The organism is Paracoccus saliphilus (assembly GCF_028553805.1).
Classification (GTDB): Bacteria; Pseudomonadota; Alphaproteobacteria; order Rhodobacterales; family Rhodobacteraceae; genus Paracoccus; species Paracoccus saliphilus.
This window is the reverse complement of the sequence record NZ_CP067140.1, coordinates 3,063,739-3,179,081: the sequence shown is the minus strand read 5'-3', so window position 1 is coordinate 3,179,081 and position 115,343 is coordinate 3,063,739. Positions and strand designations below refer to the sequence as shown.

The 115,343-nt window shown below is 60.2% G+C and carries 100 protein-coding genes, 1 tRNA gene and 3 pseudogenes (1 of these 104 running past the window's edge); 56 read left to right on the top strand and 48 right to left on the bottom strand.

What is annotated here, in order from left to right; all coding sequences use genetic code 11:
• Positions 1–184, bottom strand: partial view of a phospholipase D-like domain-containing protein gene (locus tag JHX88_RS15285; protein WP_272848293.1) — the 5' portion only. It extends 98 nt beyond the left edge of the window; only the first 184 of its 282 coding nucleotides appear in the window; it begins with the start codon at positions 182–184; its stop codon lies off the left edge, out of view.
• Positions 185–187: 3 nt separating this feature from the next.
• Positions 188–373, bottom strand: a pseudogene (locus tag JHX88_RS15280) (phospholipase D-like domain-containing protein); the annotation flags it as partial.
• Between the two features lie 928 nt (positions 374–1,301).
• Between JHX88_RS15280 and JHX88_RS15275 the strand changes: the two are divergent.
• Together JHX88_RS15275 and JHX88_RS15270 are read left to right on the top strand one after the other, a co-directional pair.
• Positions 1,302–3,746 (top strand): calcium-binding protein, encoded by a 2,445-nt coding sequence (locus JHX88_RS15275; protein ID WP_141225839.1) that lies wholly within the window; start codon positions 1,302–1,304, stop codon positions 3,744–3,746.
• 404 nt (positions 3,747–4,150) lie between these two features.
• Positions 4,151–6,307 carry an esterase-like activity of phytase family protein gene (locus JHX88_RS15270; protein ID WP_141225838.1) on the top strand — a complete coding sequence of 719 codons (2,157 nt, stop codon included), beginning with the start codon at positions 4,151–4,153 and terminating at the stop codon, positions 6,305–6,307.
• Between the two features lie 76 nt (positions 6,308–6,383).
• Here the strand turns inward: JHX88_RS15270 and JHX88_RS15265 are convergent, their stop codons facing one another.
• Both JHX88_RS15265 and JHX88_RS15260 read right to left on the bottom strand, forming a co-directional pair.
• On the bottom strand, positions 6,384–8,678 hold the full coding sequence (locus tag JHX88_RS15265) for a glycosyl hydrolase family 28-related protein (RefSeq protein ID WP_076526605.1): 2,295 nt from the start codon (positions 8,676–8,678) through the stop codon (positions 6,384–6,386).
• Between the two features lie 188 nt (positions 8,679–8,866).
• Positions 8,867–10,462, bottom strand: a complete 1,596-nt coding sequence (locus tag JHX88_RS15260) for a lysine--tRNA ligase (RefSeq protein ID WP_076526603.1) — start codon at positions 10,460–10,462, stop codon at positions 8,867–8,869.
• A 92-nt stretch (positions 10,463–10,554) separates the two neighbouring features.
• Between JHX88_RS15260 and JHX88_RS15255 the strand changes: the two genes are divergently transcribed.
• From JHX88_RS15255 to JHX88_RS15230, 6 genes are all read left to right on the top strand, one after another.
• On the top strand, positions 10,555–10,977 hold the full coding sequence (locus tag JHX88_RS15255; protein WP_076526601.1) for a tellurite resistance TerB family protein: 423 nt from the start codon (positions 10,555–10,557) through the stop codon (positions 10,975–10,977).
• A 340-nt stretch (positions 10,978–11,317) separates the two neighbouring features.
• Positions 11,318–12,823: an arabinosylfuranosidase ArfA gene (gene arfA, locus JHX88_RS15250; RefSeq protein ID WP_076526599.1), complete on the top strand. Its 1,506-nt coding sequence runs from the start codon at positions 11,318–11,320 to the stop codon at positions 12,821–12,823.
• A gap of 3 nt (positions 12,824–12,826) precedes the next feature.
• On the top strand, positions 12,827–13,900 hold the full coding sequence (locus JHX88_RS15245) for an ABC transporter ATP-binding protein (protein ID WP_076526597.1): 1,074 nt from the start codon (positions 12,827–12,829) through the stop codon (positions 13,898–13,900).
• A gap of 70 nt (positions 13,901–13,970) precedes the next feature.
• Positions 13,971–15,257, top strand: a complete 1,287-nt coding sequence (locus JHX88_RS15240) for an extracellular solute-binding protein (protein WP_076526595.1) — start codon at positions 13,971–13,973, stop codon at positions 15,255–15,257.
• Between the two features lie 61 nt (positions 15,258–15,318).
• Positions 15,319–16,206, top strand: a complete 888-nt coding sequence (locus JHX88_RS15235; RefSeq protein WP_076526593.1) for a carbohydrate ABC transporter permease — start codon at positions 15,319–15,321, stop codon at positions 16,204–16,206.
• Positions 16,203–17,033, top strand: coding sequence for a carbohydrate ABC transporter permease (locus JHX88_RS15230; RefSeq protein WP_076526591.1), 831 nt, complete (start codon positions 16,203–16,205; stop codon positions 17,031–17,033). Before JHX88_RS15235 ends, JHX88_RS15230 begins: the two co-directional genes overlap by 4 nt.
• A gap of 15 nt (positions 17,034–17,048) precedes the next feature.
• Here JHX88_RS15230 and JHX88_RS15225 read toward each other — a convergent pair whose 3' ends face one another.
• Positions 17,049–17,828, bottom strand: coding sequence for a FadR/GntR family transcriptional regulator (locus JHX88_RS15225; RefSeq protein ID WP_076526589.1), 780 nt, complete (start codon positions 17,826–17,828; stop codon positions 17,049–17,051).
• Between JHX88_RS15225 and JHX88_RS15220 the strand changes: the two genes are divergently transcribed.
• Positions 17,752–18,114 (top strand): hypothetical protein, encoded by a 363-nt coding sequence (locus tag JHX88_RS15220; protein WP_176011444.1) that lies wholly within the window; start codon positions 17,752–17,754, stop codon positions 18,112–18,114. The two genes, JHX88_RS15225 and JHX88_RS15220, sit on opposite strands and share 77 nt — an antisense overlap.
• Before the next feature lie 207 nt (positions 18,115–18,321).
• Here the strand turns inward: JHX88_RS15220 and JHX88_RS15215 are convergent, their stop codons facing one another.
• From JHX88_RS15215 to JHX88_RS15190, 6 genes are all read right to left on the bottom strand, one after another.
• Positions 18,322–19,332, bottom strand: a complete 1,011-nt coding sequence (locus JHX88_RS15215; protein WP_076526585.1) for a fatty acid desaturase — start codon at positions 19,330–19,332, stop codon at positions 18,322–18,324.
• A gap of 25 nt (positions 19,333–19,357) precedes the next feature.
• Positions 19,358–19,615, bottom strand: coding sequence for a DUF982 domain-containing protein (locus JHX88_RS15210; protein WP_176011451.1), 258 nt, complete (start codon positions 19,613–19,615; stop codon positions 19,358–19,360).
• 148 nt (positions 19,616–19,763) lie between these two features.
• Positions 19,764–19,970 carry a cold-shock protein gene (locus tag JHX88_RS15205; RefSeq protein ID WP_076526583.1) on the bottom strand — a complete coding sequence of 69 codons (207 nt, stop codon included), beginning with the start codon at positions 19,968–19,970 and terminating at the stop codon, positions 19,764–19,766.
• Between the two features lie 252 nt (positions 19,971–20,222).
• Positions 20,223–21,029: a transglutaminase-like domain-containing protein gene (locus tag JHX88_RS15200; protein ID WP_076526581.1), complete on the bottom strand. Its 807-nt coding sequence runs from the start codon at positions 21,027–21,029 to the stop codon at positions 20,223–20,225.
• A gap of 134 nt (positions 21,030–21,163) precedes the next feature.
• The gene (locus JHX88_RS15195) at positions 21,164–21,517 is read right to left on the bottom strand and encodes a hypothetical protein (RefSeq protein ID WP_076526579.1); all 354 of its coding nucleotides are present in this window, start codon (positions 21,515–21,517) and stop codon (positions 21,164–21,166) included.
• Positions 21,514–21,828, bottom strand: a complete 315-nt coding sequence (locus JHX88_RS15190) for a hypothetical protein (RefSeq protein WP_076526577.1) — start codon at positions 21,826–21,828, stop codon at positions 21,514–21,516. Before JHX88_RS15190 ends, JHX88_RS15195 begins: the two co-directional genes overlap by 4 nt.
• 343 nt (positions 21,829–22,171) lie before the next feature.
• Here JHX88_RS15190 and JHX88_RS15185 point away from each other — a divergent pair, with 343 nt between their 5' ends.
• Complete coding sequence (locus JHX88_RS15185; RefSeq protein ID WP_076526575.1) at positions 22,172–22,597, top strand: hypothetical protein; 426 nt, start codon at positions 22,172–22,174, stop codon at positions 22,595–22,597.
• 22 nt (positions 22,598–22,619) lie between these two features.
• Here the strand turns inward: JHX88_RS15185 and JHX88_RS15180 are convergent, their stop codons facing one another.
• The gene (locus JHX88_RS15180; protein ID WP_076526573.1) at positions 22,620–23,354 is read right to left on the bottom strand and encodes a Crp/Fnr family transcriptional regulator; all 735 of its coding nucleotides are present in this window, start codon (positions 23,352–23,354) and stop codon (positions 22,620–22,622) included.
• 152 nt (positions 23,355–23,506) lie between these two features.
• Here JHX88_RS15180 and JHX88_RS15175 point away from each other — a divergent pair, with 152 nt between their 5' ends.
• Positions 23,507–23,743: a hypothetical protein gene (locus JHX88_RS15175; RefSeq protein ID WP_076526626.1), complete on the top strand. Its 237-nt coding sequence runs from the start codon at positions 23,507–23,509 to the stop codon at positions 23,741–23,743.
• Between the two features lie 198 nt (positions 23,744–23,941).
• Here JHX88_RS15175 and putA read toward each other — a convergent pair whose 3' ends face one another.
• Entirely contained in the window at positions 23,942–27,349 is a 3,408-nt protein-coding gene (gene putA, locus JHX88_RS15170; RefSeq protein WP_076526571.1) for a bifunctional proline dehydrogenase/L-glutamate gamma-semialdehyde dehydrogenase PutA, read from the bottom strand.
• Positions 27,350–27,459: 110 nt separating this feature from the next.
• Between putA and JHX88_RS15165 the strand changes: the two genes are divergently transcribed.
• A complete protein-coding gene (locus tag JHX88_RS15165) occupies positions 27,460–27,930 on the top strand; it encodes an Lrp/AsnC family transcriptional regulator (protein ID WP_076526625.1) in 471 nt (156 codons plus the stop codon).
• 47 nt (positions 27,931–27,977) lie between these two features.
• Here the strand turns inward: JHX88_RS15165 and JHX88_RS15160 are convergent, their stop codons facing one another.
• The 5 genes from JHX88_RS15160 to JHX88_RS15140 all read right to left on the bottom strand — a co-directional run bounded on the left by JHX88_RS15160 (position 27,978) and on the right by JHX88_RS15140 (position 33,400).
• Complete coding sequence (locus JHX88_RS15160; RefSeq protein WP_076526570.1) at positions 27,978–30,014, bottom strand: NADH:flavin oxidoreductase; 2,037 nt, start codon at positions 30,012–30,014, stop codon at positions 27,978–27,980.
• A 213-nt stretch (positions 30,015–30,227) separates the two neighbouring features.
• Positions 30,228–30,902: a TetR/AcrR family transcriptional regulator gene (locus JHX88_RS15155; protein WP_272848050.1), complete on the bottom strand. Its 675-nt coding sequence runs from the start codon at positions 30,900–30,902 to the stop codon at positions 30,228–30,230.
• A gap of 134 nt (positions 30,903–31,036) precedes the next feature.
• Positions 31,037–31,810, bottom strand: coding sequence for an amino acid ABC transporter ATP-binding protein (locus JHX88_RS15150; protein ID WP_076526568.1), 774 nt, complete (start codon positions 31,808–31,810; stop codon positions 31,037–31,039).
• A gap of 29 nt (positions 31,811–31,839) precedes the next feature.
• Positions 31,840–32,511, bottom strand: coding sequence for an amino acid ABC transporter permease (locus JHX88_RS15145; protein ID WP_076526566.1), 672 nt, complete (start codon positions 32,509–32,511; stop codon positions 31,840–31,842).
• 121 nt (positions 32,512–32,632) lie between these two features.
• On the bottom strand, positions 32,633–33,400 hold the full coding sequence (locus tag JHX88_RS15140; protein ID WP_076526564.1) for a transporter substrate-binding domain-containing protein: 768 nt from the start codon (positions 33,398–33,400) through the stop codon (positions 32,633–32,635).
• Positions 33,401–33,688: 288 nt separating this feature from the next.
• Between JHX88_RS15140 and JHX88_RS15135 the strand changes: the two genes are divergently transcribed.
• The 7 genes from JHX88_RS15135 to JHX88_RS15105 all read left to right on the top strand — a co-directional run bounded on the left by JHX88_RS15135 (position 33,689) and on the right by JHX88_RS15105 (position 40,826).
• Positions 33,689–34,720, top strand: a complete 1,032-nt coding sequence (locus tag JHX88_RS15135) for a substrate-binding domain-containing protein (protein ID WP_076526562.1) — start codon at positions 33,689–33,691, stop codon at positions 34,718–34,720.
• Positions 34,721–34,796: 76 nt separating this feature from the next.
• Complete coding sequence (pstC, locus tag JHX88_RS15130; protein ID WP_076526560.1) at positions 34,797–36,002, top strand: phosphate ABC transporter permease subunit PstC; 1,206 nt, start codon at positions 34,797–34,799, stop codon at positions 36,000–36,002.
• On the top strand, positions 35,999–37,354 hold the full coding sequence (gene pstA / locus JHX88_RS15125; RefSeq protein WP_076526558.1) for a phosphate ABC transporter permease PstA: 1,356 nt from the start codon (positions 35,999–36,001) through the stop codon (positions 37,352–37,354). Before pstC ends, pstA begins: the two co-directional genes overlap by 4 nt.
• 24 nt (positions 37,355–37,378) lie before the next feature.
• A complete protein-coding gene (pstB, locus tag JHX88_RS15120; RefSeq protein WP_076526556.1) occupies positions 37,379–38,176 on the top strand; it encodes a phosphate ABC transporter ATP-binding protein PstB in 798 nt (265 codons plus the stop codon).
• Positions 38,177–38,194: 18 nt separating this feature from the next.
• The gene (phoU, locus tag JHX88_RS15115; protein ID WP_076526554.1) at positions 38,195–38,923 is read left to right on the top strand and encodes a phosphate signaling complex protein PhoU; all 729 of its coding nucleotides are present in this window, start codon (positions 38,195–38,197) and stop codon (positions 38,921–38,923) included.
• A 3-nt stretch (positions 38,924–38,926) separates the two neighbouring features.
• Complete coding sequence (gene phoB / locus JHX88_RS15110; protein WP_076526552.1) at positions 38,927–39,616, top strand: phosphate regulon transcriptional regulator PhoB; 690 nt, start codon at positions 38,927–38,929, stop codon at positions 39,614–39,616.
• Positions 39,617–39,833: 217 nt separating this feature from the next.
• On the top strand, positions 39,834–40,826 hold the full coding sequence (locus JHX88_RS15105) for a GSCFA domain-containing protein (RefSeq protein ID WP_076526550.1): 993 nt from the start codon (positions 39,834–39,836) through the stop codon (positions 40,824–40,826).
• A gap of 101 nt (positions 40,827–40,927) precedes the next feature.
• Here JHX88_RS15105 and JHX88_RS15100 read toward each other — a convergent pair whose 3' ends face one another.
• Positions 40,928–41,941, bottom strand: coding sequence for a purine-nucleoside phosphorylase (locus JHX88_RS15100; RefSeq protein WP_076526548.1), 1,014 nt, complete (start codon positions 41,939–41,941; stop codon positions 40,928–40,930).
• A 121-nt stretch (positions 41,942–42,062) separates the two neighbouring features.
• Positions 42,063–43,145, bottom strand: coding sequence for a phosphotransferase family protein (locus JHX88_RS15095; protein ID WP_076526546.1), 1,083 nt, complete (start codon positions 43,143–43,145; stop codon positions 42,063–42,065).
• 225 nt (positions 43,146–43,370) lie between these two features.
• Here JHX88_RS15095 and JHX88_RS15090 point away from each other — a divergent pair, with 225 nt between their 5' ends.
• The 5 genes from JHX88_RS15090 to JHX88_RS15070 all read left to right on the top strand — a co-directional run bounded on the left by JHX88_RS15090 (position 43,371) and on the right by JHX88_RS15070 (position 48,056).
• On the top strand, positions 43,371–43,529 hold the full coding sequence (locus JHX88_RS15090) for a hypothetical protein (protein WP_176011450.1): 159 nt from the start codon (positions 43,371–43,373) through the stop codon (positions 43,527–43,529).
• Positions 43,530–43,548: 19 nt separating this feature from the next.
• Positions 43,549–44,844 carry an acyl-CoA dehydrogenase family protein gene (locus JHX88_RS15085; RefSeq protein WP_076526544.1) on the top strand — a complete coding sequence of 432 codons (1,296 nt, stop codon included), beginning with the start codon at positions 43,549–43,551 and terminating at the stop codon, positions 44,842–44,844.
• A gap of 2 nt (positions 44,845–44,846) precedes the next feature.
• Positions 44,847–45,626 (top strand): SDR family oxidoreductase, encoded by a 780-nt coding sequence (locus tag JHX88_RS15080; RefSeq protein ID WP_076526543.1) that lies wholly within the window; start codon positions 44,847–44,849, stop codon positions 45,624–45,626.
• Positions 45,627–45,694: 68 nt separating this feature from the next.
• Complete coding sequence (locus JHX88_RS15075; RefSeq protein ID WP_076526541.1) at positions 45,695–47,110, top strand: MATE family efflux transporter; 1,416 nt, start codon at positions 45,695–45,697, stop codon at positions 47,108–47,110.
• Positions 47,111–47,186: 76 nt separating this feature from the next.
• The gene (locus tag JHX88_RS15070) at positions 47,187–48,056 is read left to right on the top strand and encodes an acyl-CoA thioesterase (protein WP_076526539.1); all 870 of its coding nucleotides are present in this window, start codon (positions 47,187–47,189) and stop codon (positions 48,054–48,056) included.
• Between the two features lie 24 nt (positions 48,057–48,080).
• Here JHX88_RS15070 and JHX88_RS15065 read toward each other — a convergent pair whose 3' ends face one another.
• The 4 genes from JHX88_RS15065 to JHX88_RS15050 are packed head-to-tail and all read right to left on the bottom strand — an operon-like array spanning position 48,081 to position 52,739.
• A complete protein-coding gene (locus JHX88_RS15065; protein ID WP_076526538.1) occupies positions 48,081–48,845 on the bottom strand; it encodes an SDR family NAD(P)-dependent oxidoreductase in 765 nt (254 codons plus the stop codon).
• 39 nt (positions 48,846–48,884) lie between these two features.
• Positions 48,885–49,664: an enoyl-CoA hydratase-related protein gene (locus JHX88_RS15060; RefSeq protein ID WP_076526536.1), complete on the bottom strand. Its 780-nt coding sequence runs from the start codon at positions 49,662–49,664 to the stop codon at positions 48,885–48,887.
• Positions 49,661–50,971: a 3-hydroxyacyl-CoA dehydrogenase gene (locus JHX88_RS15055; protein ID WP_272848049.1), complete on the bottom strand. Its 1,311-nt coding sequence runs from the start codon at positions 50,969–50,971 to the stop codon at positions 49,661–49,663. Before JHX88_RS15055 ends, JHX88_RS15060 begins: the two co-directional genes overlap by 4 nt.
• Positions 50,972–50,999: 28 nt before the next feature.
• Positions 51,000–52,739 (bottom strand): class I adenylate-forming enzyme family protein, encoded by a 1,740-nt coding sequence (locus JHX88_RS15050; protein WP_272848048.1) that lies wholly within the window; start codon positions 52,737–52,739, stop codon positions 51,000–51,002.
• Between the two features lie 395 nt (positions 52,740–53,134).
• Here JHX88_RS15050 and JHX88_RS15045 point away from each other — a divergent pair, with 395 nt between their 5' ends.
• Positions 53,135–53,929, top strand: a complete 795-nt coding sequence (locus JHX88_RS15045) for an enoyl-CoA hydratase (RefSeq protein ID WP_076526532.1) — start codon at positions 53,135–53,137, stop codon at positions 53,927–53,929.
• 26 nt (positions 53,930–53,955) lie between these two features.
• Here the strand turns inward: JHX88_RS15045 and JHX88_RS15040 are convergent, their stop codons facing one another.
• Positions 53,956–54,426 (bottom strand): MaoC family dehydratase, encoded by a 471-nt coding sequence (locus JHX88_RS15040; protein ID WP_076526530.1) that lies wholly within the window; start codon positions 54,424–54,426, stop codon positions 53,956–53,958.
• Positions 54,427–54,440: 14 nt separating this feature from the next.
• Entirely contained in the window at positions 54,441–55,445 is a 1,005-nt protein-coding gene (locus JHX88_RS15035) for an NADP-dependent oxidoreductase (RefSeq protein WP_076526528.1), read from the bottom strand.
• A 47-nt stretch (positions 55,446–55,492) separates the two neighbouring features.
• On the opposite strand from JHX88_RS15035, the gene JHX88_RS15030 reads away from it, so the two are divergent.
• Positions 55,493–56,149, top strand: a complete 657-nt coding sequence (locus JHX88_RS15030; protein ID WP_076526526.1) for a histidine phosphatase family protein — start codon at positions 55,493–55,495, stop codon at positions 56,147–56,149.
• Here the strand turns inward: JHX88_RS15030 and JHX88_RS15025 are convergent, their stop codons facing one another.
• Positions 56,150–57,145, bottom strand: coding sequence for an NADPH:quinone oxidoreductase family protein (locus tag JHX88_RS15025; protein ID WP_076526524.1), 996 nt, complete (start codon positions 57,143–57,145; stop codon positions 56,150–56,152).
• Between the two features lie 119 nt (positions 57,146–57,264).
• Here JHX88_RS15025 and JHX88_RS15020 point away from each other — a divergent pair, with 119 nt between their 5' ends.
• The 13 genes from JHX88_RS15020 (at position 57,265) to JHX88_RS14960 (ending at position 73,106) form a co-directional block, all read left to right on the top strand.
• Complete coding sequence (locus JHX88_RS15020) at positions 57,265–58,443, top strand: acyl-CoA dehydrogenase family protein (RefSeq protein ID WP_076526522.1); 1,179 nt, start codon at positions 57,265–57,267, stop codon at positions 58,441–58,443.
• A gap of 1 nt (position 58,444) precedes the next feature.
• Complete coding sequence (locus JHX88_RS15015) at positions 58,445–59,560, top strand: acyl-CoA dehydrogenase family protein (RefSeq protein ID WP_176011449.1); 1,116 nt, start codon at positions 58,445–58,447, stop codon at positions 59,558–59,560.
• A 121-nt stretch (positions 59,561–59,681) separates the two neighbouring features.
• Positions 59,682–60,884, top strand: a complete 1,203-nt coding sequence (locus tag JHX88_RS15010) for an acetyl-CoA C-acyltransferase (protein WP_076526520.1) — start codon at positions 59,682–59,684, stop codon at positions 60,882–60,884.
• Positions 60,885–60,906: 22 nt separating this feature from the next.
• Positions 60,907–61,557, top strand: coding sequence for a histidine phosphatase family protein (locus JHX88_RS15005; RefSeq protein WP_076526518.1), 651 nt, complete (start codon positions 60,907–60,909; stop codon positions 61,555–61,557).
• A gap of 223 nt (positions 61,558–61,780) precedes the next feature.
• Positions 61,781–62,974, top strand: coding sequence for a TAXI family TRAP transporter solute-binding subunit (locus JHX88_RS15000; RefSeq protein WP_076526516.1), 1,194 nt, complete (start codon positions 61,781–61,783; stop codon positions 62,972–62,974).
• Between the two features lie 66 nt (positions 62,975–63,040).
• Positions 63,041–65,044, top strand: a complete 2,004-nt coding sequence (locus tag JHX88_RS14995; protein WP_076526621.1) for a TRAP transporter permease — start codon at positions 63,041–63,043, stop codon at positions 65,042–65,044.
• Between the two features lie 117 nt (positions 65,045–65,161).
• The gene (gene dctP, locus JHX88_RS14990) at positions 65,162–66,223 is read left to right on the top strand and encodes a TRAP transporter substrate-binding protein DctP (RefSeq protein WP_272848047.1); all 1,062 of its coding nucleotides are present in this window, start codon (positions 65,162–65,164) and stop codon (positions 66,221–66,223) included.
• 136 nt (positions 66,224–66,359) lie between these two features.
• Positions 66,360–66,923 carry a TRAP transporter small permease subunit gene (locus tag JHX88_RS14985; RefSeq protein ID WP_076526514.1) on the top strand — a complete coding sequence of 188 codons (564 nt, stop codon included), beginning with the start codon at positions 66,360–66,362 and terminating at the stop codon, positions 66,921–66,923.
• Positions 66,920–68,233: a TRAP transporter large permease gene (locus JHX88_RS14980; protein WP_076526512.1), complete on the top strand. Its 1,314-nt coding sequence runs from the start codon at positions 66,920–66,922 to the stop codon at positions 68,231–68,233. The genes JHX88_RS14985 and JHX88_RS14980 overlap by 4 nt, the downstream gene beginning before the upstream one ends.
• Before the next feature lie 193 nt (positions 68,234–68,426).
• Complete coding sequence (locus JHX88_RS14975; protein WP_076526510.1) at positions 68,427–69,224, top strand: IclR family transcriptional regulator; 798 nt, start codon at positions 68,427–68,429, stop codon at positions 69,222–69,224.
• A 12-nt stretch (positions 69,225–69,236) separates the two neighbouring features.
• Positions 69,237–69,647 (top strand): PaaI family thioesterase, encoded by a 411-nt coding sequence (locus tag JHX88_RS14970; RefSeq protein ID WP_076526619.1) that lies wholly within the window; start codon positions 69,237–69,239, stop codon positions 69,645–69,647.
• A 125-nt stretch (positions 69,648–69,772) separates the two neighbouring features.
• Positions 69,773–70,411, top strand: coding sequence for a TetR/AcrR family transcriptional regulator (locus tag JHX88_RS14965; protein WP_272848277.1), 639 nt, complete (start codon positions 69,773–69,775; stop codon positions 70,409–70,411).
• A gap of 274 nt (positions 70,412–70,685) precedes the next feature.
• Complete coding sequence (locus tag JHX88_RS14960; RefSeq protein ID WP_076526506.1) at positions 70,686–73,106, top strand: GcvT family protein; 2,421 nt, start codon at positions 70,686–70,688, stop codon at positions 73,104–73,106.
• Positions 73,107–73,293: 187 nt separating this feature from the next.
• On the opposite strand, the gene JHX88_RS14955 is transcribed toward JHX88_RS14960, so the two are convergent.
• The 5 genes from JHX88_RS14955 to thrS form a co-directional block, all read right to left on the bottom strand.
• Positions 73,294–73,869, bottom strand: coding sequence for a DUF2585 family protein (locus JHX88_RS14955; protein ID WP_076526504.1), 576 nt, complete (start codon positions 73,867–73,869; stop codon positions 73,294–73,296).
• 79 nt (positions 73,870–73,948) lie between these two features.
• Positions 73,949–74,581 (bottom strand): DsbA family oxidoreductase, encoded by a 633-nt coding sequence (locus JHX88_RS14950; protein WP_076526502.1) that lies wholly within the window; start codon positions 74,579–74,581, stop codon positions 73,949–73,951.
• Positions 74,578–76,044 carry a class I adenylate-forming enzyme family protein gene (locus JHX88_RS14945; protein WP_076526500.1) on the bottom strand — a complete coding sequence of 489 codons (1,467 nt, stop codon included), beginning with the start codon at positions 76,042–76,044 and terminating at the stop codon, positions 74,578–74,580. The genes JHX88_RS14950 and JHX88_RS14945 overlap by 4 nt, the downstream gene beginning before the upstream one ends.
• Before the next feature lie 159 nt (positions 76,045–76,203).
• Entirely contained in the window at positions 76,204–76,410 is a 207-nt protein-coding gene (locus tag JHX88_RS14940) for a cold-shock protein (protein WP_076526498.1), read from the bottom strand.
• A gap of 251 nt (positions 76,411–76,661) precedes the next feature.
• On the bottom strand, positions 76,662–78,608 hold the full coding sequence (gene thrS / locus JHX88_RS14935; RefSeq protein ID WP_076526496.1) for a threonine--tRNA ligase: 1,947 nt from the start codon (positions 78,606–78,608) through the stop codon (positions 76,662–76,664).
• A gap of 118 nt (positions 78,609–78,726) precedes the next feature.
• Here thrS and JHX88_RS14930 point away from each other — a divergent pair, with 118 nt between their 5' ends.
• A complete protein-coding gene (locus tag JHX88_RS14930) occupies positions 78,727–79,467 on the top strand; it encodes an alpha/beta hydrolase (protein WP_076526494.1) in 741 nt (246 codons plus the stop codon).
• Between the two features lie 384 nt (positions 79,468–79,851).
• On the opposite strand, the gene phaZ is transcribed toward JHX88_RS14930, so the two are convergent.
• Positions 79,852–81,195 (bottom strand): polyhydroxyalkanoate depolymerase, encoded by a 1,344-nt coding sequence (gene phaZ / locus JHX88_RS14925; RefSeq protein ID WP_419182345.1) that lies wholly within the window; start codon positions 81,193–81,195, stop codon positions 79,852–79,854.
• Positions 81,196–81,309: 114 nt separating this feature from the next.
• Positions 81,310–81,843, bottom strand: coding sequence for a hypothetical protein (locus JHX88_RS14920; RefSeq protein ID WP_272848046.1), 534 nt, complete (start codon positions 81,841–81,843; stop codon positions 81,310–81,312).
• Between JHX88_RS14920 and phaC the strand changes: the two genes are divergently transcribed.
• The 4 genes from phaC (at position 81,842) to JHX88_RS14900 (ending at position 85,066) form a co-directional block, all read left to right on the top strand.
• Positions 81,842–83,536 (top strand): class I poly(R)-hydroxyalkanoic acid synthase, encoded by a 1,695-nt coding sequence (gene phaC / locus JHX88_RS14915; RefSeq protein WP_336389869.1) that lies wholly within the window; start codon positions 81,842–81,844, stop codon positions 83,534–83,536. The genes JHX88_RS14920 and phaC overlap by 2 nt on opposite strands.
• Before the next feature lie 200 nt (positions 83,537–83,736).
• Positions 83,737–84,180: a phasin family protein gene (locus tag JHX88_RS14910; protein WP_076526488.1), complete on the top strand. Its 444-nt coding sequence runs from the start codon at positions 83,737–83,739 to the stop codon at positions 84,178–84,180.
• Positions 84,181–84,334: 154 nt separating this feature from the next.
• Positions 84,335–84,937, top strand: a complete 603-nt coding sequence (gene phaR / locus JHX88_RS14905; protein ID WP_076526487.1) for a polyhydroxyalkanoate synthesis repressor PhaR — start codon at positions 84,335–84,337, stop codon at positions 84,935–84,937.
• A gap of 39 nt (positions 84,938–84,976) precedes the next feature.
• Positions 84,977–85,066 (top strand) — tRNA-Ser (locus JHX88_RS14900).
• 564 nt (positions 85,067–85,630) lie between these two features.
• Here JHX88_RS14900 and JHX88_RS14895 read toward each other — a convergent pair.
• Positions 85,631–86,464 (bottom strand): annotated as a pseudogene (locus JHX88_RS14895) (recombinase family protein); the annotation flags it as partial.
• A 1,674-nt stretch (positions 86,465–88,138) separates the two neighbouring features.
• Here JHX88_RS14895 and JHX88_RS14890 point away from each other — a divergent pair.
• Complete coding sequence (locus JHX88_RS14890; protein ID WP_141225837.1) at positions 88,139–88,372, top strand: hypothetical protein; 234 nt, start codon at positions 88,139–88,141, stop codon at positions 88,370–88,372.
• 359 nt (positions 88,373–88,731) lie between these two features.
• On the opposite strand, the gene JHX88_RS14885 is transcribed toward JHX88_RS14890, so the two are convergent.
• Positions 88,732–88,989 (bottom strand): hypothetical protein, encoded by a 258-nt coding sequence (locus tag JHX88_RS14885; RefSeq protein ID WP_076526485.1) that lies wholly within the window; start codon positions 88,987–88,989, stop codon positions 88,732–88,734.
• A 95-nt stretch (positions 88,990–89,084) separates the two neighbouring features.
• Between JHX88_RS14885 and JHX88_RS14880 the strand changes: the two genes are divergently transcribed.
• Both JHX88_RS14880 and JHX88_RS14875 read left to right on the top strand, forming a co-directional pair.
• The gene (locus JHX88_RS14880) at positions 89,085–89,621 is read left to right on the top strand and encodes a lysozyme (RefSeq protein ID WP_076526482.1); all 537 of its coding nucleotides are present in this window, start codon (positions 89,085–89,087) and stop codon (positions 89,619–89,621) included.
• 3 nt (positions 89,622–89,624) lie between these two features.
• The gene (locus JHX88_RS14875) at positions 89,625–89,981 is read left to right on the top strand and encodes a hypothetical protein (protein ID WP_076526481.1); all 357 of its coding nucleotides are present in this window, start codon (positions 89,625–89,627) and stop codon (positions 89,979–89,981) included.
• A 257-nt stretch (positions 89,982–90,238) separates the two neighbouring features.
• Here JHX88_RS14875 and rfbA read toward each other — a convergent pair whose 3' ends face one another.
• From rfbA to JHX88_RS14860, 3 genes are all read right to left on the bottom strand, one after another.
• Positions 90,239–91,186, bottom strand: a complete 948-nt coding sequence (gene rfbA, locus JHX88_RS14870; RefSeq protein WP_084203162.1) for a glucose-1-phosphate thymidylyltransferase RfbA — start codon at positions 91,184–91,186, stop codon at positions 90,239–90,241.
• 83 nt (positions 91,187–91,269) lie between these two features.
• The gene (locus JHX88_RS14865; RefSeq protein ID WP_076526478.1) at positions 91,270–92,223 is read right to left on the bottom strand and encodes a hypothetical protein; all 954 of its coding nucleotides are present in this window, start codon (positions 92,221–92,223) and stop codon (positions 91,270–91,272) included.
• Positions 92,224–92,351: 128 nt separating this feature from the next.
• Complete coding sequence (locus JHX88_RS14860) at positions 92,352–92,636, bottom strand: calcium-binding protein (protein WP_076526476.1); 285 nt, start codon at positions 92,634–92,636, stop codon at positions 92,352–92,354.
• 259 nt (positions 92,637–92,895) lie between these two features.
• Between JHX88_RS14860 and JHX88_RS14855 the strand changes: the two genes are divergently transcribed.
• The 4 genes from JHX88_RS14855 to JHX88_RS14840 are packed head-to-tail and all read left to right on the top strand — an operon-like array spanning position 92,896 to position 96,353.
• Complete coding sequence (locus JHX88_RS14855) at positions 92,896–93,648, top strand: hypothetical protein (RefSeq protein ID WP_076526474.1); 753 nt, start codon at positions 92,896–92,898, stop codon at positions 93,646–93,648.
• A gap of 8 nt (positions 93,649–93,656) precedes the next feature.
• A complete protein-coding gene (locus JHX88_RS14850) occupies positions 93,657–95,162 on the top strand; it encodes a sulfotransferase family 2 domain-containing protein (protein ID WP_076526471.1) in 1,506 nt (501 codons plus the stop codon).
• Positions 95,159–95,992, top strand: a complete 834-nt coding sequence (locus tag JHX88_RS14845; RefSeq protein WP_076526469.1) for a sulfotransferase domain-containing protein — start codon at positions 95,159–95,161, stop codon at positions 95,990–95,992. Before JHX88_RS14850 ends, JHX88_RS14845 begins: the two co-directional genes overlap by 4 nt.
• Before the next feature lie 19 nt (positions 95,993–96,011).
• Complete coding sequence (locus JHX88_RS14840; protein ID WP_076526466.1) at positions 96,012–96,353, top strand: hypothetical protein; 342 nt, start codon at positions 96,012–96,014, stop codon at positions 96,351–96,353.
• Positions 96,354–96,387: 34 nt separating this feature from the next.
• Here the strand turns inward: JHX88_RS14840 and JHX88_RS14835 are convergent, their stop codons facing one another.
• The 6 genes from JHX88_RS14835 to JHX88_RS14810 form a co-directional block, all read right to left on the bottom strand.
• Positions 96,388–97,191 (bottom strand): calcium-binding protein, encoded by an 804-nt coding sequence (locus JHX88_RS14835; protein WP_084203161.1) that lies wholly within the window; start codon positions 97,189–97,191, stop codon positions 96,388–96,390.
• A 430-nt stretch (positions 97,192–97,621) separates the two neighbouring features.
• Entirely contained in the window at positions 97,622–97,927 is a 306-nt protein-coding gene (locus JHX88_RS14830) for a PAAR domain-containing protein (protein ID WP_076526462.1), read from the bottom strand.
• A gap of 72 nt (positions 97,928–97,999) precedes the next feature.
• Entirely contained in the window at positions 98,000–98,647 is a 648-nt protein-coding gene (locus JHX88_RS14825) for a hypothetical protein (RefSeq protein ID WP_076526460.1), read from the bottom strand.
• A 5-nt stretch (positions 98,648–98,652) separates the two neighbouring features.
• On the bottom strand, positions 98,653–100,314 hold the full coding sequence (locus JHX88_RS14820; RefSeq protein WP_076526457.1) for a hypothetical protein: 1,662 nt from the start codon (positions 100,312–100,314) through the stop codon (positions 98,653–98,655).
• Positions 100,307–100,669 (bottom strand): hypothetical protein, encoded by a 363-nt coding sequence (locus JHX88_RS14815; protein WP_076526455.1) that lies wholly within the window; start codon positions 100,667–100,669, stop codon positions 100,307–100,309. Before JHX88_RS14815 ends, JHX88_RS14820 begins: the two co-directional genes overlap by 8 nt.
• A gap of 9 nt (positions 100,670–100,678) precedes the next feature.
• Positions 100,679–102,754 carry a type VI secretion system Vgr family protein gene (locus tag JHX88_RS14810; protein ID WP_076526452.1) on the bottom strand — a complete coding sequence of 692 codons (2,076 nt, stop codon included), beginning with the start codon at positions 102,752–102,754 and terminating at the stop codon, positions 100,679–100,681.
• A gap of 592 nt (positions 102,755–103,346) precedes the next feature.
• Between JHX88_RS14810 and JHX88_RS22350 the strand changes: the two genes are divergently transcribed.
• A complete protein-coding gene (locus tag JHX88_RS22350) occupies positions 103,347–103,898 on the top strand; it encodes a phage integrase central domain-containing protein (protein ID WP_419182344.1) in 552 nt (183 codons plus the stop codon).
• Between the two features lie 616 nt (positions 103,899–104,514).
• Here JHX88_RS22350 and JHX88_RS14805 read toward each other — a convergent pair.
• The 3 genes and pseudogenes from JHX88_RS14805 to JHX88_RS14795 form a co-directional block, all read right to left on the bottom strand.
• Entirely contained in the window at positions 104,515–109,512 is a 4,998-nt protein-coding gene (locus tag JHX88_RS14805; RefSeq protein ID WP_272848276.1) for a putative Ig domain-containing protein, read from the bottom strand.
• Positions 109,513–110,133: 621 nt separating this feature from the next.
• Positions 110,134–110,746, bottom strand: a pseudogene (locus tag JHX88_RS14800) (autotransporter domain-containing protein).
• 416 nt (positions 110,747–111,162) lie between these two features.
• On the bottom strand, positions 111,163–111,681 hold the full coding sequence (locus tag JHX88_RS14795; protein WP_076526443.1) for a hypothetical protein: 519 nt from the start codon (positions 111,679–111,681) through the stop codon (positions 111,163–111,165).
• Positions 111,682–112,006: 325 nt separating this feature from the next.
• Between JHX88_RS14795 and JHX88_RS14790 the strand changes: the two genes are divergently transcribed.
• From JHX88_RS14790 to JHX88_RS14775, 4 genes are all read left to right on the top strand, one after another.
• Positions 112,007–113,584, top strand: coding sequence for a winged helix-turn-helix domain-containing protein (locus JHX88_RS14790; RefSeq protein WP_272848045.1), 1,578 nt, complete (start codon positions 112,007–112,009; stop codon positions 113,582–113,584).
• A gap of 466 nt (positions 113,585–114,050) precedes the next feature.
• On the top strand, positions 114,051–114,278 hold the full coding sequence (locus JHX88_RS14785; protein ID WP_076526440.1) for a hypothetical protein: 228 nt from the start codon (positions 114,051–114,053) through the stop codon (positions 114,276–114,278).
• Positions 114,279–114,415: 137 nt separating this feature from the next.
• On the top strand, positions 114,416–114,649 hold the full coding sequence (locus JHX88_RS14780) for a putative quinol monooxygenase (RefSeq protein ID WP_076526438.1): 234 nt from the start codon (positions 114,416–114,418) through the stop codon (positions 114,647–114,649).
• Between the two features lie 346 nt (positions 114,650–114,995).
• Positions 114,996–115,127: a hypothetical protein gene (locus JHX88_RS14775; protein ID WP_272848044.1), complete on the top strand. Its 132-nt coding sequence runs from the start codon at positions 114,996–114,998 to the stop codon at positions 115,125–115,127.
• Positions 115,128–115,343 lie beyond the last annotated feature (216 nt).

The window sequence follows — 115,343 nt, the reverse complement described above, 5'->3', positions numbered from 1 at the left end:
GTTGTGTCCATGTCGAGCCGGGCTCTTCCTGATAAACACGGGATTGGTTAGGGCCGATATCCTCGTGCCATATCATTTTGCCTTCCGGCGTCAGTGCGGGGCGGTAGCTGACCTGCGCAAGCCCATCGTCGAATGCATCGCTGATCCTTTGGGCCATCGACGGGCTGCGGATCAGGAAACCCATTTCGCAATTCAACAGGGCCGAACGCGGGTCGAAGTTGCAGGAACCGATAAAAACCCGTTCGCGATCGACCGAGAAGGTTTTGGCATGCAGGCTCGCGCCCGACAGACCGAGCGGCTTGATCTGAAACTCTTCCTCTTTCGGCTGCCCGCCCCGAAGTTTGAGTTCGAACAGTTCGACACCCGCCTGCAAAAGCTCGCGACGGTATTTCGTATAGCTTCCAGAACCATAAGCACATCCGTCGTGTTCAGCGCATTGGTCAGGATGTTGACCTGCTTGCCCGATTGCACAGGCCCTTCGAAATAGGCCGATCCCGCCTGACCCGGAACGAAATAGGCAAAAACCAAGTCCAATCGCTGCTGTACATCGCCGAGAATCTGCCCAAGCCGGACGATCATCAATTGGTCGCGACGTGCCTGTCCCTGCCCTTTGACTGGATCATCGACCACTAGATCAACATCCGTCGAATGCGTCTATGTGTCAGGACTTTCGTGGGTTGTTCGATCCTTTGGCCGGGAACCAACCCATCATCAATGCCGTCCAGATCGCATCATTGTGTTTCTCTGCATGAAAATGCGGTAAGATGCTCTGGCACAACTACGGACCAGACACTGTTGTGATGTCACAGAGTACAGATGGGTTGGAACTATGATTGACAGAAGTACACTGCAGGACATACTGCGTAGAGCATTTGAAGCGGGCCGTGATCAGGGCATGGAAGACATTGAAGCGATCCTGTCTCAAAGACCTTCGGCACGGACACCCGACGAAGCATTCGAAGCCTTTCTAAAAAATGAGGCTACTGAAATGAATAGATTAACCAATTCCCAATCCGATTGAGTGCGGCAAATGGCATGGCCCGCATCAAAGAGACCATCATACTTTCTGTGGTTATCTCGTTAACCGCATATCATTATCTTGCTGAAATCCCCCTAATGATAGCTCGCATATCATCTCTGATCACGTGGTAGCCCTGCTTCCCGCACTTCGCGACCTTCCTCAAAGGATCGAGCGCGAACCAGAATTGTAATAAATTTGTATACATTAAAGAAATAGTCCTCACGACTTTATTTACGTAACCCCCTGATCATGACCCCCACGCAAAACAGTGGTGCAAGTCATGAATGTCGTTACCAGCGCTCACTTCGGTGGAAATCTATTATTCAGACATGACGATATCCAGCCTGGCACTCCGTACAGAGAAATGCTGGATGAGATTTCGTTCCATAATTTTCGATATCCTGGTGGAGGCATTGCCGAAGTACCGAGCTGGAGCAACGGAGGGCTGGACGGCATTTTTCAGCCGTTATCGTTGTCAGAATCCGAGCAAGGAACAGAAGAAGACATTATAACAATTCGGGAAGCTCTGGAGTTCGTAACAGAGAGCGGCACCACAATCTCGATTGTGATCCCGACATTCCCGTTCTTCGATTCGAACACACAAAGCTTTGATCATGCGGGATTCGATCGATATATAGACAACCTGGAATCTGCTTTGAAGGAGTTTCCCGAGGTCAAGATTTCAGGCTTCGAGATTGGCAACGAATACTGGGCAGAAATTACCGCCAAGGAATATGGGTATATCGCAAATATTGAAATTCCGATTCTTGAGAACCTGAACCATCGCCTAAAGGAAGAGTTTGGCGAGGATTGGATCCCAATTGATACCGGAATTCAAGCCGGAGCAGCATGGCGAAATACCAATGTAGAAGAAACTCACGAAATTGCAGATCAGATTGATGTCGAAAACAGGGAAATAGTTGATACCATTTATCAACACGCCTATCCAAACCCACATCGACAACTGGAGTGGCAAAAGGACGGAGCAGTAGAGCCGATGGAAGCCTTCTACAACATAGAGGGCTTCTCCGACGATCTTAATTTCTCGTTCTCAGAGTTCAATATTTGGCATATGGCCGGGGAGGCACCAGTCTTCGGTGTCAACCAGGCCGGGTTCTGGATCGAAGAGTTTTCGCGCTATATCGATGCGGGTGCAGATTCCTTCGATCATTGGGGCATCAACTATAAATGGCTCACCACCAAACTCTATGATGCCAAAATTCTTCCCTCGGAAATGAAGGACGGGGATACTGTCACCATAGCGACCCCCACGGGAAAAGTTTATGATATTGCGAGTACCCAGCTCATTGGAAAATCCACCATTCCGGACCAACAGGCCCTCAAAGTCATTGATGTAGACGGGGAGCTCGGCATTACCGGGTTTGAGGACGACAATCAGAAGGTCATCTTCCTGAGCAACATGTCCGGGAAGGATGTGAATATTGATTTCAGCAGTCTTTCAGACAGCTATCACATCTCAACACACCATATCATCGCCGCCGATGCACCATATTCGACATGGTACGATGAATCCGAATTCACATACACCGGTGAGGTTCCGCTCGACGCACGGGGAGACATGCAAGTGCTCAGTGGTAGCGAGGCCGGAAGCCGCTTGTTGCTGGGCAACAACGAGCTCGTCACATTGATCGCCAGCGAATCCTCCAGCGATATCGTGCTCGAAGGCGCACATAATGTGACTGATCCGCGAACGGGCATGGTCGATGATTACCTGGAAGGAGTCAATGGAAATGACATCCTTCGCGGCCATGTCGGAGATGACGAACTACATGGAGGACATGGTTCCGATGTCCTGATCGGGGGGGAAAACAACGACAAGCTGTCCGGAGGCGGTGGTGGCGACGTCTTGATCTCGAGCACGGGAGAAGATCACCTCAGCGGGGATCAAGGCGATGATCTGATCCTGGTGGTCGGTAAAACCAGCGATGATGTGGTTACCGTTTCAGCCGGTACCGGGCAGGATCTCATCGTCACCGATGGTGCTCGCAATATTGACATCACAGACTTCGAGGATGGCGATATGCTCGGGTTCGGCGGTGCGTTCACGAGTGGTGAAGAGCTAATGGCAGCGACGACAATCGAAGGTGAAGACCTGCTCATTGCACTTCCCGATGGAGGGATATTAACCATAGCCGGCGGTGCCGACTTTGCATCCGACATAGCAGACCGGTCATTTGACTTCATCTCGGACGCTGACGCGTCGGAGACGTTGGACAGCGTCCTCTCGGACCTCAACTGGGAACAATATGATGAGATTGGTACGGCCTTTCGGGACGCAGCGGAAAGCCATCTGCATGACCCGGAACTCTGGAACGAGGCATTTGACAATTTTGAAGCTAGCCACCCCAAACCGCTCCCTACACTGTCAGAATCTACTGACCCCGAGGACCCTGATCCAGAACCCTGGCAGCCCGAGACTGAAGAAGAACCGGAGGATGAAGATACTGATCAGGCTGGCGAAGCATGCTTTGTTGCGACCGCGGCATATGGCGATCCTTATCATCCCGATGTCGTGGCATTACGTGCCTTTCGAGACCTCCACCTGAGTAGATATAGGCTCGGCCGTGCCTTCATCCGCTTTTATTGGCGTGTCGGGCCCAAGCTCGCATCGATGACTAAGCCACCTTCGATCCACGGACGCGTATGCCGTTATATCATCAATGGTATTGTCGTCATGTTACAGAAACGCAATCTGACGGGATAGATCTGCGTAGATGCTGATTGGTCCATCGATGTTATTTCGCCCAAGGACAGAACTGCGAAAGCACCCAAGACGAATAGGCGCTCTCCAGAGAGAGCGCCTGTCAATTCAGTTTCAGTTTTTCCAGCAAGTTGATAAATTTAGTGGATTGCAATCACCATCTTTATTTCAGCACCTGGGTGAGGAAACAAGTTAACCGATAAAGGTTTCCAAATTTTCATCCAAGATAAGTCACTCAAAATTTATGATTCCGAAAGGCGACAATTCAATGGTCTATCAGGCATTTCTACCGACCGTAAGGCCAAGGATTTTACTGACTGTCATCAATCGGTCGCATGAGCGTTGCGGAACTGTCGCTTTCCTGCGGCACAACCGCGGGAAGAGAACTTACCCGGAGATCAATTGTCATGCGTCTCATGTCGACGTCATTCATCGCGCTTGCCTTGGCGGCGCCCGCTGCCATTGCCGAGCCGGTTTTCAACCGCATTTCCAGCTTTCCCACCACCGCGAATTTCGCGGAAGGCGAGGACAGGGCGCAGGAAACCAGCGCCGAGATCATGGCGGTGACCGAAGACGGCAACACGCTGATCTATTCCGACAGCCCGCTGGAAGCACTTGGGCTGATCGACATCTCCGATCCGGCCGCGCCGGTGCCGCTTGGCCATGTCGCCATGGATGGCGAGCCGACCACCACCGTGATCGTCGGGGACACGGCATTTGTCGGGGTGAATACTTCGGACAGCTTTACCGAGCCCTCGGGGGCGCTGCGCAGCGTTGATATCGCCAGCCAGGAAGTGACCGCAAGCTGCGATATTGGCGGTCAGCCGGATGCGGTCGCGGTCAATGGCGATGGCAGCCAGGTCGCCATCGCGATCGAGAACGAACGCGACGAGGACGTGAATGACGGCGCCATCCCGCAGATGCCCGCCGGTTTCGTTGTGACGATCCCGGTTGCCGATGGCGCTGCCGATTGCGCCGGGTTGAAGCGGATCGACCTGACGGGATTGGCCGAGATCGCGGGCAGTGATCCAGAGCCGGAATTCGTCTCATATAACGAGGCGGGCGAATTGGCCGTCACCCTGCAAGAGAACAATCACATCGCGATCATCGGTTCGGATGGCGAGGTTATCAGTCATTTCAGCGCGGGCAGCGTCGATCTTGACGGGATCGATACCGAGGATGACGGCCGGATCGATCCGACCGCCAGCCTGGCAAAGGTCCCGCGCGAACCGGATGCCGTGGCATGGCTCGACAATGATCACCTGGTGACCGCGAATGAGGGCGACTGGAATGGCGGCAGCCGTGGCTTCACCATCTGGGCCAAGGATGGCAGCGTCGTCTATGACAGTGGCAACCTGCTGGATCACGAGCTGATGAAGCTGGGCCATTACCCGGATGGCCGCTCGGACAACAAGGGCGGCGAGCCCGAGGCGGTGATCACCGCGCAATATGACGGCGTCCCGATGATCTTCGTGGCCTCCGAACGCGGCAGCATCGTGTTCGTCTTCGATGCGAGCGATCCCGCCGCGCCGCGCCTGGTGCAGGCCCTGCCTTCGGGGATCGGGCCCGAGGGGCTGGTCGCGATCCCGCAGCGCAACCTGTTCGCCACCGCGAACGAGACCGATCTGGGCGAGGACGGCGCGGCGCGCGCCCATGTGATGCTGTATGAGCGCAAGGATGCGCCCGCCGCCTATCCGACCATCACCTCGGCCGGTGCGGATGAGCTGATCCCTTGGGGCGCGCTGTCCGGCCTGGCTGTCGATCCGTCCGATCCGTCGCGGCTTTACGCGGTCAGCGACAGCGTCTATTCCGCCGCCCCGGCGATCTTCGCCATCGATGCCTCGGAAACACCGGCGCGGATTACCTCTCGCCTTGTCGTAAGCCGCGATGGCGCGCCCGCCGAGAAACTGGATCTCGAAGGGATCGAGCCGGACTGGCAGGGCGGTTTCTGGCTGGCCTCGGAAGGCAATAGCGAGAAGGACATCCCCCACGCGGTCCTGCATGTCGATGCCGAGGGAGCGATCACCGAGGAATTCGGGCTGCCCGAGGCGCTGACCGAACATCAAAAGCGGTTCGGTTTCGAGGGGATAGCGCTGGTGGAAGGCAAGCTCTGGCTCGCCGTGCAGCGCGAATGGGGCGACGATCCCGAGGGGCAGGTCAAGCTGCTGCAACTGGATCCGGCCAGCGGCGAATGGTCAGCTGTCCGCTATCCGATCGAGACGGGTGAGGGTTGGGTCGGGCTGTCCGATCTGGCGGTCTATCAGGATGGACTTTACCTGATCGAGCGCGACAACCTGATCGGCGAGATGGCCGCCCTCAAGCAGATCACCCGTGTCGATCTGGCCGATCTGCAGGCTGCGCCGCTCGATGGCGATCTGCCACTGTTGGACAAGGAAGTCGTGCGCGATCTGATCCCCGACCTGAAGGCGCACGGCGGCTATGTCGTGGACAAGGTCGAGGGGCTGGCAATCACCCCCGAGGGAACCGCATATGTCGTGACCGATAATGACGGTGTGGATGACAGCTCGGGCGAGACCCATTTCTGGTCCTTCCAGCTGGACTGACCGAAGAATGCCTGCCGCCCGTCCTTTGGGATGGGCGGCGCGGCCAAGTGCCGATCCCGAAGGGCGCGCGAACCCGTCATTGCGGCCGGTCCATGCGCGCATAGATCGCGACCCGCCCCTTTAGCGCCGTGGCCCAGTTCAACCGGACCTGGCGCTTGCCGCTTCCGGTCTGGGCCTGCACCCAGGGCATCTCGGCGACTTGCTTGCCCGCCGCATCGGTCAGCGGGCTTTCGGCGACGACCGACTCGACGGATTTGGTCCAGCCATTGAAGGGCAGGCCGTTCAGGATGGCCGAGGTCCATTTGCGCGACGCGCTTTTCTGTTCATGCGTGATCAGCAGCGGATTGGCGACATAGGTCTTGATCCCGTTGAAGCTGTTCCCCGCGAATGTCACGTTGCGCATGTTGTTGTAATCCAGATCGGCGATCGACTTGTCCACGCGGTCTATCCGTTCGATCTTGCCGTCCAGCGCCTTGAAGACATTGCCGGTCACCATCATCCCATGAACGAAATGGCCGCTGCCATAGGGCTTGATCACCAGCCATGCGAACCACGGCATGGTATTGCTGGTCAGGAAGGTGTTCCCGGTGATCGTCAGCCCGCCAAAACTGAACTGCTTGCCGTCGAAATCCGGGTATTCGCTATGCTCGTTGGTCCATTCGATAGAGGCATTGTCAATGTAATTGCCGGTGACCGTGACCTGCACATTGGTCTGGGTCAGGACAAGCCCGGCATAGCGCAACCCATCCGAGGTTCCATCGCCCTGGAACCAGTGATTGCCGCTGATGATATGGCCGCCGCCCTTGGCGACCATGAAATGCGCGAAGCGGACAAAGCGGTTGTTGCGAATCTTCACGTCATTCGCGTTCACATTGATCGCGACGCTACGGCGTTCCTGCGCGGGCAGTCCCAGCTCATGCGAGATGAACTGGCAGCGATCGACCAGCATGTCCTGGCAGCCACGCCCGATAGAGGTGATCCCGCGGTCCTTCGGCCGTGTGATGTAGCAATCGCGTATCGCGATCATCTGACCCTTGACCGGCAGCATGATCGCGCTGGCAACGCCCTGGCAGTTGATGTCCAGATCGTCGAAATTCACCCGGTCGATCTGTTCGACCCCGGAAAAGTCGAAGACATAGCGATAGCGCTCGAAGCTGTATTTTCGTGTATCGGCCCCGCCATGAAGCGGTTGAGACAGTTCCAGCCGGGCCTTGCGGATATTGCGGCCCTTCACATAGACCTCTCGCCCAACGCCAGAGCCCTTGACGAGGCTGCCGATCTCGATCGCGGCGATATTCGCGACATTTGTCAGGGCCAGTGGATCGGCGGGATCATAGCTTGCCATACTACTGGTCTTGCCGGTGGTCCAGGCCTCGCCGGGCACGGCCAGAATACTGCCATTGGTGATGACGCGGCGGTTGGAATAAGCTTGAAGTTCCGGCGCCAATTCGTGGAAATTCAACGGTTCTGTTAGTTCGACACGGCGGCCGCACAGATCCAGTGTGACGTGATCACTATAGCCCAACAGCGCCTGCAATGCCTTTTTCAGCCCAAGCGTTTCATCTCCGAACGCGTCCACATAGGTCGGGTAATCGAAGCTCTTGAGAAGCGATACCCGCGTCGAGGCAGGTGTTTTCAATGTGCCCTTGAAACGGATCGGGGAATTGATGCTGAGATTGCCATCGATGAAATAACGCCCCTCGGGCACCATGATCCGGCCGCCATTCGCGGCCGTGTCGGCGGCAATGAAGGCATCCCGGTCATTGGTGACGCCATCGCCCTTTGCCCCGAAATCGAGCACATCCACCCAATCGATGAGAGAGGGGATGAAGGCCGATGTGACATCCTCGATCCGGATCGATTCGATGCGCAACGCGCTGCCATTCGCGCCGAGAAGATCGATCCCGAAATGTCCGAAAGCCGGGTGCCTGCCCCAGGCCATGTCCACGCCCTGCCGGGCCCCGACGCCGACGATGGCGCTGATCTCGACCACCTCGTTATACCTGTCGATTGCATGGCTGGGGCCGGTTTCGGCCAATCCGCCCACATGTTTGCGCGATGCGTCACGCGGCCATCCCGCGATCCGCGCGCTGCAAGGCGGACCGGCCACCAGCTTGATCCGGGCAGAGACCCGCAGATAGACGCCGGGAATGATCGGCGTATCCCCCCGGTATCGGATGCGCGTCACCGATCGCTCTTTCAGGATTTCCAGGCAGGTGCCGAAATGCCGGTCGTCGGGCACGATCCCGGCATTATGGGCCTCGGCCCAACTCGTGTCGCTCTCGGTTCCGTTGCTCCGTGTCCAGATGTCGAGCCCGGCGCTGAATGCGGGCGGCATCAGCAGGATATTGTTGGTGATCGCGATACTCATGTGCTGTCTCCCCGAAGCGGTGGGCGGCGGCAAAGCCCCGCCTTGCCTGCGAAGAGATAGTTCATGTCACGTTAATATGGCTTGAAGCATGCGCGCGTTGCGGGGCCGGTTGGTGCAACGGCGCGAGCGGGAAGGGGGCTGTCCGCCCCCACCCGGCCCATTCGGGCCGGGCTCCCCCGAGGATATTTTCATGAAGAAGAAGGGGGCGTCAGCAATTCACCCGCAAGCGCCCGCTCGATCAGGTCGCGGGTTTCCTCGATGCCGTAAAGCGCGATGAAGCCGCCGAAGCGTGGACCCTGGTTTGCGCCCAGAAGGACTTGATAAAGCGCGCTGAACCAGTCGCGAAGCGGCTCGAACCCGTGGTCTTTCCCGACCGCGAAGACCATGGATTGCAGCGCCTCGGCGTCAGTGGGTTGGTCCCATGCGGCAAGACGCCCGGCCAGATCCTCCATCGCCCGACGCTCGATATCGGAGGGCGCGCGGAACTCGCGGGTGGGGGCGACGAAATCATTGAAATAGCGCAGCGCGAATCCGGCGGCCTGATCGAGACCGGGATGAGTCTCCGGGCTGGTTTCCGGCGCGTAGCGGCGGATGAAGCCCCACAGCCCCTCTTTGCCCGAGGCCCCCGCGACCGAGGCGAGGTTGAGCAGCATCTGGAACGGCACCACCATATCCGAGGCGGGCACATTGTCGCCATGGATATGCCGCACCGGGTTGGCGAGCTTCTGTTCGATGCTCTGGCCGGGATAAGCGCGCAGCTGCTGGTGATATTCGTCCACCGCCTTGGGAATGACGTCGAAATACATCCGCTTGGCGGTTTTCGGCTTCTGATACATGAAATAGCTGAGGCTCTCGGTCGCCGCATAGGTTAGCCATTCATCGATCGACAACCCGTTGCCCTTGGATTTGCTGATCTTCTGCCCATCCTGGTCGAGGAACAGCTCATAGGTAAAATGTTCCGGCTTCTTGCCGCCCAGGATCTCGCAGATACGATCATAAATCGGCGTATTGGTTGAATGGTCCTTGCCATACATCTCGAAATCCACGTCCAGCGCGGCCCAGCGGGCGCCGAAATCGGGCTTCCATTGCAGTTTGACCTGCCCGCCGGTCACCGGCAGCGTGCATTCCTGCCCGTCCTCGTCGTCGAAGGTGATGGTTCCTGCCTGCGCATCGACATGCTTGATCGGCACATAGAGCACACGCCCCGTCGTCGGGCTGATCGGCAGGAAACAGCTATAGCTTTGCTGACGTTCTTCGCGCAAGCTCGCCAGCATCACCTCCATGATCGCGTCATAGCGTTCCGCCGCGCGCAGCAATGTCGCGTCGAAACGGCCCGAGCGGTAGAAATCCGTCGCGCTGATGAACTCGTATTCGAAGCCGAACGTGTCCAGGAAGCGCCGCAGCATGGCGTTGTTATGATGGCCAAAGCTTTCATACTGCCCGAACGGATCGGGCACCGAGGTCAGCGGTTTCTGCGAATGCTCGCGCAGCATCTCTTGCCGGGGCACATTATCCGGGATCTTGCGCATCCCGTCCATGTCGTCGGAAAAGCAGATCAGCTTGGTGGGGATGTCGCTGATGATCTCGAAGGCGCGGCGGATCATCGTCGTTCGCGCCACCTCGCCAAAGGTGCCGATATGCGGTAGACCAGAGGGACCGTAACCGGTCTCGAACAGCACGAATCCCTTTTCCGGAGCCTTCTTTTCATAGCGTTTCAGCACCCGGCGCGCCTCTTCGAACGGCCAGGCCTTCGAACTCATCGCGGCTTCGCGCAGGGTGGTCATCTCATCTACTCCTGTTCCGGGGTTTCGCCGCCTTATTGAAAGCTTACCCGATCGTCAATAATCTAACCAACAACCTTGACGGAGACGTAACCATGACGACCGAACTGCCTTTCCTCTCGCCCTGCGATGCACTGGTCGCGGTGATGGTCGCCGTGTCGGCCTCGGACGAGAACATGCGCACCTCTGAACTGGTGGCGATTCAGCGGATGGTCGATCACGCCCCGGTCTTTGCCGAGTATGACGACGACCGGATTCGTCCGGTCAGCCAGACGGTCGTGACCCTGTTCGAGGAGGAGGACGGGCTCGACGCGCTTTTTGGCCTGATCCGCGATGCCCTGCCCGAGAAACTTTACGAGACCGCCTATGCGCTGGCCTGCGATGTTGGCGCGGCGGATGGGCGGCTTTACGAGGGCGAGATCGCCTTGCTCGCGGAAATCCGAGAGCAGTTGAGCATTCCGCGCCTGCATGCCGCCGCCATCGAATTGTCGGCGCAGGTGCGTCACAGGGTGCTGTAGGATACCCCCCCGGCGGGGGTGGCCGCGAATTCGCCTCCCTTATGCCGGAGCCAGCCCGGTTTACGCCAGGACAATGCGCCGCCCCTTTGCAAGGGGCAGATCGCCCATGCGCGGGGGCGATATTGATCGGGTGCGAGACGTGATCGGGGGAAGGGCCTCGCAGAATCGCGATCACCCGGACAACCGCAGTGATTCGGTTTTGCATGCGCCGCAATTTGCGTTTCATTTTATAATTAAAAATCAAATATTTACGTCATGCTTTCTGCAGCGCCCGCGATGCCGGCTTGACAGTGGATAGCCTTCTCGTCTTATTTGTAGGACAAATCAAGAGGAGGGGTTCATGCGGGTTTCTGCCGCCATCCATCGCGCATTCGAAATCTCGGTAATCGACGATCGGCTCTATGCTGCCTTCATCGAGCATATGGGCCGGGCCATTTATTCGGGCATTTACGAGCCGGGTCATCCCGAGGCGAATGAGCATGGCTTCCGGCGCGATGTCGCCGGGCTGGTGCGCGACCTGAATATCCCCGCGATCCGCTATCCCGGTGGCAATTTCGTCTCGGCCTATAACTGGGAGGACGGGATCGGTCCCAAGGAGGATCGCCCCACGCGGCTCGACCTCGCCTGGCGCAGCAAGGAAAGCAACCAGGTCGGGATCAACGAATTCGCGACCTGGGCCGAGGACCTGGGCATCGACATGATGCTGGCGGTCAATCTTGGTTCGCGCGGCATCTCGGACGCGCGGAATTTCGCGGAATATGTGAGCCATCCCTCGGGAAGCTACTGGTCGGATCTGCGCCGCAGCCACGGCGTCGAGCAGCCCTACAATGTCAAGATGTGGTGCCTCGGCAACGAGATGGACGGGCCCTGGCAGATCGGCCACAAGGAGGCCAAGGAATATGGCCGCCTCGCCGACGAGACCGCCAAGGCCCTGCGGCAACTGACGCCGGGCGCCGAGATGATCGTCTGCGGTTCCTCCAATAACGAGATGCCGACCTATCCCGATTGGGAGCGCGGCGTGCTCGAGGAATGCTACGAGAATGTCGATTACATTTCGCTGCATAATTATTACGGCAATTCCAGCCGCGACACGCTGAACTTCTTTGGCAAGGTCGAGGAAACCGGCCGCTATATCCAGGCGATTTCCGGGGTGATCGATTTCGTCAAGGCCAAGAAGCGGGCGAAGAACGACGTCCATATCTGCTTCGACGAATGGAATGTCTGGTATCACGACCGCGAAGAGGATTCGCGCCGCTGGCGGACATGGGACTGGCCCGAGGCCCCGGCGCTGCTCGAGGAAAACTATACCTTCGAGGATACGCTCTTCATCGCCTGTCTGCTGAACGAGTTCATCCGCCGTTCCGACCGGGTCAAGATCGCCTGCATCGCGCAACTGGTGAACGTGATCGCGCCGATCCGGGCCGAGGCGGGTGGGCCGGCATGGCGGCAATCGATCTATTGGCCCTATCAGCTTGCCTCGCTTTACGGACGCGGACGGGCGCTGCGCGTCTCGGTCGATGGGCCGACCTATGATTGCAACGTGGCCGATGATGTGGCCTATCTGGACGTTGCCGCGACACATGACACGCAGGGCGGCACGGTGACGCTGTTCATCGTGAACCGGCACCTGACCGAAGCCGCCGATCTGCGGATGGCGCTGACCGGGTTCGAGAATGCCCAACTGGCCGAGCATCAGGTGATCGAGGGCCACGACCTCATGACCCGCAACGGCCCCGGAAAGGAAACCATCGCGCCTGTTCCCGGCAAGGGATTGGCGGTCGAGGACGGGACGCTTGGCGGTGCCATCGCGCCGCTGTCCTATCACGTTCTGCGGTTGAGGGTCTGAATCATGTCGGGTGTGAAGCTGACCAATGTCAAGAAATCCTTCGGCGAAGTGGACGTCATCAAGGACGTCTCGCTCGAAGTGCCAAAGGGCGAGTTCGGCGTCTTTGTCGGTCCTTCGGGCTGCGGGAAATCGACGCTGCTGCGGATGATCGCCGGGCTGGAGGAAACCAGCGGCGGGCGGATCGAGATCGGCGGCCGCGATGTCACCAATGCCGAACCCGCCAGGCGCGGCGTGGCGATGGTGTTCCAGTCCTATGCGCTCTATCCGCATCTGACCGTTGCCGAGAACATGGGCTTTTCGCTCAGCCTCGCCCGTGCGCCACGGCATGAACGCGAGGAAAAGGTCCGCGAGGCAGCCCGCATCCTGCAACTGACCGATCATCTCGACAAGAAGCCTTCCGCCCTGTCCGGCGGGCAGCGTCAGCGGGTCGCCATAGGCCGGGCCATCGTGCGCGAACCCGAGGTCTTCCTGTTCGACGAGCCCCTGTCGAATCTCGACGCGGAGTTGCGCGTGCAGATGCGGCTGGAACTGACGCGCCTGCACCGGCAGATCGGCGCGACGATGATCTATGTCACCCATGACCAGGTCGAGGCGATGACGCTGGCCGATGACATCTTCGTCCTCAAGGGTGGGCATGTCATGCAGTCGGGCCGTCCGCTGACGCTATACGACGATCCGGACAATCGCTTCGTGGCGGGCTTCATCGGCTCTCCGGCGATGAATTTCGTCAAGGGCACCGTCACCGCCACCGATGCCGGGGGGATTACGGTGCAGGCCGAAGAGGGCACCTTGCGCGCGGCGCTTGGCGGTCCGAAGCCGGGCGAAGGCACAGAGGTGGTTCTGGGCATGCGGCCCGAACATCTGGCCCCCGTCGCCGAGGGCGGCTTGCCGGTCACGGTCGAGGTCGCCGAGGAACTGGGCGGGAATTCTTATGTCCACGCGCGCTCCGCCTCTGCCGCCGATCTGGTATTCGAGCGGCGCGGCAGCCGCGACAGCCTTGAAGGGCAGAAACTGAATATCGGCGCCGATGCCGACAAGATCATGGCCTTTTCGCCCGACGGCGCAAGGCTTCGCTAGTCCCGCGCCAAGCGGGGCGTGATGGGAGGGGGCACGCGGCAAACGTGGCCCGATGCAGAGAGGAAAACCAATGAAGATCAAGACATTTGTAACGGCTTCCGCCGTGGCGGCGGTCCTGGGCGCGATGTCGCCCGCATGGGCGCAGCAGACCGTGACCTGGTGGGACTTCTTCGTCGGAGGGGACGGCGTTCGCATGAAGGCGCTGATCGACGAATTCAACGCCGAGCATCCGGATATCGAGGTCAAGGCCACGTCGCTGGAATGGGGTGTGCCTTTCTACAGCAAGGTGCGGACCTCGGCCGCTGTCGGGCAGGGGCCGGACGTGATGACTTATCACCTGTCCCGCATGCCCCTGGGCCTGAGCGAAGGCGTGCTGTCGCCGATCACCGAGGACGACCTGCAGGCCGCCGGCCTGAGCGAGGGGGATTTCTTCGAGACCGCGCTCGACGCCGCCCGCGACCCTTCGGGCCAGCTTCACGCGGTGCCCTTCGATATTCATTCGATCGTGCTCTACTATAACAAGTCCTTCCTCGAAGGATCGCGCTTCCTTGACGAAGAGGGCAACCTGACCGGCATCGAAAGCGTCGCTGACTTCGAAGAGGCGATGCAGGTTGCGGCCGAGAATGGCTCGGAAACCCCGCTGACCTATGCAACCGGCGACGACGGTGGCGCCTATCGCGTCTTCTATACGCTTCTCGCGCAGCAGGGCGGCACACTGATCTCGGAAGATGGCGAGGTTTTGCCCGGAGACAGCACCGACAAGGCGGTCAAGGCCGTCGAGATCATGACCAAGTGGCATGAAGAGGGCTGGCAGCCCGAACAGGCGCTGTACGAGGCCTCTGTCGCCCTGTTCACCTCGGGCAAATCGGCGTTCCAGTTGAACGGTGTATGGGAAGTCCCGACGATGAAGGATCTCGAAGAGGGCGGCAAGCTGGGCTTCGAATGGGGCGCGGTCGAGGTGCCCAAGCTGATGGACAGCCAGACCACCTGGGCCGACAGCCATGCATTCGCCATCCCGCATCAGGGTGACAAGGAGATGTCGCCCGAAAAGCGCGAGGCCGTCATGACGGTCATCGGCTGGATGGAGAAACACGCGATTTCCTGGGCCGGAGCCGGGCATATCCCGGCCTACAAGCCGGTGGCGGAAAGCGAGGAGTTCACTACCATGCAGCCCAACGCCACCTATGCGACGCTGGCCGACCGGGCGACCTACGATCCGCGCAGCGAAGTCGCCGGTGTCGCCTCTCCCGCCTATGACGCGGCAGAGAACATCATCTCGCCCGCCATGCACGGCTACATGTCGCCCGAAGAGGCTGTCGAGCAGGTGAAATCGGAACTGCAAAGCCGCATGAACTGACTGATTACCCCCGCGCGCACCGCGTGCGGGGGCCGCATTGGCAAGGGGTATGGGGTAGAACATGGCGATGATCCGGAACAAGGCGCGGCACAGGCTGGTGGCCGTTTCACTGATCCTGCCATTCGTGGCGATCTTCGCGCTGGTCTTTGCCTATCCGGTGGTCGAGGTCGTCCGGATGAGCTTTACCAACGCGCCGCTGATCGGCGGGGGAGAGTGGATCGGGCTGGACAATTACATCCGGCTTTTCTCGGACAAGCTGTTCTATACCTCGGTTGTCAATAACGGCTATTTCGTGCTGTTGACGGTGATCCCGACCACGGTGATCGCGCTTGGCATCGCGTTGGCCGTGAACCGCCTGTCGGGGCGGATGCAGGCGCTGGTGCTGGTGATGTTCTTCACGCCTTATGTGCTGCCGGTATCCGTGGTCACGCAGATCTGGGCCTGGATGCTGGATTTCCAGTTCGGGATCCTGCAACCCGTCATCGAGTTCTTTACCGGTAAATCCGTGCCGGTCTTCAAGAATCCAAATTGGGTCATGCCCACCGTCGCCACCGTGACCATCTGGTGGACCAATGGGTTCAACGTGCTGCTGTTCCTTGCCGGTCTGCGCAATATCCCCACCGAACTCTACGAAGCTGCCGCGCTTGACGGCGCCACGAGGCGGCAATTGTTCTGGCGGATCACATGGCCGCTTCTGTGGCCGGTGACGGCACTGGTGCTGACGCTGCAACTGATCCTGCAATTGAAAATCTTCGACCAGATCTACCTGCTATCCGAGGGCGGACCCTTCAACTCCAGTTACGTCTTGCTGCTGATGGTCTATCGCGAGGCTTTCCAGCTTAATCACGGCGGCTACGCGGCGGCGATCTCGCTGGTTCTGTTCCTGCTGATCGTGGTGATCTCTGTCCTGCAATTTCAGATCCTGCGCATCGGAGGGAAAGGCAAATGAACCACCAGCGCCGCGTCGAGAATATCGCCCTGACCTGCATCACCCTTGTGGCGGGGATCATCTGGGTCTTTCCGCTCTACTGGGCCTTTGTCACCTCGATCCGCTCGGAGGACCGGGTGGTGTCCGAGGGGGCGGGGCTGCTGCCGGACGAGTTCAATATCAGCTCCTATGTGGATGCGCTGTTCAACACCAGCCTGATCGACTGGTATATCAACTCCATCGGCACCTCGGTTCTCATCACCCTGATCGTGCTGGTCACCGGCATGATGTGCGCCTATGCGCTGAGCCAGATGGAATTTCCGGGCCGCAGGCTGCTTTACGGCATCGTTCTGGCCAGTTTCATGGTTCCGGCGCAGGCGCTGGTGGTGCCGCAATTCGTGCTGATGAACGATCTTGGTTTGATCAATAAATGGGGTGGGATCATCCTGCCGCAGCTTGTCGTGCCGGTGGTGATCATCGTCTACAAGCAGTTCTTCGATGCCGTCCCCAAGGAGATGAAGGAAGCCGTCGTCCTCGATGGCGGCGGGGATTATACCCTCTTGTTCCGCGTCTATCTGCCGCTGAACTGGGGGATTACCACCGCGCTTGGCATCATTACCTTCATCATGTCCTGGAACTCGTTCCTATGGCCCTTCCTTGTCATCACGACCGAGGACATGATGACGATTCCGGTCGGGATCACCCAAGTCAATGACGCATTCGGCGTGGCCTATGCGCGGATCATGTCGGTTGCGCTTCTGGCCGCTGCGCCGGTGGTCATCGCCTATCTGATCTTCCAGAAAAAGGTGACCGAGGCGGTGATGATCTCTTCCGGCGTCAAGGGCTGAGCCTAGGGTCGGCGCTCAGATCTTGAGCGTCGGCAGCCCGAGATCGAATACCGTGGTGCCCCTGGAATCGAGCAGTGCGGTATCGACCAGCCCGGTCATCAACTGGCGCGCACCGACAGAGTCGCGCGCCTCGATCCGCTCGAACACGGCAGCATGTTCCTCGACCGGGTTGCGCGTATGCGGGTTCGGCATGTCGCGATAGCGGAACGCCGTGGTAAAGGCGACGGCGGCACAGATCCCCGCCTCCAGCGACAGCAGCACCGGGTTATGGGAACTGATCAGGATCGCACGGTGAAAGCTTGCATCGGCATTGTGCCAGCTTTCCTCGGTCATGTCGCAATAGCGCATCGAATGCAGCGCGTCGCGGAACAGCCGCAGATCGTCCTCGCTTCGGCGCTCGGCCGCGAAGGCCGCCGCCGGGGGTTCGATCATCGCGCGCAATTCATAGATCGCCCGGATATACCAATCCGGGGGCGCGCCGCTTTCAAAGCTCCAGCGAACCACGTCCGGGTCGAGCAGGGACCATTTCTCGCGCGGGGCGACACGGGTGCCGCTGCGGGTCTTGGTGACCAGCATTCCCTTGCCCGCCAGCCTGCGCAGTGCTTCGCGGTAGGCGCCCCTGGATATCCCGGTCTCGGCGAGGAAATCCATTTCCTTCGGAACGGTCTCATCCGGCCCGATCGCACCGGAAACGATCCGTCGGCCGAGCCAATCGGCGATGGATTCGTTTTTCCTCTGTTCCGGCCTGTTCGATGCGTCGAAAGCGGGGGATGTGATTTTCGAATTGTCCGACATAAACGGAATCTACCTGCCAATGTCAGGCAATGCAGCAAGGAAATTCGACAATTTGTCCTGCATGCGCGCGAACTTGCCGCGCTCATCAGGAAAAGACGGAAAGCAGGCAAACAGATCTGCTGCCGAACCGGGAATGCCGGATCAGTTTTTCTTGGGCTTCGGTTTCGTTCCGATATTCAAGTTGGTGCTGAACGAGGGGACCGGAGCGGTCTCGGTCTTCTTTTGCTTCGGTTTCTTTTCTTCTCTGCCGCGACGGCTTTTGCCCTTTGCCATGTCGTTCTCCTGATTTGCTTGAAACTGTGACATTGCCGCCGAACCCGATGCTCGCCGAATGGCTAGGGCGAGGTGCGGGTTTGGCGATCACGTGATGTGCGGACACACACGATTTTGCACAATTACATGGAAACAGAAGTCGCGGGCTGATCCATATCAGTTGCTGGCAGAACCGTTCCGGCAATTTCGCGAACGGGCATGGGTATGACCCGCATGAAAATCAGGCGGGCAGGGCCCGGGCATCCGAAAACGACAATAGCTTGCGGCTCTGTTCGTCCCAGAGATGAAGCCGGGCGCAACGGAAGCTTTCCCAAAGCGTGATGCGCTTGGACTGCGCGAGAAGATCGTGGTCCCTTATCGCCTCGCCAAGGCGATAGAAGGGGATGCGGCTGGCCAGATGATGCACATGGTGGACGCCGATATTCGCGGTCATCCATCGCAGGATGCCGGGCAGGTCGTAATGCGAGCTTCCGCTGAAGGCGGCATCATGCAGGTTCCAGTCTTCCTCGTTGTCCCAGACCGTGTCTTCGAACTGATGCTGAACATAAAAGAACCATACACCCGTGATCGCCGCCATGATCGTTGTCGGCAGAAACACGAAAAGCAGCACATTCATGCCGCCAAGCCATAGGATCAACCCGAGGACCGCGCCGATTGCGGCATTGGTCGCCATGGCGCTGATCCAATATCTCCGCCCTGTCTGCATCTGGCCGATGGGCAGGCGGTTCTGCAGGAAAAACAAGTAGATCGGGGCGATTCCGAATAGAAAGACCGGATTGCGAACCAACCGGTACATGGCGCGGCCGAGCCATGATTTCGCCCGATATTCCCTGACTGTCAGGGTCGGCAGGTCACCGGTGCCGCGCCGGTCCAGATTGCCGGTCGTCGCATGGTGGATCGAATGGTTTTTCCGCCATACGTCATATGGCGTCAGCGTCAGCACTCCGAGAATTCGACCTATCCAATCGCCGAGCGGGCGGTGCTTGAAAAAAGCGCCATGACCGCAATCGTGCTGGATCATGAACAATCGCACCAGGAAGGCCGCATTTATCAGGGCCAGCGCTGCCGCCAGCCACGGGCTGATCGAGAGCGTCCACCAGGCAAGGGCCCAGATCGCCACGAAGGGGCCAAGCGTGACGGCCAATTCGAAAATGCTGCGGGAGAGGATCGGTTCGCGGTATTTGACGAGGATCCGGGTCCATTCAGTAGCTTGCAACCGGTGATCTTTCATTTGGAGTGACGTCGATGCCTTGTTTTCAAGTCATCTGTTGTGAATGGCCGCCGCCCGGGCGCGCGATGCCGCCCGGCATGAAGCCCGCGCTTCTCGCGGCCGAAAGGAAGGCATTGCGTGCGTCTTCGACCGTCACCAGGCAATGCATGGCGGCATCGATCCGATCGAGCGCGAAATCGCGGTTGTGATCGGTGACCGGCCATTTCTTGCGAAGCCAGTAAAAGGCCTGTTCGATCGTGCTGATCTTTTGTGTGTCGCCTTCGGGTGAAACGACGAATGTCATGGGATTTCCCCAGTTGATCTCTATCAAGTTCTGTCCGTCCAGATAATACTCTCGGTGCCCGTATTGAAATGCCGCGGGCCCGTATAAATTGCAGAGGCGGGACCGGTCCAAGGACCGCCCCCGCCTCTCTGTTCATTCAAGCAGAGGCTTATGCCAGTGCGAGATTGATCGCGGATTCGCGGCCGTCCCGGCCGCTTTCGACGTCGAAAGTCACGGCTTGTCCATCGTTGAGCTCTTGCAGCCCGGCGCGTTCAAGCGTGGAGATGTGAACGAACACATCCTTCGAGCCATGCTCGGGAGCGATGAAGCCGAAGCCTTTTTGGGGGTTGAACCATTTCACGGTGCCATTGGCCATCGTGATGTCTCCTAGTTTGTTTGCCATCCACACTATGCGATGGCCCGGCTCAGAGTCGTCTAGAGATCGCCTGAGGCCGTTAGGAAACAGAAGGTCGAAAGAAGATGCTTTGCACCTCCTAGGTAGGGACGCACCGATTCCATTGCAAGCCCCCGTGATGGAAAACTGCGATTCTGCAATTCAGCGTCCCTTTATTCCGCTCATCCTTGGGACCTTCCCATGGCTGCGACATGCGCGGGCCGCCGTGACGGGCTATTCTATTTCTTCCGTCCAGACCTTGAATTCCGTCAGCTTGTTTTCACCGAATGTAAGGACCAGGGGAACATCCGCGGCATCGCGACCGCGGGCGACGAGAATACGGGCAATCCGGGGCGTGTTGTTGCGCGGGTCGAACATCCGCCACTGTCCTTGCAGATAGACCTCCATCCAGGCCGCGAAATCCCCCGGCGGATGTGGCTTCGGCTCGCCGATATCGCTGAGATAGCCGGTGCAGTAGCGTGCCGGGATATTCATGCAGCGGCAGAAGGTGATTGCCAGATGCGTGAAATCACGGCAAACCCCATGTCCCTCGGCAAAGGCCTGGGATGCGGTGCGGGTCGCGCGCGCGTGTTCGTATCCGAAGCGGACATGGCGATGCACGAAGGTGCAAATGGCCTCTACCCGCGCCCAGCCCGGCTCGGTATTCCCGAACAGCCGCCAGGCTTCCTCGGACAAGAGATCGGTGTCGCAGTAGCGGCTTCCAAGAAGAAAGACGACCGTTTCCGAGGGCAGCTCTTCGACAAGATGCTGTTTCAGGCCCGGTGAAACGGGATCGGTCGTGCCAAGGTCTCGCGAGACACTATCGGTCGACAAGGTGAAGTGCCCCCCGGGCGCGACCAGCCGCGTGCACCAGTTCCCGTAGCCATCCCGATAGCTGTCCAGCGGGACGGCGGGGAATGTCGTCAGATAGTCGGGCCGCTCCAGATCTCCGAAACGGGAGTAATGCACGTTGAGCATCGCGATCATCGGTGTCGCTTGCGCGAACTCGTATCGAAAACGGCAGCCCAGGCTTATCCGCATATATCAGCTCCTTCCGTCATGCGTATCGACGGCAAGCTCGTCGCGGGGCCATCCGTCACGAGACGAAAGGCCCGGCGGGAACCATTGCCGCAACGATATGCATGGGTTTGCCATTCGATCCCCACCCGCCGCCATCACGCAGCGTCGAGTTCGAGTGCCGTGACGCAAGCCTGCGCCAGGTCCCGGTTGGGTTCTTCCGAGCCCGGAACCGTTGCCCAACCGGTTTCCATCAACGCACTGCGTCTCTGGTAGGTCGAGGCCTCCTGGATCGTCGCGATCTTCGATGCCCGATCCGTGTCGCTGCGGGACATATCGACACAGACCGGGACCAGTGCCGCGATCACGTCGTCATGGGCCATGTCCATGGCCATCTTGTTGGCGCCGCCGCCGGTGACCCAACCGCCCCAGGTGAAGCCGACGATGGCGACAAAGACAGCACCGGTCAGGGCGCCGTAAATGCCGGGTTTCAGCCATTCGGGAGTATTCATTTCAAGTTCTCCTGCTGTATTCGCGCCGCGTCGCGATTATCGTTGTTACCGGCGAGCGCCCCATCGCGGTTGAGCGCCGTTTCCAGATCCGTCTTGCTGATCTGGCGCATCTCGGTGATGCCTGCCTTGCCTTTGCGTCCGTGAACCATCAGATGAGTGGCCGTTCGGCGATAGGCTTCGAAACTCAGCCCCTGCAGAAGTTCCTCTTCCACGATGACCTCGTATTCGCCTGCCGGAAGCTCGTCCGGGTAGCCGGACAAGGTGAATGGGTGAGAGAATGTGACCATCGACGTGGTCGACCGCATTATCATCCCGAGCCTCCATGAGCTTCCCGCCTGTTTGCGCCACCTGCCGCCGCAAGCTTGATGGCTGCGGCAGAATGCGGCTTGGCGATATGGATAACGCTACTCTCAACCCGGTCATCCCGTGCTGATCGGTGTTAGCTTCTCTCGAACTCTTTTGGGATCAGGTCCGTTCACGGAAATGCATATATCCGCCCGGATCTCAACTGATCTGCATCAAGGCGGAGCCGAATTCGAGATGGTAGGATCAAGGTGATCCGGAAAATTCTTCCCCAACGCCTTCGATCAGAAACTCGTCACAAGCGGCGGCATGGTGCAACAACCCGCCATCCGTCGAAAGCAGGAGAACATCATGTCCACGGCCAGTTATCTGAAGCCCGACGGAAGCGATTTCGATCGCTTTCTATATGCCACGGTCGGCGAGGATAGAAACGGACAGGATGTGACCGTTCTCTCGACACTCGCGAGACTTGGGCTCGATCCCTGGAAAGAGGCGTCAGAGCTTGCGATGCTGTCACGGGACGCTGCGCATGATCGCCTGAGCTCGGCGCTGTCCAAGGTTCGGGATATCCCCGCGCTGCTTCGTGAACATGCAGCGGTTGCAGGCGAATTGACCCGGCTGCTTCCCGAAGCTTCGTCTCTCCGTGCCTCGAGGATAACTGAAACCGGGGAAGCGCCATGGATGACGATCTCTGGCGGCAGGATTTTCGCGGTTGCCATGATCCTTCTGATTCTGGCGCAGATATTCTTCCTGGGCGGTTCCGAGACCGGAGAGTGATGCCGGCCCGGATGCGGCCCTGTCACTTCAGGATCGGTCCCGTCTGATCCAGATATGCGGGATCGAACTCTGCCAAGGTGACGAGACGGTCGTAATCGTGGATTGTCACCTGCCCATCGCGGAATGTGACCAGCCCATCTTCCCGCAACTGCCGCAGGACCCGGTTGACATGCACCGCGCTCAGTCCAAGCGCATCGGCAAGATGATACTGCGTCAACGGGCAAGCATATCCTTCCTTGCCTCCCATGCCCACAAGCGCCAACCGGGCCCCGAGTTCGAGCAGGAAATGCGCCATGCGTGCATTCGCGTCGCGCCGTCCGACACCGACGAGATGTTCGACGACCATCGCCTCGTCCCGTGAAGCGGCCCAAAGGATGGCTGCTGCCAGCCGTGGTGTCTGTGCAAAGGCGCCCAGAAGATCGTCCACCAGAACCTCGACGGCCTGAATGTCGGTGATCGGCTCGATGCTATGATCCGAGGTTTGAAGCAATACGCTGCGCAACCCCAGGAAATCCCCCGGAATCTGGAAGTCCACGATCTGGCGGGCGCCGTCGGACATGATCTTGTAAGAGCAGACCCAACCGGACTCGAGAATATAGGCGGCCTGATCCGATTGTCCCTGATGAACCATGTCACGTCCGGCGACAAAGGTCCTGCGACGCTGATGCAATTGCTTCAGGGCCGCGAATTCGTCGGGCGACAAGGCGACAAAGGCGGCCAGCTTACGGGCAAGGGGGCTATTTTCGGTTCTGTTCAAAAGGCCACTCCAGAAGCGATGATTGATTGCCGGGCGTTTCGGCGCAAGACTGCTTTCGATCAGTTCAGCCTACCGCAAATCCTGCGAGGATGGCGAGGTTCGTCGGGTCGTCTCTGGTCCTGACCATTCTTCCGCAGAAAGGACAGTCCGGCATGTCTGGCCCGACAGATTATTCAGGAGTTGCAGCCCTTTCCATCTGCGAAGCGCTTATGCTTGCCATGAATGACAACAGGCTGCTTCCAGAACACGAAATCATTGGGGTTCTAAGCGATGCCGCGTCAACCCACGAAAACGCGACCGGATCGGATGCTGAAATGGAAATGCACCGGGCCGTCGCCGACATGATCAATCAGATCATTGCGGGCGGGAACTCGGTTCGACGACCGTAAGGTGCCTCGGAAAACCACGAGGTTATGCGACTGGCCGCCTTGCTCATTGCCGCAGAAATGCCGTTTTCGGGGCTGTGCAAAACCAGTGCCGTTCGTCGGAACGGCTTGCATGTGATGAGCGGGTTTCCCGGCTGGAGGTTGCGAGCACAGGAGGAGAACCCGAAGGGCCCCAGGCCGCGGCGGGGCCCTTGGTCATTCCTATCCAGCCAGCAGCGCGGCATTACCGCCGGCTGCGGTGGTGTCCACGCAGAGATGCCGCTCATGCGCGACATGGGCCAGATCGGGCGAAGCGCAGATCAGTTGCACGATCTCGCCTTCGCGACCGGCCAGGGCACGGGCATATTCCCGGCCTTGCGCCTCGCCGCCCCACCACAGCGCCGCCGAGAAGCTAGAGAGTTGCCGTAACGCCTCGGGTGGCAGCTGGCCCTCAAGCCCGGCCGCCTGACCGCCAATGGCCTCAACCGCGGCGATCTGGGCATTCACCGCTTCATTGCCGGGTCCGAGACACAGGACCGGGGGGCGGGCATGCATGGACAGCCGGTTCAGCTCTCCTGTCGGTCCGGGCATGATCCGTTCACCGATCTTGCGGGATGCCAGGGCGGCCAGCCGGGCACGGATCTGGCCCTCATCGGCCTCTGTCTGCCAGTCATTGGCCGGAACCGTCGCAGCCCGGGGTGCAAGGAAGCGCGGCAGGTAGTTCGGACCGCCCGCCTTGGGGCCGGTGCCGGACAGACCCTCGCCACCGAAGGGCTGGCTGCCCACCACGGCTCCGATCTGGTTCCGGTTCACATAGACATTGCCGGTATGAACGGCATCGGAAACCTCTTGCACGCGGGAATCGATGCGGCTGTGCAGGCCGAAAGTCAGGCCGAAACCGCGCGCATTGATATCGCCAATCACCTTCCCGAGGTCGCGGTTTCGGTATGTGGCGACATGCAGGACCGGCCCGAAGATCTCGCGTTCCAGATCGGCGATGCCGTTCACCTTCAGCAGGGTCGGCGGCACGAAATATCCCTGTTCGGGTGCCTTGACCTGATGCAGGATACTGTTGCCGCGCGTCTCGATATAGGCCGCGATCCCGGCCTGTGCCTCGGCATCGATCACCGGGCCGACATCGGTGGACAGCTTCCACGGATCGCCCAGGCTCAGCTGGTCCATCGCGCCCTTGATCATCTCGATCAACAGGGGCGCGACGTCCTCCTGCACGTAAAGACAGCGCAGCGCCGAGCACCGCTGACCGGCGGACTGGAAGGACGAGGCGATGATGTCGCGCACCGCCTGTTCCGGGAGCGCGGTGGAATCGACGATCATCGCGTTCAGGCCGCCCGTTTCGGCGATCAGCGGTGTGCCGGGGGCAAGCTTGTCGGCCATGCCCCGCGCGATGATCCGCGCCGTGTCGGTCGATCCGGTAAAGACGACGCCCGCGATGCGCGGGTCCGAGGTTAGCGCCGCACCGACTGTCGAGCCCTTGCCCGGCAGGAATTGCAGCGCGCTGCGCGGCACGCCCGCCTCATGCAGCAGGCGGATGGCGAGGGCGGCGACCAGCGGGGTCTGCTCGGCCGGTTTGGCCAGCACGGCGTTCCCGGCCATCAATGCGGCCGCGATCTGGCCGGTGAAGATCGCCAGCGGGAAATTCCACGGGCTGATCGCGGTGATGATTCCGCGCGGTGTTCCGGCGGCGGCTTCGCCCTGCAATGCATAATAGCGCAGGAAATCCACCGCCTCGCGCAACTCTCCCACCGCATCCGGCAGGGATTTCCCGGCTTCCTGCCCGAGAATGGCGAAGATCTCGCCGAAATGCCGTTCGTAGAGATCGGCGGCGCGGCGCAAGACGGCGGCGCGCGTGGCGGGTGGGGCATCCCATATCCGCGCCTCATCGATGGCGCGGGTGGTGGTCGCCATATCGGCGCAGGTCACCTGCGCGATGGCCTCGCCTGTGACCGAGTTGACGACCGGACCGGCAGAACCGGTGGGTTCCGAGACGGTCAGCGGCGCGGCATCGGACAGTATCACATTGCGCGCGGCCTCGATGCGGGCCAGGGTGGGTTCGTCGGTCAGGTCGAAACCTGCCGAATTAGGCCTGTCCGCGCCGAACAGCGCATGCGGCGCGACGAGACCCGAAGGCGGTTTCGCCACGTGCAGTTCCTTGAAAGGATCGTGGGCGACCTCTTCTGGGCTGACGTCCTCATCGACGATCTGGTTGACGAAAGAGGAGTTCGCGCCGTTTTCCAGCAGGCGCCGGACCAGATAGGCCAGCAGGTCGCGATGCGCCCCGACCGGCGCATAGATGCGGCAGCGCCCCCCGGTTTCGCGCAGCACGATATCATGCAGCCGCTCTCCCATCCCGTGCAGGCGCTGAAACTCGTAATCGATCTCCCCGGCCATCTCGAGGATCGCCGCGACGGTCTGGGCGTTATGGGTGGCGAATTGCGGATAGATGCGGTCGGCATAGCCGATCAGCTTTCGCGCATTGGCGATATAGCTGACATCGGTCGCAGCCTTGCTGGTGAACAGCGGGAAATCCGCCAACCCCTCGACCTGCGCATGCTTGATCTCGGTATCCCAATAGGCGCCCTTGACCAGCCGCACCATGATCCTGCGGTCCAGCCTTTCGGCGGTGCGATAGAGCCAGTCGATGGTTTCTCCCGCGCGCTTGCCATAAGCCTGCACGACGACGCCGAAACCGTCCCATCCGGCAAGCGAGGGATCGGACAGAACCGCCTCGATCACCTTCAGCGAGATAACCAGCCGGTCCTGTTCCTCGGCGTCGATATTCATGCCCATGCCCGCGGCCCTGGCCTGTTGCGCCAGTTCGAGCACCACCGGGACCAACTCGCTCAGCACCCGCTCTTCCTGCGCCACCTCGTAACGCGGATGCAGCGCCGACAGCTTGATCGAGATGCCGGGATTGTCCTGCACCGAACCCCGGTTGCAGGCCCCCGCGATCGCGGCGATGGCATCGGAATAGGCGCGGGCATAGCGCGCTGCATCCGCCGCCGTCATCGCCGCCTCGCCCAGCATGTCGTAGCTGTAGCTATAGCCCTGCGCTTCGCGGGTTTCGGCGCGTGTCAGCGCCTTGCCGATGCTTTGCCCCAAAACGAATTGCCGCCCCATTTCCTTCATCGCGCGCCCCACGGCGGTGCGGATCACCGGCTCTCCAAGGCGCCTGACCGCCCCGCGCAGCGTCCCCGCCATGCCCGGCTGCTCGTCATCCAGGACCTTGCCGGTCAGCATCAATGCCCAGGTCGAGGCATTGACCAGGGGCGACGACGCCTCGCCCAGATGCTTGCCCCAGTCCGAGGGGGCGATCTTGTCCTCGATCAGCGCATCGATGGTCATCCGGTCGGGAACCCGCAGCATCGCCTCGGCCAGGCACATCAGCGCCACGCCCTCGCTGGTCGAAAGCCCGTATTCCGACAGGAAATGCTCCATCAATGTCGGCTTGGCCTCGGTTCGGATGCGGCGGACCAGATCGGCGGCCCGGCGGGTGATCCGTTCACGATCCGTCTCGCTCAACGCGGCTTGGGCGACCAGTTCCTGCAGCAGGGCATCCTGGGGGCGAAACTTGGCATCCGGCGAGAAGGCGATCGGATCGGTCACGGTCATGGCGGTCTCCTTGTCATTTTTCGCGTGATACCGGATAAGTCATGGTCGAAGTGACCGAATATGATGATATTGGTGGTCAGATAGACCTAATTTCGTGGGGTATTCAGGAGATGACGGATGAGTTGGACATTGCCAATCGCAAGATCCTGGCCGAGCTGGTCGCCAATGCCCGCATTCCGATCAGCGAATTGGCGCGAAAGGTCGGCCTGTCGAAGACCCCGGTGGCTGCCCGTATCAGGCAGATGGAGGAGATGGGGCTGATCACCGGCTATCGCGCGATCCTGTCGCCCCTGAAGCTGGGGCTGACCCATGTGACCTATATGGAGATCCGCCTGAGCGATACGCGGCAACGCGCGCTGGAACAGTTCAACGCCGCCATCCGCCTGATCCCCGAGGTCGAGGAATGCTACATGATCGCCGGAGGTTTCGATTACCTGGTGAAGCTTCGGTCACGCGACATGGCCGATTTTCGCCGCATCATGGGAGAGAAGATCTCGACCCTGCCGCATGTCAGCGGCACCTCCAGCTATGTGTCGATGGAGGCCGTGATCGAGCAGAACTGGCTCTCGCCAGAGGAATGAGCGGGGCGGCACGGGATCGTGCCGCCAGCCGGTCTTTGTTCGTGGCGTCAGAGAACCTTTACCAGCCGCAAGGCATCGTAGATGGCGGCATGGGTATTGCGCGCGGCCACGGCGTCGCCGATGCGGAATAGCTGGTAGCTGCCCTCGGGATTGCGCTGGACCTGCTGCGGCTGACCTGCGACCAGCGCCTCGTAATCCACCTCGCCCAGATTGACCGAGCCGGAGCGGAGGTCGAAATAGATGTCATCCAGCGGCCTTGTGCCGTGATTGACCACGACCTGATCAACCTGCCGTTCGCGCGTGACGCCGCCGTAATCGCTGCCGATCGTGGCAAGCAGTTGATTGCCCTCGCGCCGTACCGCGTTCAGTTTCCACAGCACGGTGAATGTCACGTCGCGCTGCTGCAACTCGCGCATCGACGGCGTCAGCGACATCGCCATCACCTCGGGCGCGAAGCTGCGGTCGCGGGTCATGATCTCGACCTTCGCGCCGGTGGCGGCGATCTTCTCGGCCGCCTGCAGCGCGGCATAGTCGCCTGCGTCGTCATAGATCAGCACGTTCTCGCCCGGCCGCGCATCGCCGGAGAGGATGTCCCACGCTGATACGACCAGTTCGTCGCCCGACGCCAGCACCTCGGTATGCGGCAACCCGCCCGTGGCCACGATCACCACATCCGGCTTGTCCGCCTGCACCGTTTCCTCGTCGGCGAAGCTGTTGAAATGGAAGGTGACGCCCAAGCGTTCGCATTCGTCATGGCGCCACTGGATGATCTGGATCATTTCCTGTCGCCGCGCGGTCTGGGACGTCAGCCGGATCTGCCCACCCGGATCATTCGCCGCCTCGTGCACGATGACCTCGTGCCCCCGCTCGGCGGCGACACGCGCGGCCTCCAGCCCCGCCGGACCGGCGCCGACGATGACCACGCGGCGCTTTTCACCGGCCTGCGGGATTTGGTGCGGTTGCTCAAGCTCTCGCCCCGTCGCCGGGTTGTGCAAGCATAGCGCCATGCCGCCCTGGTAGATCCGGTCGAGGCAGTAGTTCGCGCCGACACAGGGACGGATGCGGTCCTCTTCGCCGCGGATGATCTTGGCGACGATATGCGGATCGGCCATATGCGCGCGGGTCATGCCGACCATGTCCAGCTTGCCGCTTGCAATGGCATGGCGGGCGGTGGCCACGTCCTGGATCTTGGCGGCATGGAAGGTCGGGAATTCGGTCGTCGCCCGGATCTCTCCGGCGAAATCCAGATGCGGGGCAGAGCGCATGCCCTGCACCGGGATTACGTCGGTCAGGCCCGCATCGGTGTCGATATGCCCCTTGATGACATTCAGGAAATCGACCATGCCGCAATCTTTCAGGCGGCGCGAGATCTCCAGCCCGTCTTCCTTGGTGAGCCCGCCCGGCAATTCCTCGTCCCCCGTGTAGCGGACACCGACGATGAAATCCGGCCCGACCCGGTCGCGGATCGCCTTGAGCGTGTCGAAGGTAAAGCGCAGCCGGTTGTCGAGACTGCCGCCATAGGGCCCATCCAGCTCATTGGTCAGCGGTGACCAGAACTGGTCCATCAGGTGGCCATAGGCCTGCAACTCGATCCCGTCGAGCCCCGCCGCCTGCATCCGCTCTGCCGCGTCGGCGTAATCCTCGATGATTCGGGCGATGTCCCAATCCTCGGCCTTCTTGGGAAAGGCCTTGTGCGAGGCTTCGCGTTCATGTCCGGGAGAGACCACGGGCAGCCAGTCGGCCTTGTCCCACCGGGTGCGGCGGCCCAGATGGGTAAGCTGGATCATCACCGCGCAGTCATGTTCATGACATTCGTCGGTCAGTTGCTTCATCCAGCCGACCACTTCGTCCTTCCAGGCCAGGATATTGTTGAAAACCGGCGGGCTATCCCGCGCCACCGAGGCAGAACCGGCGGTCATGGTCAGCGCCACCCCGGCCCGCGCCCGCTCGGCATGATAGGCGCGGTAGCGTTCCTTGGGCATGCCATCCTCGGGATAGGCAGGCTCGTGGCTGGTGATCATCAGCCGGTTTTTCAGCGTCAGATGCTTCAGCTGATAGGGCTGGAGAAGCGGGTCTCTGGACATGGGAACCTCCCTGGCTTTGCCAAGAGGATTTCATGAAATGTTCATTTTTGTCAATAAAAAGTTCATTGGTGTATATTTTTTGTGAGACACGCATAGGCTGCATATCGATGTCTATGGCACGATGGGGTTGATGTTTGACAATGATACCGGGCAAATCGCGGATACCCGCGACGCCGTATTGCTCTTGCTTCAGCTATTCGGATGGTGGCCGGATTATGGCTTGCTTGCCGGTTCTTCCGCGTCGCTTTCTTGCGGCGAATATCCGTGTCGCGCATGAAATCGGGCCAGCTCGCTTGGCGTCGGCGCATGGTCCGAGAAGATCTCGACATATCGGGGGACGCGGGTCATGCGGGTCTGCAGGCTTTCCCGCACCTGCATCGAGATATAGCCGATCTGGGTCAGATAGACCGTGCGCGCCCTCGTATCGGCCTCGTCCGCCGGATAGCCGAAACGTTCGAACAGCGCACGGATCGCCGCGAGGCGGCGCTCATCCGCGGCATTGACGCGGGCCATCACCGGGTCGGATTGATGCGCCCAACCGCGTATGGCGAGATCAAGACGCGGCTCGAAAACTTTCTCATCCAGGAAGACGCCGATCAGGTTCAGGACCGCTTCGGCCGGCGTCTCTGCATAGGCCTCGCAGGCATCGGTGAAGGCACCGGTGTTCTTGGCCTCCCATTCTTCCAGAAGCGCGTCGAGAAGGGCGTTTCGATCCTTGAAGAACCAATAAAAGCTGGTGCGCGAGATGTTCAGGCTGATGGCGAGTGGCTGGATTTTCACCGCGTCGAGCCCGGTGTCGAGGAAAGCCCGTTTGGCGGCCTTCAGCCAAAGCTCGCGCGAGCCGCGCCAGCCTGACGTCTTTGCATCCTCGCCCTGGATATCCGTCACTCCCATGGTTCCGAGCATAGGTCTTGGGTCAGATAGCGGCAAGAGAAATAAACACATGTGAACTGTAGTTCGACATTGCTGCTTATTTCTCATCCGTCAGGGCTGCCCATGCGCCGGGACGGGGAGAAGGTGGATCAGTGTTTGAGGACCCGAGACAGGAAGCTTTGGGTTGCGGGGTGTTCAGGGGTGTCGAAGATCTTTTCCGGCGGCCCTTCTTCGGCGATCCGGCCTTTCTCGATGAAGATCACCCGGTCGGCGACCTCGCGGGCGAAACCCATCTCGTGGGTCACGATCATCATGGTCATGCCCTCTTTGGCCAGCTCGCGCATGGCGTCCAGCACCTCGCCGATCATCTCGGGGTCCAGCGCGGATGTCGGCTCGTCGAACAGCATCAGGCGCGGTTCCATCGCCAAGGCCCTGGCCAGCGCCACCCTTTGCTGCTGACCGCCGGAAAGCTGGCTGGGGTATTTGTCGGCCTGATCGCTGATACCCACTCTTGCCAATAGCCGCCGGGCGGTGGCGGTGGCGTCGTCCCGGCTCCAGCCGCGAACCCGCATCGGCGCCAGGGTCACGTTGTCGAGGACGCTCAGATGGGGGAAGAGGTTGAACTGCTGGAAGACCATGCCGACCTCGGTGCGGATCTTCTGCAATGCCTTTGTGGCCTTGCCGTTCGGCAGCAGGGTGTTGCCATCGACTTCCAGTTCGCCCTGCTGGAACTCTTCCAGCCCGTTGACGCAGCGGATCAGGGTCGATTTGCCCGAGCCGCTGGCGCCGATGACCACCACGACCTCGCCGGGAACGACCGTCAGGTCGATATCCTTGAGCACATGCAGCTCGCCGAAATGCTTGTTGAGCTTGCTCAGGCTGACGATGGGCGCGCTGTCCGGGGCCTGCTTTTCATGCGTCATGTCGGGATTTCCTTCTGTCTTCGCCCCGGTCATTGGCCCACCAGCCCCTTGCGTTCGAGCATGCGCAGCGCGATGGACAGCGACAGGGTGATCGCCAGGTAGAGCAGGGCGACCATCAGGTAGACTTCGAGCGCGGTAAAGGTGGTGGCGATATATATCTGTCCCTGGCGCACCAGCTCTCCGACCCCGATGACAGAGAACAGCGAGGTGTCCTTGATGCTGATGATGCCCTGATTGCCGAGCGAGGGGATCATGCGCCGGAACGCCTGCGGCCAGATGATGTCGCGGAATGTCTGAACCCGAGAGAGGCCGAGCGAAAGACCTGCTTCGCGCTGTCCGCGCTCGATGGATTGCACGCCGCCGCGGACGATCTCGGAGATATAGGCACCGGAATTGACGGCGATGGCGGCGATGCCGGCGACCAGCGCGTTGATCGGACCGCCGAGGAGCTGCGGCAGGCCATAGAAGATGAACAGCACCTGGACCAGGACCGGCGTGCCCCGGAATATCTCGATATAGACGATCGCGGGCCAGCGCAGCCACGCGACCGGGCTGATCCGCAACAGGCCGAAGAAGATGCCGATGAAGAACCCGATGGCCAGCCCGCCGAAAGAGATCAGGAGCGTGTAGGGAATCCCCGCCACGAGATGCGGAAGCGAGGCGAAGGCCGCCTGCCAGTCGAATTGGAAATTGACGTCCAAGATGGGCCTCCGTCAGAATACAATAAACGCTTTCCACGGGATGGAGGGCAGACAGCGCAGCAGGTTGAATGACACGGGGCCGGATCCAGCGATCCGGCCCCGCAGGATCAGGATGCGAAGATCACTCTTCGCTCGAGCTGCCGAACCACTTCGTGTGGATCTCGTCATAGGTGCCGTCCTCTTTCATGGACGCGAGAGCCTCGTTCACCGGTTCGACCCATTCGCTGTCCTTGACCAGCACGATGCCGTATTGCTGCCCCTCGTAAAGCGGGCCGACCGTCCTGGCGCGGCCCTCTCCCTGGGTCTGCGAGAAATAGCCGACATTGGGCGCGTCGTAGAAGACCGCATCGGCGCTTCCGCCAAGCAGGGCCATATACATGTCGCTGGAACCCGGATAGGGCGTGATCTCGGCGCTGTCGCCGAGGTTTTCCTGAAGATAGTCGTAGCTGGTCGAGCCGATCTTGGTGGCGACCGTCTTGCCCTCGAGATCCTCGACGGTCTCGATGCTGTCGTCATCGGCGCCAACCAGCAGGCGCAGGCCGCTGTCATAATAGGGGTCCGAGAAATCGACGATCTCGGCGCGCTCATCGGTGATGGTGATCCCGGCGATGGCGATATCGACATTGCCGGTCTGCACGGCGGGAATGATGCCGTTGAAATCCATGGTGCGAAGATTGACCTCGAACCCGGCACGCTCGGCGACCTCGTTGATGATGTCCATGTCGAACCCGACCATCTCGCCGGAATCCTGGTCCATCATCTCGAACGGCACGAAGCTTGGGTCGGTGACCACGTCGAGGGTCTCTTCCTGGGCATTGGCGATTCCGGCGAACCCCAGACCCATGCCGAAGCAGGAAAGCAGGAAAAGCGTCTTCAATGGGTGTTTCATAGGTAGTCCCCCTAGCCAGAATGTCCTTGTAACCTCGGCCACTATGTCGGGCTGCATGGAAGGCGTCAAGTTGACGGGGCAGGCGGGATCAGCCGTGGTGCAGGCAAGGCGGAGCCCGGTCCCGCCGGTCTCGTAGAAGGCGAATTCATCGGGCTGGATATATCGGGGCAGTCAGCAAGGCTGTAGCGGGCGCTGTCATGAAACTGTCACGAAACAGTCGCTTAACGGTCATGATTCGAGAATACCCACAGCCTCGCTAGTTTCCACACCCAACTCAGGGAGTACCCTATGAAATCCCTCGGCCTCACTGCAACGGCCCTGTCCGTCATCGCATTGTCCGCGACCGCTGCCGCGGCGCGTGACCAGATCCAGATCGCCGGTTCCTCGACCGTGCTTCCCTATGCCACGATTGTCGCCGAAGCCTTTGGCGAGAACACCGACTTCCCGACCCCGGTGGTGGAATCGGGCGGCTCGTCGGCTGGTCTCAAGAAATTCTGCGAAGGCGTGGGCGAGAACACCGTCGATATCGCCAATGCCAGCCGCGCCATCAAGGACAGCGAGATCGAGACCTGCGCCGCCAACGGCGTGACCGACATCATCGAGGTTCGCGTCGGTTATGACGGGATCGTCTTCGCCAATGCCACCAGCGGCCCGGATTTCGTCTATACCCCGGCTGACTGGTTCAATGCCCTGGCCGCCCAGGTCGTCAAGGACGGTGAGATCGTTGACAATGCCGCCGCCAACTGGAGCGAAGTGAACCCGGATCTGCCGGATCAGGAAATCCTGGCATTCGTTCCCGGCACCAAGCACGGCACCCGCGAAGTCTTCGAGGAAAAGGTCATGCTGGCCGGCTGCGAGGAATCGGGCGCGATGGAAGTCTTTGCCGCCGAAATGGGCGATGAGGACGAAGCCGAAACCGCCTGCATGAGCCTGCGCACCGACGGCAAGTCGGTCGATATCGACGGCGATTACACCGAGACACTGGCCCGCATCGAAAGCGATCCCAACGGCATCGGCGTGTTCGGTCTGTCCTTCTACGAGAACAACACCGACAAGCTAAAAGTGGGCACCATGTCGGGTGTCTCGCCTTCGACCGAGACCATCGCCTCGGGCGAATACCCGGTTTCCCGCCCGCTGTTCTTCTATGTCAAGAAACAGCATATCGGCGAGATCCCGGGTCTGAAGGAATATGCCGAGTTCTTCGTCGCCGACGAACTGGCCGGACCGGATGGCCCGCTGGCCGAATACGGCCTGGTCTCCGATCCCGAACTGGCCGCGACGCAGGAAGCCGTGGCCAACGAAACGACCATGTCACAGTAAACGGTATCCGGGCGGCGCGGAGCGTTCCGCGCCGCCCGGTCCCTTTCACCGACGCCATTACGCAAGGAAACGTCAAATGCCGCTGTCATGGGCACTGCTTGCCAGCCTGTTGTTGGCCATTGCCGGTTACCTGATCGGACGCAGCCGGGCCTATGCCACTGCCGGGTCCGATATTCGCAGTCTGCATAGCCGCCCGACCTATCACGGTGCCAGCGTGGCGCTGATGACGCTGACCCCGGCCATCATCGTGATGATCGCCGCGTCGATCCTGCGCATGGCAGAGGTTCTTTCCCCCGAGATCGTCAGCCTCGTGGGGCTGCTTGCACTGGCCGCCGCCATCGCCGGCCTTGGCTGGAGCATCACCCGCATCGGTGTCGAATACCAGGCCCGCAACACGGTCGAGCGGATCGTGATGGGGGTTTTGATCTTCTGTTCTTCCATCGCCATTCTGACCACCGCCGGGATCGTGCTGTCGCTGATCTTCGAGACGGGGAATTTCTTCCAGCAGTACAATTGGCTGGATTTCTTCTTCGGAACGGAATGGACCCCGCGCTTCCAGGGCAATTCCGAACTGGGCGTCCTGCCGCTGCTTTGGGGCACGCTCTATATCAGCCTGATCGCGCTGCTGGTCGCGGTGCCGATCGGGATGTTCGCTGCCATCTACATGTCGGAATATGCCAGCAAGCGCGTGCGCGGCATCGCCAAGCCCGCCATCGAGGTTCTGGCCGGCATCCCGACCATCGTCTACGGTCTGTTTGCCCTGATCACCGTGGGTCCCATGCTGCGCGATTATTTCGCCGAGCCGATGGGGCTGGGAAGCTCCGGTTCATCGGTGCTGACCGCCGGATTGGTGATGGGCATCATGCTGATCCCCTTTGTCAGCTCGCTATCCGATGACATCATCAACGCGGTGCCGCAAAGCATGCGGGACGGGGCGCTCGGCCTGGGCTCGACCCCGTCCGAGACCATCCGCCAGGTGGTCCTGCCCGCCGCCCTTCCGGGGGTCGTGGGGGCGGTGCTGCTGGCCGCCAGCCGTGCCATCGGCGAGACGATGATCGTAGTGCTGGGGGCCGGTGCCGCAGCGAGGCTGGGGCTCAATCCCTTCGAGGCGATGACCACGATCACCGTCAAGATCGTCAGCCAGTTGACCGGCGACAACGATTTCGCCGCGCCCGAGACGCTGGTGGCCTTTGCCCTTGGCCTGACGCTGTTCGTCATCACCCTGGGCCTGAACATTGTCGCGCTCTATATCGTGCGCAAATATCGCGAGCAGTACGAATGACCGATTTACCGATGCCGCAAACCGGCGATGTGCCCGCACCGAAATCCTCGCTGATGATCGCGGATGCCCGTACCCGCCGCCGCAATGCCGCCGAGAAGCGCTTTCGCCTTTATGGCGCCAGTGCCATCGGGATCGCGATGATCGCGCTGATCGTGCTGCTGACCTCGATTATCGGGGGCGGAGCGGGGGCGTTCCGGCAGACCTACCTGTCGATCCCGGTCGCGCTGGATGCCGAGACGCTGGACCCCAAGGGTAACCGCAACCCGGATGAGATGTCCAAGGTGCTGACCCTGTCCTATGGCAAGGTGCTGGATCGTGCGGTGGGGACCGCTGTCTCCTCCTCGGGGATCGAGATCGACGAACTGGCGGACAAGGACATCAGCGGCCTGGTGTCGAAAGAGGCCTCGGCGCAGCTGCGCGACCGCGTTCTGGCGGATCCCGAACTGGTCGGGCAGTCGGTTGACGTGAACGTGCTGGTGAATGGCCGGATCGACGGTTATTTCAAGGGCCGCGTGACGATGGAAAGCGCGGCCGCCGATGGCAATACCTCGCCGCAGCAACTGATGCTGGCCGATGCGCTGCAAGAGCAGGGAAAGCTGGTCACACGCTTCAACTGGAACTTCATCACCAACCCCGACGCCTCGGATCAGCGGCCCGAGGCGGCAGGCGTTGGCGTGGCGATCCTCGGCTCGTTCTACATGATGCTGGTGGTGCTGTGTCTTGCCGTGCCGATCGGGGTGGCGGCCTCGATCTATCTCGAGGAATTCGCGCCGAAGAATCGCTGGACCGATGTGATCGAGGTGAATATCTCGAATCTCGCCGCCGTTCCGTCTATCGTCTTCGGTATCCTCGGTCTTGCCGCCTTCATCAATTTCGCCGGCTTGCCGCAATCGGCGCCTATTGTTGGCGGGCTGGTCCTGACGCTGATGACGCTGCCGACGATCATCATCTCGACCCGTGCCGCGCTGAAGGCGGTGCCGCCATCCATCCGCGACGCGGCGCTTGGCGTCGGTGCCTCCAAGATGCAGTCGGTGTTCCACCATGTCCTGCCGCTGGCCATGCCCGGCATCCTGACCGGCACGATCATCGGGCTGGCGCAGGCCCTGGGCGAGACCGCGCCGCTGCTGCTGATCGGCATGGTGGCCTTTGTCCGCGAGTTTCCCGACGCCCCGCCCGAAGGTCTGTTCGACCCGGCCTCGGCCCTTCCGGTGCAGGTCTATAACTGGACGCAGCGCGCCGACCCCGCCTTTATCGAGCGGGCCTCGGGAGCGATCATCGTGCTGCTGATCTTCCTTTTCTGCATGAACTTGCTGGCCATTTTCCTGCGCCGCCGGTTCGAGCGCCGTTGGTAATATCGGCGAGAGGAGCCTAGAATAATGTACGACATCAACCGAGCGGAGAGTGCCGTGACACAGCAGGATATCAAGATCTCGGCCAAGAATGTGCAGGTCTATTACGGCGACACCCATGCCATCAAGGATGTGGATGTCGAGATCCTCGACAAGACCGTGACAGCCTTCATCGGCCCGTCGGGCTGCGGAAAATCGACATTCCTGCGCTGCATCAACCGGATGAACGACACCATCCCGATCGCCCGTATCGAGGGCCAGATCCGGCTCGACGGCGAAGATATCTATGATCGCCGCGTCGATCCGGTGCAGTTGCGCGCCAAGGTCGGCATGGTGTTTCAGAAGCCGAACCCCTTTCCCAAGTCGATCTATGACAACGTGGCCTACGGTCCGCGTATCCACGGCCTGGCCCGCAACAAGGCCGAGCTGGACGAGATCGTCGAGAAATCTCTGCGCGGCTCGGCGCTGTGGAACGAGGTCAAGGACCGCTTGCAGGAACCCGGCACCGGCTTGTCGGGCGGCCAGCAACAGCGCCTCTGCATTGCCCGCGCCGTGGCGACCGCGCCCGAGGTGCTGCTGATGGACGAGCCCTGCTCGGCGCTCGACCCCATTGCTACCGGACAGGTCGAAGAGCTGATCGACAAGCTGCGCGAGGAATTCTCGGTCGTCATCGTGACGCATTCGATGCAGCAGGCCGCCCGCGTCAGCCAGAAGACCGCCTTTTTCCACCTGGGCAACCTGGTGGAATATGGTGAGACCGACGATATCTTTACGAAACCACAGGATTCACGCACCGAGGCTTATATCTCGGGCCGCATTGGCTGATGCCCGGAGGAGGCAGGAATGATTAACCGCGACAAGCATATATCCTCCGCGTTCGACCGCGACCTGGAGACGATCCAGGCGCAGGTCGTCAAGATGGGCGGCATGGTCGAAGTCGCCATCTCGGACGCCGCGACGGCACTGGATGCCCGGGACGAGGAGCTGGCCGAAGAGGTCCGCCGCCGGGACAAGGCAATCGATACGCTGGAATTGCAGATCAACGAGGATGCGGCGCGGCTGATCGCCCTGCGCGCACCCACGGCCACCGATCTGCGCATGGTTCTGGCGGTGATGAAGATCGCCGCCTCGCTGGAGCGTGTGGGCGATTACGCCAAGAACATGGCGAAGCGGACCGATGTGCTGACGCAGATGCCGGTGATCGACGGCTCGGGCATGGCGATACGCCGCATGTCGCAGGCAGTCAGCAAGATGCTGCAGGATGCGCTGGACAGCTATATCCGCCGCGATGGCGAACTGGCCGAGGATGTCCGCCAGCGCGACCTGGAAGTGGACCAGATGTATAACGCTTTGTTCCGCGAATTTCTGACCCATATGATGGAGGACCCGCGCAACATCACCGCCTGCATGCATCTGCATTTCATCGCCAAGAATGTTGAACGGATGGGCGACCACGCGACTTCGATTGCCGAGCAGGTGATCTATCTGGTGACCGGAGAATTGCCGGATGACAGCCGGCCCAAGGCCAGCAGCGTGTCGAGCGATGCGGGAATCGCGAGCAATGAGGGATAAGAGATGACGATACAGGCCCCTTGCGTATTGGTTGTCGAAGACGAGAACGCGCAGCGTGAGGTCCTGCAATACAATCTCGAGGCCGAGGGCTTCGAGGTCGTGGTCGCCGATAATGGCGAGGACGCCTTGCTGCTGGTGCAGGAGGAGCAGCCCGACCTTCTGGTGCTGGACTGGATGCTGCCCAAGGTCTCGGGGATCGAGGTCTGCCGTCAGGTCAAGGCCGATCCGGCGACCCGCGGGATTCCGATCATCATGCTCTCGGCACGCAGCGAAGAGACGGACCGGGTGCGTGGTCTGGAAACCGGCGCCGATGATTATGTCGTCAAGCCTTACTCCGTGGTCGAGCTGATGGCCCGCCTTCGGACCCAGTTGCGCCGCACCCGCCCCTCGACCATGGGCGAGAGGCTGAGTTTCGGCGATATCATCCTGGATGCGGCCGAGCACAGGGTCTTTCGCGCAGGACAGCCCCTGCATCTGGGCCCGACCGAGTTCCGGCTGCTATCCACGCTGATGGAAAAACCGGGCCGGGTCTGGACCCGCGAGCAGTTGCTGGACCGGGTCTGGGGCCGCGATATCTATGTCGATACCCGCACCATCGACGTGCATGTCGGGCGGCTGCGCAAGGCGCTGATGACCAATGGCGGCGACAATCCGGTGCGCACCGTGCGCGGCACCGGTTACGCGCTTGGCTGACAGCCTGCACGCTTGAACGGCAGCCCCGGCAGGCTGCGGCAGAGGTCCGATCGGAATCTCTGGATCGTGGCTTGGACGGCATGTCCTGCCTTCGGGATGTTTCCGCTACGGCGTGCCGCGTTTCGTTATTGGCACGGGACGCTACATGCCGTGCAAGTCCTTTACACTGCGAGCCTGTTGCCGTGATATGGCGTGGCGGAGTGAACGGGAGGGTCGCATGACGAAAGGCAGGATCATCGGGAATAACCGGCCCACCAAGGATTTTGCCGTTGCCGAGGATGAATCCGAAAAGCCGCACCTGCTCTATTACCAGATGGCGGGAAAGAAACGCCGGGCACATGGCAGCTGGTATCGCGGGGCAACGACGAACTACCACCCGATGCGCGAAAGCCTGGACGAGCCGGGTGCGGTGGAGAAATATGTCGGGCATGGCTGGTTTCCGGAGAAGCCTTTCATCACGCGCGATCATTACATCACGGCCTTCGGAAGCTGTTTCGCGGCGGAGGTCACGAAATTCCTGTTGCGCAAGGGCTATAATGTCTTTGGCGACGATATCGGTCTCAACGCCCATATCATTCGCTCGGGCGAGGGGATCGTGAACAGCGCGGCGCTGCGCCAGCAATTCGATTGGGCGATCGGCGGTCATTCTCCCGAGGAATCGGTCTGGCAGAACCCGGACGGCACCGATGCCGAAATGTCGCCGGACATCCGCGAGACGACCCGTGACATCTTTCGCAAGACGGAGGTGTTCATCTTTACCCTCGGGCTTTCGGAAGTCTGGTATGACAAGATTACCGGGGACGTGTTCTGGCGAGCCATCCCCAATCAACGGTTCGATCCAGAACGGCACGGTTTCCGCGTTATGGGTGTCGAGGAGAACCGCCGGAACCTGACGAATGTCTATCGCACAATCCGGGAGTTTCGTCCGGATGCCGAGATCATCTTTACATTGTCACCCGTGCCGCTGGCCGCCACGTTCCGCCCGGTGTCCTGCATCACGGCCAATTCGGTTTCCAAGGCGTCCTTGCGGATGGCAATCGACGAGGTAATGCGCGAGTTCGGCGAAGACCCGCATCTGCACTATTTTCCCTCCTACGAGATCATCACCGCGTTTCTGCCCGATGCCATGGGCGTCGATCTTCGGCATCCTCGCCCCGAGGCGGTGAATTTCGTGATGCGGACATTCAAACGGAATTTTCTGTGCGGTTGACCGGAAACCCATCTATCCTCTGATGTGGCTCGGTGCTTCATGGTCAAGGAACTGACGCCTTGGAATGGGGCGTCAGTCCTTGAGTAGCTGCTACCTGTGCCTCAGTTACTGGTTGGAACTCCGTCCGCCCAGGCCTCCCAATTCGAGATGATCTCCTGCGCGAATGCGTTTCCGACGCGGAAGGCGTTTTCCGTGGCCGGACCGAATCCCCCGGAATCGGCACCGAGCGATTCCGCGGCCGTCTGCCCCTCGGCCTGCCGGTCGAAATTCGAGGCGGTCCTGAGGATGGCGATGCGATCGAAATCGATTTTCCCGGCCCCTGCCGCCCGTTCCAAGGCGGCAAGTGTCGCGTTGTCCTCCATTTGAGAGGTGCAGTAGACGCCATTTCCTTCGGTCAGCCGCGCGACGCGGGCTTCCATCTCTTGCGCGATGATGGCGCCATGCCAGTAAGTGTCGGCCGACAACGTGTCACAGGCACTGACGAAAGGTGCCTTTTGCGCCGCTTCGGCGGAATATGCCGCCCGGTATTCTGCAGCTTTCTCGCTATCGGCAAGTTCCGTGTCCTTGGTTATCTCCAGCGCGCGTTGGGTCAGCTCCGGGTTCAGTTCGTAGAGCTCGGTTCCGGCGGTCCAGCCGCCTTCGCCCCCCGGCTCGGAGGTGCCCAGGGCGAGAGACCCGCTCTCCCAGGTTTCGGGAATTTCGCGGGGGTCGATCAGGTGACGCAGACCGGCATCGACGACATATCGTGCCCAATGGGCGGAACCCAGGGTGCCCTCTTCGGGGTCCACCCCGGCGATTCCCGCAACGAGGACATAGCTGTCACGGAGATCCACCTTGTCGCTCAGCGCAACGGCGGCAACCGAACTGGCGGCGTTGGCAAAGCCCATCGTCGTCGTCATGACGCAAAGATTGCCGTTGCATGACAGGGCCGGTGCGGATTCGGGAAGGCCGGGGATAGCGATTTCCTCGGACAGATCCAGATTGTCGAGCCAGGGCTGCGTCTCACCATCGAACATGGTAATCACAAGGACCTTCGGGTCCGGCATTTCCTGAGACAGGGCGGCCATCGGCAGCAGGGCGGTCGTTGCAATCAGGGCAGCAGATTTCATCGGCATTGGAATTTCCCGGTTTTTGAAGGTGACGGAGCGCGTGTCACGGCGGTATCGGATATTGCCTAGCCGAGTCTGGCTGTGAGGTGCAATCTTGGATTGCACGGAAAAGCGGCCGTTACCTCTGTCAGGAAGTGGCCATTTTTCGAGCGATATCCGCGCCAACTTCGGCCACGCGCCGGGCACGGGCGCCGTCGGTCGCCGGATCTGCGCTTGCGCTGCTGACGTTGCCGCGGGCGGCACGGGCCGCGACGCCCTGCACGATGGCCGCATAGCGGAAACAGGCGAAGGCCAGGAAGACCGGCCAATCCCGGACGCCATCCAGCCCGGCCTTGTCGCAATACCGCGCGAGCACGTCCTCTTCGGGCGGCAGGCCTGCCCCCAGAAGATCGTAAGAGCCGGGCAAATCTGTCGGCAGGCGATATTGAAGGCAGAGATAGGCGAGATCGGCGATGGGATGGCCGATGGTCGACAATTCCCAATCCAGGACCGAGATGACCCGCGGCTCGTCAGGGTGAACGATGACGTTGCCGAGGCGGAAATCACCATGCGCAATCGCGCTGTAATCGGCCACTCCGGCATGTTCGATCAGCCAGTCGCGCAGCCAGTCCATCTGCGAATAGTCGAAATCGGCGGGAAGATCGGATTTCGCGGCTTCATATTGCGCGGACCAGCGAAGGGTCTGGCGCGTGAGATATCCTTCGGGCCGCCCGAAACCTTCCAGCCCCGCGGCAAGCCAGTCGATCCGATGCAACTCGGCCAGCGTATCCACCAGCGAGAACATCATCGCGGGGCGTTGATCGCGCGGGATCGGTGTCATGGCCGGATCGGGAATGATCCGCCCGTCCACGAAACGCATCACGAAGAACTCGGCACCGATGATCTCGGGGTCGTCGCAATAGGCCACCATCTCGGGAACCGGAACGGATGTGGGGCCAAGCGCGTGCATCACCCTGTATTCGCGATCCACGGCATGCGCCTTTGGCAACAGCTTGCCGGGCGGCTTCTTGCGCAACACGAACCGCGCCCCGGACCGGCAGGTCAGCATGAATGTCGGATTGGACATGCCGCCCTGAAATTGCCGGACCTCGATCCCGTCGCTTGCCTCGGGCAATCTTGCCGCCAGCCAGTCGCGCAGGGCGGTGCTGTCGAACTTGTGGCGCGAGAGCGGTTCGATCAATACCGGGGTGGATGCGTGTTCGTGGGGCATTGGAACCTGCCTGCGTCAATTGTTCCTGACATTTGTCAGAAATTTATAATTGTGGCGGAGGGCGGGGTCAATCGGCCGACGACAGAATTTGCATGATACGCAAAAATGCAGCTTCGGGGCTTGACCGGTTTCGCGGTCGGAAGCTATTACTGACAACTGTCAGTTTTCCGGTCTTGTCACAGGAGAAGGTCGGAAGCGACGGGAATTCATCCGGGCGGCTTCACCATGACCCTTCCGATCAGTCGAGTGAATGAACAATGGCGGGTGCCGGGTTCCGGCCGCCGAACACTGATCCGCGGGGCCGTGAAGCTTATGGCGAAGGCTGCAGTGTCGGCGCGAATCCAGCCGGGTAAGCCGGATATGCAGGACAAGGCAGCGAATTGAGACAAGTTAGGGGAGCAACATGACACAGGCGAATCCGCAGGATGAACTTCACAATCTGGCAATGTCCGAAGCCGCGAGGCCGTTGCTCGAAAAGGTCGTCGGGCATATCCGCGACAATTGCGACCCCGCGCTGGCCGAGTATGAAGAGCTTGGCCGGAACCGCGAAGAGCGCTTTGCCTTCGCGCCGGGGCAGATTGAGATCATCGAGGACCTCAAGGCCAAGGCGAAGGCCGCCGGGTTGTGGAATTTCTTCCTGCCGAATGCCGAAACCGGCGAGGGGCTGTCCAATCTGGATTATGCCTATATCGCTTTCGAACTGGGGAAGAACCCGCTTGCGCCGCAATCCCTGAACTGCGCGGCGCCCGATACCGGCAATATGGAAGTGTTGGAGCGGGTCGGCACGCGGGAGCAGAAGGACAAGTGGCTGAAACCGCTGCTGAATGGTGAAATCCGCTCGGCCTTCGCGATGACCGAGCCGGATGTCGCCTCGTCGGATGCCAGGAATATCGGCACCCGTGCCGTGCTGGAAAACGGCGAATGGGTGATCAACGGCGAGAAATATTACATCTCGGGGGCAGGGGATCCGCGCTGCAAGATCATGATCGTCATGGTCAAGACCTCGCCCGATGCCGAGCCGTTCCGGCAGCAAAGCCAGATCCTTGTCCCGATCGATTGGCCGGGGGTCGAGATCCTGGGGCCGATGAACGTGTTCGGACATGACGATGCCCCGCATGGCCATATGCATATCCGTTTCACCGATGTCCGGGTGCCCGAGGAAAACATCCTCTGGGGCGAGGGGCGCGGCTTCGAGATCAGCCAGCTCAGGCTGGGGCCGGGCCGGATTCACCATTGCATGCGCTCTATCGGTGCGGCGGAAAAGGCGCTCGACCTGATGATCCATCGCGGGCTGACGCGCGAGGCGTTCGGCAAGAAGATCATCGATCTGGGCAAGAACATGGAAACCATCTCGCGCAGCCGGATCGAGATCGACGCCATGCGGTTGCTGGTCCTCAAGGCGGCAAAGGCGATGGATGTGCTGGGCAACAAGGAAGCCCGGATCTGGGTGTCCAAGGCCAAGGCCATGGTGCCCGAGAAATGCTGCAAGATCATCGACGACGCGATGCAGATGCATGGCGCGACGGGCATCAGCCAGTGGTCGGAACTGCCCGAGATGTATATGAAGCAACGCACCCTGCGTTTCGCCGATGGACCCGACGAGGTGCATCACCATGTTATCGCACGCGCCGAGCGGCAGGCTTTCGAGAATTCCAATGACCGTCAAGCTGCGATACGGACCCGGGGCAGGAGAGATTAATCATGCAGGTCAAGGACCGTATCGTTGTCGTGACCGGGGCTGCCGGGGGAATCGGCCGGTCCCTCGCCCATCGGTTTCATGCGGCCGGGGCGAAGCAGATCATCTGCGCGGACCGCAATGAAGACGGGGTGATGCAGACGGCAAGCGAGATCGGCGGGATCGGGCGAAGGGTCGATGTGACCGCCGAGGATGAGATCAAGGCGCTGATCGAGGAGGTCGAAACCGGGCTGGGGCCGATTGACCTGTTCTGCTGCAATGCCGGGATCTCGATCCGCGGTGGCCCCGAGGTGCCGGATGAGCAATGGCAGGATATTTGGGAGATCAACGTGATGTCCCATATCTGGACAGCCCGCCACATGGTTCCCCGGATGATCGAGCGGGGCGGCGGCTACTTCCTGAACACCGCCTCTGCCGCCGGATTGCTGAGCCAGGTCGGCTCGGCCCCCTATGCGGTGACGAAACATGCGGCGGTCGCGTTCTCGGAATGGCTGGCGCTGACCTATGGTGATCAGGGGATCAAGGTTTCGGTGCTTTGCCCGCAAGCGGTCAATACCGACATGATCAGGGGCAAGGAGGGCGGCGTTGCCAGCGTCAACGGTCTGCTGGAGCCCGATGTCGTGGCCGGGGAATGCCTCGCCGCGATCGAGAGCGAGACCTTCCTGGTGCTTCCACATAAGGAAGTGCTGGAATATATGCGCCGCAAGACGGATGATTATGATCGCTGGATCGGCGGGATGCAGCGGCTGAACCGGAAATACAACCCGATGACCAAGGGCGCCTGATCCGGCGAGGTCTGCATGGCGAACCCGTGTAGGCCCGCTGGCGGCGGCAATGCAAGGAACATACGGTCATGTCGCTTCGAGAACCCGACGCCCCTGTTGTCGCCCCGGTCGGACGAGCCGCGACGGCGGCGCTGATCCGGGCGAAACGCACCCGCAGGTTCCTGGAGGGGCCGATCGGACCGACGCTGGCGCGGCTTGCCGCGCCCAATGCCATCGCGATGTTGGTGCAGGCCGCCATGAGCATCTCGGAGGCCTATTTCGCGGGGCGGATGGGGGTGACGGCTCTGGCCGGCCTGGCGCTGGTCTTTCCGCTGGTGACATTGACGCAAGCCCTTTCTGCCGGTGCCATGGGCGGGGCGATTTCCTCGGCCATCGCGCGCGCGCTCGGGGCAGAAAATACCGAACGCGCCGCCGGCCTGGTGGTGGTGGCGTGGATACTGGGGGTGAGCATCGCCTGCCTGTCGGCGGTGCTGATGGCTCTTTTCGGGCCCACGATATTCGGGTTGCTCGGGGGGCGGGGCGATGCCGTGCAGGCGGCTTTAGCCTATGCCGCGATATTCTTTCCGGGCTGCGTGTCGCTGTGGATGTGCCATTCGACGCTCAGCGTCATCCGTGGAACCGGGAACATGTTCACGCCGGCGCTGATGCTGGTGCTGGTCTCGGCGGGCTCGATCCCGCTCTCCGGGGCGTTCGGTCTGGGTTGGGGGCCTTTTCCGGCGCTCGGCATATCTGGTCTCGCCCTTGGCATGGTGCTGGCTTACGGCATCGGTGCGATTGCCGCGCTTGGCTATGTCCTTTCCGGGCGGGCGGGGCTGTCGTTGCGGGAGGGCTCCGTGCGGCCAAGCCCCGCATTGTTTGCCGATATCCTGCGAGTCGGGCTGTCGGCATCGCTCAACTCAGTCCTGACAATCCTGACCATTGTCCTGATGGTCGGCATCGTTGCCCGGTTCGGCGAGGCGGCGCTCGCGGGTTACGGTTTGGGTGCACGGCTCGAGTTTCTGATGATCCCGATCATTTTCGGGATCGGCGCGGCGATGACCAGCATGGTCGGCGCAAATATCGGCGCGGGCAAACGGGATCGCGGGCTGGCCATTGCCTGGATCGGCTCTCTGGCGGCGGCGACGATTGTCGGTGGGGTCGGCCTGTTGCTGGCATTCATGCCGGATCTGTGGCTGCGCATCTTCCTGAGCCCCGAGCAAGCCGAGCCGCTTGCGGTTGGCCGGGCCTATTTCCGGACCGTCGCGCCCTTCTACTTCTTTTTCGGCCTGGGGCTGGCGATGTATTTCGCCAGCCAGGGCGCAGGGCGAATGATGTGGCCGGTCGTCGGCAGCATCTGCCGCATCCTCATTGCCATCGGCGGCGCATTGGCCCTGATCAGCCTGACCGATTTGGGCGTGCAGGCCGTGTTCATCGCGATTGCCACAGGCATGCTGGCCTACGGAGTGGTGATCGCGCTGGCTGTCAGGGCCACGCGGTGGAGGTAGCGGATGGCGCTTCCTGACAGTTGTCAATCCTTGGGATTGCTGCGATAAGCGACATGATTTCAAGGGACTGATCGTCATGACCGAAGCTGCGCGAAAACTGCTTGAACTGCTCGATATCGAACGGCTCGAAGTCGATATGTTCCGGGGCTTTGCCTATCAGGGGCAGGGTGGGGCGCGGATCTTCGGGGGGCATGTGATCGCGCAGGCCCTGATGGCGGCTTACCGGACGGTGCCGGATCGGGCCTGCCATTCACTGCATGCTTATTTCATCCGGCCGGGCGATCCCGAGATCCCGATCATCTACCAGGTCGACCGCGCCCGCGACGGCGGCAGCTTCACCACCCGGCGCGTGGTAGCCATCCAGCATGGAAAGCAGATTCTGAACCTGTCCGCCTCGTTCCAGATCGAAGAGGCGGGGTGGGATTACCAGCACCCCATGCCGGACACCGAAGGTCCCGAGAACCTGACCGACCAGCATGACCTGCGGGCCGCCTATGCCGACCGGATCCCCAAGAACAAGCAGCCGGATTTCCTGCGCGAAAGGCCGATAGATGTCCGCGAAGTCGCGCCGCGCGACTTGCTCGACCCGGTCAAGACAGATGACCGGAATCACCTGTGGTTCCGGATGCCGGGCGCGGAAGGCCAGCCGCCCGAGATGCAGCATTGCCTGCTGGCCTATGCATCCGACATGAGCCTGTTGGGCTCGTCGCTGCGTCCGCATGGCCTGACATGGCTGAAGGGCAATGTGATGAGCGCCAGTCTCGATCACGCGATGTGGTTTCACACCCCGATCCAGTTCGAGGATTGGCACCTCTACGCGCTGGATGCCCCGTTTACCGGAGGCGCGCGCGGCTTCAATCGCGGGCTGATCTATGACCGTGCGGGACGGTTGGTCGCCAGCGTGGCGCAGGAAGGGCTGGTCCGCCCCGTGACGCGCAAGGCGTAAGGGGCGAACCGCAAGAAGACCCGTTCAAGTCCACATGTTCGAGCCGCCGCAGACGGTCAGCGCCTGCCCGGTCATGTAGCGGCTGGCATCGGATGCGAGATAGACCGCGAGACCGGCGAAATCCTCGGGCTCGCCGAGGCGGCGCAGGGGGATGTCGTTCTTGATCCGCTTCTCGACATCGGGATTGTCCCAGAGTTCGCGGGCGAATTCCGTGCGCACGAGGCCGGGGCAGATGGCGTTGAAGCGCAAGCCCTTGGGCCCGAACTCGGCGGCAAGATTGCGTACCAGCCCGATCAGCGCCAGTTTTGACATGCCATATGTCCCCAGCATGACCGAGGGTTTGAACGCGCCGATGGAAGAGGTGAACGCCATCGACCCCGACCCCTTCTCGATCATGTCCGGCGCGACCATTTTGGCCAGCCACAGATTGGATTGCACATTGGCCTTCATGGTCTTGTCATAGGCGTCGTCGGGGATTTCCGAGGTCGGGCCGTAATAGGGGTTCACCCCGGCATTGCCGATCACCGCATCGATCTTGCCGGCAAGGGAATGGGTCTGGTCGACCAGCGCCTGTAATTGATCCTTGTAGCCGACATTGCAGGCAACGGCATGTGCCTTGCCCTTCCCCATCGCGTTGATCTCGGCTGCGGCCGCGTCAAGCTGGTCCTGCTTGCGGGCCGAGATCACCACGGTCGCGCCATGTTCCGCCAGCGCCTTGGCCATCGCAAGGCCCATGCCCTTCGAGGCTCCGGTCAGCAGGGCGGTTTTTCCTGTGAGGTCGAACAACATCTTTGAAACTCCTTTTCCAGCGGCATCGCCGGCTTCGTTCTATCGGTTGACCCAATCGGGTTTGCGCTTTTCGACAAAGGCTTTGACGCCCTCCGAGAAATCCTCGGTCTGTGCCAGGTCGCGCTGGACTTCGCGGGAATATTCAAGGCTTCCCGGCAGGCCCTCGGTCACGGCGAGCTGGTTGAGCACGCGCTTGGTCGCCTTCACCGAGGACGGGGAAACGGTGCAGATCTGCCCGGCCAGTTCCATGGCGCGGGACAGCGACTGCTCATGCGGCACGACCTCGTTGCAACAGCCAAGCTTGAGCGCTTCCTGCGCATCGATCGTGCGGCCGGTGAACATCAGCTCTTGCGCGGCGAGGCGGCCGATATAGCGCGACAGCCGCTGCACCCCCGAGGCGGCGGCGAAGAAGCCCACCTTCACCTCGGGCAGGGCGAATTTTGCGCGCTCGGAGGCGATGATGATATCGCAGGACAAGGCCGTCTCGAAGCCGCCACCCATGGCGAATCCGTTGACCGCTGCGATGATCGGCTTTTCCAGGTCAAAGCGCGAGCTAAGCCCGGCAAAACCGGTGGGCGGCATGCCCTTCTTGTTGCCGCCTTTCGCAGTGGCCTTCAGATCGTTCCCGGCGGTGAAAGCCTTGTCGCCCGCCCCGGTGAGGACCGCGACCCACAGGTCCTGATCGGCGGCGAAACTGTCCCAGCATTCGCTCATCTCGTGATGCATGTCGGAATGCATCGCGTTGTAGACCTCGGGCCGGTTCATGGTGACGACGAGGATATGGCCCCGCCGTTCGGTCGTGATGAATTCATAGCTCATGTCTTCAGCCCTCCGCAGTCGATTTCGGTGAACTTGCCATCCGTTTCGGCAAGTTTGCGCAGCGTGTCGGCGGGCGCGAACTCGGGATCTTCGGCGCCAAGCTTTTCCATCCGGGCCAGCACCGCCTTGGCACCGACCATATCGCCGAAGAACATCGGGCCGCCCTTGTCCGCGGGCCAGCCGTAGCCGTTCAGCCAGACCACATCGATATCCGAGGGGCGCTGCGCCTTGTTCTCTTCAAGGATCTTCACTGCCTCGTTGATCATCGGGAAGATGCAGGTCTCGATGATCTCATCCTGGGACATCGTGACCGGCTCTGCCCCGGTGATGTCGCGGATGATGCCCGCGGTGACCTCCGAGGGGATCGGTTTGCGCGCATCGTCGTAATCGTAATACCCCGCCTTGGTCTTTTGCCCGCGCCGGTCCATCTCGCACAGGGCGTCGCGGATCGGGTTCTGGGTCGTGGCCCCCTTGGACCAGCCAATGTCCAGCCCGGCGAGGTCGCTCATCTGGAACGGTCCCATCTTGAAGCCGAAAGCATTGATGGCGGCGTCGATATCCCAGGGCAGCACCCCTTTGCGGATCAGCTTCATCGCCTGCTTTTGCCGTGTGAACAGCATCCGGTTGCCGACGAATCCGGGGCAGACGCCGACCAGCGTCGCGATCTTGTCGATCTTGCGGGCCAGGTCCATGCAGGTCGCGACCACGTCATTTTTTGTATGCTCGGCGCGCACGATTTCGAGCAGTTTCATGACGTTGGCGGGCGAGAAGAAATGCAGACCGATCACATCCTCGGGGCGTTTCGTCACGCTGGCAATCTCGTCGATATTCAGGGCCGAGGTGTTGGTGGCCAGGATGGCACCCGGTTTCATGACCTTGTCCAGCTCGGTGAAGATCTTGTGCTTGAGATCCATGTTCTCGAACACCGCCTCGATGACCAGATCACAATCGCCCAGATCCGCGATGGCAAGCCGTCCCTCCAGCCGGTCCATCCGTTTCCCGACCTCGTCCTGCGGGAAGCGGCCCTTGTCGGCGCTGCGCTGGTAATTCTTGCGGACGACCTGCAAGCCGCGATCAAGCGCTTCCTGCGTGGTCTCGACGATCTTGACCGGGAACCCGGCGGTCGCGAAGTTCATCGCGATACCGCCTCCCATCGTGCCCGCGCCGATAATGCCGACGGTCTTGATGTCGCGGCGGGGCGTGGAGGCATCCAGCCCCGGAACGGTCCAGGCAGCCTTGGTGGCGGCCGTGATATAGGTGTTGCTGTCCTCGGACGCGGGCGATGTCGTCATGGTGTCTTGAGCCATGGGAATTCCTTGCTTGTTTCCGGTGATGTCAGGAGGATTGCCCGAGACAGGCGGCGCGAATGGCACGGCGGTCTGTCTTGTCCGTGGTGCCGCGCAAAAGCGGTTCGTGCTGGCACCACAATTTCTCGGGGATCTTGAACCTGGCCAGATGGTCCTTCAGGAAACCCGCCATCTCGGCATGGGTCAAAGAGGCTTCGTCGCGCAGATGGACGGCAATCCCCACGATCTCGCCCAATCTTTCGTCGGGAACGGAAAAGGCGCAGGCCTCGATCACATCGGGATGCCGATGCAGGGCACCTTCGACTTCGAGGCAGGAGATATTCTCGCCCCCCCGGATGATGATATGCTTCTTGCGATCCAGGATGGTGACGAAACCGTCATCGTCGATCACGCCCAGATCGCCCGTGCTCAGCCAACCGTCCTTCAGGATTGCCGCCGTCTCTTCCGGCTTGTTCAGGTAGCATCGCATATTGGCAAGGCTCTTGACGGTGATCTCGCCCAGGGTGCCGTTTGGAACCTCGTTGCCGTCGTCGTCAAGGATGCGGATTTCCTGCACCGGCGGATAGAGACGTCCGGCAGCGTTCGGGCGCTGCTTATAGGCATCGCCGAGCATGCCGATCCCGAGGGCGTTGGTTTCGGTCATTCCCCAGCCCGTCGCCACATTCGCCATCGGGAAGGTCTCGGCCAGTTTCGCCACCTGCGCTGCGGGCCGCTTGGCCCCGCCGGCACCGATATATCTGAGCGAGGGCAATGTTTCCCCGGTGTCGCGAATGGCGTCCATGAGTTCGGCCGATTGCGTCGGCACGCCGAGGAAGCGGGTGACATTCTCCTCCTTGATCAGCCGGATCGCCTCATGGGGATCCCATTTATGCAGCAGCGTCACCTTGGCGGGTGCGGCCAGGCTGTAGAGGAACTGCGTATGCGAGGCGGTGACGTGGAAAAGCGGCGTGACAATCAGAACCGATGCCGGCGGCATGGGGGGCGTGTCGGGTCCGGGCGGCATGACCAACGGCCCGATGGCAACCTGCATAAGCCATGAATAGACCGCCGTGATCGCGCCGCGATGGGTCTGGACGACGCCTTTCGGCTGACCCGTCGTGCCCGAGGAATAGATGATCGCGAAATCCTCGTCGGGCTCGATCTCGGTCTCGAGCATGGCGCCGGGCGTGATGCTGTCCCGCAAAGCCGTGTAGGCGTGGGATGCAAGCGCTTCGCCGTCCCGCACGCCGATCGTGGTCAGAGAGAGCGGGGCGATCAATGGCTGCAGCCGTTCAAGCCGGGGACCGTCCGCGACGACGAATTTCGCCCCGCTGTCCTGAAGAGCGTATTCGAATTCCTCCGTCGTCCACCAGGCGTTCAAAAGGACCGCCACGCCGCCGATCGAGGATATGGCGAGCATCATGACCAGGAATTCGGGGTAATTGCGCATCGCGATGGCGACCCGGCTTCCCTTTGAAAGGCCGAACCGGTCGCGCAGGATATGGGCCATCCTGTCGACATCGCTGCAAAACGCGTCATAGCTCCAGCGCTCGTCGCGATAGACCAGGTAATCGGCGGCTCCGTTGTCATGCTTTTCCCTGCTGGAGCGCATCATCTCGGGCAGGTTTCGCGGGCAGTTCCTGAACGCCTTGTAGGTGATTCCCCGGACCGTCACCGATGTTGTCTGGAACATCGGATTGCTGCTTTCGACATGTTGCACGGCCTGCTCGAAGGTCATCGGGCATTGAGAGATGTTCGTATCCGCCTCTACCTGCCTTGAACTTGTCATCTGGTCCCCTCCCAAATCGAGTCGTCTCACGAAGCTTCCTCCCCCAAGCGGCCTCCTGCTGCGGGAGACTAGTCACAATTTCCGAACCTGCCAATACCGCATGTCGAAATTCAATTCCGCAAAATCTGCGTGACGGCCATGATCCGAATCCAGGCCTCGGAAAGGCGTGGCCGCAAATCTTGATGGCGGACAATGAATCGTTTCATCGGCTGCGGTGTTCTTGACCACGTATTACGGTCACATTATCCTGACAGTTGTCAGTGCGCCATGAAAAACTGCTGCATTGCCAGGATTGCGCGGGCAAACTCCGATGGGGAAGCGGTCTGGTTGACACTTCGCACCCGGATTGCCCGGTGAATGAAATCTCGTGATGAAACGATCCGAAAGGACCATCCATGTCAGACACACTGCTGCAGGAATTCAAAGACGGCTTGCTGATCCTCACCATGAATCGGCCCGAGCGTCGCAATGCGCTCAACCCCGAGATGACACTGGCCCTGCGCGATGCCGCTGCCCGTGCGTCGATGGATGCCGAGGTGCGGGCGGTTCTGCTGACCGGGGCCGAGGGGCATTTCTGCGTGGGTGGAGACGTCAAGGCGATGAATGAAGGGCAGGGGGCGGAACTCTCGCCGGGGGAACGAAAGCAGCGCCTGCGCGAACGGATGAGCGTCTCGCAATATCTCCATGACATGCCCAAGCCGACCATAGCCGCGATCGAAGGCTCGGCTGCGGGTGCGGGGCTGTCGATGGCGTTGGCCTGCGATCTGCGTATCTGTGCCGAGGACGCCAAGATCACCACGGCGTTCGCCAAGGTTGGCCTGTCGGGGGATTATGGCGGCACTTATTTCATGACGCAGATGCTTGGGGCCGCGAAGGCAAGGGAACTATACCTGACTTCGCCTCTGCTGTCCGGAAAGGAAGCCGCCGAGATCGGCTTGATGACCCGGTCCGTTGCCTCGGGCAGTGCCTTGGACGAGGCGATGGCGCTTGCCCGCCAACTGGCAGCAGGGCCGACGCTGACCTATGGCCGGATCAAGCAGAATATTGCCTTGGCCGAGACAGGCGCGGATCTGAGCGCATGCTTTGATCAAGAGGCGCAAAACCACGCCCTGTCGATGTTGACCGCGGATCACAAGGAGGCGGCGGCGGCCTTTGTCGAAAAGCGCAAGCCGGTGTTCAGGGGGGCGTAGGACCGCCTCCCCCGTGGGACATGACATCAGTCGTCGAACACGGAAATTCCAAGCCATTCGGCCACCAGTGCGGGGCGCTCTGCGCCCTCGATCTCGATCGTCAGAAGCGTTTCGCGCAGTAACTCGGTATCGCTTCGGACAGAAATCCCCTGCAGGGTGAATTTACCCCGCAGGCGTGATCCGACCTTGACCGGGTTCAGGAAGCGAACCTTGTTCAGGCCGTAATTGATGCCCATGACTTGCCCCGGCCTCGGCTTGAAACATTCAGAGGCAAAGCCGCTGGCCAGGGACAGAGTCAGGAAACCATGCGCGATCGTGCCGCCGAAGGGGGTATCCTTCGCGGCGCGTTCCGGGTCGATATGGATCCACTGTTTGTCGCGGGTGGTCTCGGCGAAGGTATCCACCATTTGCTGGTCCACGGTGACCCAGCTTGATTCCCCGATCTCGCTGCCGATCCGGGCCTGGTAATGTTCCAACGCATTTTGCAGGGATGACATACCCGTTCTCCTCGTCAGCTGGGGTCGGCGGAGACGCGCACCATGCGCTTGCCGGTATTGCCGCCGGCCAGCAGGTCGATCAGCGCTTCGGGGGCACGTTCGAGACCGTCGAAAATATCCTCGGTCACCTTGATCTGGCCCGCATCGACCCAGTGGCGCAGCGCCTTCATGGCCTTCTCGTCCTCCCGCGCGAAATCGCTGACGATGAAGCCTTCCATCCGCAGCCGCTTGGTCACGACAAGCCCCGGCAGGTTGCGGGGGCCAGAGGGCGTGTCGGTGTCATATTGGCTGATGGCGCCGCAGCAGACGACGCGCCCCTTTTCCTTCATGTTGAACAGGGCGGCCTCAAGGATCTTGCCGCCGACATTGTCGAAATAGACATCGACGCCCTCGCCGCAGGCTGCCCGCAAGGCCTTGTTGAAGCCACTGTCGCGGTAATCCAGGCAGGCGTCGAAGCCCAGTTCCGAAGTCACCCAGTTGCATTTTTCGGCCCCTCCGGCGATGCCGATGACATGGCAGCCCATGGCCTTGGCGATCTGGCCGACGAACCCGCCGACCGAACCGGCGGCGGCGGACACGAGGACCGTTTCCCCCGCGACCGCCCTGCCGACAGTGATCAATCCATGATAGGCTGTCTTCCCCGCGACCCCGTAGACTGACAGCAGATGCGACAGGGGCCGGATATCGGGCATCTTGCGCAGTTTGTCCGCAGGGGCCGTGACATAGTCCGACCAGCTTGCCGATCCGATCACCAGATCGCCAACGGCGAGATCGGGGCTGCGCGACTTGGTGACCTCGGCGACCGCGTAGGTCGGCATCGGATCTCCGGCATGGACGGCGGCGCGGTAGGTCGCCCCTTTCAACCATGAGCGGTTCGCCGCGTCGATGGACATCAGGATGATGCGCAACTGCACTTCGCCGTCATCCGGCTCGGGGATCGACGTTGTCGTCATCTTGTAGTGGTCGGGTGTCAGCGCGTCCTTGGGCAATTCGGCGACAACGATCTGTCGGTTTGTCATGATCTGTTCCTTGTGGCTATATCCGGTCGAGTCGAGAAAGGGTCGATATGAGCAATGAAGTCCGCCAGAGCCGCTTTGCCCCACCGCCCGGAGCGGCGGACCTGCTGTTGGTCCGTCACGGTGAATCCATGCCCGCGATTCGGGGCGAGAGCTTTCCGCTGAAAGACGGGCATGGCGACCCGGCGCTGCATCCGGACGGCGAGGCGCAGGCGCGGGCGGTTGGCGCGCGGCTGCAAGACGCAGGCATCGCGGCTATCTATGTTACGAGTTTGCAGCGAACGCGGCAGACCGCGGCGCCTCTGGCGGAAAGGCTGGGGATCACCCCGAAGGTAGAGGCCGATTTGCGCGAGGTGCATCTTGGCGAATGGGATGGCGGGCTTTACCGCTTTCACGCGGCAGAGCGGCACCCGGCTTTCGAGCGTGCCAAGGCCCTGCACGAGTGGGGCGAAATCCCCGGAGCCGAGACCACTGCCGCGCTTCACGGCCGCGTTCGCGCCGCGCTGCTGCGGATCGCGGAAGCCCATCCCGACCAGCGGGTCGCGGTCTTCGTACATGGCGGAGTGATCGGTGCCGCGATGTCGATCGCGACCGGTGCAAGGCCCTTTGCATTCAACGGTGCCGCGAATGGCTCGATCAGCCAATTGGTGATCCGGGGCGAGACGATGATCGCAAGGCGGTTCAACGATACGGCGCATCTGGACTGATCAATCGACGGTCAGTACCACCTTGCCCAGCACTTTGCGATCCTGCATGAGCGTCAGTGCGTCCGCCGCCTGCTCCAGCGGATACCGGGCATGGATGCGCGGTTTGACCTGTCCCTTTTCATAAAGCGCAAACAGCTCGGCCATGTTCTCGGCATGGCCGGCGGGTTCGCGGCGGACGGCGGCACCCCAGAATACCCCGACGATCTGGCTGCCCTTCAGAAGGGTGAGGTTGAGGGGGATTTTCGGAATCCCCGCCGGGAAGCCTACCACGAGGAAGCGGCCCTTCCAGGCCAGCGCCCGCAAGGCGGGTTCCGCATATGCCCCGCCAACCGCGTCATAGACGATATCTACGCCATTGCCGTCCGACAGGGATTTGATCTGGTCGGAAAAGGCCTTCTGCGCATCGCGATCCATTTCGAGCGGGTAGACAATGGTCTCATCTGCACCAAGCTCGCGGCAGAATTTTGCTTTTTCTTCCGACGAGACCGCCGCGATCACCTTGGCCCCGGCTGCTTTGGCCAGTTCGATCGCGGCTGCGCCCACGCCTCCGGCGGCCCCTAGGATCAGCAGCGTTTCCCCGGCCTTGATCTGCGCCCGGTCCTTGAGGGCGTGATGCGATGTCGCATAGGTGAAGATGAAACAGGCGGCCTCATCGAAGGGCATCCGGTCGGGAATCCTGACGGTGCGCGCCGCCTCGGCGATCACATGGGTGGCAAAGCCGCCATGCCCGGTCAGCGCCAGCACCCGGTCACCCGGCACCAATCCGTTGACATTTTCGCCCACGGCCTCGATTTCGCCCGCGACCTCGCCACCGGGAGCGAAGGGGCGCGGAGGTTTGACCTGGTACAAGTCCCTGATGATCAGCGTATCGGGAAAATTCAGCCCCGCTGCGCGAACGCGGATTCGCACCTCGCCCGCTTTCGGCTCGGGGTCCGGAAGCTCTGTCATGACCAATGTGTCGGGTCCGCCCGGCTCATGACTCAGCATTGCTTTCATGTCGTGCTCCTTCTCCTGATCGCGGCCTCAATAGGCCAGCGAACAAAACGTCTTGTCAATCATTTTTCAAAATGCAATTTTGCACAGCGGAACACGAGCAGGTCAGAGGGGAGGCTGATATGCAAGGCGAAGACAGCCTGAAGGCGTTTCGGGCCGAGATGCGGAGCTGGCTCGAAGAGAATTGTCCGCAGCAGATGCGCGATGGCCGAATCACGGATGACGCGATCTGTTGGGGCGGAAAAAACTGGACATTTTCCAGCGAATCCCAACGGCTCTGGCTGGAGCGTGCATCTGCGAGGGGGCTGACCGTGCCGCGCTGGCCCACCGAATACGGGGGCGCGGGGCTGAGCCGGGCCGAAGAGAAAGTCTTCCTGGAGGAGATGGAGCGGATCAATGCTCGCCCACCGCTGAAAAGCTTCGGCATTTCGATGCTGGGGCCCGCCTTGCTGCAATTCGGGACGCCAGAGCAAAACCGGCACTACCTGCCACAGATCGCACGCGGCGAGATACGCTGGTGCCAGGGATATTCCGAGCCGGGCGCGGGATCGGACCTCGCCAGCGTCCAGACAAGGGGCGAGGACAAGGGGGATCACTGGCTGGTGAACGGTCAGAAGATCTGGACCTCATATGCCGACAAGGCCGATTGGATCTTTGCATTGGTCAGAACCGACAGGGATGTGCCGAAGCACAAGGGGATCTCGTTTCTGCTGATCGACATGGGTGATCCTGGCGTCACCACGCGGCCGATCCGGCTGATCTCGGGGGCGTCGCCGTTCTGCGAGACCTTTTTCGACAATGTCAAAGTGCCCAAGGGTCAAATCGTTGGTGAGGAAAATCGCGGTTGGGACGTGGCGAAATACCTGCTGACACATGAGCGCGAGATGATCAGCAGCGGCGGCACCGGGCTGTCCGGTGGTCGTGCCCTGGGCGCGGTCATGGCGCAGATGGCCGGTGAGCCGTCCGCACAGGATCCGACCCTGCGTGCAGCCGCGATCCGCTGCGAGGTGGATGCCCTGGCCACCGGTCTGACCATCGAGCGCTACAAGGATATGGCCGAGGCCGGGAAGGGCGTCGGGAACGCGTCGGCGATGCTGAAATACATGGGAACCGAACTGAACAAGCGCCGCCACGAGCTGATCATGTCGGCCTGTGGCAGCGATGCGCTGGAATGGGACGGCCCGGTCGGCAATCGCGCCGCGGATTGGCTGCGCACCAAGGCGAATTCCATCGAGGGAGGCACCAGCGAGGTGATGCTGACAATTCTGGCGCGCAGAGTTCTTGGACTTCCGGGGTCGTGAGATGAGTACACTTGTGAAAACTGAAGACGAAGCGATGCTTGCCGACAGCGCACGCGGGTTCCTGGATGATGCCGCGCCGGTTCGGGCTCTGCGTGATCTGCGCGATTCCGGCAGGGCATATGACCCCGCACTGTGGAAGCGGATCTGCGACATGGGCTGGGCCGGAGTGCTGATCCCCGAAGAGGCGGGCGGCGTGGATATGGGACATGCCGCGGCAGGGATGCTGGCACATGAGATGGGCCGGACATTGGCTAGCACCCCGTTTTTGTCCAGCGCGGTCATCGCCGTGACGATCCTGCGGCGGATCGGAGGGGAAAGGGCGAAGAGCGCGATGGCGGCAATCGCCTCGGGTGAGTTGACCTACGCGCTGGCCATCGACGAGGCACATAAATTCGCACCCGAAGCCACGACGATGAGTGCCGAACGCCAGGGCAACGGCTTTCGGCTGTCTGGAGATAAATGCTTCGTGGTCGATGGCGGGTTTGCGGATCGTCTGCTGGTGCTTGCGCGCACAGAATCGGGGCTAACCCTGTTCGAGCTGCCCTCGGATCGCACCGGGATCACCCGGACGGCTCAGGACATGATCGATTCCCGCGATGCCGCGCGGATCGCGTTCGAGGATGTCGAGGCGACCGGGGACGATGTTCTGGGGCAGGTCGGCGATGCGATGACGATCCTGAAACCGGCATTGGAGGCTGGGCAGGCGGCGTTGGCCGCCGAGATGTCAGGACTGGCGGCCGGCGCATTCGACATGACACTCGGCTATCTGAAGGAACGCAAGCAGTTCGGTCAGCCCATCGGCAGTTTTCAGGCGCTACAGCATCGCGCTGCGCATCTGTGGTGCGAGATCGAGGTGACGGCTTCGGCGATTCTCAATGCGGGCCGGGTTCTGGACGGGAACCCGGACGAGGCCACGCTTGCGGTATCGCTGGCCAAGGCCCGCGCGACCTCGACTGCGCAACTGGCCGTGATGGAAGGCGTGCAGATGCATGGTGGGATCGGCATGACCGATGAATATGACATGGGGTTCTACATGAAACGCGCCCGTGTGAGCGCGGAGTGGCTAGGCGATTATGGCTACCACGCCGAGCAGGTCGCGGCCCTGCGGGGGATCTGAGCGCAGGCGGGTTCTGACGAAATCCAGACCCGCCGCCACAATGAATGTTCATGCGGACCGGATCGGACAGTGATCGCAATCTCCGGGCCGCGAAAATCGAGAAACGAGAGGAGATCAGACAATGCGTGACGCCGTTATCGTATCCACCGCCCGCACCCCTATCGGCAAGGCTTTCCGGGGGGCGTTCAACGACACACAGGCTCAGGCGCTGATCGCCCATGCCGTCGAACATGCGGTGAAGCGTTCCGGCGTTGATCCCGCGGAAATCCAGGACAGCGTGATCGGCTGCGCCATCCAGCAGGGCAGCACCGGCGGGAATATCGGCCGCCAGGCAGTGATCCGGGCGGGGCTCCCGGATACCATCGCGGGCATGTCGATCGACCGGCAATGCGCCTCGGGCATGATGGCGATCGCGACTGCGGCCAAGCAGATCGTGCATGACGGTATGGAGGTGGTCATCGGTGGCGGCGTCGAAAGCATCAGCCTCGTGCAGAACCAGAATATCCGCCTGGACCGCCGTACGGACCCGTGGATCGAAGAGCATGTGCCGTCTCTCTACATGACCATGCTGGAAACCGCCGAGATCGTGGCGGACCGCTATGGCGTGACCCGCGAGGATCAGGATGCCTATGCGCTGCGCTCCCAGCAACGGACGGCGGCAGCGCAGAAGGCGGGGCTGTTCGATGACGAGATCGTGCCGATGAAAACGATCAAGAAGGTGGTCAACAAGGAGACGAAAGAGGTCTCGGACGAAGAGGTCGAGCTGACCAAGGACGAAGGCAACCGGCCTTCGACGACGCTTGAAAACCTGCAAGGCCTGTCGCCGGTGTTCAAAGACGGTCAGCGGGTCAAGGAAGGCCGGCACATCACCGCGGGCAATGCCTCGCAATTGTCGGACGGTGCATCGGCCTCGGTTCTGATGGAGGCCAAACGGGCCGAGAAGATGGGGCTTCAGCCGCTTGGCCGCTACGTCGGCGTTATGGCGGCGGGGCTTGCCCCCGATGAGATGGGCATCGGTCCGATCCATGCTGTGCCCAAACTGCTTCAGGCGCATGGTTTGAAGATGGACGATATCGGGTTGTGGGAACTGAACGAGGCCTTTGCCTGCCAGGTCCTGCATTCGGCGCGTGTCCTGGGGATACCGGATGAGCTGCTGAACGTGAATGGCGGCGCGATCTCGGTCGGGCATCCTTACGGGATGTCGGGCGCCCGAATGGTCGGTCACGCCTTGATCGAGGGCAAGCGCCGTGGCGCGAAATACGTGGTCTGCACCATGTGCGTGGGCGGTGGCATGGGTGCCGCCGGGCTGTTCGAAGTGCTGTGATCTCGTAGGGTTGTAGCAAGATATGGCAGAGCTGTTGGTGATCCGGCACGGTCAGGCCTCCTTTGGGACCGACAATTACGACCGGTTGTCCGAACTTGGGCATCGTCAATCCCGCGCGGTGGGGGAGATGCTGCGCGGGACCGGCTGGATCCCCGACCGCCTGGTCACGGGAACGCTTGTGCGGCAGCGGGAAACGCTGACGTCTATGGGTTTCGAGGCGTCACCCGAAGAGCATGCAGGGTTCAACGAGTATGATTTCGACGATCTTCTTCACGCACGGTTCGGGGGCGTGGTTCCGGATGACATAAAGGCCGACCGCAAATCGCATTTCCGCAATCTGCGCGAAACGGTCCTGGCGTGGCAGGCGGGCAGATTTGGTGGCGCGAAGGAAAGCTGGCAGGATTTTGCCACTCGCGTCGAATCCGCCCGCCGGTTCGCCATCGGGACGGATGCGAAGAGAGTGCTTGTCGTGAGTTCGGGCGGGGTGATCGGGCGCATGACCGCGAATGCTCTTGATGCTCCGGATGCGCAAATGATGCAGCTCAACCTGCAGATCAAGAATACGTCCATGACGAGGTTCATCTTCTCGGAACGCGCCTTCTACCTGCATGAATTCAACGCGGTTCCACACCTGATGTCGCGAGAGGGCCAGGCGATGCTGACCTATAGCTGATCGGCATCCCGATGCGCCGGTTCTCTTTGTTGCCAGGTTCCGGAATGCATTGACACGCAGAGGCGGACATACATATCCTGACAGTCGTCAGGAATTGTGGTTCGCCCGGAATCGACAGAGATCGCCGGACTGGAAAGAGGGGAGGCTTTCCATTGCCGCGCGCCGGATCGGACATGGATGAACTGCCTGGGCAAGTGACGGAAAACATAGGGGAGGAGAAATGATGAAAAGGCCGAATATCAGAACCGCAGGTATCCTCGGCTCGATTGTGGCGGTGCTTGGCCTGTCGGGCACAGCATTTGCGCAGGAAGGTTTCGACTGGCCGCGCCTGCTGGTGATCGGTACGCCCGGAACGGCCAGCGGCAGCTTCGCCTCGACCAATGGATGGGCGCCTATCCTGCAAGCGGACACGGGCATGACTGTCCGGGTCGTGCCCGAGGACAGCGAAACCATGCGCTATACCCGCCTGACGGATCGCCGCGACATCATGGTCTCCTCCGTTTCAGCCGCGGAAATGCGTTACCAGACGCAAGGCATAGACGGATATGCAAGCCAGAAACCGGTGCCGCAGCGGGTCGTCTGGCACCATAACGACACGCCCTGGGGTTATGTCGTGGCCGGGGATTCCGACCTGCAATCGCTGGAGGACCTGAAGAAGGGCGGATACAGCGTGGCGGCTGGTCTCTTCTCTCCGCCCATGGTGTCCGCCGTGGAGCAGGGGCTGCCAGCATATCTGGGCCTGAGCGCGGAGGAGGCTGAATCGCTGATTTCCTATGTTCCCGCTTCCAGCTATGCCGAGAATTGCCGCTCGGTCGTCGAGGGCAAGGCCGATGTCGCCTATTGCGCGGCGATCAGCTCCGTCCTGTCCGAGATGGAGGGCGCGCCCGGCGGGATTCGCTGGCTTTCGCTCGAACCCGGCAATTCCGAGGGCTGGTCGAGATATCTCGACTCGCGCCCGATGCTTGTGCCGACCGAGATCTCGATGGGCGTGAAGACGGCGCGGGGCGTCGGCGGGGCGACATCGAATTTCTTGTACGGAGTGCCCGCGGATACCGAGACCGAGCTTGTCTACAATCTCGCGAAATGGATGCACACCGCTTATGACAGCTACAAGGATACCCATCCCCTGGCTGCGCGGATGTCGGTCGAGGAATTCCGCAAATATCTCGACCGGTCCCCGCTTCCGGTGCATGAGGGAACGATGAAATACCTGCGCGAGATCGGGCAGTGGAGCGAGGCCGATGACGCCTGGAACAATGCCGCCATCGAGAAGATGGATACCTGGATCGCGGCACGCAAGGCGGCGATGGAAGAGGCGGGCGAGCAGGGGGTGAAGATCAGTTTCGACAACCCCGACTTCATCGCCATCCTGGAAAAGCACACGGCGGATCTCGAAGGGTTCCGTTCGAGGCTGTGATCGGAAGTGCCTGCCGGCCCCGACGGGCCGGCAATCAGCGTCAATTGCCACAACCGGGCCGATACCATGTCGCATTCTGAACTTGAAACCTCGTCGGATGTCACGGATGCGGGCGGTGTGCCCGCGGCGGCACCCGCCGCCGACCCCGATCATAGCCGTCTCGGCGGGTTCTTCACGCTTCCCAGTATCCTGTTCGTCGCGCTCTGCACCATCGGGCTGGGGTTCGGGCTGGCCTATGTCTTCGGCGTGCCTATCATGGGGCAACGGCTGCTGGAGGGGCAGTATTACTGGATCTTCATCGGGCTGTTCACCGCGATGGCCTTCGTCGCGCTCCCTGCCTTCCAGGGCCAGAAACGCTTCCCGCTTTTCGATATCGCCGCCGCGGTCACCGCCCTGGGGATCAGTCTCTGGTTCTCGCTCCATGCATGGGACATGGTGCAAGCTGGCTGGACCAATCTTCCCATGGGAGTGGTGATCTGGCTCTTGATGCTGGAACTGGCGCGGCGTTCGGGCGGGTTGCCGTTCTTGCTGGTGGTCTTTCTGCTGGGGCTCTATCCGCTTGTCGCCGACCTGTTTCCGGGACTGCTGATGGGCATTCCCTACGGTTTCGAGCAGATGATCGAGGCGCATGTCTTCCGCGCCGAGGGGATGCTGGGCATCACCACCAAGATCGTCGCCGAGATCGTGCTGGGCTTTCTCGTCTTTGCCGGGGTGCTGATCGCGACCGGCGCGGGCGAGTTCTTCATCGATCTCGCGAATGCGGGTTTCGGGCGTTATCGCGGCGGCCCGGCCAAGGTCTCCATCGTCGCCTCGGCATTTTTCGGATCGCTTTCGGGATCGATTTTCTCGAATATCGCGGGTACCGGCTCGATCACCATCCCGACCATGAAGAAAGTGGGCTATCCAGCGCATTACGCGGCGGCCATCGAGGCCTGTTCCTCGACCGGCGGTGTCGTCATGCCGCCGGTCATGGGGGCCATTGCGTTCGTCATGGCGATCACCATCGGTGTGGATTACGCGACGGTCATGGTTGCCGCCATCCTGCCCTCGCTGCTGTTCTATTTCGGGCTTATCCTGCAGGTCGATGCCTATGCGGCGCGCAAGGGGCTGACCGGGATGAAGGAAGCAGAGATCCCCAATGCCGGCAAGGTCCTGCTGCGGGGCTGGCCGTTCCTGCTGGTGCTGATCTTCCTGGTCTGGGGACTGCTGTATATGCGTTGGGAATACTACGCGCCATGGTATGCCAGCGGTCTCATGATCCTGCTGAGCTTCCTGCGGCCGGAAACCCGCATGACACCGCGCCGCCTGTTCCAGACCCTGCGGCAGATCGGTCTGCTGGTCACGCAGACCGCGGCCATCATCCTGCCCATCGCCTTCGTGGTCAGCGCGCTGACGATCACCGGCGTGACCGGGTCGGTGACGTCCGGGCTGGTCGCGCTTGGCGGAGGGAATATCTACCTGATCATCCTGTTCGGAGTTCTGGCCTGTTTCATCATGGGAATGGCGGGTCTTGCCATCGTGGCCTATATCTTCCTGGCCGTGACGCTGGCGCCTGCGATCATCAATGTCGGCGGCCTGAACACCATCGCGGTGCATTTCTTCATCGTCTATTACGCGATGCTGTCGGTGATCACGCCACCTGTCGGCGCGGCGGCCTTCCTGGCCGCGACAATCGCCGGGGCGCGCCCGATGCAGACCTCGTTCACCGCGATGCGCCTTGGCGTGGTGATCTATTTTGTTCCGCTGTTCTTCCTGTTCCAGCCAGCGCTGGTGCTTCAGGGAGATCTGACGCCGCTGATCTACGTTCTGCCATCGATCATCGCGGGGATCATCCTGCTGTCGGGCGGGCTTGAAGGCTATCTGCTTGGCGTCGGTTCGGTGCGTCCGTGGTTGCGTCTGCCACTGGCGGCGGCCGGGTTCGCGTTCAGCTTCCCCGGCCTGATCACGACGCTGGCCGGAGGGGCCGCATCCGCCGTACTCGTCTTCCTGATCTGGGGCGACGCGAGAAAGCGGAGACCGCCGGACGAAACGGCAACGGGTTACACGGCTTCGTCAGAAGAAATAAGTTGAGAATTTGACGGACGTTTGTCAGGGTCGGGGGTATCCTGGGCTGATTAGCATATCGAGACTTGTCGCGGCCGTGTTTCGAAGAAGACGGACCGGCTGGCTGAAAACAGGGAGGAAAACATGAAAAACACACTGAAAACCACTGCAACGCACAAGGGAATGAACCGGCGTGCCCTGCTTCGCGGCGGTGCGGTCGCCGCCGTCGCGTCGCCGGCGCTTGTCGGCAAGGCAATTGCCGCCGGAGAGGTGACCTGGCGTATCCAGTCGCATTGGCCCAAAGCCTCGGCATCCTTCGACGCCAGCCTCGGCAAGATGGCCAGCACCCTGGAAGAGCGGACCGACGGGGCCTTCAAGATGGAATTGCTCGGCGCCGGGGAATTCGCCAAGGGTCCGGATATCTTCAATATCGTCAGCAAGGGCGTGGTGCCGATGGGCACGCTCGCCGCGTCCTATTTCGAGGATCAGGCGAGTGTCGCGAATTTCGTCTATGGCATTCCCGGCACGTTCCGCCAGGCTTGGGAGTTCGAACATGCGCTGAAGAATCTCGGGCTCGAGGCATTGCTGAACGAGGAGCTGGCACCCAAGGGCGTCATGCTTCTGTCGGAAAAGGTGTTGCCGGTCGAGATGACCGCGTCGAAGAAGATCGAAGCCGCCGCCGATTTCAGCGGTCTGAAGATCCGGTCTTCGGGCGCGATGCTGGATTATCTTTCCGCCGCCGGAGCCGCCCCGCAATATGTCCCCGGATCGGAGCTGTACCAGGCATTGAGTTCCGGCGTTGTCGACGGGGCGCATTGGGGGGCGGCGATCGGGGCGCAATCCATGTCGCTGTGGGAGGTGTGCAAGTATCACTACAAGCCCGTCCTGGCGCAGACGACGGATTCCTACATCGTCAACCTGAACGCGCTGGAGGAGTTGAGCGACGATCTGCGCACCGCCTTCCTGGACACGGTGCAGGCGCGGTTCTTCCTGCGCACGGCTGAATATCAGCATCAGGAGGCGCTGGCGCTCGCCGATGGCGTTGCCAACCAGGGGGTGGAGGTCGTGACCCTGCCGGACGATGTTCTCGAACTTCTGGCCGAGGCGTCCACGAAGATCCTCGAAGCCGAGGGGCAAAAGAGCGAACAGGCAACCAAGGCGGCGGATATCTACCGCACCCTGATGACGGATCTTGGTTACAGTTGATGCTGATGCGGTTCGCGGCGGAAACTGCTCGCCGCGAACCGTTCACATGGGTTCGCGAATCCGGATCGGATGAGGGTAATCCCGGACTGTTCTGATCGGGTTGCATGTCGCAACGCCAGCACAAGGATTTTGGATCATGTTTCAAGCGGCACGTGTCATTACGCGTTTCAATCGTTTCATCGGGCGTTGGGCTTCTCTCGCGGTCCTGATCCTTTTCGGTTTGCTGTTGGCCGACGTGGTCATGCGCTATGTGGTCGGGCAACCGGCGATCTGGACCGCCGAACTGGCCACGCTGATCTTCGGAGGCTATGCGATCATCGGCGGTGGATACCTGCTGGCCGAGCGAGAGCATGTGAATGTCGATATCTTCTATGGCAGCTTCAGCCGCAAGCGGAAGGCGCTGCTGGATATTCTGACCTGGCCGCTGTTCCTGCTCTTTGTCGGGGTGCTTCTCTGGCAGGGATGGGTGCTTGCCTCTGACGCGATAACGGGGATGGAACGGTCCAATTCCATGTGGAATCCGCCTCTCTGGCCGACGAAATCCCTGATCCCGGTCGCAGCGATTTTGCTGCTTTTGCAGGGTTGTATCCGTCTTTGGGCCGATATTCGGGTGCTTCTGGACTTGCCCGTGCCCGAGGATGTGTTCGGCAAACCCGCCGGGGCACCGCATGGTTCTGATCCGCAGGAGACCCATCTATGAGCGTCGAACTTCTTACCCTGCTGTTCTTCGGCTGCCTGCTGCTGTTCGTCCTGCTGGGCTCGCCACTGGCCTTCGTGCTGGGCGGCGTTTCCGTGGTGTTTCTCTATTACGAGATGGGAGCGATCGGATTCTACCTGCTCGCCTCGAAAATGTGGGAGACGATGCAATCGCCCACGCTGATGGCCATTCCGCTCTTCGTTTACATGGCCATCTTGCTCGAGAAATCTGGCGTCGCGAATGATCTTTATGACATGATGCATCAATGGTGGGGCGGGCTGCGCGGGGGGCTGGCCATTGGCACGGTGCTGATCTGCGTGATCTTCGCGGCGATGTCAGGGATTTCGGGTGCCGCCGTGGTGACGATGGGTACCATCGCGCTGCCCAAGATGCTGGAGCGCGGCTATGACAAGAAGCTGGCACTGGGCGCGATCAACGCGGGCGGCGGTTGGGGCATCCTGATCCCGCCCTCCATCCTGATGGTGCTCTATTCGCTGCTGACCGAGGTCTCGGTGGGTCGCCTGTTCGCGGCGGGCATAGGTCCCGGTTTGACCCTGTTCGTGCTGGTCTCGATCTATATCGGCGTGCGCTGCTGGCTGCAGCCGGAACTGGGACCGGCGCTGCCGAAGGAGGAGCGGACTGGCTGGGGGCCGAAACTGCGGTCGCTGCGCGCGGTCATCCTGCCGATCCTGATCGTGACCATCGTGCTGGGGGCCATCTTTGGCGGATTCGCGACCCCGACCGAGGCCGCCGCAATCGGGGTCTTCGGCGCATTGGTGGCGACCATGATCAACGGTCAGCTCTCATGGAAGGTGACGCATGAGACGGCGGTTGCCACGCTCCGGTTGACGGCGCTGGTCATGTGGATCCTGTTCGCGGCGCATGCCTTTTCCGCCGCCTATACCGCGCTCGGGGCGCAAAGCCTGATTTCCAACCTCATGGAATTCATTCCCGGCGGCAGATGGGGGGCGCTGCTGTTCATGCTGCTGGTCCTTTTCCTGTTCGGGATGGTGCTCGATCCGGTGGGAATCATGCTGATCACCTTGCCGGTCTTTCTGCCGGTGGTGCGCGAGGCGGGATTCGATCCGATCTGGTTCGGCATTCTTTTCATCATCATGATGGAGGTGGGCTACATGACGCCGCCTTTCGGATTTAACCTCTTCTACCTGAAAGGGGTGGCCCCACCCGATGTCACGATGGGGGATATCTATGCCTCGGTCATTCCCTATGTTCTGGTGACCCTGCTCGGGGTGCTGCTGATGATCCTGTTCCCTGGGATCGTGCTGTTCATACCGGAATTGTTCTATGGCTGACTTGGGCCTTGTCTTGTGAGGTCAAAAACTGGACGGTCCCTCCGCGATTCAGGCCGGGCATGCGATTTTGGTTGAACTATACCTCGTATAACGTTGAAATTGCCGTTCGAAATGTGAAATATTCGCGAACGGCCTTGAAGATGAATACGGGGCGTTCAGGCCATCAAGGTGGCGGAATTCGAAGGAACCGGCGATGAGCAGGATCAACGATGATATGGAGGCCGAGGGCGACCGGAACTTCGTCACTGCAATTGCCCGGGGCTTCGAGGTCCTGCGCTGCTTTCGCCTTGACGAGACAACGCTGACCAACCAGGAAATCGCAAGCCGGACCAGGTTGCCCAAGCCCACCGTCAGCCGCCTGACATATACGTTGTGCAAGCTTGGCTATCTCGTGCAATCCGATGCGACCGGGGCCTATCGGCTTGGTGCCGGTGTGCTCGCGCTCGGGTTCAGCGCATTGGCCGGGATGGAGATCGGCGCGCTCGCCAAGCAGGAGATGCGCAAGCTGTGCTCGGGACCCAACCCATATGTGACCGCGGCCCTTGCCGAACGGCACCGGTTGCAGGTCATCTACATGGCCGTGCGGCGCTCTAACCAGGCGGTATCGCTGACGATGAATGTGGGTGCGCGCCTGCCGCTGTTCTATTCCGCCATCGGCCGCGCGGTCCTTGTCGGCATGCCGCAGGACGAGCGCGAAGAGATGTTGCAACTCGCCATCAGGGAGCATCCGGAGAACGAGGCCGTGATCCGGAAAAGCCTGGGCGAGGCGCAGGAGGATTTCGCCAAGTATGGCTTCACCACTTCGTTCGGGAAATGGCGAAAGGAAGTCAACGGAATCGCCGTTCCGGTCGAGGCGCTGGATGGCGACCGCATATATGGGTTGAATGTGGGAGGCCCATCCTTTCTGGTGTCGCCCGATATCCTGATCTCGGAATATGGCAGCAGATTGATCGAATCCGCGCGCATGATTGGCAGGCAAGGAACAGGCTGAAGAAGAATGCATATGGACGAAGTCGAAGATTATCTTGTCGAGGACCCCTATCCGCTCCAGACCCATCTGGGATATCGGATCACCGGCTGGTCCCGGGACTGGGCGCGGTTCGAGATGCCGATCCGGCCCTATTTGGAAAATCGCCACGGTATTCCGCATGGCGGCATCTATTCCATGTTGCTGGACACGGTGATGGGTTACGCTGGGTGTTATACCGGTGACCCGGAGCGCAAGCGAATGGGGATGACGCTTTCGCTGACGACGACCTTTCTCTCCCGTCCCGCGGGCCAGATCCTGATTGCCGAAGGCAGGCGTATCGGCGGCGGACGCTCGACATTCTTTGCCGAGGGCAAGATCACCGATGAAACCGGCGAGGATATCGCCACGGGAAACGGTGTTTTCCGCTATCGCAAAAGCGCCTGAGACGGCGCATGCCTGGAAGGGAGAGACAGTTGTCACCCATATCGCGGGCAGCTAGTCTGCCAGACAGCCGGATAATCAGCGGGGGTTTCTGACCAGTGGGGCGGGAAAATGCACGTTTGCGCGCGGTGCGCGAAGAGCTTCTGGAAGAAGCGGATATCAACAACGTCCAGAACCAGACCCTGATCCAGGAAAAGCGGCAACAGATCTGCGATGCCGCGCTGGAACTTTTCCTGGAAAAAGGTTTCGCGGCCACGACAATCCGCGATATCTGCGCGCGTTCCGGGGTCAATCAGGCCAGCATCTACGATTATATCGCGAACAAGAACGATATTCTGCGCCGCCTGCTGAACCAGCTCTGGTTCAACGCGGATGTGCCGACCCTGCCCGAAATCCTGCTGGACGACGCGCTTTCCCTCGAACAGGCGCTTGAACGGTATTTTGCGGATAGCTGGAAATTCAAGCGGAAGGGAACCTTGCTGGCATACAGGACCATCCCGCATCTTCCGCCCGAAGATCGCAAGGCCATGCGCCTGCGCGAGATCGCGGTGATGAAAGACCTGGCGGATCAGCTCGCGGACAGGCTGGGAATCGAGGCCGGGGATCAGCGGCTGGAAATCGTCGCGAACTTGATGGTCTTTCTGTCGGCCTTCGGACCGATGCGCGATTGGTTGAACCGGGATCAGCCGGACGAGGCCATCGTCAAGACGATTGCGGCGGGGGCTGCGGCGATGATCCGGTCCGCGGTGGACGACAGCCGGACATAGCCGATCGCGAATAGTCCCAGGTATCGGGGTAGGAACGATCCCTCATCCATGCGGATGGATAAGGGCCGGGGACCTGCTTGCCGCCCTCTGAAGCAGGCCAGATAATGTCGGAAATCTGCTTCTGCGGAATCGATGCCCGCAATATCATGCCCCTTGTCTTGAAGGCTGGGGGCTTTGCGCCCCCAGACCCCCGCAAGGTATTTGAACAAAGAAGAAGGGCGGAGTTTGTTTCCGGGTGATCCCGCCGGCTCCTGCACCAGAAGCGCGAGGAAAAATGCGAACAGAAGCGCAAGCGGTCGTGATTGGCGGAGGCGTGATCGGCTGCTCGATCCTTTACCACCTCACCAAGCTGGGGTGGTCGGATGTTGTCCTGCTGGAACGGGACGAGCTGACCAGCGGCAGCACCTGGCATGCCGCCGCCAATATTCACGGGCTGCATGACAGCACCAATATCAGCCGAATCCAGCATTACACCATGTCGCTTTACAAGGAGCTGGAGGCCGAGACCGGCCAGAGCTGCGGCGTGTTCCAGCCCGGATCGCTTTACCTGGCGCAGACCGAGGCGCGCGAGCATCAGCTGCGCCTGCAGGCGGCCAAGGCGAAGCTTTACGGGATGAATTTCTACGAGATCAGCATAGAGGAGGCGCGCGAGCTGAACCCTCTGGTCAATTTCGACGGTATCCGCTGCGTCATGTACGAGCCCGAGGGCGGCAATGTCGACCCTTCCGGGGTGACCAATGCTTATGCGGTGGGCGCGCGGCAGCGCGGCGGCGAGATCCACCGCTTTACCCCGGTGACGGCGACCGAGCGGCAGGAGGATGGAAGCTGGATCGTCCGCACGCCCAAGGGCGATATTCGTACGAAATGGGTGGTGAACGCGGCCGGGCTGTGGGGGCGCGAGGTGGCTGCACTGGCCGGGATAGAGCTGCCGCTGCAGCCGACCGAACACCAGTATTTCGTCACCGAAACCATGGCGGATATCGACGGCATGGACCGCCGGCTGCCCTCGGTCAGCGACCGCGACGGCGAGTATTACCTGCGCCAGGAAGGCAAGGGTCTGCTGGTCGGCGCATATGAGCGCGACATGCGGTTCTGGGCCGAAGAGGGCACGCCGCTCGATTTCGCCCATGAGCTGTTCCCCGACGACCTGGAGCGGATCGAGGAAAACCTGATGAATGCGATCACCCGTGTCCCCACCCTGGGCGAGGCGGGGATCAAGCGCGGCATCAACGGGCCGATGATCTGGTCGCCGGATGGCAATGTGCTGATGGGGCCGGTGCCGGAACTGGATGGCTATTTCTGTTGCAACGGCATCATCCCCGGATTCAGCCAGTCCGGCGGCATGGGGCTGATGGCGGCGCAATGGATCATCGAGGGCGAGACCGAATACGACATGTTCGCATGGGACATGGCCCGGTTCGATCGCTGGACCACGAAGGAATTCACCAAGGCGCGGGTTCAGGATCAATACGCCCATCGCTTCGCTATCCATTTCCCCGGTGAGGAACGCAGCGCGGGCCGTCCGGCGCGGACCCGCCCGGTCTACGAGATGCAACACGAACTGGGCGCGGTCTTTGGTCTGAATGCCGGGTGGGAGCATCCAACCTGGTTCGCGGACACCCCCGGCACGACGGATACGAACGGCTTCACGCGGCAGAACTGGTGGGAGCAGGTCGGGCAGGAATGCCGGATGCTGCGCGAGCGGGCGGGGATCATCGACATCTCGAACTTCGCCAAGTATCGCTGCGAGGGGCCGGGGGCTGCCGATTGGCTGAACGCGGTCTTTGCCAATAACATGCCGAAAGCGGTGGGCCGCTCATGCCTGACGCCGCTGATCGGCAAGCGGGGCGGCATCGCGGGCGATTTCACCGTGACCCGCGTGGCCGAGGACGAGTTCTGGATCATCGGGTCCGGCATGGCCGAACGTTATCACAAGCGCTTCTTCAAGCAGGTGCCGCTGCCCGAGGGCACGGAATTCACCTCGATGACCGAGGCGATCTGCGGCTTCAACGTCGCCGGGCCTCGGTCGCGGGCGTTGCTGCAAAAGCTGACCAATGCATCTCTGGCGAGTGAGGATTTCCCCTTCATGCGCTCTCAGCGGATCACGCTGGCGGGGATCGAACTTCTGGCGCTGCGTGTCTCGTTTACCGGCGATCTTGGCTGGGAACTGCATTGCCGCAGCGAGGATCAGGCGCGGCTTTACGAGGCGTTACTGGAGGCCGGGCGCGAGTTCGGGGCCGGTCCGGTGGGCGGTCGCGCGCTGATGTCGCTGCGTATCGAGAAGGGTTACGGGTCATGGAGCCGGGAATACAGCCCTGAATACTGGCCGCAGGAAGTGGGGCTGGACCGATTGTGCAAGCTGGAGAAGCAGTTCCTCAACAAGGACGCCGTTTCCGGGGTCCTGGACAATCCCGCCCGCGAGCGCCTGGTGATGCTGCATCTGGACGAGGCGGATGTGAATGCGTCGAACGCCGATGCGACCGGCGGCGAGCCGATCTTCAAGGATGGCGAAGGCATCGGCCGGGTGACCTCGGGGGGCTATGGCTACAGCGTCGGGATGTCGCTGGCGCTCGGATATGTGAAGGACGCCGTGCCGGGTGATGAGGTCGAAGTCATGGTGCTGGGCAGACCGCATCGCGCCACCATCCTCGCCGAGCCGCCATTCGATCCCGAGGGAAAAAGGCTGCGCGCATGAGAAAAGGGCCGGGATTTTCCGGCCCATTCGCTTTTGCGGAAAGGGGAACGTTCTAGAGCAATTTGCGCTTTATCGAAATCACTCTCCCCGCTTCTTCTTCATGCAAATATCCCGGGGGTCCGGGGGCAGCGCCCCCGGCCATCACGGGACGCAATTCGGAACTGAGCCTGATTAACCGCAAACTGCTCTAGCGCGCCGCTTGCCACTCTCGGATCGCGTCGAGCGGGTTGAGAAGCATCACGATATTCAGCAGCAAGCCGTCCCGGATCACCAGCATCGTCACGACTTCCAGGGCGATCACCAGCAGGACTGACAGCCAGACCGGGAAACGCGACGCCAGGGCGAAACCGAGGATCATCATCACGATATCCGAAAGCGAGTTCACGACGGAATCGCCATAATAGTCGAGAGAGATCGTCACGGCGCGATAGCGCTCGATGACGCTGTCGCTGTTTTCGACCAGCTCCCACGCGGCCTCGACCAATGTGGCGATGGTCAGTGCTGGAAGGAACCGCATCTTCAACCGGAAGAGGCGGCAGAAAAGCGCGATCAAGGCAAAGAAGATGAAGCCATGGATAAGATGGCTCGGGCTGTACCAGTCCAGCAGGTGCTGGGAATTCTCGGAACTCACCACCTCGCCATGCCAGAGCCGGAGCGTGCCGCATTTGCAGATCAGCACGCGCCCGCGCCACCAGAGCCACAGCCCGGTGATGGCGAGAATGGCGGGAACGGCCAGATAGGAGAGAAGGCGCTGATTTTTCATCGGCGCAGATCAGCATGACCCGCCGAAAGCATCAAGCGGTGATTTGCGTGCCGATCAGGGAATGATGCCGCAGGCGCGTTTATTGCAACGGGGTTTTGCCATCCGAAGTCGTCAAGTCGTCAATGACATTCTGCCATAGCTCGGATGGCTGGGCGCCGCTGACGGCGTGGGTGTCGGCCACGATGAAGGTCGGCACCGCGTTGATGCCGCGTTCGCGGGCATGCATTTCGCGCCCGATCACCTCTTCGCGGTCGGCATCCCCGGCCAGAAGCCGGGCGGTCACGGCCTCGTCCATGCCCGCGGCCTTGGCGATGCGGGCCAGTTCGGCCTTGTCGCCGATATCGCGTGCCTCCTGCCAATAGGCACGCAGCAGGCCCGACATCACCCGGCTCTGGGCGCCCTCCAGTCCCGCCCAATGCATCAGGCGATGGGCGTCGGTGGTGTTGGGCTGCCGCTCGGGCAATTGCAGTTCCAGCCCCATCCCGGCGGCGCGTTCCGCGACGGCGCGGGCGGCATCGGCGGCACCCGGCTTGGCCTTGAGATATTCAAGGCGATCCATGCCCTCGGCGGGCATCTGCGGATTCAGGCGAAAAGGATGCCAGATGATCTCGAACGGATGATCGGGGCGGCTTTCCAGCGCGCGATCCAGTTCCAGCTTGCCGATCAGGCACCAGGGGCAGACCGGGTCCGAGAAGATGTCGAGGCGGATCATGCCGGGTCCTTGCTGTGGGCGGCGCGCAATGCGCGGCGGTTGATCTTGCCGGTGGCCGTGCGGGGCAGGGCGTCGAGCCGGATATATTCGCGAGGCTGTTTATAACGCGCGAGATTGGATTCCGCGAATCCGCGCAGCTCTGCCTCATCGGCGGGGCCGGTCCAGAAGGCGGCGATAATGCTGTTGCCGGGACCGACCGAGAGTTCCGCCACCGCGACATCGCCCGCGCCGGGAAAGCCGGACAGAACCTCTTCGATCTCGGGCGGGGCGACGCGGAAGCCGCCGGCATTCATGATGTCATCGGCGCGGCCAAGCAGGGTGATGGCACCGCTTTCATCCTCTTGCGCCTGGTCCCCGGTCAGGAACCAGTCGCCGCGATGGCGGGCGGCGGTCTCCTCGGGCTGGCCCAGATAACCCAGGAACAGCCCCGGATCGTCGCGGCGCACGGCCAGTGCCCCCGGCGTGCCGGGCGGTTGCGGCGTGCCGTCATCATCGAGGATGGCGACATGGCGTCCGGGTTGCGGATACCCGGCGGTGCCCGCGGGCGCGGGACGGTCGGGACTGCCCGAGATGAAAGTCGAGATCTCCGACGCGCCCATCGCCTCGTGCAGGTCGGTGCCGGTGCGGGCGGTCCAGTCGGCACGGAGGCCGGGGTCGAGACGCTCGCCCGCCACAAGGCCGTGGCGCAGATTTGCGACGGGCTGCCAGTCCGCGCGAAGGATGCGGCGGAACACTCCCGGCGCACCGGCGAGGATGGTGGCCCCGTGACGCGAGGCCAGAAGCGGAAGCTGTTCCAGCGCGGTGCCATCGGCGGGGATCAAGGCGGTCGCGCCCATGGTCCAGGGATCCATCAGGCCGGTGCCGAGGGTGAAGGTCCAGTTGAAAGCGCCCGCATGCATGACGCGATCGCTTTCGCGAAGCCCATACCAGCCGTCGAACATCATCCGCCGGGCGAGGATGGCGCGATGGGCATGCATGACCGCGCGGGGCTGACCGGAACTGCCCGATGTATAGATGATATAGGCCAGCCGCTCGGGGTCTCCCTGTGCGTAATCGGCGGGGGGAAGGTCCATGTAATCGGCCAGCCCGGCCTCGGACAGGATCGGGGCCGGGTGGTCGGGCAGGGCGATGCCCTCGCCTGCGACGATCATGGCGGGCTCGGTCTCGGCGGCGAGTTTGGTGATCTCGCGCCGGGTCAGCATGGCCGAGGTCGGGATCGGCACGATGCTTGCCGCGATGGCGCCGAGATAGGCAACCGGAAAGGCCGCCGTGTTTCCCAACCGCATCAGCAGCCGGTCGCCGGGCTGCAACCCCGCCCGCAGCAACCCGGTGGCGGTTCCGCGCACGGCGGCGATCAGGCGAGCATAGGACCAGCGTTCCGCCCGCGATGGCCCGATCACGGACAACGCCAGCTTGTCAGGACAGGAAGCGCCAGCGCGCAGCACATGCTCGGCCAGATTCATGATGGTTCTCCGATGATGTTGCCAGCGCCTGAATAAAGAAAACGCATCGGATGGGAAACCACATCGGATCGGTTTGTCTGCAAGAGAGTCCGGGTATTCCGGTTTCAATTGAAAACGGCCCGCGCGAACGGGCCGTTTCGAAATCTTGTCAGGATAGGCTCAGAGCAATCGCAGATCGCCAGCCGAAGCGCGGCCGTCGCGGCCCGATTGCAGCTCGTATTCGATTTTCTGATTGTCCTGCAGTCCGGTCAATCCGGCGCGCTCAACCGCCGAAATATGTACGAACACATCCTTGCCTCCGTCATCGGGGGCAATGAAGCCAAAGCCCTTGGTGGCGTTGAACCATTTTACCGTTCCGGTCGCCATAACCGTATCTCCTTCGCATTATCCCGAGGCGAGATTGCCCCGGGCCGTGCAGCCCCGCTTTCAGTCTTGCCGGCTGCCCATGATCGGGAGGCGGTAGAAAGTCTGTCGCTCACGCGAATGTCAGCATGAACGAATCAACAGAAAACACAAGCCGGAAAGCGATGCTTCCAGCAACAGAGGCGTGAAGTTTTGTTGTCATCGGCGGTTTAATGTTCACGATATCCCGTCGATGTGTCGGATAACCCCCGGATTCAGCGCAAATCAGGGGGTGTTGCCTCGGCAGACAGCTCTGCCACGACCTCTTCCAAAGACAATGTGCGGCTGCCCTGGCTGTCCAGACGGCGCAGCGACACGGTGCCAGCCTCTACCTCTTTCATGCCGATGGCAAGGATTGCGGGCACCTTTCCGACGGAATGTTCGCGGACCTTGTAGTTGATCTTTTCATTCCGCGTATCGGCCTCGGCGCGCAGACCGGCGGCGCGCAGGGCGTCCACGACCCGGTGCACATAATCGTCGGCATCCGAGACGATCGAGGCGACCACCACCTGGCGCGGCGCCAGCCAGAGCGGCATCTTGCCGGAATAGTTCTCGATCAGGATGCCGATGAAGCGCTCGAAACTGCCAAGAATGGCGCGGTGCAGCATGACCGGGCGATGCTTGCCGCCATCCTCGCCGATATATTCCGCATCCAGCCGCACGGGCAGGTTGAAATCGACCTGGAAGGTGCCGCATTGCCATTCGCGGCCGATGGCATCCGTCAATTTGAAATCCAGCTTGGGGCCGTAGAATGCACCCTCGCCGGGATCGACCACGAAATCGTTGCGGACCTTGAGGATCGCCGCTTCGAGCGCCGATTCCGCCTTGTCCCAGATCTCGTCCGAGCCGACGCGGGTTTCGGGGCGCGTGGACAGCTTGATGTCGAAACTCTCGAAGCCGAGATCGGCATAGACCGAGCTGAGCAGCGCGATGAAATTCGCGCATTCGGCCTCTATCTGGTCCTCGGTACAGAAGATATGCGCATCGTCCTGCACGAAACCGCGCACCCGCATCAGCCCGTGCATCGAGCCAGAGCTTTCATAGCGGTGGCAGGATCCGAACTCGGCCAGCCGCAGGGGCAGGTCGCGATAGGATTTCAAGCCCTGGTTGTAGATCTGCACATGGCAGGGGCAATTCATCGGTTTCAGCGCGTTGGTGCGCTTTTCCTTCGCGCCTTCCTCGTCCACCTCGACGATGAACATATTCTCGCGGTAGGCTTCCCAATGGCCGGATTTTTCCCACAGGATACGGTCAACTACCTGGGGAGTCTTGATTTCCTTGTAGCCCGCCTTGATCTGGCGGCGGCGCATATAGGCCTCCAGCTCGCGATAGATCGTCCAGCCATTCGGATGCCAGAAGACCATGCCCGGCGCTTCCTCCTGGAAATGGAACAGCTCCATCTCGCGGCCCAGCTTGCGGTGATCGCGCTTGGCGGCCTCTTCCAGCATGGTCAGATGCGCTTTCAGATCGGCCTTGTTGCGGAACGCCACGCCATAAATGCGCTGCAGCATGGGGCGAGAGGCGTCGCCCAACCAATAGGCGCCCGCGACATGGGTCAGGCGGAACGCGTCTGCAGGCAGTTGGCCGGTATTCTGCAGATGCGGGCCACGGCAGAGATCCTGCCACTCCCCATGCCAATACATCCGCACGTCCTCGCCCTCGGGAATGCGGTTGATCAGTTCCAGCTTGAAGGGCTCGTTCTGTTCCCTGTAATGGGCGATGGCGCGGTCGCGCTCCCAGACCTCGGTGCGGATAGGGTCGCGGGCGACGATGATCTCCTTCATCTTCGCCTCGATCCGGCCAAGATCCTCGGGGGTGAAAGGTTCTTTGCGATCAAAGTCATAGAACCAGCCATAGTCGCGCACCGGTCCGATGGTCACCTTGACGTCGGGCCAGATCTCCTGCACCGCGCGGGCCATGACATGGGCAAAATCATGGCGGATCAGTTCAAGCGCGGGGACCTCGTCTTTCATTGTGTTGATGGTGATCGCGCCGGATTCGGCGATCGGCCATGCAAGGTCGATATGGCGGCCGTCCAGATTGGCCGAGATCGCCCGCTTGGCAAGGCTGGGCGCGATGCTTTCGGCGACCTCGGCGGCGGTGGTGCCGGCGGGGTAGTCGCGCGAATTGCCATCGGGGAAGGAAAGAGAGATCTGGGACATGTCGTCCTCCTCGTCGGTTTGGCGCCCACGGAACGCCCGGCTGCGGGTATGTCGAGGCTGTCCCATGGACCTCTGCGCGAAAACTGTCAAGATAGGGCAAGATGATGGGGAATAACCTATGACTGATTTTCTCGATACGCCGCAGGGCCGGAGAATTGCCTATAACCTGTTGAAGGGAAAGGGAACCGGGATCGTTTTCCTGGGTGGATTCAAGTCCGATATGTCCGGCACCAAGGCCATGCACCTGGAGCATTGGGCGCGCGGGCAGGGGCGGGGTTTCCTGCGCTTCGACTATTCCGGGCATGGCGACAGCAGCGGTGCCTTCGAGGAAGGCTGCATCGGTGACTGGTTCGCGGATGCCGCTGCCGCGCTGACCACCCTGACCGAGGGGCCGCAGATCCTGGTGGGCTCCAGCATGGGAGGCTGGATCGCGCTGCTGCTGGCGCGGGCGATGCCGCAGCGGGTGGCGGGGCTGGTGACTGTCGCCGCCGCGCCGGATTTCAGCGAACAGGGGTTCTGGGCCGGTTTCGACGACGCGCAGCGCGAGGCGGTGATGCGTGACGGGAGGGTGGAAATTCCCAGTGAATACAGTGACGAACCCAATGTCATCACGCGAAGGCTGATCGAGGATGGCCGCGATCACCTGGTCATGAACCAGTCGCTTGTCCTGCCATTCCCGGCCCGGTTCCTGCAGGGAACTGCGGATGAGGACGTGCCGGTGAATTGGGCGCTGGAGCTGCTGGATCATGCGCAGGGAGAGGATATTCGCCTGACCCTCGTGAAGGGCGCGGATCACCGTTTCTCATCGCCGGAATGCCTGGGGCTGATCGAGGACGCGGTGACCGAGCTGTTGCGATAATCGCCCGCAACGGCAGCGTACGCCGCGATGTCCGCAGGGCGCAACAGCGCGCGCGATTCGATCAGCAAATGCTGGGATTCTGGCCGCACAGCCCGTGCACAGGACGTGCACAACCTGTGCACAGGAAGCGCGCGTTGCGCGGGTCTGACGGCGATTTTCGCGTGGCAGGGCGCAGAGATGGATTCCATTTGAATAGTAATTTTGCGGATATCTGGATGATTGATTCCACAACGGAATAAACCCCTCTCGACAGAATCCGGTCCAGCCCGGATCATCCGAACCGACTCTCTCTTCTTCATGCAAATATCCTCTGGGGGTCCGGGGGGCGAAGCGCCCCCGGCCATCGCGGGACGCAATCCGAGAGCCGGATGCGCCGGGAAGGGATCAGACCGCGATCTTGCGGCTGTCGCTGACCGGATCGTTGACGCCGCAATCCGACGACTTGTCACCGCGGCGGCGCTTGCGGCGGGTTTCCGGCGGCATGGTCGAATGCTCGTCGATGAAGTCAAGCACCAGCGGGCGGATATTCAGCCGCCATGATTTCCCGGCAAAAATCCCGTAATGCCCGGCGCCCTCTTCCAGGTGCTGGGTCTTCTTCGCCTCGGGAACGCCGGTGCACAGATCCAGGGCGGCAACGCATTGACCGGGGGCGGAGATGTCGTCATTCGCCCCCTCGACCGTCATGATCGCGACATCGGTGATCTTGCCGATATCGACCTGACGGCCATTCACGACAAAGCGGTTCTGGGCGATTTCGAGTTTCTTGAAGATACGCTCGACCGTGGAGAGGTAGAATTCCGCGGTCATGTCCATGACGGCGAGATATTCGTCATAGAAGCGGTTATGCCTATCGCCCTCGCTGCCGGTGCCGCGCGCCTCGTTGAAGATCTTGTTGATGAAAGCGCCGGCATGCGTCTCGGCATTCATGGCGATGAACGAGGCGAGCTGTGCGAGGCCCGGATAGACCTTGCGGCCCGCGCCGCGATATTTGAAGCCGACGGACTGGATCGCCAGATGCTCCAGCTCTCCCATGGTCATGCGGTTGCCGAAATCGGTGACATCGGTCGCGGCGGCATCGGGATCGACCGGACCGCCGATCAGGGTCAGGCTGCGGGGCTGGGCCTTTGGCTCCTCCTCTGCGAGGATGGCCGTGGCGGCCAGCGCCAGGGGCGCGGGTTGGCAGACGGCGATGACATTGGTATCCGGGCCGAGATGACGGATGAAATCGACCAGGTAATTGGTGTAATCCTCGATGTCGAACTTGCCTTCGCTGACCGGGATGTCGCGGGCATTGTGCCAGTCGGTCACGTAAACTTCGCAATCGGGCAGCAGCGAGGTCACGGTCGAGCGCAGCAGGGTCGCGTAATGGCCGGACATCGGCGCAACCAGCAGCACCTTGCGGGGTTTGACCTCGCGCCGGGCGACGCGGAAATGGATCAGGTCGCCGAAGGGGCATTCCAGAACCGGCTCGACATAGACGATATGGTCCTCTCCATCCTCGCCGGAGATGGGCGGAATTTCCCAATCCGGCTTGACGACCATACGGGCAAAGCTGCGTTCGGTGACATGGCCCCAGGCACTCATCAACCGGAAACCCGGATGCGGGTTGAGGGCGAATATCGGGTTGGAGGCGACCGCACGCGCCGTCGCGCCGAGCCATTCATTCGTGTTCCGAATCGTTTCCATCGCGTCGTAGGAGACGATTCCCTTGATGCCCTTCATCGCCATAGCGGCCAATCCTTGCTGCGTCGCGGCAATCGGAACAGGCTGCCAAGTTGCGGTCCGAAAAACCAAAACCCAGCTTTACGCTGTGCCAACTCTGCGCATATCATTGTAACTGTATTAGGGGGGAATCCGGGTCATGGCAAGGCGCGCAAGTAACAAGAGTAATTCAAATGCTACTCGTCGGGTAACTTCCGCAAAGCCGGAGCCTGCAAAACCCGAGCCGGAAGAAAAGACCTCGGCGACATCGAAACGCCGCGTTGCGGCAAAATCCGCAAAGCCTGCGGCGGCGGCGAAGGCGGCACCGAAAACAGCCGCAAAGCCGGCGCCAAAGACTGCCGCGAAACCCACGCCGAAAGCTGCCGCGAAGCCCACCGCAACCCGCAAGACCAAGAGCACGGCCGCCGCCCCGAAAGCGACGACCAGCCGCAGCTCTCGGTCCGGGACCGGCGCCGCGAAGCCCGCAGCCAAGCCCAACCCCGCGAAGGGAGGGCTTTCGCCCGCCGCCTCGACCCGCGCCAGCGACACGCCCAGGCAAGATGCGGGGACGGCGGAAAGCGGGCGAGGCGGTCCGGGCCTTGCGGCGAACAGCTTCACCGCGCAGAAATTGACAGAGAATGTCGAGCGGATAGAGGCGCTTAGCCATCGGCTCATGACAGCCTTCTCGGAGCGGCAGCCCCCGAATCCGGGCGTCGAGGGGCCGGGGCCGGACCTGTACGTGACTGCCGCCAATGCCTGGATGAGAACCCTCACCGAACAGCCGACCCGGATCATCGAGCAGCAGGTGAATTTCTGGGGCGAGACGCTGAAGAACTATGCCAATGCGCAGGTTTCGCTGGCCAAGGGGCAGCTGACCATGCCGGAGGAGGACGAGGCACCGGCCGACAAGCGGTTCAAGAACCCGCTCTGGCAGAGCCATCCCTATTTCAACTTCGTCAGGAAACAATACCTGACCAATGCCGAGGCGATGAAGCGCGCCGCCGACGGGCTGGAACTGCCGGACGAGACGGCGCGCCGCCGGGTGAACTGGCTGACCAACCAGATCGTGGACATGATGTCGCCCACGAATTTCCTGGCGACCAACCCGGACGCACTGGAAAAGGCGCTCGAGACCGAGGGCGAGAGCCTCGTGAAGGGGCTGGAGAACCTGGTGCGCGATGTCGAGCAGCATGGCGGCGAGATGATCGTCTCGCTGGCGGATCGCGAGGCCTTCACCGTGGGCGAGAATATCGGCACGGCCGAGGGCAGGGTGGTGCATCGCACGCCGCTTTACGAGCTGATCCAGTACAACCCGGCCACCGACAAGGTGCATGAGACGCCGCTGCTGATCTTTCCGCCCTGGATCAACAAGTTCTACATCCTCGACCTGAAGCCCCAGAACAGCCTGATCCGCTGGCTGGTCGGGCAGGGCCACACGCTGTTCGTGGTCAGTTGGAAGAACCCCGATGCCAGCTATGCCGAGTTCGGGATGGAGGAATATGTCTCCGCCTACCTGGAGGCGATGGACAAGGTGCGCGACCTGACCGAGCAGCGCAGGCTGAACGTGGTGGGCTATTGCATCGCGGGCACGACGCTCTCGCTGACGCTGGCACTGCTGAACAAGCGTGGCGATGACAGGGTGAATTGCGCGACTTTCCTGACCACGCTGACCGATTTCTCGAATCACGGCGAGTTCACGGCCTTCCTGCAGAATGATTTCGTCGACGGGATCGAGGCCGAGATCAAGCGCCACGGCCTGCTGAAGGCGCCGCTGATGTCGCGCACGATGAGCTTTCTGCGCGCCAATGACCTGGTCTGGGGACCGGCGATCCGCAGCTACATGATGGGCGAGACCCCGCCCGCCTTCGACCTGCTGTTCTGGAACGGCGACAGCACCAACCTGCCGGGCAAGATGGCTATGCAGTATCTGCGCGGGCTGTGCCAGGCCAATCAATTCGCCGGGGAGGGTTTCGAGCTCTTCGGCTCGACGCTTCGGCTTGCAGATGTGCAGGTGCCGCTTTGCTCTGTCGCCTGCGAGGGCGATCATATCGCGCCATGGACCGATTGCTGGCGCGGGGTCGCGCAGATGGGGTCGCCTGACAAGAGCTTTATCCTGTCGGAATCCGGTCATGTCGCGGGCATCGTGAACCCGCCCGGCCGGGACAAATACGGCCACTACACCAGCGGGGCGGGCTTCGCCGAAGGCGCCGAGGCGTGGCGCGAATCAGCCAGCCTGAAGAAGGGAAGCTGGTGGCCTTCCTGGGGTGAATGGCTGTCCGCGCGGGCCGGCAAGATGGTCCAGGCGCGCAGGCCGGATAAGGATCTTGCCCCGGCGCCCGGCGATTATGTTCACGAGCGATCCGGCTAGACTACTGGAAACGCAGCATTAAATGCGATGTGCTTCAAGGGGTGTCCCGCGGTTTGTGAATTTTTTGCTGCAGTGCAGAAAAAATTCTTGAAATGCCGCGATGCAGCATTCATATTGTTGCCACGATAGATTGATAGTGCGGCGGCACGGTTCTCCTCCTCCTCTCCCTCCCTCCGCTGCGCTGAAAAGGAGTAAATGACATGGCAACGAAGACCCCTGACTTCTCGAAGACCTTCCAGGATATGCTGGCGAACTTCCCGGTCGACACCTCGTCCTTCCAGGAAGCGGTGAAGACTCAGCAAGCGCTGAACGAAAAGCTGGCCCGGGTCGCCCTCGGCGCTGCCGAGCGTTCGACCGAGATCTCGGCCCAGTGGGCCAAGGACAGCATCGCCCGCATGGGTGAGCTGACCGCCACCAAGGAAGAGCCCACCGATTACGCCAAGGCCGTCACCGATTACGCTTCGGCTTCGGCCGAGGTCGCTGCCGAGCACATGGCTTCCTTTGCCGAAGTGGCCAAGAAAGTGCAGATGGACACCGTCGACCTGATGCTGACCGCCGGCAAGGATGCTGCCGCGGAAACTCAGAAAGCCGCCCGCACCACGCAGGCTGCCGTCAAGAAGGCGACCGCTGGCGCCGCGAAGTAATCTTCGCTCGCAGCTTGTATTTGGAAGGGGCGGTTCTCCCGCCCCTTTTTCATGCCCGGTCGAAACATGTTGACCGGCATATTGTCTCTTTTCCTTTGCCTTTTCGCGACGCTGGACCCATCATTGCGGAAACGGATCAAGAGAAGGGGCCCCTATGGCCACGACAACTGCCCCGCTGCTGATCAAGCGTTACGCCAGCAGACGGCTCTATAATACCGAGACCAGCGATTACGTTACGCTCGAGGATATCGCGACGTTCATCCGCGACGGGCGCGAGGTCAAGATCGTCGATCTGAAATCCGGGGACGATCTGACCCGCCAGTATCTTTTGCAGATCATCGCCGAGCACGAGAGCCGGGGAGAGAGTGTCCTGCCCATCGACGTGCTGACGGATCTGGTCCGCAGCTATGCGTCGAGCACGAATTCCGTGGTGCCGCAGTTCCTGGCTGCGAGTTTCGAGATCCTGCGGGACAGCCAGTCCAAGCTGATGGAAAACATGACCACGATGCCCAGCCCCCTGAACACCGTTCCCGGTTTCGAGGCAATGCAGCGTCAGCAGCAGATGTTCCTGCGCGCGATGATGGGTGGATGGCAGGGCGGTTCGGGCCCCGAGCCGGGAGAGATGGCGGATAGCGGCGCAGAGGATAACGGCGCCTCCAAGCCCTCGGAAAAATCCGGCCAGGCCGGGGAGTCCGGCGACATGGAAGAGATCCGCAAGCAATTGGCAGAATTACAGAAGCGAATTGCAAAGCTCTGACTTGCACAGCGCGGCGGTGCAGGCTAGACCACCCAGCACGGAGCGGTGGCCGAGTGGTCGAAGGCGCACGCCTGGAAAGTGTGTAGGCGGGGAACCGTCTCGAGGGTTCGAATCCCTCTCGCTCCGCCACTTCAGTCCTTGAGTGGGCACTGGGTTTACGCCATCGCCCGCGACCAGCGTCTGAAGCAGCCGGGACTTCGATCCCATGATCCTGACTTCGCCGGTATCGACCTCGACGCGCTGCGCGAGCGCTCGCAGGTGGTCGCGGCGATAACCTCCCCCTTTGAGCCGGATGCGTTGCCGGGCCGTGCTGGCGAACTTACGCAGCATCTGCGGCGTCACGGCCTTCTGACCTGAATGCCGAAGCATGGCTTGTGCGCGCTCGGCATCCGCTTTTGCCTGATCTCGGACAGTTTTGAGCCCATCGATACGATCCTTGAGCGCCGGATCATCCAGATCGACCACACCTGCCTCAATGGCGTCATAGACCCGCTTGAGGCGCAGTTCCGCTTCCGTTGTCCGCTTGTTCAACTCGGCGATATGTTCCTGACGGCGCTCGGCGCGTTCTTCCCTGCGGTCGAGGATGGCAGCAAGGATGGTTTCCAGCCGTTCGGGCTGGAGCAGTCGGCTTTCCAGGTGATCGGCCACCAGATCATCCAGCTTTTCCATTGGTACGGACATGCCTTCACAGGCGGTTGGTCCTTTCCGCGCTCTGGTCGAGCAGGTGTAATAGCGATAGCGTCCCCCCTTGCCGGTCCGGATGGTCATGGCTCCGCCGCATTTGGCGCAATGGATCAAGCCGGTCAGCATGGTCGGGCCACTAACCACGCGGGCGGGCGTGACCTTGGGGTTGCGGGCCTTGAGCAGGGTCTGAACCGCATTGAAGGTCTCGCGGCCGATGATCGGCGGGACGGGGACGATCACGACGTCGCTGGACGCATTGTCTTTCTGGTGCTTGCCCTTCTTTCCCCATTCATGTTCGCCCATATAGGTGCGCCGGGTCAGGATGCGGTGAACCTGCCCGATGCCCCACCGGCCACTATCACGAGTGAAGATCCGATTACGATTGAGATAAGAGACAATGTTCTTGACGCCCATCTGACCGGACGTGCCGTCGCCCTGCAGGGCAAGCCGGAAGATCAACCGCACCGTGTCGGCGTGGAGTGGATCGATTTCCAGCTTCTTCTTGACCTTGGCGCCGCGCTGCTCGGCGGCAACGGTGCGATAGCCGATGGGAGGAAGCGAGCCGTTCCAGAACCCCTGGCGCGCATTCTCCTTCAAGGCCCGGCTCACATGCTTGGCATTTTCCTTCGACTGGTATTCATCGAACAGTGCCATGATCTGACGCATCATGACATGCATGGGATCATCGCCCATCTCCTGGGTAATGGAGAGAAGCTTCACACCATTCTTGGCGAGCTTCCTGACGTAGAATTCCAATTCGAAGTGATCGCGGAAGAATCGACTGAACGAATGAACCACGACAACATCGAAGGGTGCCGGGTTGGATATTCCCGCCTCGATCATGCGCTGGAACTCGGGGCGGCGATCGTTGGTCTCCATGAAGGCATAGATTACTTTGACCTTTGCGCCGAGGTGGATGACGCGACCGGGGAGTTCGCGATCCAGATTGGTGAAGAAGACGTCCCGTGCAGCGTCGAGTTCGTTCCGGAAACGCGCAAATACAGGCTCACCAGCACCAGGCTGGATGAGCTTGCTCCCGCGCCGGAAGGGGATGGCAGGCGTCAGGCGCTGACACTCGTGCAGCGGCTCAACAAAGGGCAAGCCTTCCGCATTCTTACACAGCGCGACGGCGTGGTGTATTCGGAGGGTAGTTTCTACGAACCGAAGATGCAGTGGGTCCAGGATGGTGACGTTAAACCGGTTCTGGAGTATGTCCACGCTTCGACTACGCTCGATGCGGTCGAAAGCGAGAAGGGCGAGAACGACTACGCGGTCAACCGGGTCAATTGGCACCGGCAGTCTATTTTCGGACTCTTTTCGATTACGTGTGATGGCCAGCGTGATGCGAACGGAATCATGGACGACAACCTCACCACCGCAATTGAAGCTATTCCTGTATGGCTGTGTGACGACGACAATCGCGAAGCTGCGGATTTCATTGGGGTTGATCCCGATACCAAGAAGATCGTGCTTGTTCATGCGAAGGTAGGCGGCTTAGGACAGGACGGCACTGGCTACCATGTCGGCGGATTACAGGATGTCGGTCGACAGGCACTCGCAAGCCTCGGTTTCATCTCACGGGGTCAGCCGTCCGCTGTCTGGACGCCCGAGCGTTGGCAAGCCGCCGTACAGGCTAATGCAGTAACGCTGAATGGCAGAAACCGGATCTTCCGGAATCCTGACGGCCTCACTGCCGCACACCTCAACGATCTGCTGCGCGCGTCATCTCGAAATCCGTCCTTTGACCGTGAAATCTGGATCGTCGGCGCAAAGATGGCCCGCAGACAAGCGCTGACAGACGGTCTGGACCTAGCACCCTGGGGGAACCGTTTGCGGCAATTTCTTATGCACTGGGATGCCATGCAGACTGCCTGCGCCAGAGCTAATACCCGGTTGAGGTTCTATTGCTCAACATAGACGATCCGGAACACACATTTATGATTGGATGTTTTTCGAGAGACGAGCTTCAGATAGCTTGCAGCAGATGTCGGCAATCCGACTATGGCTACTTGATCGCACCCTTAATTTAGAGGGCTATAGCGTAGGTGTAGTTCTCAGTTTCGCCGTCTTCGGCCCGCCAAACACCACCGATTGCCGCATACAATAGCCTATGTGCCGCCGATCACCGCACGCCACCAAGTTGGTGTGACGAACTGCCAATTCCACGCTACAGCCTGATAAACCTAAAGGCTAGAGATGGCAGCAGTCGGTTCCTGCCCTTCGTCGCGATTCCTGGCGCCGCAGTACTGCTTTCCCAGAGCGGACTCAGGTGGATGGTATAGCGACCGCTAAGTTTAGACGGTAGCGCAACACTCAGAGGGTGCTTTGCGGCCGATCGTTGGGATGCTCGATGAGCGATTCCTACATTGCAAGGAGCACTTGTCCTTGGTGGTGAGGGTCGCGCGATGCGTGGAGCCCCTTTTTATCGTGACAAATAATCTCTACGCTTCAACTATTTGGCGACACTTGTTGGCAGCGCGTTTTCTAGCATCAAGGTTCTAGAGCAAGGAAACTAGGGTGAACTTAAAAGAACTCATAAAAGATGAGCGTACATCGATAGGGCAAAATGGAATTGATGGTGCAGTCTACATGCGGGTTATGCGCCATCTTCGGCGCTACAATTTTTGGGATGGCGAGGAAGTGCAAATCCAATATCGATCGGAGTTGAATGCGGGGCCGAAGCTTCCGGGCAACTCGGCCGCTACCTTCACCAATGCGTGGCCAGAGGCCAAAGAAGGCAAGCCAACATAGCCGACAAATAGTCAATTCATCAAGCCTTCCTCGCGTGGGCTATTCTTCACCCAATGTTAGGAAGGTCGGCCCGCGCTCACAATCAGGGAACTCGAATTGTTAAGCGCGGGCCGCGGAGACACAACTGCACACTACTGCTGCTGTAGGTCGACGGTAACAGACTTCATTCTGCGCCGAAATCACGGATCAGTGATGAGCGGAAAACGGGACCAGATAGAAAACATGCCGAAACCATCCGGCCCCATGCCGTCCCACGGCGAGATGGGCAGGCTTGAGCAATAAATCCCGGATCAGCCGATTCATCAAGTCCGCTTCGTGCGGGCATTTCGGGCCAATAAGCGAGACCCCATCTCTACGAATTAGGATGACGGCTTCACCTGTCGGTCATGAAGCCGGGCGATTTCCCGCTCGATTGTATCGAGCGCATCGGGGTCTCCATTGCGCGCCGCGCTGATGGCGGTGTTGATCGCCTCCCACGCAGGATGATCATCCGCGACCAGGTGTCCTTCCATATGCGCCACGGTCAGCGCGTGCGCATAGACCACCCGATAGGACGGGCGTCGGATGGCTTCGTCACGCATGTTGCGCAAGCGTTTGTAGAGCTTGAGTCCTGTCATCACGAGTAGATGGGGCACAGTTCCCCAGATCCAATATCGATCGTCAAACTATCATCATTCGCCCGCCTCGAGCGGGCTTTTTCATGGAGAGCATCATGATCCAGTTCCTATCCACGCTTCTGGCGTGGCTGAAATCGCTTGTCTCGACCAGGCGCAAGGCAGCCGCCACGACCGGCACGACCGCCATCCTTGCCGCCGCTGCGGTGTTTGTCGGCCCCTGGGAGGGTGAGCGCCTTGAGGCCTATCTCGATAGCGTGGCCAGCCCGCCCGTCTGGACGGTCTGTTACGGCGAGACTCGCGGGGTGAAACCAGGCGATCGATACAGCTCGGCCGAGTGCAACGCCATGTTGATGGATGCTCTGGGCGATTTTCGCGACCGCCTAGTCAACTGCATCCCGGCCTTACCGCAACAGCCCGAAGGCGTCCAGGTCGCGCTGGTGTCCTGGTCCTACAATGTCGGCACTGGCGCCGCCTGCAGCTCCACGCTGGCCAGGCGTGCCAATGCCGATCGATGGCGTGATGCCTGCAATGAGCTGCCACGCTGGAACAAGGCTGGTGGCAGAGTCGTGCAAGGTCTCGTCAACCGCCGCGCCGCTGAACAGCGCCTCTGCCTTTCCGCCATTGGAGGATAAACCATGATCCCTCTCATTCGAGAAATCGCAACAACGGTCCGCATGGCCAATGATATCGCGAAACAAAACGGCCGCGCCGGACCGCGTTGGTCGCTCTTCTTGACCAACCGTAGCTTCATCGCACAGGTCTTCTCGCTGATCTTCGCAGCGCTGGCGATCTTCGGCGTCCCTCTACCGATCTCGGCCGAGCTGGCCGCCGATACGGTCTATGGCGTCGCCTTCACCATCATAGCGATCTGGGCAGCCGTGGAACGGCTGTTCGGCAAGACGCGCGTGATCTGGAGCAGGACGCAGGCAAACTGTGCCCGGAACGAGGCCGATGCATTGACGGAGGCGCTTGAGCGTGCGGGAGCGTGGTGAGGACGCGGCGCGTATTATAACATAAAAGGCCCGCGCTCGATGGGAGGAAGCGCGGGCCGTACTATGAATTGGTCACCAACAGCCTTGCGAGACAATGCCCTCCCTCTACACGCACTGACCGCAAGCAATCCATGCGCGTGATTACCTAGACATTGAAATGAACCAGCTTCTGCCGTGGTATACGCGGCAGGGGATGGGGCTGTTGTCGCAGCCCAATCCAGGCGATCCATGTTAACAAAACCGCCCTTACCGGTTGCTCATATGGGCGAACGATCCACCTTCCGGATCATATTTCTATCTGTATGCTGCTTGCCTGGTGCGGGATGATCGATCTGGTCGATCAGTTCAGACAGGTAGGTCCCATACCGGTTCTTAGCGAATTTTTCTGCCATGATCCGGATATCCTCAGCAGAGATCCAGCCATTCATATAGGCGATCTCCTCGGGGCATCCGGTTTGCAATCCCTGGCGGTTCTCCAACGTACGAACAAAGTTCCCGGCATCCAAAAGGCTGGTATGGGTTCCCGTGTCCAGCCATGCAAAACCGCGGCCCATCATTTCCACGGTCAGTACGCCTTCTTTCAAATAGCTTTCCAGAAGCGTGGTAATCTCCAGTTCACCCCGCTCGGACGGAGTTACCTGCGCTGCCCGCGCAGGAGCAGAACCGTCGAGAAAATAAAGCCCGGTCAGAGCGAAATGTGAGGGCGGTTCCGTGGGCTTTTCTACAATCGTGCTGACCCGTCCCTGATCATCAAAGCCGATGACACCATAACGACAGGGTTCCGAGACGTGATAGCCGAAGACCGTTCCGCCATCGCACCGCGTATCAGCGGCTTTCAGCAAGTTCGACAGGCCATGACCGAAAAAGACGTTGTCGCCCAAGATCATGGCTGAGGGCCCCCCCGCCAGGAAATCCCTGGCCAACAGATATGCTTGTGCCAGACCATCGGGCGAGGGTTGGGCAATCCATTCGAACCGTATTCCCCAATGGCTGCCATCCCCTAGAAGACGTTGGAATTGTGATTGATCCTCGGGCGTGGTGATGATCGCGATCTCGCGTATACCGGTCAGCATCAGGACGGTAATGGGGTAGTAAATCATCGGCTTGTCATAGATCGGCAACAATTGCTTGGACATGCCCATGGTGATTGGATAGAGGCGCTTGCCCGACCCGCCAGCGAGAATGATGCCTTTGCGTTGCGTCATGCACAGTTCCTCAGTATTTCCACGAACCCGGCCAGACGGATGATCGCATCAGGTTGGATCATGCTTCAATCTCCCTGATGGGGTCAGGATTGCTGTGCCGAGATCGCATTGAGGCGCCTTCGCGCGGCTGCCAGATTCTTGAAAACCGTGTTCTCCCGAATGAGGTCGTCAAGGTAACCTTCATAGCGAAGCCCGCCCGGTGCATCAAAATTATGGTAATGCAAAATCATGGGATCGAAGCTGTTGAGGCGATCAATCTCTTTCTGCACCTTGGCAGCCATATGCGGCTTCATCTCCGGCGTCAGCACTTTATGCGTCAGGGACAAATTGTATCGATCGTCCAGCACCCTGTAATCCAACCCTGCCCGGCGAATGGCAATCGGCAGAGCGATCTGGTCCAGCCAAGGCCGCCTTTCGGGGATACCATGCTTGGGATCGTCCAACTCAATCGCTGTTTTCAGCCAGCATTCGCCGAAATTACTGAACTCGCCGACCGGACCATTCGGAAAGCTGACCACCCCGGCATTAAAATAGGGCGGGGATTCCACCCCTGTCCGGGCCATGCGGATGCGTTCCTCGGGCGTTGTCATGTTGAACACGGAATAGGCCGCATCCCAATCCCCCACGGGCTTGCCCCATGTGCGACGCCCCTCAGGCGCGGCCGAGATGACATTCGGCGCAACCATTGCTTCCATATCGAAGGGTTGCCAGATCACCACATCCGTATCCAGAAAGATGGTATATTCATGCGGTCGTGGCTGTGCAGCCGCGATCAGCTTGTTGCCATGCCCGTAGGGTTTCGGAAAATATCCCCGGGTGTCCATGAGCTCGAACCGGGTGTTGATCTCCTCCATATATTCCCGAAGCGGCAGCGGTAATTGACCCACTTTCTCCGAAGGGCAATAGGCGATCAATTCGGCATCCGGCAAATGCCGGCGAACAGACGCGGAGAGCAGAATTGCTTCCAGGGTCAGAATCGGCGGGTCCACAACATAGATGAATGCCGCGCTCTTTCTAGTGTTTCCCGTATTATCCATCGCCGGTCGCGAGATCGTGGATCATGCCGTCTTTCTTTGTTTTTTTACCTTCCTGCCCGCCTCACGACTGGTGGGGTGGGCAGGCTGATGTATAGCCGGTGAGATCAGCCAGTAAAGATCATGTCATCCTAGAATGTTGCGATCCTGGTATCCTTGACAATCAGTCGATCCCCGTCGCCAAACTCGAAGAACACATCATCACCTTTTTGTGTAGCCAAGTCTCGTGTCTGGGCGAAGCTCCCGATAATATCAAGCCCCCGGATCTCAACCGTATCGATATCGTCCTGGAAATCCTTGATCCGGTCCTGACCGCCATTCCTCGTAAAGATGAAGACATCGCTGCCCGCGCCACCCTTCAGCGTGTCCTTGCCCATGTCGCCCCGAAGCCAGTCATTTCCGTCTGTGCCGATCATTCGGCCATCTCCGCCACCGCCGATCAGGATATCGTTCCCGGTGTTGCCGTATTGGCGGAAACAGGTGAGGCGACGTTCTCAACAACGCATAACTACTCACTTGCCACTACGGGTACGTGCGCATATGCGACACTGATCAGCGCTGTTCGCTAAAAGGCATGGCTATGCCGGGGCGTATGCCCTGTATTGAGTCCTGCTCCCCAAAAGCGATAAGTGTGCACTACAGGAAAGGTGCGTCGGGAATGGGATATCACATCGAATGTTAACTTCAGTACCTCTAGGCCATCATCTGCATGTCGGCGCTCATGACCTTTATCCGACATTGGCAAAGAATGTCTTTGCCGAATTCCCTGAATTCTTCGAGGAGCATCTGATTGACCTGATCTCTCCGCAACAAATTCGCGGTGTGTTACGCAAGGCTGACGCACAGCAGGGGGAGCTGCCTGATCTTCAACATCTTCAGACTAGGCAAGACTGCCTTCGCGCAGTGCTTTCAGGACATGGCCTGTTATGCCCTCCGGAGAAGATATCTTCCTTCCAGGGGCTCTATGGTACATTGGCCGCTTCCTTTGGCACGCTGGCCCGAATTTTTTCCAGCACATCCATGACGATTCATGTCGTGATCACCCCCCAATCTACCTATGCCCCCGTGATCGACTTTGCCGAGAACTTCGCGGGCCCGGAGATTTGGAAGAAGCCAGAACTGATGTCTTGGCAGCCCGTGATCCGGAAAATCCAGAAACGGTTCCCCTCGTCACCCATGGTTGTATGGGCGATCGAGGATCCGGTTGAACAAGCAGCTGATTTTCTCTGTGGCTTGACCGCCCTACCCTTTGACAAAGCCCAACGTGAACGGATCAGGCAAATAGCTACCGAGGACAGGTTCGCCCGTTCGCGCACCTTGCCCCTCGATGGAGAATTCGAGGTTCTTCTCGAAACGCTCTACGAGGACGATCTCGAAGCATTCGAGACCATGCCAAATGTTCAGCTTGGTACGCGAGGAATATCATAGGCGCATAAATGAATTTCTACTTTCCAAAGAAAAATATCATTTTCATTCATATCAAGAAGGCCGGAGGCAGTTCTATCCGGCGGGCCTTGGGTCAGGACGACAAGCCCAGACAAGCGATGGGCCGTCTCCCGAGCAGATGGGGCGATGCCTCCTCTTTTGCCGTGGTGCGCGCCCCGGTAGACCGTTTTCTGTCGGCGGTTAACATGTTCCGAATGGGCACCCCGGAACCTGACAGTCATTACAGGGACTATCGCAACCCGACGCTGCCGGATCTGACGATCAGCCAGGCTCTGGACATTCTTGAAGATCCAGAGATCGGCTATGATCGGCGCGTGCGCAAGCCGCTCCACAATCTCAAGCATCATCTATGGCCGCAAACGGAACCGTTTTTCTGTTTGTCGCAGGCTGATGATATCCTGCGCTACGAGACGCTTGAATCCGATTTATCCACGTTCCTGGCCCGGCACGGGCTTTCCTATCGACTCGATTGGAGCCGTCGAACAAAAGGCCGGGCCGGAAGTCTCCGAGCCGAGGATTTCACACATGATGAAATGATCCGTCTCACCCGTATCTTCGCCCGCGATTTCGCCGAACTCGGCTACACTCCACCAACGCAGGGGCGTATTGAAACTCCGGTGACAAGTACCGAATCGCCGCCACTGCAAATCACCCCGAACCCTTCCAGTTCGGTATGGCCGGCCTATTTCGAGAGCAAGGGAACCGATGATTTCCCTTTCTCCGATGCCTTGCCTGCGCCGGATGCCGAACTCTCGGTGCTGCTGGATGACATTATTCCGGGTGGCAAGGGCAGGACATGGCCCAATCGCAAGCGCAATATTCTGGAGCATTTCAGAAATCTCGAACCCGAGTTCCGGGGCTGCTCGCGCCTAAGCCACCTGTTGGCCTGCACCATAGTCGTCTTGCGCCGTGAGCCAGCGAACGCGACCGCACAGAACCTGTTCCACCGCCTGGTGGGCGAGCATGGTGCGCAGCTTGCCGGGGATCTCAATCTGCGTTGGCTGGCTTCGGTCTGCGATACCTTTCTCGAGATGGGGCGCACCGGCGAGGATCGTGCGGTCGCCATGACCGGTTCAATGACGGTTGCCCTGGTCAAGCTGGGCGAAACCGAACGCCGCCTCTATTACCCGAGCATTCCCTGGCCGCCGAAAATTCGTTTCCGCCGGGGGGGAGAGATGTTTGACGGGGTGATCTCCTTCTGGCCGGAACGCGGTGACATGATCGATAACCTGCTCAGGCGCTGTGACGGAATCCTCGAATCCGACAGCCCGGCCGCTCCCTTCACGGCAGAGATCATCGCCCGCATCAGTAACCGCAACAGCAGTATCGCCCGCTTCCGCCGGACAGAGGGAATGAAGCAGCCGCGGCTGGCTAATGATGATTTCAACGAGTTGATTACCCTGGCCATCCGCGAGGAAGCCGACGAGAAAGTCGATATGTCCAGGAACTTGGCTGACGACGAACAGGAACCGAATTTGAAAAAGAGTTCAGAATGACCATCCTACCCCATGTCCTCGGTATCGGCGCCCAGAAGGCCGGAACCTCCTGGCTGCATGAGAACCTAAAACAAAACAAGTCCTTATGGATGCCACCGTTCAAGGAAATACATTTCTTTGACCATAAGTTCGTCCCCCCGAACCGGACATGGACGGATTGGCATCTGAATAACGGGCTGGAACGTGCGCGCGAGACTTGGAAAAAGCAGGGTATCCTCAATCAGAAACGCCTGGACTGGCTCTATGAGGTGACAAGCAAGCCGCGCTTCAACGGGAACTGGTATAAGAAGATCTTCTCGCTCTGCCCCGAGGATCGTTTGCCCGTGGACATAACCCCCGAATATTCCTCCATCCCGAAGGAAGGGATCAACTTCGTCGCGCGATTTCTCGGGGCGGATTTCAAGGCGATCTATGTCATCCGGGAACCGGTCGAACGGGCTCTGTCGCAACTGAGGATGAATTTGAGGCGCAAGAAGCTATCTCCGAAGAGCCGCGATGAGTGGCTTGGGATGGCCATGGACGATCAGGTAATGGAACGTGGCGACTATCTCAGCCATGTTGCACGCTGGCAGAAGGAACGCCCGGCTGAAACGCTGTTGTTCATCCCCTTCGGACAGATCGCCCGCGCACCGCATGAGGTCATGCGCCAGGTGGAGGAATTCATCGGAGTGCCGACCGCCAATTACGATAATCTGGAACGCAAGGTTTACGCGACAAGCGATTTTCAGATCCCCGACTACGTGCGGGAGGCTTTGGAAGAACGCCTGCAGCCCCAGGTGGCATTTATCAAGGATCGGTTTGGTGCGGAGTTTTACGAGAAAAGCCGCTGAACATGGGAAGGACGACCAGATGAAAGCAGAACTTAGACGCTCTGAAAGCGCCGACGAGGCAGCATTGGAGATCGTGGACATACCGCAAGATCACGTCGAGTCCATCGAGGATGTGATGCGGGATATGCTGGCCTTCAGCGAGCAATATCTTAAATGCTTGGAATTGAGACTTGAGTGTGCGGCAGGGAAGGAGAGGACGAATTCATCCGCTGTATCCGCACAGATACTGAAATCCCGCGCCTTTCTTGACCAGGCCAGGCAACAGCTCACCCTTGGAATCTCCGCGGCGAACGGGGAGGTGAGCGCATCGGATCTCGGGTTCCCCGAGTTGGATGATGGCTTCTATCGGGGTGCAAGGTAGCGCATCACAGGATGCGCTACCTGTCTTCACGGCGTTAGAAGATGAAATCATCCGCGCCGACTGAGGACACATCGTTGGTTTCGATACGGATGATGCCATCGCCGTAATCGATCACGACCTTATCGTTATTGGCATCGCGGTTGATCGACAGGTCGGACATGGAATTGATATCCGAATCCGAAAAGACGATCTTGTCCACACCGTCCTCGAAATCGGCGATTTGCGTCCACCCTGACGTGCCGCCGAAAATGAACTGATCGGCACCATCGCCTCCATAGGCGATATCGATCCCGGTGCCGCCTCGCGAATGTGCATCTTGCCCGAAATACAGCTTATCATTGCCGCCACCGCCGTTCAGCGTATCGTCTCCGGAACTACCAACGAGAACATCGGCGCCAGTACCTCCATATAGCTTGTCATTGCCTTCGCTTCCGAACAGGGAATCGTTGTGACTTCCTCCATACATTATGTCATTTCCGGCGTTCCCGCGAAGGGCATCGTTGCCTAAGCCGCCATAAATCTTATCGTGACCATACCCTCCATAGATGACATCGTCTCCGGAATTTCCGCCAACGTTATCGTGGCCCGAGTTTCCGTACAGGCGGTCTGCGCCATCCTGGCCTTTGATAACATCATTTCCGTGATCGCCCCGAACGGTGTCGTTTCCACTCCCGGCCTCCAAGCGATCGTCTCCAGTCCCGCCCCAGAGGGAGTCATGGCCGCTTCCACCGTAGATGGTATCATGACCGCTGCCACCCCATACGATCCGGGACACACATTTATGATTGGATGTTTTTCGAGAGACGAGCTTCAGATAGCTTGCAGCAGATGTCGGCAATCCGATTATGGCTACTTGATCGTACCCTCAATTTAGAGGGCTATAGCGTAGGTGTAGTTCTCAGTTGCGCCGTCTTCGGCTCGCCATTTGCCGCCGATTGCCCTCCACAACACGATATCGCCGCCGATCACCGCATGCTCCAAACAGCTCTGTTGAACGACTTTTCATGTCCGCGTGCTGGTTCTCAAGTAGATCGGCACTCACTTGCACGGAGCTTCAGCAACCATTGCATAACTTTCGGCGGTTGATCCGATCAACAAGGTCGGAAACACAACGGTAGCGAAGACGGGAAGCGCGAAGACCTCGATTATCGCGGCGGTCCCCGCCTTCGCGGTTCTAAAAGATGCTGAACCAACCAACGTGTAGAGACTGTCGATCGCTGCTAAAAAACAAAAAAAGAATGTTAATCCAAGGCGAACTACAATAACTGCTAATCGCCAATAAACACCGTGCTGGAACCCGTGTCGGCGGAACCGCCACATGAGATCGCGTCACCGACTCGGCCAGCAGGCTTTCCATTGATGAAAACCGATCCGGAGCCGCCAGACAACGACCGTGGATGCGGCGGGGCCGGACATGTCGGACAGGCATGGGGTGCATAGGCGTCGCCCTGTCGGACGGCAGGAATACCATCAATATTCACATCGTCCGACGCTCCGATGCTCGGTGTCGGCGGGAAATGGCAGGCGTGGCCAGAGCCAATGTCACCGAGACGGGTAGAGGACTTTCCTGCCATCCATGCTCTCCTCAAAACCGATGCGTCCCAAAGGACTTACCCGACCATTCGCCTGTGGCCGATCCCGGCCGCCTAGCTTTGCCGAATGAGTTCAGGCTCAACGAGCAGAAAGTTGCCTCTGTCTCCGAATGCAATAGCTGCGCCGCCGATCCAAGTGGCGTAACCGTCCGCCTCGTTCAACGGAAATTTCACGACGGGTTGCATGATATAGCGCGTCACAACGGGAATTTTCGTCATGAACAAAACGGCCTGAAACAAACCCAAGAGATAGTGGGGGCCCTTCTTCAACTTGAGGGTGAACTCATCCTCCAAGACTTCGCCTGTCTCGTTGAGACCAAGACGCCCATCGGAATCGCGAAAGTCATAACTGTGGACATCAAGATAACTGAAACCTCCGTTATCGACGGACTTTGCCAAATCAGCCATGTCGATATCCCGGAGAAAATCCGAGACATGATCGCAATACTTACGTGCCTTTTCAATCATTGCATCGTGCCCGAGCCTACGGCTCGGATCCTGCACATGGTAGAGTCCCGTGAAGTTGGTTTCGCTGCGCAAGCGTTCTATCCGCTCGATCATAGCAGCGCCCTGCGGAAGGGAGCCGAAAGCTCGCTGCAGGTCGAGCGGGTTGCCAGTATCTGTAATCATCGGCTCGAAGTGGTTCTTCGAGAACGCATCGGGTTCTTCGAGATAAATCAGCCAATCGTCAATCAGGGCCATAGCGGTCAGCCACCTCCTGTTGCAAGGATCGCATCTCTCAACCCCGAGGGCAAGGCATCGACGCCGCCATCCAGATAGTGATTTGCAAAATACCCCATTCGTCTCAATAGATCGTTCCTACTGGCGGGTGGAGGCTGATAGATTTCATCGAGCGCGTTGTGCATCATAGTTGAGCCGGACGTGTTCGGTTGATCAGCCGAAACATGCCGCCAGCGCATCGCCCCATCCGCAGCCTGTACCGGCAAAGGTCCCTCGGCAGCATTTGTAGCCGTCACCCAATCCTGTATCTCGTGCATCGAGAAGCCAAGTCGTTTGTGCTCCCTGTATTGGGAGGTCTTTAGCCATTCATGGACACCGCGCCCGGCACGAATGCGGTTCTCGATGGTTTCACCGTGACCCGCCTCAATCAGGCTGTCGAGCTCATCAAGCGTGAGATCGTCCCACCAATCGGCAAAACCTCGATTGTTGTAAGGAACGCGGCCATTGGGAAGAAGCTCGTCAACTGAGCGGGGTGAACCTGTAGCTTCGGTTTCGCGTGCCGGTTCATCGCTCTGACCACTCCCCCTGTTTCCCTGTTCCGGAGCATCCACATCGGGCTCCAAGGATCCTTGACCGCCCTCTCCAAATGCGCGGGCTTCGTCGGGGGTCAGGTCTCGCTGGACATCTATCGACTTGTTGTAGTCGATGCGTCGTCCGATCTGGACGTTGATCGGGATCGGGTTGGAGTAGAGCACGCCGGGCTCCACCTTGCGGAGTTCAATGCGGAACACGTAGGTGGCCCGCACGTTGCGGACGACCCGCGTGCCCTGGCGCACGATGCTGAGCATGATACGCACCGCGCTGCGAAGTGCCAGGGCCATTCCGGCAGCAACACCGCCGGTGATTCCGATGATCGCGGTGACGATGCCAGCAACTACGATCTCCTCGGCAGCGAAAACGGCGGCGTCGATTGCAATCCGCCCAGTAGCAAGAAGCCACTGGCCATTACGGATCAATTCCATGTTCTCGTTGTAGTAATCGCGTACGCCCTGCCAGATTCGGTTGAAAAAATTCACCACGGCCGCTCGACGCTCGGCCCGCAGCATGTCGTGGATGCTTGCGAGGTCAGAAGCCTGGTTGAGCAAAGACTGCATCTGCGGGCGGACTTCATCGGGCACGCTCGCCAGGCGGCCTGAGTACCCCTCATAATATGCTCCGCTCGATCCCATCTGCTCGAGCCAGATTTCGGATTGGTTCGCGAAATGGCCGGGAATGATATCATTCACAAGTTGTTCGGCGTTGTTCCAAGTTTCCCAATCCGCGTTGCCGCTTCGATACTCTTCAAAAATGCGCTCCTGAAGCGCATCGCGCTCCGCCTGAACTTCATCCCAGCGCTCATCTGCCTGCAACGCGAGTGGGCCGGCCTGAAGAAACTCCGCCAGGGCTTCCATGACTGCTTCGCGGGCATCAGTCACATCCTGATCAGTATCATTGGGCCCCCGGATTCCCGCAAGAAGGCCGAGGAACCGGTACTGAGCGAGAACCTCGTTGAAAGCGGTCTGGGCATACTCCCCCAGCGAGGCAAATTGTGCCTGGTAGCTGGTGTCGGTAATGTCGGGGACAGCGGCGGAATCTATACTCTCCAGCGCCGCGAGCGCTGCGATATCGTCCGTTTCCGGGCTACCCATCAAACCATCCGGCCCAGATCATGTTGAAGTGGCTGCGCTCCATGCCCTCCTGCATGACCTGCTCCAACGTCAGTTGGTTGGGCAGACCGATACGGATGGTCGGCATTCCGACCGCAAGTGACGTCAGCGTTCCTTCGAGGGCATCAAGCCCGGAGATATTCTCGTCATGGATTCCGCGCGCGATGCCAATCAGTTCAAGCACTTTCGCATGCTGCGTGGCCGGATCGGCGTCGATACGCATTGGATCCTTCAGGCGCTTGGCACTGTAATCGGCGAAGAATGCATCACGCATCTTGTCGCGGAGCGCCCGGCGCTCTGCCTCCTTTTGAACGAAAACACCCTTGAGATAACTCATGACTCCACCTCAGTTAAGGTCGATGCGGCCGCCATTGACAGCGACCTTGCTCGAGCCGGAAACCTTGATGTCGATTCCCTCAAGCACGATTGTGCCGTCTTCGTTCATCTGGAACTTTGACTTCCCACAGACCATCTCGAGGCGTTTGCCGGCCACGACCACCTTATTCTGGCCGACCTCTTCGTAGGCTCCGAGCAAAACTGATTCATTGCGAATGCCCTGCACTGTAAGCTGGTAGCCTCCTCCCACAGTCACGGTCTTAGCTGCGCCGACAATCTCGTTGGAACTCACCATCACCGTCTCGGCCTTGTTCTTGGCTACACCGATGACGAGATTGCCTTCTCCCATGTTCATAAAATCCGGAAGACCCAACTTATTGGCGAGATCGCCGATGGCACCGGTGAATTTATGGAAAGCCGATGTGACTGCGTTCTGTAGCTTGTTCGGCCCGACCATGAGGGTCATGTTGCCACCGATTATCTCGTGATGGTTGTTACCGACCTCGATGGACTTGTTGTGTCCGACGCTTTCAGACTGGTTGCGATCCACGCGTTTGGCGCGGTTGTTCTCGATATGAAGTTCGTGGTCCTTCTCGGCATGTAGGTAGATTTTTTCTTCGCCCGCCTGATCCTCGAAGGTGAATTCGTTGAATCCGTCGCCTTGGTGAGTATCCGAGCGGAACACTGATTTGGTCTTGTGCCTGGGCAAGTCATAGGGGGTCGTGTTCCTGCCGTTATAGACGCAGCCGGTCACCAACGGTTTGTCGGGATCGCCTTCGAGGAATTCCACCACCACCTCCATGCCGATCCGAGGGATCACCATCCCGCCCCAGCCCTGGCTGGCCCATGATTGGCTGACCCGGCAGCGCATCGAGAACGCCTCTTCCAGATCCCAATGGAAGCGCACAAGTATCCGGCCATGCTCGTCGCAGTCGATTTCACCTTCACCCACCACCATGGCAGTCTGCGGACCGTAGACGCGCGATAGCGGTGTCCGTTTCGGAGGCACCATCGGCGCGGTATCGGGCATCAGCACCCAGGAGCCGGAATAGCTGTAACCGTCGCTGCCCTCTCCGCCGGAACCGTAGGATTCACTGACAAAGCGATGCGTGGCCGAGAGGCAGAGATAGGTCTCGCCATGCCCCGGCACCTTGTCGCCGCCCAATGTAACACGCTGTCCCGAAGCCAGGCTCACGCAGTCTCCCACAGCACGATTGCGGCGATCCGCGCCTCGCTCCTGCCGCTGACGCATCCGCGTGACGATCTTTCCGGGGGCTTCAGAGAGATAATCGCCTGGATAATCGAAACTCTCGACATGGCCGAAGGCGTATTGCGCATCGCTCGCCTGCCAAGTGTCCATCTTCTGGGTCGGATGCTTGAAATTATAGTCGGTCTGAAAGATCGCCCCGGTGGTAAAGTTCCGCTCCGGCTTCCAGTCCCAGAAGTGCTCGAATTCATACTGGTGATGGCCGTCATAGCGCTTGAAGGGGATCTCGCCGATCTCCTCATGCGCCAGCTCGTCATCGGTCAGAACGAGCGTGTGACTGCCCTTCTCATGCCGGAAATGAAAGCTGATCCCGTGCCGCTCCATCTGGCGGCGCGCAAATTCCAGGTCCGAGACCCCATGCTGGACCGTATATTCCAGTTCCTCGTATTGGTTGCTGATCCGGATCTCCAGATGCGGATTGCTGAACACGCCATAATCCGACAGCAGTTCCCGTAGAATCTGATCCACACGCTTGCTATGGAAAATCCGGTAGTTGCGTCGCTTGCCCGCCAGCCAGAACCACGGGCGCAGGGTCAGGGTGTAGATATGACCGTTCTCGCCCACGCCGGAATATTGCGCCGAGGTGACGATACCATCGAAGGGCCGCATCACTTCATGCGCCTCGATTTCAACCGTCGCATGGGTGCCGATCAGGGTATCGAAGTCGAGATCGTCGCGCGTGGCAAGGGCTTCGACCCGGTATTCGAACAGATCGTTGAGATAATCGCTTCCCTCGAAGCGCAGCAGAACCAGAACATTTTCGCCCAAAGCCGTGATCAGGCGGCCCAGCCGTTCTGTCTGCTTGAAAGGAGCGTTCATAGCAACAACCTTTCAGTAACCAAAGAATCGCCTAAAATTGAGATGATAATGGCAAGATCACTCAAGAAATGCCAGTGCGGCTCTCAATAATCGCCCCGATTCCGGCGATCTGAACCTCGGCAATCTCGCCGGGACAGCCAAGCGAAACATCCTGTATGCGGGTGTCGCTTAACTGCAGCTCTATTTAGCAGAGAAATGGAGGGCTATAGCGTAAACGTAGTGATCATCATTATCGGCCGCGGCCCGCCATTTACTATTTATGCTGATCCTCACTGGATTGTTTGATAGCGTATAAGATGTTGAATTCATGCGATTATATGCGCTCGTTATTCTCATTGGCTTCGTTTTGATAGCGCTCGGTTCTGTTCATTTGGTGGTATGAACTGAGGTGTTTTCTATGGCCTACTCGTCGGGAAAGTTGACGAAGAATCTAGTCCGAACGCTCGGCCCTGGCAGGCACGGCGACGGCCACGGGCTCTATCTGGTGGTCGATCCATCCGGCGCGCGTCGCTGGATCGTGCGCGTGACGGTGGAGGGCACCGGAATCGGCAGGTAAAGCCGCTCCGCACCGATTTCGGTCTCGGCGGCGGACGTGGTGAGGCTCAACGTAGCTCGCGAACGCGCCTTGGAATATCGTCTCCTCGCTAAGCAGGGCCTTAATCCGAAATACCATAAGGATCAGGAAGTGCCGTGTTTTGAAGAGGTGGTACGGCAAGTACATATTGATCGCCTGCCAATCTGGGAGAACCCGAAACACGGACAGCAGTGGATCAACACACTCGCTGACTATGCCTTTCCCAAGATCGGCCGAATGCCAGTTTCGGATATCGGTCAGCCGGAAATATTGCAGGTGTTGTCCCCGATCTGGACTGAGAAGCACGAAACCGCGCGACGAGTCGCGCAGCTGATCCGACTCTCCGCACGGTCTTGCGGCCCGCTTACTGGAGGTTCCTTTGGCAAGGCTGCAATCGTGGCGAGAAAGGCTGACGACCTTCCAAGAGCTACGTTGATCCTACGGGGTGGGCGTCGTCTACTAGCCCCAGCAACCATGTTCATAGGGATAGCTGCGTGTATGAATGATCGGGCTGGATGGCTTGGCCAAGGCATGGCCCATAGAAAGCGCCCCTGGGGTGCGAAAAGATAATGCAAAATCATATGTATTTGCCTCAGCGAGGCTCTGAGCGTCTCCATGGGTATATCGTGCGCTCAAATGGTGCCGTCGCGGAGATCAAAGCAGGCGTGAGCGCAGCTTCATCAATATGATGGTCTCAACGCACACTCTTTCGTCCAGCCGCATCGGAACTTTGCCCGCGTTTCTGCCGGATAATATCGACATGTTCAGGCTTGAACGACACGTAGGTGCGGCAGTGAGCCCCGACCGCTGGGAGATGCACAGAGGGTATCAGACCACCGGACAGCTTACTGCTACTCACCAAGGCTCATCGCCTGTCTCCGTGAGCCCTTGGCGTTCTGGCTGCGCATAACACGCCGTGGGTAGTCACGATCGCAGTGTCTGGGAAAATCTTCATGCGCGACTCCGTCCGCGCGACCGGCAGGTTGGGAGGATCGGATACCAAATCATCTTGGGCACCGGACACATCTCCATCGATCTGACGCATTTCTCTAGAACATCGGCTTATGCGTTCCGGATTTCAGGCTCATCGCCACTTCATGCTGATGGTGAGGAGCCCGAAACCCTCCGTTACGCCATCTTGTCAATCTGTCCCCTTGTCGAGAATAAGACGGCATTGCAGTGGCACTCAGAACCTGACATCCAGTTTCACAGCGACGGCCTGATCGCGACTGTCTCCGTCGGTGCCGAAGGCGGTGCGGTAATCAAGGCCCAGGGTCCAGAACTCGCCGATCTGCGCATCGAGGCCAAGACCGATCGCCAGTTCATCGCGTGAATAGCCCTCGACATCGATCGCATAGGGGAAGGTTCCAAGATCCGCGTAACCAATACGCGCCTCGCTCGAATTCTCGAATTCATGGGTGTATTCGATCCGCGCGCGCGATGTCAGGTTGCCCCAATCCATTGGCCGCGAATGCTCGAAGCGCAAGCCCAGCGTGCCGGAGAGGGTTTCGACGACCTGTTCATCATAGCTGAGGTTATAGACCCCGCCGCCTTCCTCGGTGAACATGTCGAGCGTGGAGCGCGATCCGGATAGCCGTCCATAGGGCGAGATCAGCAATCCATCGCGGCGATGCTCATAGCCTGCCGTCAATGCGGCGAAGAGCTGCTCGCCGCCACGCGTTCCTGTCGCCATGTCGCCTGTCGATGTCACGTAACGCTTGCTGTCGAAGTCCAGCGAACTGTAACCGGCCAATCCGTCAATGAAGAAGCCGGGTTTTGGCCGGTAGCTGCCATAGGCCGCCATCGAGATGGCCCTGGCCCGGCTTTCGGTGCCGTTATTGCCGATATCGGTGACATCGCGGCCGTAACCCAGCCCCAGCCCGGCGGTGAATTTCGGCGTGAACCGATAATCGGCCCCGGCGCTTATGCCAACAAGCGTATGGTCGAGATCGATCCCGTCATCGTCGCTGGAGCCGAAATTGACATAGCCGCCACTCCAGAAAGCCAGGTCACTGCTTTGGTTGCCGAAGCGCTCGGGGCCGCGAAGGGAGAGGGAGTCACTGTCATGGCGTGAGCTTTGGGCAACCAGATTGAGTACGATGGAATTGCGCCGCCGCGTGCCCTCGTCATGCAGTTGTTCGAGCCGCTGGCTGAAATTCCTGATCTGCGCCTTGGCGAACCGTTTTGCCGTCTCGGTCTGGGCCCGGACCAGCCCGATGACCTCCGGGTCCAGCGAGGGATCGGGCCGCGCTACCACGGTGATCGTCACGCTCGCCGGGTCGGAGATGCCATCGGCATTGGAGAGCGTATAGCTCAGGCTGGTCGTGCCCGCGTAGATCCCCGAAGCCGAGAAATGCAGGATATGACTGCCGCCTTCGCGCGCAATCCGCGCGGTGCCGGCCTCATCCGCCGGATTCGCCACGATCGCAGCATCGATGAAGGGGCCGCCCGACGCGCCGCGGGTGAGGTCGACCGTCCCGCTGGTTCCGGCCATGACGGTCAGTTCATGGTTCCGGGGCTGCGGCAGGGTGATGTCCTCGATGGCAATCTCGTAGACGCGGCTGCCGGTGAAGCCGTAGCGGTCGGTGGCTGTCATGGTGACCTCGAAACTGCCGGGATCGAGCGGCGTGCCAGACAGGGTGCCGTCCTCGGCGAGGCTCAGCCCCTCGGGCAATTGCCCCCGTGCCACCGTGAACGCGTAGGGGGCGGTGCCGCCCTCTGCCTGAAGCGATGCGCTATAGGCGGAGTTCACCCGGCCTTCGGGCAAGGCTTCCGGAGTTAGAGCAAGGTCCGGCGCCGCGATGGTCAGCGTGTATTCCCGCTGTCCGGTGAAATCGCCCTGATCCGTGGCATGCACGGTAAACATGAATTCACCGGCTTCGGTCGGCGTTCCAGACAGTGCGCGGTTCCGGAAGATCATTCCCTCGGGCAGATCACCTTCCAGTTCGAAGCTGTAGGGCGTCTTGCCGCCTTCGGCAGCGAAGCTGACCGGCGCGTATTCCGTTCCCGCCAGCCCATCGGGCAGGTTCTCGGGCGTCAGGGCAATTCCCGGAACGATCACGCTGAGGGTATAATCCCCGGCGATGGTAAAACCGTTCCCGTCGGTTGCCATCAGGCTGAACGGGAAATCGCCGGCTTCGAGGGGCGTGCCTGAGAGGGTTCCGTCCTCGAAGGTCATACCGTCCGGCAAACGGCCCTCGGTGAGCTGGTAGCTATAGGGTCCCTTGCCGCCACTAACCGTGAAAGCCTGAGTATACTCGGCATAGGCCGTGGCTTCCGGCAATGCCTCCGGCGAAAGCGAGATGTCCGGGGCGCTCACACTGAGCGTATAGCCGCGCTGCCCGGTGAACCCGTCCCGGTCCTCTGCGATCAGGTTGAACTGGAAATTCCCCGCTTCGGTTGGCGTCCCGGAGAGCTTGCCGCCTTCAAGGCTCATGCCCTGCGGCACGGTTCCGTCGAGGGTAAAGCCATAGGGCGCATTGCCGCCCGCTGCGGTGAAGGTCAGGGCTTCATATGGCTTGCCTGCCACGGCGTCCGGCAGGCCGTCCGGATCAAGCGTGATCTCGGGCGTATCTATGGACAAAGTGAAGTCGTGCTGGCCGGTGAAGCCGTTCTCGTCTTTTGCCGTCACGGTAAAGGTGAAACTGCCATCCTCGGTTGGACTGCCAGAAAGCGTGCCATCCGTGGCAAGCGAGATCCCGTCAGGAAGGGTATCCGTGGTGGAGAAAGTATAATCTCCCGAACCACCATCGGCGGTCATGGTTACCGGGCCGTAGGGCGCGCCGCCGGTACCCGCCGGAAGGCTGCCCGGTCCGAGCGTGATATCGGGCGCCTTGACGGTGATTGTCGCGGTGGCAGGTGCGCTGGTGCCTGTCGCATTGGTCGCGGTGTAGGTGAAGCTGTCCGTGCCGAAGAATCCAACGTTTGGCGTGTAAGTGATGTCTGTCCCGCTGATCGTCGCCACGCCGTTGGACGGCCCCGATGCGATGGCAACGGACTCGATATCAAGACCCTCGATATCGAGGATCACCGGATTGTCGGTACTACCTGCGTTAACAGGTGTATCTGTATTGCTGACAGTCGGAGCGTTTGCAGGGGTGAAGGTAAAATCCACATGACAGTCAATCGCAAGAGGGTTAGGCAATTGCCAGAAGCTGCCACCAGCAGAAAGGTGCCCACCACAATTGTCGCTGGCGCCTTCGAAAACGTATCCGCTGTCGGAGTCCAGATCAAAATGAACACTCGTATCGGTGATGACCGCTGGGCTTGTTACCTCCCCGCCAGGGTTAGCCCCGGTCGGTGTGAATGCCCAAACATTTCCACCGCCAGACACATCCCATGTCACTATAACCGCTCTCGAAGGTTCGACGGTCAGACTGGATTCGGCAATACCTGTGAAGCCGGAGGCATCTGTTGCCCTGAACGTCAGCGAAAAATTCCCATCCTCTGTCGGCGTGCCTGTCAGCTTGCCGTCATTCGACAGCGTGATGCCATCTGGCAGGCGGCCCGAGGAGAGATCGAAGGCATAGGGTCCAGTTCCGCCCGATGCCGACAGGCTCACCGTCTCATACTCAGAATTCACCTTTCCGACCGGCAGGTCTGACACGGAGATCGAGATGACAGGGGCATCAACTGTAAGGGTGGCTCTTGCGCTGTCATTACCGGCGGCATCCTGAACGGCTGCCGAATTCAAATCGATGATCACGTCACCGGTGCCATTTGGTGCAACAGCAAGCTTATAGGTAAAGTCAGATCCCGATAGGCTGACAAGCGAACCATTGGTGATCCGAAAGTCGCTGGCATCCAGCCCGATTACGCTTTCCGTAAATGTCACATCGACCTGGATTATCCTTGGCTGCGTGTCAGATGACAGCATCATTAGGGGCACAGGTGCCGTTCCGTCATAGAAGGTCAAGGCCTGTGCGGCCAGGTTGTCATTTCCAGCACTATCCTGCGTCACGCCCGCAGGGATGTCGATTGTCACCGCGCCATCGGCTGTCGGGGTAATATGCGCCGAGTAAACGCCTCCGGAATAAGACAGGAAATTGAGAAGCCCGTTTGTGACAACAAGATCGCCCATTGTGAGGTTGTCTACGGCCTCACTGAAGGAGAAAGTTACCTGAAACGAACTGTTCACGATTTCCGGAACGTCCGCGAAAGTAACGGTCGGCGGCGGATCTGCAGCCTCCACATTAATCGTCGCGGTGGCCGCTTCGCTGGTGCCGGCGGCATTGGTTGCGGTGTAGGTGAAACTGTCCCTACCCGAGAAGCCGGAATCCGGTGTGTAGACGATATCCGTCCCGCTGACTGTCGCCGTGCCGTTGGATGGCCCCGAGGCAACGGCAACGGATTGAATATCCTCTCCGGAAATATCGAGCGTGACAGGGTTGTCGGTGCTATTCGCATCCACGACCGTATTGGTATTATTGACCACCGGAAGCGCGGGCAGAGGTTCGTTGACGATGTGATTTGTAGAGGCGGTGCCGCTGCTCGGCCCGCAATTATCCGCTCCGGAAGGCGTAAAAGCGGCACTGACCCCATAAGAACCCGCGGGAAGGCTGTTGGTGGTAAACTCCGCTGTCCCCTGCCCGGAAATGGGGCTGATCGGTGTAACCGCAATCGCGGAGGAGGTAACCGACCCGACCGTGAAAGTCACAGTGCCTTGCGGGGCCAGCCCCGCATTGCACCCGAATGAGGCAACAGTTGCGCGGAATGTCGCGTCCTCACCGAGTTCGCTGGGATTGGTGAGGGACTCTACGGATGTCGAGGTCGGGCCACCTCCGACAAGCTGCATGGTGAAATTGCTGCTGGTGACGTTCCAGCTGCCGCCAATACGTTGCCCATCCATGGAAATCTGATGGGTCAGTTGCCCGCTCATGATATTGCTGGCGGTAATCTGGTAAGTGCCTGTGCAGGTCACTGTCTCATTCGGTGCAAGCTCGCCGTTCGGGAACGATTCGCAGGCGCCCATCGTGACGCCGGGGCCGCCGCCGGGGTCCGGATTGGTCGGGGTGATCGTGTCGATGCTGGTCAGGTAATATGAACCCAGGTTCTCCAGTTCATAGGTGAAGGTGATCGTCTCACCCTCGGTGCTAAAGCTCGTGGGGCTCGAGGTAATATTGATGACCTGCGCCTGGGCAGGTGCCGACATCCCGAGGCTGGAAATCATGATGGTAAAAATCACCAACAACCATGTTCTAAGGACCTTCCGGGGTGATTCTTTCGCGCTCCCCAATTCAGAAAAATACCCGGAAATGTTTGTCCGCTTCATATCATCCCCCAAGATATTCGATTTTCACAATCGAAGACCGTCCGCGTCAGCATCTCGTTATCGGGAAAGATCGGAACAGGTTACTTACAGTGCCTTGACGCGAAGTTTAAGTCCGGAGGGACTGTATCACCAGAATCTCGCACCAATATTTGGTTGAGCCGAATCTTCGCGCTTTTTCGGGAATAATTTTACTTTTTCTGTGGATAAGTGCCTCCCCAAACACGGAAATGCCCGATTAACCTGAACGAAGAATAACTCAATGCCTATCAAAGGTGTCATAAAGCGAAAAGGAAATGCGTTGATTCGCTACAAGGGTCTCGTTTTTCAGCCGGAGATGCCGACAACAAGAAAACATAACGGCATCATCATTCGCAGCAATCAGGGGCAATAATTCCGTCGCGATCTCCCGGCGGGATATCGATTAGCCGGATAAAATGTGCCAGAACCGAAAAGATTTAGCCCAACGGTCCTGACATCATTCATCCTTGGTCGCCGCGATCTATCAGCCAGGTTCTGAATTCTGAACATCCCCTGTCAGAACCTGACCTTCAGATCGGCCTTAAGGCCGCTCTCCTGAACGCCGCTTCCGAACTGTCCCTGGTAGGACAGGCCGAGCCTGGCGGTGTCCGAGAGGTTCAGGTCGATACCGGCTTCGATGACCGCCGCGTCCTCGGCGATGGGCACGCCGGCGATGGTGAAGGCGTCACCGGCCGAGAAGGCATGACGCGACAGCGGCGTGGTATCGCCAAAGGCGTGACGCCAGTCCAGCATGCCACGCAGGGTGCCGGCCACTCCCTCGAAACGGATATCCGTAGAGGCCCGGACGCCAAGCGTGGCGAAGCTGATCTCGGTCTGCTGTTCCGCGACATGCAGTGCCGCCTCGCTCCGTGAACCCGTCCGTTTTCAGGCGAAGATGGGCAAGCCCGACAAAGGGCTCATAGGACACCGTCGCGGTCTCGATCCGATATCCCAACTCGCCAAAGGCCTGCAGGCTGCTCGCATCGTAATCGGCCGAGACCTGCACGATACCCGCGTCGATCATTGTACCATCCTGGTAGGAATTCCGCCCGGACAGCACCAGCGTGCCAGCCTCGGTCTTGGTCAGACCTGCGTCGATCGTCACATCGCCTTCGTCGAAACCGAGCATGAAATCAGCCTTATTTGCGGTGGCGCGCAGAATGCCTGCCATCGAACGAGAGCGTGCCGGAATCTAGACTATTCTTGACAAGGCCGGTGGCGAGAACACCGCTGCTGTTCAGCGCGATCGCGCCCGATGCCTCAGCCCAGCCGTCGCCAAGAGAGGCTGTCCCTGAGGTCACAAGTCCACCGTCCGATATGGTGAGCCTGCCGGTGCCGAATGGCTGACAATGAGTATGCCGCTATTGGTCCATGTGGAGGCGTTTCCGGCGTCATTCGCGTTCGTTGCATCCCAAGTGCCATCACCGCCCTGCCACTGCTGCAGACTATCGTCGCCGGGAGCGGCTATAAACAGATCGACATTGTTGTCACCAGTCTGGATTTCATAATCGGCCGGATCACCGATCGCGCCCGTTTCCCCGACCGTCAGCCCGTCACCAGGGAGCGTGCCCCATAGGTTATTAACCGGTAATAGCCGAGACCTGCCGTGCCGTCTGCGGCATCATCGCTTTGCGCCAGATCCAGCGTGCCGTTCAGCGCAAGCTCCCCGGTCACTTCGATCCGGTCGCTGGTGCCGAGGTCGGCGGTTGTTCCGGGACTGCCAATCTCGTAATCGAGGATCGATCCCGAAGCGAGCGACAGGGCGCCGTTCACCGTGAGCATGCCGATCGAGCTGCCCGGTGCAAGCACACCGCCATCCGCAACCGTAGTGTCGCCAATTATGCCCGAGCCACCAAGATCGAGCGATATCGCGGCGCCATCCGTGATTACGATACCCGCGCCGCCACCGCCGCTGATATCATTCGATCCCCCGCCACCGCCACCAGTCGCATGACCCAGTGTCTGTGCCTGGGCCGCCATGGGCGCCGGGTGAAGCAGAAGAGCTGTCCCGGCGAGCAGAAGCTGCAGGCGGCGTGCGCTGGCGTCTTTCGGTGAACGGTTCATAAGGCCCCCTTGTTTTCCTTTGCGGTCACACAAGACACTCGGAACCTTCGCTCTGTCCGCACGAGGGCTAAACAGAACGACCACGATCGAGCTTCCTGTCAGGACAAATGAAACATGCCTGAAACGGAACGCTCTTCACTGTGCAGCTATAACAAAAGAATCTCGCACCAGTATTTGGTTGAGCTGAATTTTCGAGGTTTTTCGGAAATAAAATAACGTCTCCTGTGGATAAGTGTCTTTTCAACGGGGAGAATTGGCGGTTACCTTCACATTGAAACAGTTCCCCCGATGTTTTGATCGACCCGAAATTTGAAAAGGGAATATCTTGATTCGCTACAAGGATCTCGTTTTTCAGCCTGACATGCTGACGGCACAAAAGGATGACGGCGCGGTCATTCGCCTGACCCGGCTTGAGCGCGCCCTGCTCCTGCGTCTCGTGAAAACCCCGCAGACATTGGTGACGCGTTCACAATTGCTTGAAGCGCTCGGAGACGACAATACCGGTGCACTCTCCGAACGGAATATCGATTATCTCGTCAACAGGCTGCGAAAACGCCTCGGCGAGTCGGCCAGAAAACCCCGGTTTATCGCAACCCAATATGGCGAGGGCTATTATTGGGCGGTGGAGCCGGAGAGCGAAGAAGCCCTGTCGGCATTCCTGCTGATCGGACCTGTATTCGGCCTCGATGATGATCGGAATGCCCTGAACGGGTTTCCGCATCTTCTCACCTCCGAGATCAGAGCGGTGCTCGACGGGCAGAAAACCGTCCTCTGCCGGCCGGATTGGCGACATAACCCGGAAAATCCCGACAAGCTGGATTACTCGCTCGAAATCAGCACCCATATGGATGCCGAGCATCTGCACCTGGCGATCGTTCTGCGCGAAGGGCGCTCTCGCCAGGTTGTCCAGAGTTTTCGGCGGAAACTCCCCCGCGGTCAGAAACCGAACCATGTCAGACAGCTGGCGCAGGAGCTGACCGAAGCGGTCTGGCGCCATAACGCGCTTCCCGGTCCGGGCGCGGATCAGCCCGGCGATCGCCCCATGCATCTGCGCATGCATGATGCGGCGGTGCTGCTGACCAATGATCTCACCAGTTGGCGGGAGAATGCGGAGCGCCTTCGGAAGGCCCATGAGGAGGATCGCGAAAATCCCGATATCTCCGTCATGCTGGCCCTCAATCATTATGCCAGGCTGCTCCAGAGCCTCGGAGAGGTTCACACGGCTCCCATCGGGGAGGGGGAATGGCAGGTCCTTGAAACGGAGATCGAGGCGCTTTGCCTGCGCGCATTGCCGGATGCCTATGAGCATCCGCAACTGCTCCTCGCAATCGCGAAGCTGCTGCGCTTCATCGACCGGGGCTATCTGGAACTTGCCCATCGGCTGACCGAGAAGGCCTTTAACGACAGCACCGCTTTCGCGGCCGCATTTTCCATGAAGGCGCAGATCGCGGCAAGCAGGGGCGAGATCGATGAAGCGGTATCGTTCTATGACAAGGCAATCGAGCTGTCCGGGCCGGGCTCCCAGTTTCACATCTACCTTCTGATCCTGAAAGCCGTTACCTTGATGGCGGCGGATCGGCGGGGCGCAGTGGATCACATCGCCATTCAGCTTCGTGATATCGATCCAGCGTCGCAGGCCACAGCGGGCCTGTTTCTCATCTCACCGAAATCCCGGCAGCTTCCGGCTCCCCTGGAGCATGCCCTCACTGCGATACCTCCGGAGATCGGCCGGCATCTGACCCGATACCTGTTCATGATCTCCGCGCGCCAGTTCCAACGCCGGAACCATCAGCGCAATATCCTGCACGGGATCATCTCACATCTCACACGCATTCATGGGGGTGAGGCGATCGATCCGGAAATCGCCGGGAGGTTTCCGGAACTGAAGTCAAGCGATGGATAAGTTGTCGTAAGTGCCGCCGGGCGTGGCCTTTCATTATTCCCTCCGCACACAAGATTGCGCCTGTGCAGGATAAAGCCGGAGCGGCAGACATGGGCGCCGGTCGGGGCAAGAGCTATCCAGCTGTCACAACACTACCGGGCAACCACTACCGTTACTCAGCGCATTTCCTTGCCGGCCTGCGCGGACCCCTGGATAAATGGTGGTACGTCCGTGGGGCCGAAGTTTCCTAGTCACAGTGCTTGGATGAATCTGTCTGACCGTTTTGGCTTGTCGCGACGGCTGTGAAGGGATGGAGGGCTAGGTCCATCCTACCTCGGGCACCAAACGCATCCCCATCGGTCTGACGGGATTTTCTAAGGCTTCGGTCATTCCCGTCGAACTCCCGATACATGCACCAAATCCCACCGGACAGCGACGGTCTGGCAACTTACAGTTATCGCGTAATAAACTGATAACATAAGGAAATATGTCGAAAACCGAGATTGATCATGTCAAAAGCCACAACCTGCGCGTCCAGAGCTTAGCCAATTTCTCTAAGAATATCGCCCTGGTCCTGTGGGGTGCCGCCGAGCTGGGCGCCTATCTGCACCGCTGGGACGCGATCCGGCTGATTGTTGGCGAACCTGATTGGCACTGTTTTGATCGACCGGAATTCTGCCCATGTCACAAACGGCGCTGCTCGATCGTCATGTAATATGGGCACGACGCCCGACCATCAGCGGCAAACGCCGTAACGTTCGAGGAGATGAATCATGAGCATGAAAGCACTTTACATCAGGCACAGGGCGCAACCCGGCAAGCGCGAAGAGGTCAAGCAAATATGGGAGAAATATGCGCTCCTATATCGAGCGTGCAGATGGCCAGATCGCATATGTCTACGGATTTGATGACACCGATCCCGATGCGATCGTAGCTTATCAACTCTTCACCGGCGAAGCAGCAACGGATGATTTCGTCAAGCAGCCATGGTTTAAGGCGTATGAGCAGGAAACGGCGGCACTGCTCGCCGGACCGTCGGAATTCCGGACCATCACGCCGCAATGGATCAAGCGCGGCACCGCCTAAACCGTCCACAGAGCCCGGGGCTCGCCGCCGTCCAGTCGCCGGGCTTGCTCATATTGTCCTGGCTGAAATCATTGTGCCGGGGTTTCATTGCCTGTCGGTAATCCGGGGATAGCACTTCGCCGCTGCCATGGTTCCTCGGTCGGTCCCACATCCCAGCCATTCCCAGTGCCGGACACTGCGGCACAGATCAGCTCTTATCGGTGAGGATCATGAATGACTGATTTTTGGCCAGAAATGGCTACCGAGCGCGATCCGGCACGACTACGCATTCTTGCGGTCATACAGAAATCTCTGCAAGCGATCGGGATAATGAACACGGAAGAACCAGCAGGCATTGGAAAGCTATTTGAGCGATCAGTTGCTCTTGGGGGACATCGAAGATTCGCAGGAGGGGGCGGTGGACAAGCTGTCGATTACCCTGGATCACATCGAGCGGAACACCGATGTTGTTTCGGAACATGGCATACCGAATGGTTGAAAGCGCGAATCAGTTCCAGCTGATGATTCTCACGTAGAATATTTGGTTTTCCTGTGAGGTTGAATTTTATTCCAAAAACCCAATAAATGCCATGCATATTATTTGATTCGATTAATTTGGAATAGTTAAATTACAATCCCTGCGAATAAATCCCTACATAGTGTTTGCATTTTATGCAAATTCGTATTTAATTGCAAATTTGCCATAGTCAATGTT

Excerpts from the sequence above, each read along its gene's own strand:
- JHX88_RS14860 (WP_076526476.1), bottom strand. The coding sequence starts at position 92,636 with ATGATCGGCACAGACGGAAATGACTGGCTTCGGGGCGACATGGGCAAG.
- putA (WP_076526571.1), bottom strand. The coding sequence starts at position 27,349 with ATGACCGTGACCGATCCGATCGCCTTCTCGCCGGATGCCAAGTTTCGC.
- JHX88_RS14950 (WP_076526502.1), bottom strand. The coding sequence starts at position 74,581 with ATGATCCGCCTCGACATCTTCTCGGACCCGGTCTGCCCCTGGTGCCTG.
- pstA (WP_076526558.1), top strand. The coding sequence starts at position 35,999 with ATGACCGATTTACCGATGCCGCAAACCGGCGATGTGCCCGCACCGAAA.
- JHX88_RS15215 (WP_076526585.1), bottom strand. The coding sequence starts at position 19,332 with ATGAAAGATCACCGGTTGCAAGCTACTGAATGGACCCGGATCCTCGTC.
- JHX88_RS15100 (WP_076526548.1), bottom strand. The coding sequence starts at position 41,941 with ATGCCGATGAAATCTGCTGCCCTGATTGCAACGACCGCCCTGCTGCCG.
- JHX88_RS15015 (WP_176011449.1), top strand. The coding sequence starts at position 58,445 with ATGAGTACACTTGTGAAAACTGAAGACGAAGCGATGCTTGCCGACAGC.
- JHX88_RS15045 (WP_076526532.1), top strand. The coding sequence starts at position 53,135 with ATGTCAGACACACTGCTGCAGGAATTCAAAGACGGCTTGCTGATCCTC.
- dctP (WP_272848047.1), top strand. The coding sequence starts at position 65,162 with ATGAAAAACACACTGAAAACCACTGCAACGCACAAGGGAATGAACCGG.
- JHX88_RS14975 (WP_076526510.1), top strand. The coding sequence starts at position 68,427 with ATGAGCAGGATCAACGATGATATGGAGGCCGAGGGCGACCGGAACTTC.
- phaC (WP_336389869.1), top strand. The coding sequence starts at position 81,842 with ATGACAGCCTTCTCGGAGCGGCAGCCCCCGAATCCGGGCGTCGAGGGG.
- JHX88_RS15010 (WP_076526520.1), top strand. The coding sequence starts at position 59,682 with ATGCGTGACGCCGTTATCGTATCCACCGCCCGCACCCCTATCGGCAAG.
- JHX88_RS15150 (WP_076526568.1), bottom strand. The coding sequence starts at position 31,810 with ATGACGCATGAAAAGCAGGCCCCGGACAGCGCGCCCATCGTCAGCCTG.
- JHX88_RS15235 (WP_076526593.1), top strand. The coding sequence starts at position 15,319 with ATGGCGATGATCCGGAACAAGGCGCGGCACAGGCTGGTGGCCGTTTCA.
- JHX88_RS15260 (WP_076526603.1), bottom strand. The coding sequence starts at position 10,462 with ATGACCACCCTGCGCGAAGCCGCGATGAGTTCGAAGGCCTGGCCGTTC.
- thrS (WP_076526496.1), bottom strand. The coding sequence starts at position 78,608 with ATGTCCCAGATCTCTCTTTCCTTCCCCGATGGCAATTCGCGCGACTAC.
- JHX88_RS15175 (WP_076526626.1), top strand. The coding sequence starts at position 23,507 with ATGTCTGGCCCGACAGATTATTCAGGAGTTGCAGCCCTTTCCATCTGC.
- JHX88_RS15185 (WP_076526575.1), top strand. The coding sequence starts at position 22,172 with ATGTCCACGGCCAGTTATCTGAAGCCCGACGGAAGCGATTTCGATCGC.
- JHX88_RS14830 (WP_076526462.1), bottom strand. The coding sequence starts at position 97,927 with ATGGCAGGAAAGTCCTCTACCCGTCTCGGTGACATTGGCTCTGGCCAC.
- JHX88_RS15190 (WP_076526577.1), bottom strand. The coding sequence starts at position 21,828 with ATGATAATGCGGTCGACCACGTCGATGGTCACATTCTCTCACCCATTC.
- JHX88_RS15160 (WP_076526570.1), bottom strand. The coding sequence starts at position 30,014 with ATGTCCAGAGACCCGCTTCTCCAGCCCTATCAGCTGAAGCATCTGACG.
- JHX88_RS14955 (WP_076526504.1), bottom strand. The coding sequence starts at position 73,869 with ATGAAAAATCAGCGCCTTCTCTCCTATCTGGCCGTTCCCGCCATTCTC.
- JHX88_RS15265 (WP_076526605.1), bottom strand. The coding sequence starts at position 8,678 with ATGAGTATCGCGATCACCAACAATATCCTGCTGATGCCGCCCGCATTC.
- JHX88_RS15200 (WP_076526581.1), bottom strand. The coding sequence starts at position 21,029 with ATGCGGATAAGCCTGGGCTGCCGTTTTCGATACGAGTTCGCGCAAGCG.
- JHX88_RS15000 (WP_076526516.1), top strand. The coding sequence starts at position 61,781 with ATGAAAAGGCCGAATATCAGAACCGCAGGTATCCTCGGCTCGATTGTG.
- JHX88_RS14865 (WP_076526478.1), bottom strand. The coding sequence starts at position 92,223 with ATGGATAATACGGGAAACACTAGAAAGAGCGCGGCATTCATCTATGTT.
- JHX88_RS14995 (WP_076526621.1), top strand. The coding sequence starts at position 63,041 with ATGTCGCATTCTGAACTTGAAACCTCGTCGGATGTCACGGATGCGGGC.
- JHX88_RS15055 (WP_272848049.1), bottom strand. The coding sequence starts at position 50,971 with ATGGCTCAAGACACCATGACGACATCGCCCGCGTCCGAGGACAGCAAC.
- JHX88_RS15195 (WP_076526579.1), bottom strand. The coding sequence starts at position 21,517 with ATGAATACTCCCGAATGGCTGAAACCCGGCATTTACGGCGCCCTGACC.
- JHX88_RS15245 (WP_076526597.1), top strand. The coding sequence starts at position 12,827 with ATGTCGGGTGTGAAGCTGACCAATGTCAAGAAATCCTTCGGCGAAGTG.
- JHX88_RS15140 (WP_076526564.1), bottom strand. The coding sequence starts at position 33,400 with ATGAAACACCCATTGAAGACGCTTTTCCTGCTTTCCTGCTTCGGCATG.
- JHX88_RS14780 (WP_076526438.1), top strand. The coding sequence starts at position 114,416 with ATGCGCTCCTATATCGAGCGTGCAGATGGCCAGATCGCATATGTCTAC.
- JHX88_RS15035 (WP_076526528.1), bottom strand. The coding sequence starts at position 55,445 with ATGACAAACCGACAGATCGTTGTCGCCGAATTGCCCAAGGACGCGCTG.
- JHX88_RS15240 (WP_076526595.1), top strand. The coding sequence starts at position 13,971 with ATGAAGATCAAGACATTTGTAACGGCTTCCGCCGTGGCGGCGGTCCTG.
- JHX88_RS15205 (WP_076526583.1), bottom strand. The coding sequence starts at position 19,970 with ATGGCCAATGGCACCGTGAAATGGTTCAACCCCCAAAAAGGCTTCGGC.
- JHX88_RS15255 (WP_076526601.1), top strand. The coding sequence starts at position 10,555 with ATGACGACCGAACTGCCTTTCCTCTCGCCCTGCGATGCACTGGTCGCG.
- arfA (WP_076526599.1), top strand. The coding sequence starts at position 11,318 with ATGCGGGTTTCTGCCGCCATCCATCGCGCATTCGAAATCTCGGTAATC.
- JHX88_RS15230 (WP_076526591.1), top strand. The coding sequence starts at position 16,203 with ATGAACCACCAGCGCCGCGTCGAGAATATCGCCCTGACCTGCATCACC.
- JHX88_RS15065 (WP_076526538.1), bottom strand. The coding sequence starts at position 48,845 with ATGTTGTTCGACCTCACAGGAAAAACCGCCCTGCTGACCGGAGCCTCG.
- phoU (WP_076526554.1), top strand. The coding sequence starts at position 38,195 with ATGATTAACCGCGACAAGCATATATCCTCCGCGTTCGACCGCGACCTG.
- JHX88_RS15135 (WP_076526562.1), top strand. The coding sequence starts at position 33,689 with ATGAAATCCCTCGGCCTCACTGCAACGGCCCTGTCCGTCATCGCATTG.
- JHX88_RS14825 (WP_076526460.1), bottom strand. The coding sequence starts at position 98,647 with ATGGCCCTGATTGACGATTGGCTGATTTATCTCGAAGAACCCGATGCG.
- JHX88_RS15080 (WP_076526543.1), top strand. The coding sequence starts at position 44,847 with ATGCAGGTCAAGGACCGTATCGTTGTCGTGACCGGGGCTGCCGGGGGA.
- JHX88_RS14875 (WP_076526481.1), top strand. The coding sequence starts at position 89,625 with ATGATCCCTCTCATTCGAGAAATCGCAACAACGGTCCGCATGGCCAAT.
- JHX88_RS14820 (WP_076526457.1), bottom strand. The coding sequence starts at position 100,314 with ATGGGTAGCCCGGAAACGGACGATATCGCAGCGCTCGCGGCGCTGGAG.
- JHX88_RS14880 (WP_076526482.1), top strand. The coding sequence starts at position 89,085 with ATGATCCAGTTCCTATCCACGCTTCTGGCGTGGCTGAAATCGCTTGTC.
- phaZ (WP_419182345.1), bottom strand. The coding sequence starts at position 81,195 with ATGGCGATGAAGGGCATCAAGGGAATCGTCTCCTACGACGCGATGGAA.
- JHX88_RS14845 (WP_076526469.1), top strand. The coding sequence starts at position 95,159 with ATGACCATCCTACCCCATGTCCTCGGTATCGGCGCCCAGAAGGCCGGA.
- JHX88_RS15005 (WP_076526518.1), top strand. The coding sequence starts at position 60,907 with ATGGCAGAGCTGTTGGTGATCCGGCACGGTCAGGCCTCCTTTGGGACC.
- JHX88_RS15225 (WP_076526589.1), bottom strand. The coding sequence starts at position 17,828 with ATGTCGGACAATTCGAAAATCACATCCCCCGCTTTCGACGCATCGAAC.
- JHX88_RS15030 (WP_076526526.1), top strand. The coding sequence starts at position 55,493 with ATGAGCAATGAAGTCCGCCAGAGCCGCTTTGCCCCACCGCCCGGAGCG.
- phaR (WP_076526487.1), top strand. The coding sequence starts at position 84,335 with ATGGCCACGACAACTGCCCCGCTGCTGATCAAGCGTTACGCCAGCAGA.
- rfbA (WP_084203162.1), bottom strand. The coding sequence starts at position 91,186 with ATGACGCAACGCAAAGGCATCATTCTCGCTGGCGGGTCGGGCAAGCGC.
- JHX88_RS15020 (WP_076526522.1), top strand. The coding sequence starts at position 57,265 with ATGCAAGGCGAAGACAGCCTGAAGGCGTTTCGGGCCGAGATGCGGAGC.
- phoB (WP_076526552.1), top strand. The coding sequence starts at position 38,927 with ATGACGATACAGGCCCCTTGCGTATTGGTTGTCGAAGACGAGAACGCG.
- JHX88_RS15165 (WP_076526625.1), top strand. The coding sequence starts at position 27,460 with ATGACGGATGAGTTGGACATTGCCAATCGCAAGATCCTGGCCGAGCTG.
- JHX88_RS15105 (WP_076526550.1), top strand. The coding sequence starts at position 39,834 with ATGACGAAAGGCAGGATCATCGGGAATAACCGGCCCACCAAGGATTTT.
- JHX88_RS15070 (WP_076526539.1), top strand. The coding sequence starts at position 47,187 with ATGACCGAAGCTGCGCGAAAACTGCTTGAACTGCTCGATATCGAACGG.
- JHX88_RS14980 (WP_076526512.1), top strand. The coding sequence starts at position 66,920 with ATGAGCGTCGAACTTCTTACCCTGCTGTTCTTCGGCTGCCTGCTGCTG.
- JHX88_RS14960 (WP_076526506.1), top strand. The coding sequence starts at position 70,686 with ATGCGAACAGAAGCGCAAGCGGTCGTGATTGGCGGAGGCGTGATCGGC.
- JHX88_RS15025 (WP_076526524.1), bottom strand. The coding sequence starts at position 57,145 with ATGAAAGCAATGCTGAGTCATGAGCCGGGCGGACCCGACACATTGGTC.
- JHX88_RS14840 (WP_076526466.1), top strand. The coding sequence starts at position 96,012 with ATGAAAGCAGAACTTAGACGCTCTGAAAGCGCCGACGAGGCAGCATTG.
- JHX88_RS14940 (WP_076526498.1), bottom strand. The coding sequence starts at position 76,410 with ATGGCGACCGGAACGGTAAAATGGTTCAACGCCACCAAGGGCTTTGGC.
- JHX88_RS14795 (WP_076526443.1), bottom strand. The coding sequence starts at position 111,681 with ATGAACCGTTCACCGAAAGACGCCAGCGCACGCCGCCTGCAGCTTCTG.
- pstB (WP_076526556.1), top strand. The coding sequence starts at position 37,379 with ATGTACGACATCAACCGAGCGGAGAGTGCCGTGACACAGCAGGATATC.
- JHX88_RS14815 (WP_076526455.1), bottom strand. The coding sequence starts at position 100,669 with ATGAGTTATCTCAAGGGTGTTTTCGTTCAAAAGGAGGCAGAGCGCCGG.
- JHX88_RS14885 (WP_076526485.1), bottom strand. The coding sequence starts at position 88,989 with ATGACAGGACTCAAGCTCTACAAACGCTTGCGCAACATGCGTGACGAA.
- JHX88_RS15270 (WP_141225838.1), top strand. The coding sequence starts at position 4,151 with ATGCGTCTCATGTCGACGTCATTCATCGCGCTTGCCTTGGCGGCGCCC.
- JHX88_RS15210 (WP_176011451.1), bottom strand. The coding sequence starts at position 19,615 with ATGACATTCGTCGTTTCACCCGAAGGCGACACACAAAAGATCAGCACG.
- JHX88_RS15220 (WP_176011444.1), top strand. The coding sequence starts at position 17,752 with ATGGATTCGTTTTTCCTCTGTTCCGGCCTGTTCGATGCGTCGAAAGCG.
- JHX88_RS15090 (WP_176011450.1), top strand. The coding sequence starts at position 43,371 with ATGACCCTTCCGATCAGTCGAGTGAATGAACAATGGCGGGTGCCGGGT.
- JHX88_RS14850 (WP_076526471.1), top strand. The coding sequence starts at position 93,657 with ATGAATTTCTACTTTCCAAAGAAAAATATCATTTTCATTCATATCAAG.
- JHX88_RS14810 (WP_076526452.1), bottom strand. The coding sequence starts at position 102,754 with ATGAACGCTCCTTTCAAGCAGACAGAACGGCTGGGCCGCCTGATCACG.
- JHX88_RS15050 (WP_272848048.1), bottom strand. The coding sequence starts at position 52,739 with ATGACAAGTTCAAGGCAGGTAGAGGCGGATACGAACATCTCTCAATGC.
- JHX88_RS14910 (WP_076526488.1), top strand. The coding sequence starts at position 83,737 with ATGGCAACGAAGACCCCTGACTTCTCGAAGACCTTCCAGGATATGCTG.
- JHX88_RS15095 (WP_076526546.1), bottom strand. The coding sequence starts at position 43,145 with ATGCCCCACGAACACGCATCCACCCCGGTATTGATCGAACCGCTCTCG.
- JHX88_RS14985 (WP_076526514.1), top strand. The coding sequence starts at position 66,360 with ATGTTTCAAGCGGCACGTGTCATTACGCGTTTCAATCGTTTCATCGGG.
- JHX88_RS14920 (WP_272848046.1), bottom strand. The coding sequence starts at position 81,843 with ATGAGCCGATGGCTAAGCGCCTCTATCCGCTCGACATTCTCTGTCAAT.
- JHX88_RS14785 (WP_076526440.1), top strand. The coding sequence starts at position 114,051 with ATGTCGAAAACCGAGATTGATCATGTCAAAAGCCACAACCTGCGCGTC.
- JHX88_RS15040 (WP_076526530.1), bottom strand. The coding sequence starts at position 54,426 with ATGTCATCCCTGCAAAATGCGTTGGAACATTACCAGGCCCGGATCGGC.
- JHX88_RS14945 (WP_076526500.1), bottom strand. The coding sequence starts at position 76,044 with ATGAATCTGGCCGAGCATGTGCTGCGCGCTGGCGCTTCCTGTCCTGAC.
- JHX88_RS14970 (WP_076526619.1), top strand. The coding sequence starts at position 69,237 with ATGGACGAAGTCGAAGATTATCTTGTCGAGGACCCCTATCCGCTCCAG.
- JHX88_RS14855 (WP_076526474.1), top strand. The coding sequence starts at position 92,896 with ATGTTAACTTCAGTACCTCTAGGCCATCATCTGCATGTCGGCGCTCAT.
- JHX88_RS14930 (WP_076526494.1), top strand. The coding sequence starts at position 78,727 with ATGACTGATTTTCTCGATACGCCGCAGGGCCGGAGAATTGCCTATAAC.
- JHX88_RS15075 (WP_076526541.1), top strand. The coding sequence starts at position 45,695 with ATGTCGCTTCGAGAACCCGACGCCCCTGTTGTCGCCCCGGTCGGACGA.
- pstC (WP_076526560.1), top strand. The coding sequence starts at position 34,797 with ATGCCGCTGTCATGGGCACTGCTTGCCAGCCTGTTGTTGGCCATTGCC.
- JHX88_RS15060 (WP_076526536.1), bottom strand. The coding sequence starts at position 49,664 with ATGAGCTATGAATTCATCACGACCGAACGGCGGGGCCATATCCTCGTC.
- JHX88_RS15275 (WP_141225839.1), top strand. The coding sequence starts at position 1,302 with ATGAATGTCGTTACCAGCGCTCACTTCGGTGGAAATCTATTATTCAGA.
- JHX88_RS15085 (WP_076526544.1), top strand. The coding sequence starts at position 43,549 with ATGACACAGGCGAATCCGCAGGATGAACTTCACAATCTGGCAATGTCC.